This window comes from Cupriavidus sp. FW305-46 (assembly GCF_058787075.1).
Genome location: NZ_JBYSZI010000002.1, coordinates 1 through 111,340 on the forward strand (window position 1 = coordinate 1; position 111,340 = coordinate 111,340).

111 protein-coding genes (1 of these 111 cut by a window edge) are annotated in these 111,340 nt (G+C 67.0%); 60 read left to right on the forward strand and 51 right to left on the reverse strand.

The annotated features are described in order from the left end of the window. Positions 1–305, reverse strand: a 305-nt coding sequence (locus tag AC3WON_RS00960) for an iron-sulfur cluster assembly protein (RefSeq protein ID WP_492350897.1), incomplete at its 3' end; no start/stop codon positions are given. 45 nt (positions 306–350) lie between these two features. Beyond that, positions 351–2,261 carry a selenocysteine-specific translation elongation factor gene (gene selB, locus AC3WON_RS00965; RefSeq protein WP_492350898.1) on the reverse strand — a complete coding sequence of 637 codons (1,911 nt, stop codon included), beginning with the start codon at positions 2,259–2,261 and terminating at the stop codon, positions 351–353. 519 nt (positions 2,262–2,780) lie between these two features. On the opposite strand from selB, the gene AC3WON_RS00970 reads away from it, so the two are divergent. Beyond that, positions 2,781–3,779 carry a Dyp-type peroxidase gene (locus tag AC3WON_RS00970; protein ID WP_492319264.1) on the forward strand — a complete coding sequence of 333 codons (999 nt, stop codon included), beginning with the start codon at positions 2,781–2,783 and terminating at the stop codon, positions 3,777–3,779. Positions 3,780–3,821: 42 nt separating this feature from the next. On the opposite strand, the gene AC3WON_RS00975 is transcribed toward AC3WON_RS00970, so the two are convergent. Then, on the reverse strand, positions 3,822–5,360 hold the full coding sequence (locus tag AC3WON_RS00975; RefSeq protein ID WP_492350899.1) for an FAD-dependent oxidoreductase: 1,539 nt from the start codon (positions 5,358–5,360) through the stop codon (positions 3,822–3,824). A gap of 159 nt (positions 5,361–5,519) precedes the next feature. On the opposite strand from AC3WON_RS00975, the gene AC3WON_RS00980 reads away from it, so the two are divergent. The 5 genes from AC3WON_RS00980 (at position 5,520) to AC3WON_RS01000 (ending at position 9,657) form a co-directional block, all read left to right on the forward strand. Then, entirely contained in the window at positions 5,520–6,170 is a 651-nt protein-coding gene (locus tag AC3WON_RS00980) for a DUF1345 domain-containing protein (protein ID WP_492319262.1), read from the forward strand. 107 nt (positions 6,171–6,277) lie between these two features. Next, complete coding sequence (locus tag AC3WON_RS00985; protein WP_492319231.1) at positions 6,278–6,562, forward strand: CppA family protein; 285 nt, start codon at positions 6,278–6,280, stop codon at positions 6,560–6,562. A 113-nt stretch (positions 6,563–6,675) separates the two neighbouring features. Continuing rightward, complete coding sequence (locus tag AC3WON_RS00990) at positions 6,676–7,779, forward strand: malate/lactate/ureidoglycolate dehydrogenase (protein ID WP_492319230.1); 1,104 nt, start codon at positions 6,676–6,678, stop codon at positions 7,777–7,779. Positions 7,780–7,854: 75 nt separating this feature from the next. Continuing rightward, positions 7,855–8,763, forward strand: a complete 909-nt coding sequence (locus AC3WON_RS00995) for a 2-hydroxy-3-oxopropionate reductase (RefSeq protein ID WP_492319229.1) — start codon at positions 7,855–7,857, stop codon at positions 8,761–8,763. 27 nt (positions 8,764–8,790) lie between these two features. After that, the gene (locus AC3WON_RS01000) at positions 8,791–9,657 is read left to right on the forward strand and encodes a DMT family transporter (protein ID WP_492350900.1); all 867 of its coding nucleotides are present in this window, start codon (positions 8,791–8,793) and stop codon (positions 9,655–9,657) included. Here the strand turns inward: AC3WON_RS01000 and AC3WON_RS01005 are convergent. Both AC3WON_RS01005 and AC3WON_RS01010 read right to left on the reverse strand, forming a co-directional pair. Next, positions 9,654–10,217, reverse strand: a complete 564-nt coding sequence (locus AC3WON_RS01005; protein WP_492319227.1) for a flavin reductase family protein — start codon at positions 10,215–10,217, stop codon at positions 9,654–9,656. The genes AC3WON_RS01000 and AC3WON_RS01005 overlap by 4 nt on opposite strands. Further along, positions 10,214–11,392 (reverse strand): acyl-CoA dehydrogenase family protein, encoded by a 1,179-nt coding sequence (locus AC3WON_RS01010; protein ID WP_492319226.1) that lies wholly within the window; start codon positions 11,390–11,392, stop codon positions 10,214–10,216. Before AC3WON_RS01010 ends, AC3WON_RS01005 begins: the two co-directional genes overlap by 4 nt. Before the next feature lie 146 nt (positions 11,393–11,538). Between AC3WON_RS01010 and AC3WON_RS01015 the strand changes: the two genes are divergently transcribed. Further along, positions 11,539–12,543 carry an AraC family transcriptional regulator gene (locus tag AC3WON_RS01015; RefSeq protein WP_492319225.1) on the forward strand — a complete coding sequence of 335 codons (1,005 nt, stop codon included), beginning with the start codon at positions 11,539–11,541 and terminating at the stop codon, positions 12,541–12,543. A 72-nt stretch (positions 12,544–12,615) separates the two neighbouring features. Here the strand turns inward: AC3WON_RS01015 and AC3WON_RS01020 are convergent, their stop codons facing one another. Then, on the reverse strand, positions 12,616–12,759 hold the full coding sequence (locus AC3WON_RS01020; protein WP_010809655.1) for an entericidin A/B family lipoprotein: 144 nt from the start codon (positions 12,757–12,759) through the stop codon (positions 12,616–12,618). Between the two features lie 267 nt (positions 12,760–13,026). On the opposite strand from AC3WON_RS01020, the gene AC3WON_RS01025 reads away from it, so the two are divergent. The 4 genes from AC3WON_RS01025 to AC3WON_RS01040 all read left to right on the forward strand — a co-directional run bounded on the left by AC3WON_RS01025 (position 13,027) and on the right by AC3WON_RS01040 (position 16,645). Continuing rightward, positions 13,027–13,299, forward strand: a complete 273-nt coding sequence (locus tag AC3WON_RS01025) for a DUF2188 domain-containing protein (RefSeq protein ID WP_492319224.1) — start codon at positions 13,027–13,029, stop codon at positions 13,297–13,299. Between the two features lie 196 nt (positions 13,300–13,495). Continuing rightward, positions 13,496–13,693, forward strand: a complete 198-nt coding sequence (locus AC3WON_RS01030) for a hypothetical protein (protein ID WP_010809653.1) — start codon at positions 13,496–13,498, stop codon at positions 13,691–13,693. A gap of 151 nt (positions 13,694–13,844) precedes the next feature. Beyond that, positions 13,845–14,183 carry a hypothetical protein gene (locus tag AC3WON_RS01035; RefSeq protein ID WP_231881494.1) on the forward strand — a complete coding sequence of 113 codons (339 nt, stop codon included), beginning with the start codon at positions 13,845–13,847 and terminating at the stop codon, positions 14,181–14,183. Between the two features lie 206 nt (positions 14,184–14,389). Then, a complete protein-coding gene (locus tag AC3WON_RS01040) occupies positions 14,390–16,645 on the forward strand; it encodes a VTT domain-containing protein (protein ID WP_492350901.1) in 2,256 nt (751 codons plus the stop codon). Here the strand turns inward: AC3WON_RS01040 and AC3WON_RS01045 are convergent. Next, positions 16,642–17,124 (reverse strand): DUF1579 domain-containing protein, encoded by a 483-nt coding sequence (locus tag AC3WON_RS01045; RefSeq protein WP_492350902.1) that lies wholly within the window; start codon positions 17,122–17,124, stop codon positions 16,642–16,644. The genes AC3WON_RS01040 and AC3WON_RS01045 overlap by 4 nt on opposite strands. A 226-nt stretch (positions 17,125–17,350) precedes the next feature. Between AC3WON_RS01045 and AC3WON_RS01050 the strand changes: the two genes are divergently transcribed. From AC3WON_RS01050 to AC3WON_RS01060, 3 genes are read left to right on the forward strand one after another with little or no spacing between them, the layout of a single operon-like run. Then, positions 17,351–17,671, forward strand: a complete 321-nt coding sequence (locus AC3WON_RS01050) for an ArsR/SmtB family transcription factor (RefSeq protein WP_492319221.1) — start codon at positions 17,351–17,353, stop codon at positions 17,669–17,671. Next, positions 17,668–18,132 carry an SRPBCC family protein gene (locus tag AC3WON_RS01055; protein WP_492319220.1) on the forward strand — a complete coding sequence of 155 codons (465 nt, stop codon included), beginning with the start codon at positions 17,668–17,670 and terminating at the stop codon, positions 18,130–18,132. Before AC3WON_RS01050 ends, AC3WON_RS01055 begins: the two co-directional genes overlap by 4 nt. 14 nt (positions 18,133–18,146) lie before the next feature. After that, a complete protein-coding gene (locus AC3WON_RS01060) occupies positions 18,147–18,563 on the forward strand; it encodes a GFA family protein (RefSeq protein WP_492350903.1) in 417 nt (138 codons plus the stop codon). Positions 18,564–18,576: 13 nt separating this feature from the next. Here AC3WON_RS01060 and AC3WON_RS01065 read toward each other — a convergent pair whose 3' ends face one another. Continuing rightward, entirely contained in the window at positions 18,577–18,942 is a 366-nt protein-coding gene (locus AC3WON_RS01065) for a DUF2880 domain-containing protein (RefSeq protein ID WP_340521852.1), read from the reverse strand. A 113-nt stretch (positions 18,943–19,055) separates the two neighbouring features. Then, entirely contained in the window at positions 19,056–19,793 is a 738-nt protein-coding gene (locus AC3WON_RS01070) for a GntR family transcriptional regulator (RefSeq protein WP_492350904.1), read from the reverse strand. 140 nt (positions 19,794–19,933) lie between these two features. Between AC3WON_RS01070 and AC3WON_RS01075 the strand changes: the two genes are divergently transcribed. From AC3WON_RS01075 to AC3WON_RS01095, 5 genes are read left to right on the forward strand one after another with little or no spacing between them, the layout of a single operon-like run. Continuing rightward, complete coding sequence (locus tag AC3WON_RS01075) at positions 19,934–22,084, forward strand: acetate--CoA ligase family protein (protein ID WP_492350905.1); 2,151 nt, start codon at positions 19,934–19,936, stop codon at positions 22,082–22,084. Positions 22,085–22,109: 25 nt separating this feature from the next. Beyond that, on the forward strand, positions 22,110–23,423 hold the full coding sequence (locus AC3WON_RS01080) for a DUF1254 domain-containing protein (protein WP_492350906.1): 1,314 nt from the start codon (positions 22,110–22,112) through the stop codon (positions 23,421–23,423). 11 nt (positions 23,424–23,434) lie between these two features. Continuing rightward, positions 23,435–24,751 carry a DUF1254 domain-containing protein gene (locus tag AC3WON_RS01085; protein ID WP_492350907.1) on the forward strand — a complete coding sequence of 439 codons (1,317 nt, stop codon included), beginning with the start codon at positions 23,435–23,437 and terminating at the stop codon, positions 24,749–24,751. Beyond that, positions 24,748–25,728: a Bug family tripartite tricarboxylate transporter substrate binding protein gene (locus AC3WON_RS01090; protein ID WP_492350908.1), complete on the forward strand. Its 981-nt coding sequence runs from the start codon at positions 24,748–24,750 to the stop codon at positions 25,726–25,728. Before AC3WON_RS01085 ends, AC3WON_RS01090 begins: the two co-directional genes overlap by 4 nt. Positions 25,729–25,787: 59 nt before the next feature. After that, positions 25,788–26,801, forward strand: a complete 1,014-nt coding sequence (locus AC3WON_RS01095; protein WP_492319213.1) for a Bug family tripartite tricarboxylate transporter substrate binding protein — start codon at positions 25,788–25,790, stop codon at positions 26,799–26,801. 16 nt (positions 26,802–26,817) lie between these two features. Here AC3WON_RS01095 and AC3WON_RS01100 read toward each other — a convergent pair whose 3' ends face one another. The 3 genes from AC3WON_RS01100 to AC3WON_RS01110 all read right to left on the reverse strand — a co-directional run bounded on the left by AC3WON_RS01100 (position 26,818) and on the right by AC3WON_RS01110 (position 29,713). Beyond that, the gene (locus AC3WON_RS01100; protein WP_492350909.1) at positions 26,818–28,008 is read right to left on the reverse strand and encodes a M24 family metallopeptidase; all 1,191 of its coding nucleotides are present in this window, start codon (positions 28,006–28,008) and stop codon (positions 26,818–26,820) included. A gap of 11 nt (positions 28,009–28,019) precedes the next feature. Continuing rightward, complete coding sequence (locus AC3WON_RS01105) at positions 28,020–28,988, reverse strand: Bug family tripartite tricarboxylate transporter substrate binding protein (protein ID WP_492350910.1); 969 nt, start codon at positions 28,986–28,988, stop codon at positions 28,020–28,022. A 131-nt stretch (positions 28,989–29,119) separates the two neighbouring features. Continuing rightward, positions 29,120–29,713 carry a TetR/AcrR family transcriptional regulator gene (locus AC3WON_RS01110; protein ID WP_492350911.1) on the reverse strand — a complete coding sequence of 198 codons (594 nt, stop codon included), beginning with the start codon at positions 29,711–29,713 and terminating at the stop codon, positions 29,120–29,122. Between the two features lie 117 nt (positions 29,714–29,830). Between AC3WON_RS01110 and AC3WON_RS01115 the strand changes: the two genes are divergently transcribed. Continuing rightward, entirely contained in the window at positions 29,831–30,322 is a 492-nt protein-coding gene (locus tag AC3WON_RS01115; RefSeq protein ID WP_492350912.1) for a flavodoxin family protein, read from the forward strand. A 46-nt stretch (positions 30,323–30,368) separates the two neighbouring features. Here AC3WON_RS01115 and AC3WON_RS01120 read toward each other — a convergent pair whose 3' ends face one another. Further along, positions 30,369–30,578 carry a hypothetical protein gene (locus tag AC3WON_RS01120; protein WP_492319208.1) on the reverse strand — a complete coding sequence of 70 codons (210 nt, stop codon included), beginning with the start codon at positions 30,576–30,578 and terminating at the stop codon, positions 30,369–30,371. A 363-nt stretch (positions 30,579–30,941) separates the two neighbouring features. Here AC3WON_RS01120 and flhC point away from each other — a divergent pair, with 363 nt between their 5' ends. The 3 genes from flhC (at position 30,942) to AC3WON_RS01135 (ending at position 33,457) form a co-directional block, all read left to right on the forward strand. Next, positions 30,942–31,553, forward strand: coding sequence for a flagellar transcriptional regulator FlhC (gene flhC, locus AC3WON_RS01125; RefSeq protein ID WP_492319207.1), 612 nt, complete (start codon positions 30,942–30,944; stop codon positions 31,551–31,553). Between the two features lie 130 nt (positions 31,554–31,683). Further along, a complete protein-coding gene (locus AC3WON_RS01130) occupies positions 31,684–32,061 on the forward strand; it encodes a hypothetical protein (RefSeq protein WP_492319206.1) in 378 nt (125 codons plus the stop codon). A 517-nt stretch (positions 32,062–32,578) separates the two neighbouring features. Beyond that, on the forward strand, positions 32,579–33,457 hold the full coding sequence (locus AC3WON_RS01135; protein ID WP_492319205.1) for a lipid A biosynthesis lauroyl acyltransferase: 879 nt from the start codon (positions 32,579–32,581) through the stop codon (positions 33,455–33,457). Between the two features lie 7 nt (positions 33,458–33,464). Here AC3WON_RS01135 and AC3WON_RS01140 read toward each other — a convergent pair whose 3' ends face one another. Further along, positions 33,465–34,301: an IclR family transcriptional regulator gene (locus AC3WON_RS01140; protein WP_492319204.1), complete on the reverse strand. Its 837-nt coding sequence runs from the start codon at positions 34,299–34,301 to the stop codon at positions 33,465–33,467. 109 nt (positions 34,302–34,410) lie between these two features. On the opposite strand from AC3WON_RS01140, the gene AC3WON_RS01145 reads away from it, so the two are divergent. The 4 genes from AC3WON_RS01145 to AC3WON_RS01160 all read left to right on the forward strand — a co-directional run bounded on the left by AC3WON_RS01145 (position 34,411) and on the right by AC3WON_RS01160 (position 38,650). Further along, on the forward strand, positions 34,411–35,181 hold the full coding sequence (locus tag AC3WON_RS01145; protein ID WP_492350913.1) for an enoyl-CoA hydratase/isomerase family protein: 771 nt from the start codon (positions 34,411–34,413) through the stop codon (positions 35,179–35,181). A 13-nt stretch (positions 35,182–35,194) separates the two neighbouring features. Next, positions 35,195–36,385 carry a CaiB/BaiF CoA transferase family protein gene (locus tag AC3WON_RS01150; protein WP_492350914.1) on the forward strand — a complete coding sequence of 397 codons (1,191 nt, stop codon included), beginning with the start codon at positions 35,195–35,197 and terminating at the stop codon, positions 36,383–36,385. A 21-nt stretch (positions 36,386–36,406) separates the two neighbouring features. Then, a complete protein-coding gene (locus AC3WON_RS01155) occupies positions 36,407–37,573 on the forward strand; it encodes an acyl-CoA dehydrogenase family protein (protein WP_492350915.1) in 1,167 nt (388 codons plus the stop codon). A gap of 72 nt (positions 37,574–37,645) precedes the next feature. Beyond that, positions 37,646–38,650 carry a Bug family tripartite tricarboxylate transporter substrate binding protein gene (locus AC3WON_RS01160; protein ID WP_492319200.1) on the forward strand — a complete coding sequence of 335 codons (1,005 nt, stop codon included), beginning with the start codon at positions 37,646–37,648 and terminating at the stop codon, positions 38,648–38,650. A gap of 21 nt (positions 38,651–38,671) precedes the next feature. On the opposite strand, the gene AC3WON_RS01165 is transcribed toward AC3WON_RS01160, so the two are convergent. Beyond that, on the reverse strand, positions 38,672–39,565 hold the full coding sequence (locus AC3WON_RS01165) for a LysR family transcriptional regulator (RefSeq protein ID WP_492350916.1): 894 nt from the start codon (positions 39,563–39,565) through the stop codon (positions 38,672–38,674). A gap of 131 nt (positions 39,566–39,696) precedes the next feature. Between AC3WON_RS01165 and AC3WON_RS01170 the strand changes: the two genes are divergently transcribed. From AC3WON_RS01170 to AC3WON_RS01220, 11 genes are all read left to right on the forward strand, one after another. Continuing rightward, the gene (locus AC3WON_RS01170) at positions 39,697–41,250 is read left to right on the forward strand and encodes an acyl-CoA synthetase (RefSeq protein ID WP_492319198.1); all 1,554 of its coding nucleotides are present in this window, start codon (positions 39,697–39,699) and stop codon (positions 41,248–41,250) included. A gap of 11 nt (positions 41,251–41,261) precedes the next feature. After that, entirely contained in the window at positions 41,262–42,446 is a 1,185-nt protein-coding gene (locus AC3WON_RS01175) for an acyl-CoA dehydrogenase family protein (RefSeq protein WP_492319197.1), read from the forward strand. Between the two features lie 59 nt (positions 42,447–42,505). Next, positions 42,506–43,498 (forward strand): tripartite tricarboxylate transporter substrate binding protein, encoded by a 993-nt coding sequence (locus tag AC3WON_RS01180; RefSeq protein ID WP_492350917.1) that lies wholly within the window; start codon positions 42,506–42,508, stop codon positions 43,496–43,498. A 78-nt stretch (positions 43,499–43,576) separates the two neighbouring features. Further along, positions 43,577–44,719 (forward strand): CaiB/BaiF CoA transferase family protein, encoded by a 1,143-nt coding sequence (locus AC3WON_RS01185; protein ID WP_492351000.1) that lies wholly within the window; start codon positions 43,577–43,579, stop codon positions 44,717–44,719. Positions 44,720–45,708: 989 nt separating this feature from the next. Further along, positions 45,709–45,891 carry a hypothetical protein gene (locus AC3WON_RS01190; RefSeq protein ID WP_492319195.1) on the forward strand — a complete coding sequence of 61 codons (183 nt, stop codon included), beginning with the start codon at positions 45,709–45,711 and terminating at the stop codon, positions 45,889–45,891. A 407-nt stretch (positions 45,892–46,298) separates the two neighbouring features. Beyond that, positions 46,299–46,652: a hypothetical protein gene (locus AC3WON_RS01195; protein ID WP_492319194.1), complete on the forward strand. Its 354-nt coding sequence runs from the start codon at positions 46,299–46,301 to the stop codon at positions 46,650–46,652. 100 nt (positions 46,653–46,752) lie between these two features. Beyond that, on the forward strand, positions 46,753–47,970 hold the full coding sequence (locus AC3WON_RS01200; protein ID WP_492350918.1) for a TolC family protein: 1,218 nt from the start codon (positions 46,753–46,755) through the stop codon (positions 47,968–47,970). After that, positions 47,967–48,524: a hypothetical protein gene (locus AC3WON_RS01205; protein ID WP_492350919.1), complete on the forward strand. Its 558-nt coding sequence runs from the start codon at positions 47,967–47,969 to the stop codon at positions 48,522–48,524. Before AC3WON_RS01200 ends, AC3WON_RS01205 begins: the two co-directional genes overlap by 4 nt. Positions 48,525–48,532: 8 nt before the next feature. Beyond that, positions 48,533–49,657, forward strand: coding sequence for an efflux RND transporter periplasmic adaptor subunit (locus AC3WON_RS01210; protein WP_492319191.1), 1,125 nt, complete (start codon positions 48,533–48,535; stop codon positions 49,655–49,657). A gap of 9 nt (positions 49,658–49,666) precedes the next feature. Continuing rightward, on the forward strand, positions 49,667–52,771 hold the full coding sequence (locus tag AC3WON_RS01215) for an efflux RND transporter permease subunit (RefSeq protein ID WP_492350920.1): 3,105 nt from the start codon (positions 49,667–49,669) through the stop codon (positions 52,769–52,771). Between the two features lie 52 nt (positions 52,772–52,823). Further along, positions 52,824–53,210, forward strand: coding sequence for a hypothetical protein (locus tag AC3WON_RS01220; RefSeq protein ID WP_492319189.1), 387 nt, complete (start codon positions 52,824–52,826; stop codon positions 53,208–53,210). A gap of 37 nt (positions 53,211–53,247) precedes the next feature. On the opposite strand, the gene AC3WON_RS01225 is transcribed toward AC3WON_RS01220, so the two are convergent. From AC3WON_RS01225 to AC3WON_RS01245, 5 genes are all read right to left on the reverse strand, one after another. Further along, complete coding sequence (locus tag AC3WON_RS01225) at positions 53,248–54,510, reverse strand: MFS transporter (protein WP_492350921.1); 1,263 nt, start codon at positions 54,508–54,510, stop codon at positions 53,248–53,250. A gap of 32 nt (positions 54,511–54,542) precedes the next feature. After that, complete coding sequence (locus AC3WON_RS01230) at positions 54,543–55,736, reverse strand: chromate transporter (RefSeq protein ID WP_492351001.1); 1,194 nt, start codon at positions 55,734–55,736, stop codon at positions 54,543–54,545. A gap of 27 nt (positions 55,737–55,763) precedes the next feature. After that, positions 55,764–56,726: a chromate resistance protein ChrB domain-containing protein gene (locus AC3WON_RS01235; RefSeq protein ID WP_492311597.1), complete on the reverse strand. Its 963-nt coding sequence runs from the start codon at positions 56,724–56,726 to the stop codon at positions 55,764–55,766. Positions 56,727–56,812: 86 nt separating this feature from the next. Further along, positions 56,813–57,037, reverse strand: a complete 225-nt coding sequence (locus AC3WON_RS01240; RefSeq protein WP_492319186.1) for a DUF2188 domain-containing protein — start codon at positions 57,035–57,037, stop codon at positions 56,813–56,815. Positions 57,038–57,189: 152 nt separating this feature from the next. Further along, on the reverse strand, positions 57,190–57,405 hold the full coding sequence (locus AC3WON_RS01245; RefSeq protein ID WP_492351002.1) for a GDCCVxC domain-containing (seleno)protein: 216 nt from the start codon (positions 57,403–57,405) through the stop codon (positions 57,190–57,192). A gap of 151 nt (positions 57,406–57,556) precedes the next feature. Between AC3WON_RS01245 and AC3WON_RS01250 the strand changes: the two genes are divergently transcribed. The 12 genes from AC3WON_RS01250 (at position 57,557) to AC3WON_RS01305 (ending at position 70,050) form a co-directional block, all read left to right on the forward strand. Then, entirely contained in the window at positions 57,557–58,015 is a 459-nt protein-coding gene (locus AC3WON_RS01250) for a MerR family transcriptional regulator (protein WP_492350922.1), read from the forward strand. Between the two features lie 407 nt (positions 58,016–58,422). Then, positions 58,423–58,680 carry a hypothetical protein gene (locus tag AC3WON_RS01255; RefSeq protein WP_492350923.1) on the forward strand — a complete coding sequence of 86 codons (258 nt, stop codon included), beginning with the start codon at positions 58,423–58,425 and terminating at the stop codon, positions 58,678–58,680. Beyond that, positions 58,680–58,769, forward strand: coding sequence for a K(+)-transporting ATPase subunit F (kdpF, locus tag AC3WON_RS01260; RefSeq protein WP_492350924.1), 90 nt, complete (start codon positions 58,680–58,682; stop codon positions 58,767–58,769). The genes AC3WON_RS01255 and kdpF overlap by 1 nt, the downstream gene beginning before the upstream one ends. After that, on the forward strand, positions 58,769–60,589 hold the full coding sequence (gene kdpA, locus AC3WON_RS01265; RefSeq protein WP_492319183.1) for a potassium-transporting ATPase subunit KdpA: 1,821 nt from the start codon (positions 58,769–58,771) through the stop codon (positions 60,587–60,589). Before kdpF ends, kdpA begins: the two co-directional genes overlap by 1 nt. Positions 60,590–60,836: 247 nt before the next feature. Continuing rightward, positions 60,837–62,918 carry a potassium-transporting ATPase subunit KdpB gene (gene kdpB / locus AC3WON_RS01270; RefSeq protein WP_492351003.1) on the forward strand — a complete coding sequence of 694 codons (2,082 nt, stop codon included), beginning with the start codon at positions 60,837–60,839 and terminating at the stop codon, positions 62,916–62,918. 25 nt (positions 62,919–62,943) lie between these two features. Further along, positions 62,944–63,567, forward strand: coding sequence for a potassium-transporting ATPase subunit KdpC (gene kdpC / locus AC3WON_RS01275; RefSeq protein WP_492350925.1), 624 nt, complete (start codon positions 62,944–62,946; stop codon positions 63,565–63,567). 69 nt (positions 63,568–63,636) lie between these two features. Continuing rightward, a complete protein-coding gene (locus AC3WON_RS01280) occupies positions 63,637–66,483 on the forward strand; it encodes a DUF4118 domain-containing protein (RefSeq protein WP_492351004.1) in 2,847 nt (948 codons plus the stop codon). A 27-nt stretch (positions 66,484–66,510) separates the two neighbouring features. Then, positions 66,511–67,206, forward strand: a complete 696-nt coding sequence (gene kdpE / locus AC3WON_RS01285; RefSeq protein WP_492319179.1) for a two-component system response regulator KdpE — start codon at positions 66,511–66,513, stop codon at positions 67,204–67,206. 132 nt (positions 67,207–67,338) lie between these two features. Next, complete coding sequence (locus AC3WON_RS01290; RefSeq protein WP_492319178.1) at positions 67,339–68,124, forward strand: TorF family putative porin; 786 nt, start codon at positions 67,339–67,341, stop codon at positions 68,122–68,124. Positions 68,125–68,266: 142 nt separating this feature from the next. Beyond that, positions 68,267–68,623 (forward strand): hypothetical protein, encoded by a 357-nt coding sequence (locus AC3WON_RS01295; RefSeq protein ID WP_492319270.1) that lies wholly within the window; start codon positions 68,267–68,269, stop codon positions 68,621–68,623. After that, on the forward strand, positions 68,610–69,578 hold the full coding sequence (gene dapA, locus AC3WON_RS01300; protein ID WP_492319177.1) for a 4-hydroxy-tetrahydrodipicolinate synthase: 969 nt from the start codon (positions 68,610–68,612) through the stop codon (positions 69,576–69,578). Before AC3WON_RS01295 ends, dapA begins: the two co-directional genes overlap by 14 nt. A gap of 337 nt (positions 69,579–69,915) precedes the next feature. Then, positions 69,916–70,050, forward strand: coding sequence for an alpha/beta fold hydrolase (locus AC3WON_RS01305; RefSeq protein ID WP_492319176.1), 135 nt, complete (start codon positions 69,916–69,918; stop codon positions 70,048–70,050). A gap of 100 nt (positions 70,051–70,150) precedes the next feature. Here the strand turns inward: AC3WON_RS01305 and AC3WON_RS01310 are convergent, their stop codons facing one another. From AC3WON_RS01310 to AC3WON_RS01330, 5 genes are all read right to left on the reverse strand, one after another. Then, positions 70,151–71,026, reverse strand: coding sequence for an ABC transporter permease subunit (locus AC3WON_RS01310; protein WP_010813419.1), 876 nt, complete (start codon positions 71,024–71,026; stop codon positions 70,151–70,153). A gap of 10 nt (positions 71,027–71,036) precedes the next feature. Beyond that, on the reverse strand, positions 71,037–71,813 hold the full coding sequence (locus AC3WON_RS01315) for a taurine ABC transporter ATP-binding protein (RefSeq protein WP_010813418.1): 777 nt from the start codon (positions 71,811–71,813) through the stop codon (positions 71,037–71,039). 86 nt (positions 71,814–71,899) lie between these two features. Further along, complete coding sequence (gene tauA / locus AC3WON_RS01320) at positions 71,900–72,898, reverse strand: taurine ABC transporter substrate-binding protein (RefSeq protein WP_492319175.1); 999 nt, start codon at positions 72,896–72,898, stop codon at positions 71,900–71,902. 270 nt (positions 72,899–73,168) lie between these two features. Then, positions 73,169–74,149: an ABC transporter substrate-binding protein gene (locus AC3WON_RS01325; RefSeq protein WP_492319174.1), complete on the reverse strand. Its 981-nt coding sequence runs from the start codon at positions 74,147–74,149 to the stop codon at positions 73,169–73,171. A 157-nt stretch (positions 74,150–74,306) separates the two neighbouring features. Then, positions 74,307–74,726, reverse strand: coding sequence for a DUF1801 domain-containing protein (locus tag AC3WON_RS01330; RefSeq protein WP_492350926.1), 420 nt, complete (start codon positions 74,724–74,726; stop codon positions 74,307–74,309). Between the two features lie 220 nt (positions 74,727–74,946). Here AC3WON_RS01330 and AC3WON_RS01335 point away from each other — a divergent pair, with 220 nt between their 5' ends. Continuing rightward, entirely contained in the window at positions 74,947–75,417 is a 471-nt protein-coding gene (locus tag AC3WON_RS01335) for a DUF1801 domain-containing protein (RefSeq protein ID WP_492350927.1), read from the forward strand. 10 nt (positions 75,418–75,427) lie between these two features. Here the strand turns inward: AC3WON_RS01335 and AC3WON_RS01340 are convergent, their stop codons facing one another. From AC3WON_RS01340 to AC3WON_RS01370, 7 genes are all read right to left on the reverse strand, one after another. Continuing rightward, the gene (locus AC3WON_RS01340) at positions 75,428–76,192 is read right to left on the reverse strand and encodes a 2-keto-4-pentenoate hydratase (RefSeq protein ID WP_492350928.1); all 765 of its coding nucleotides are present in this window, start codon (positions 76,190–76,192) and stop codon (positions 75,428–75,430) included. Further along, entirely contained in the window at positions 76,189–77,619 is a 1,431-nt protein-coding gene (locus AC3WON_RS01345; protein WP_492350929.1) for an amidase, read from the reverse strand. The genes AC3WON_RS01340 and AC3WON_RS01345 overlap by 4 nt, the downstream gene beginning before the upstream one ends. 24 nt (positions 77,620–77,643) lie before the next feature. Further along, on the reverse strand, positions 77,644–78,726 hold the full coding sequence (locus AC3WON_RS01350; protein ID WP_492319169.1) for a TRAP transporter substrate-binding protein: 1,083 nt from the start codon (positions 78,724–78,726) through the stop codon (positions 77,644–77,646). A gap of 17 nt (positions 78,727–78,743) precedes the next feature. After that, positions 78,744–80,051, reverse strand: a complete 1,308-nt coding sequence (locus AC3WON_RS01355; RefSeq protein ID WP_011616863.1) for a TRAP transporter large permease — start codon at positions 80,049–80,051, stop codon at positions 78,744–78,746. Further along, complete coding sequence (locus AC3WON_RS01360) at positions 80,048–80,707, reverse strand: TRAP transporter small permease subunit (RefSeq protein ID WP_492350930.1); 660 nt, start codon at positions 80,705–80,707, stop codon at positions 80,048–80,050. The genes AC3WON_RS01355 and AC3WON_RS01360 overlap by 4 nt, the downstream gene beginning before the upstream one ends. 102 nt (positions 80,708–80,809) lie before the next feature. After that, entirely contained in the window at positions 80,810–81,757 is a 948-nt protein-coding gene (locus tag AC3WON_RS01365; protein ID WP_492350931.1) for an IclR family transcriptional regulator, read from the reverse strand. Positions 81,758–82,035: 278 nt separating this feature from the next. Further along, the gene (locus tag AC3WON_RS01370) at positions 82,036–83,016 is read right to left on the reverse strand and encodes a GlxA family transcriptional regulator (protein ID WP_492350932.1); all 981 of its coding nucleotides are present in this window, start codon (positions 83,014–83,016) and stop codon (positions 82,036–82,038) included. 181 nt (positions 83,017–83,197) lie between these two features. Between AC3WON_RS01370 and AC3WON_RS01375 the strand changes: the two genes are divergently transcribed. Next, positions 83,198–83,806, forward strand: a complete 609-nt coding sequence (locus AC3WON_RS01375; protein ID WP_492319166.1) for a cysteine hydrolase family protein — start codon at positions 83,198–83,200, stop codon at positions 83,804–83,806. 76 nt (positions 83,807–83,882) lie between these two features. Here the strand turns inward: AC3WON_RS01375 and AC3WON_RS01380 are convergent, their stop codons facing one another. The 5 genes from AC3WON_RS01380 to gtdA form a co-directional block, all read right to left on the reverse strand. Next, on the reverse strand, positions 83,883–85,223 hold the full coding sequence (locus AC3WON_RS01380) for an MFS transporter (RefSeq protein WP_492350933.1): 1,341 nt from the start codon (positions 85,221–85,223) through the stop codon (positions 83,883–83,885). 109 nt (positions 85,224–85,332) lie between these two features. Then, entirely contained in the window at positions 85,333–86,547 is a 1,215-nt protein-coding gene (locus tag AC3WON_RS01385; RefSeq protein WP_492350934.1) for a 3-hydroxybenzoate 6-monooxygenase, read from the reverse strand. 27 nt (positions 86,548–86,574) lie between these two features. Next, entirely contained in the window at positions 86,575–87,216 is a 642-nt protein-coding gene (gene maiA / locus AC3WON_RS01390) for a maleylacetoacetate isomerase (protein ID WP_492350935.1), read from the reverse strand. 34 nt (positions 87,217–87,250) lie between these two features. After that, entirely contained in the window at positions 87,251–87,949 is a 699-nt protein-coding gene (locus tag AC3WON_RS01395) for a fumarylacetoacetate hydrolase family protein (RefSeq protein WP_492350936.1), read from the reverse strand. Positions 87,950–88,044: 95 nt separating this feature from the next. Continuing rightward, positions 88,045–89,091, reverse strand: coding sequence for a gentisate 1,2-dioxygenase (gtdA, locus tag AC3WON_RS01400; RefSeq protein WP_436223787.1), 1,047 nt, complete (start codon positions 89,089–89,091; stop codon positions 88,045–88,047). A gap of 152 nt (positions 89,092–89,243) precedes the next feature. On the opposite strand from gtdA, the gene AC3WON_RS01405 reads away from it, so the two are divergent. After that, complete coding sequence (locus AC3WON_RS01405; RefSeq protein WP_492319160.1) at positions 89,244–90,164, forward strand: LysR family transcriptional regulator; 921 nt, start codon at positions 89,244–89,246, stop codon at positions 90,162–90,164. 183 nt (positions 90,165–90,347) lie between these two features. On the opposite strand, the gene AC3WON_RS01410 is transcribed toward AC3WON_RS01405, so the two are convergent. Next, positions 90,348–91,703: a serine hydrolase domain-containing protein gene (locus tag AC3WON_RS01410; protein ID WP_492350937.1), complete on the reverse strand. Its 1,356-nt coding sequence runs from the start codon at positions 91,701–91,703 to the stop codon at positions 90,348–90,350. 209 nt (positions 91,704–91,912) lie between these two features. Between AC3WON_RS01410 and AC3WON_RS01415 the strand changes: the two genes are divergently transcribed. Further along, positions 91,913–92,815 carry a YihY/virulence factor BrkB family protein gene (locus AC3WON_RS01415; protein WP_492350938.1) on the forward strand — a complete coding sequence of 301 codons (903 nt, stop codon included), beginning with the start codon at positions 91,913–91,915 and terminating at the stop codon, positions 92,813–92,815. Positions 92,816–92,848: 33 nt separating this feature from the next. Here AC3WON_RS01415 and AC3WON_RS01420 read toward each other — a convergent pair whose 3' ends face one another. From AC3WON_RS01420 to AC3WON_RS01435, 4 genes are read right to left on the reverse strand one after another with little or no spacing between them, the layout of a single operon-like run. Further along, entirely contained in the window at positions 92,849–93,799 is a 951-nt protein-coding gene (locus AC3WON_RS01420; RefSeq protein ID WP_492350939.1) for a CobW family GTP-binding protein, read from the reverse strand. Then, positions 93,796–95,460 carry an amidohydrolase gene (locus AC3WON_RS01425; RefSeq protein WP_492350940.1) on the reverse strand — a complete coding sequence of 555 codons (1,665 nt, stop codon included), beginning with the start codon at positions 95,458–95,460 and terminating at the stop codon, positions 93,796–93,798. Before AC3WON_RS01425 ends, AC3WON_RS01420 begins: the two co-directional genes overlap by 4 nt. Positions 95,461–95,472: 12 nt before the next feature. Continuing rightward, the gene (locus AC3WON_RS01430; protein WP_492350941.1) at positions 95,473–96,855 is read right to left on the reverse strand and encodes a sodium:solute symporter family protein; all 1,383 of its coding nucleotides are present in this window, start codon (positions 96,853–96,855) and stop codon (positions 95,473–95,475) included. 13 nt (positions 96,856–96,868) lie between these two features. After that, positions 96,869–97,075 carry a DUF3311 domain-containing protein gene (locus tag AC3WON_RS01435; protein WP_340523470.1) on the reverse strand — a complete coding sequence of 69 codons (207 nt, stop codon included), beginning with the start codon at positions 97,073–97,075 and terminating at the stop codon, positions 96,869–96,871. Between the two features lie 156 nt (positions 97,076–97,231). Here AC3WON_RS01435 and AC3WON_RS01440 point away from each other — a divergent pair, with 156 nt between their 5' ends. Then, a complete protein-coding gene (locus tag AC3WON_RS01440) occupies positions 97,232–98,167 on the forward strand; it encodes a LysR family transcriptional regulator (protein WP_492319154.1) in 936 nt (311 codons plus the stop codon). 59 nt (positions 98,168–98,226) lie between these two features. After that, entirely contained in the window at positions 98,227–99,264 is a 1,038-nt protein-coding gene (locus tag AC3WON_RS01445; RefSeq protein ID WP_492350942.1) for a LacI family DNA-binding transcriptional regulator, read from the forward strand. On the opposite strand, the gene AC3WON_RS01450 is transcribed toward AC3WON_RS01445, so the two are convergent. Genes AC3WON_RS01450 through AC3WON_RS01460 form a run of 3 tightly spaced genes read right to left on the reverse strand, consistent with a single transcriptional unit; the run spans position 99,261 to position 102,788 of the window. After that, positions 99,261–99,968 (reverse strand): sulfite exporter TauE/SafE family protein, encoded by a 708-nt coding sequence (locus tag AC3WON_RS01450; RefSeq protein WP_492319152.1) that lies wholly within the window; start codon positions 99,966–99,968, stop codon positions 99,261–99,263. The genes AC3WON_RS01445 and AC3WON_RS01450 overlap by 4 nt on opposite strands. Before the next feature lie 2 nt (positions 99,969–99,970). Then, positions 99,971–101,419, reverse strand: coding sequence for an amidohydrolase family protein (locus AC3WON_RS01455; protein WP_492319151.1), 1,449 nt, complete (start codon positions 101,417–101,419; stop codon positions 99,971–99,973). Between the two features lie 19 nt (positions 101,420–101,438). Beyond that, the gene (locus AC3WON_RS01460) at positions 101,439–102,788 is read right to left on the reverse strand and encodes a uracil-xanthine permease family protein (protein ID WP_492350943.1); all 1,350 of its coding nucleotides are present in this window, start codon (positions 102,786–102,788) and stop codon (positions 101,439–101,441) included. A gap of 301 nt (positions 102,789–103,089) precedes the next feature. On the opposite strand from AC3WON_RS01460, the gene sorA reads away from it, so the two are divergent. The 4 genes from sorA to AC3WON_RS01480 all read left to right on the forward strand — a co-directional run bounded on the left by sorA (position 103,090) and on the right by AC3WON_RS01480 (position 105,993). After that, entirely contained in the window at positions 103,090–104,361 is a 1,272-nt protein-coding gene (sorA, locus tag AC3WON_RS01465; protein ID WP_492350944.1) for a SorA family sulfite dehydrogenase catalytic subunit, read from the forward strand. 10 nt (positions 104,362–104,371) lie between these two features. Continuing rightward, on the forward strand, positions 104,372–105,031 hold the full coding sequence (gene sorB, locus AC3WON_RS01470) for a SorB family sulfite dehydrogenase c-type cytochrome subunit (RefSeq protein WP_492350945.1): 660 nt from the start codon (positions 104,372–104,374) through the stop codon (positions 105,029–105,031). 100 nt (positions 105,032–105,131) lie between these two features. Next, positions 105,132–105,518 carry an ArsR/SmtB family transcription factor gene (locus AC3WON_RS01475; protein WP_013952497.1) on the forward strand — a complete coding sequence of 129 codons (387 nt, stop codon included), beginning with the start codon at positions 105,132–105,134 and terminating at the stop codon, positions 105,516–105,518. Further along, positions 105,508–105,993, forward strand: coding sequence for an SRPBCC family protein (locus AC3WON_RS01480; protein ID WP_316154268.1), 486 nt, complete (start codon positions 105,508–105,510; stop codon positions 105,991–105,993). The genes AC3WON_RS01475 and AC3WON_RS01480 overlap by 11 nt, the downstream gene beginning before the upstream one ends. A gap of 162 nt (positions 105,994–106,155) precedes the next feature. On the opposite strand, the gene AC3WON_RS01485 is transcribed toward AC3WON_RS01480, so the two are convergent. The 6 genes from AC3WON_RS01485 to AC3WON_RS01510 form a co-directional block, all read right to left on the reverse strand. Further along, entirely contained in the window at positions 106,156–106,413 is a 258-nt protein-coding gene (locus AC3WON_RS01485) for a PAAR domain-containing protein (protein ID WP_025581855.1), read from the reverse strand. Between the two features lie 6 nt (positions 106,414–106,419). Next, a complete protein-coding gene (locus tag AC3WON_RS01490) occupies positions 106,420–107,082 on the reverse strand; it encodes a hypothetical protein (RefSeq protein ID WP_492350946.1) in 663 nt (220 codons plus the stop codon). Then, on the reverse strand, positions 107,079–108,194 hold the full coding sequence (locus AC3WON_RS01495) for a DUF6708 domain-containing protein (protein WP_492350947.1): 1,116 nt from the start codon (positions 108,192–108,194) through the stop codon (positions 107,079–107,081). Before AC3WON_RS01495 ends, AC3WON_RS01490 begins: the two co-directional genes overlap by 4 nt. Before the next feature lie 142 nt (positions 108,195–108,336). Then, complete coding sequence (locus AC3WON_RS01500) at positions 108,337–109,452, reverse strand: DUF6708 domain-containing protein (protein ID WP_492350948.1); 1,116 nt, start codon at positions 109,450–109,452, stop codon at positions 108,337–108,339. 142 nt (positions 109,453–109,594) lie between these two features. Beyond that, positions 109,595–110,701 (reverse strand): DUF6708 domain-containing protein, encoded by a 1,107-nt coding sequence (locus AC3WON_RS01505; RefSeq protein WP_492350949.1) that lies wholly within the window; start codon positions 110,699–110,701, stop codon positions 109,595–109,597. A gap of 142 nt (positions 110,702–110,843) precedes the next feature. Next, on the reverse strand, positions 110,844–111,340 hold the final stretch of the coding sequence (locus AC3WON_RS01510) for a DUF6708 domain-containing protein (RefSeq protein ID WP_492350950.1). Its footprint extends 619 nt past the window's final position; 497 of the gene's 1,116 nt are visible here — the last part of the coding sequence; its start codon lies beyond the right edge, outside the window; its stop codon occupies positions 110,844–110,846.

The following is a 111,340-nucleotide window of genomic DNA, read 5'->3' on the forward strand; positions in this document are numbered from 1 at the left end:
GCAATCACGTTCTTCACGCCCGGCAGCAGCTTGACCCCGCGCTGCACCGCGTGCGCGACGATCTTCATGGTCACGGCCACGCTGACATTGCTCACGCCCGGCACTTGCCGCACCGCAGCCACCACCAGCTTGCGGATCGGATCAAGCTGGCTCTTCGCGGGGTAGCCGAGTTCGACTTCCAGCGAGACATCGCCGCCGTCGACACGGATATTCCTGGCCGAGCGGGTGGAGACCAGGTCCTTGCCCGTATTGGGGTCGATGACGGTGCGCAGGGCTTCGGTGACCTGCTCAGTGCTGACGCTCAAGACATACTCCGCTGCTGATGAATGTAGGGAGGCAGTCGTCGCCTGTCAAAGCAACTCCAGCCAACGACTGTCCGTGCGCACCATGTGCCGGCCACGGTCGAAGCGTGTATAGCCAACGCGATCGAAGAACTCCAGGACCTGGATCGCACGTTTGCGTCCGAGCCCGGTGGTGTTGCGAAACGCCGCGGCGACGACCGTGCCGGCGTTCCTGCTGGCGTCGGCAGCGGCAAGCAAGGCCAGCTCCCGAATGGCCTCCGGATCGTAGAAGAGATCATGCACGACCTGAAACGTCTCGCCATGACGCGCGAGCTTGCGCATCAGTTGCCGCACCCTGTCCTCCGGCACGCCATGCGCGCTCGCCAGCTCGCGCACCCATGGCGGATCGAAGCGCCCCGCTTTCATGTCCTGCTGCAGTGTCGCGGCAAGCGAGCGATCCGCATCGTCGAGCGTCACGGTGTGCCCGGGCAGGTGCAGCCAGGGGCCGTTCCTGACGATCTCGCCGCGCGCGCAGGCGTCATCGACGATCGCACTCCACAACGCGTCTTGCGCGAGCGGTGCGGCGATCCTGCGCAAACGCGCCACCTCCGGGCCCAGCACATCCGGCGAGCGTTGGTGGAATTGCCGGAGCGCAGTGGTCAGTCGCGCCGCCAGCGCCCGCCACGCCGCGCTCGACACCAGCAAGGCATCGTCGTTCGCAAGTTCGATCACGCGCGTGTCCCGCGGCAGCTCGATTGCCGCCGCCGGCATGCCGCTCAGCCGTTCCAGCAGCGCGCGCGACAGCCCGTTTGGCGCCTGCTCGAGCAATGTGCCAACCGAGCCGGTGTCAAGCATGGCCTGCATCGCGTCGAGCCACGCCAGCCGCGCCGGGGAACGGCGCTTGCGCGCGGGCGCGAACGGATCCAGTACATCGCCGCCGCCGATGGTGCGGCTGGCCTGCGCGTTCCGCACGACAAAGGGATCGCCAGGCAGCGCGCACACAGGCCGCTCGAACACAAGCTGCACGCGCGCGCGCTGGCCGGGGGCAAGCGTCGGGCCATCGAGCAGCGCGACATGCGCCACCTGATGCTGCGTGCCCAGGTGAACATGCATGGGCGCCCAGTGCTCCAGCGCAGGGGCGTCCGGCAACAGGGTCAGCATCACATCGATGCGCACCGACGCCTGCGCCAGGCGCACATCGACCACCCAGTCACCGCGCTCGATCGCGCCCTTGTCGATACCGGCCAGGTTCAGCGCGCAGCGCTGTCCTGCCCGCCCGGTAGCAGCAGAACGATTCTGCGCATGGATGCCGCTCACGCGCACAGACTCGTTCTTCGGCGCGAGCAACACCCTGTCGCCGACATGGATGCGCCCGGACACCACCGTTCCCGTCACGATCGTCCCCTGCCCGGCAAGCGTGAAGACCCGGTCAACCGCAAGGCGGAACAGCCCGTCGTCGCGCTTCGTTCGCGACGCGGCCGCCGCCGCATGCAGGTGCCGCTTCAACGCGTTCACACCCGGATCGTCGGCGCGCATTGCACAGGTTTCAAAAACCGGTGCGTCTTCCAGCATGCTGCCGCGCCGGAAAGACGCGATCTCCTCACGCACCTGCCGCAGCCGCGCGTCATTCACGCGATCGACCTTGGTCAGCGCAATCGCGCCGCGCCGGATGCCGAGCAGCTGCACAATCGCCAGGTGCTCGCGCGTTTGCGGCATCACGCCGTCATCGGCGGCGACCACCAGCAGCGCGAAGTCGATGCCGCTCGCGCCCGCGGCCATGGTGTGAATCAGCTTTTGGTGGCCCGGGACATCGACCAGGCCGAGCACGTCGCCGTTCTCGAGCGGCACGTACGCATAGCCAAGCTCGATCGAGAAACCGCGCGCCTTCCTTTCCTTCAGGCGGTCGGTATTCATGCCCGACAGCGCCCTGACCAGGCTGGTCTTGCCGTGATCGATATGTCCTGCCGTGCCGACGATCATGGCCGCGTCAGATAGCCCAACAGCCTGACGTGACGGAGACCATCAGGGACTGTCGTCGGGGTTTCCTCGTCGTGATCATGCATGGTCTCCCCTATCCTTGTTTGAATGGCCGATGAGGCTTGCTGATGCGTGCATCGATGCCGCTGTGCTTAGTGTTCCTGCATCGTTGGAGACAAGATAATTGCCTGGCCACCTAAGGTAAATTCAGCGATTCTTTGCGTGCCTATAAGCGATGCCTTAAGTGGCAGCGAGATGGACAGATTGACCCGAGAGACCTGGCTCAACATGGACATTTTGTCCATCGCGCAGGCCCTGCAGCGCTTGCGGCGCGCCGGACCGCCTGACTTTCCAAAGATGCCGCCACGGGCACAGGCCTTGCTCCAGCTGGCTGGATTGGCAACCGCAACTGACACTTCCTGGCCAGGAGAAAATGAAAGGTCAGAGGCACCACTCAATTCGTGTAGGCTTATGCGTTGAATTCTCTTCCGTCAGCCCGCAAACCGATTCGGTATAACCAACATGAAGAGCCCGATGCCTACAAAGGTTCCCGAACCACAGGCCGTTTCCGGCACGGTCACCCGCAGCGCCATATTCATCGTTGCGACACTCACCGACGGTGACGACCACGCCGACACCGTCCGCGCGTGGTGTGCCGACGTTACCGCCGTCGTGCGCGCGGTTGGCCATCGTTTGCCGTCGGGCAACCTGTCCTGTGTCTGCGGCTTCGGCGCCGACGCCTGGGACAGGCTGTTCGGCAAGCCCCGTCCCGCGGCACTGCACCCCTTCCGGGAGTTCGGCACCGGCGATCGCGTCGCCATCGCCACGCCGGGCGACCTTCTGTTGCACATCCGCGCCGAATCGATGGACCTCTGCTTCGAGCTTGCCACGCAACTGCTCGGCAAGCTTGGCAATGCAATCCAGGTTGTCGACGAGGTGCACGGCTTTCGCAACTTCGACATGCGGGCGTTGATCGGCTTTGTCGATGGCACGGAGAATCCGGCCGGACGCGAGGCGGTCGATTTCACGGTGATCGGCGACGAGGATGCCGAGTTTGCCGGTGGCAGCTACGTCATCGTGCAGAAGTATCTGCACGACATGGCCGGGTGGAATGCCCTTCCCGTGGAAACGCAGGAACTGATCATCGGGCGCAAGAAGCTGTCCGACATCGAACTGGACGAAGAGGTCAAGCCATCGTCATCGCACAGTTCACTGACCACGCTGGTCGAGAACGGGCAGGAGGTGAAGATCCTGCGTGACAACATGCCGTTCGGCCGCCCGGGCGCGGGCGAGTTCGGCACCTACTTCATCGGCTACGCCCGTTCGCCCGCGCCGATCGAGAAGATGCTCGAGAACATGTTCGTCGGATTGCCGCCCGGCAATTACGACCGGCTGCTCGATTTCAGCAAGGCAGTCACCGGTAGCCTGTTCTTTGTCCCGTCGGCCGACCTGCTTGAAGGACTTGCGGACCGCGAAGCCCCTGCTGCCCGATCGCTCAAAGGGAGCCGCCAATTTGAATAACCTGCACCGCGCTCGCAGGCGCGCGCGGCCACGGTCAGTCGATCACGCCCCGGTTCCTGTCGCCTGCTGCTCGATCGCGACCTCCGCCCGAAGACTCGCCAGATCGCGCCCGACCGTGGCAACCGCAAGCCGCTTGTCCTTGTTCCAATAGGTCACCGTGCAGTCATGCGCGGCGGGATCGCCGTCGACATCGAAACGATCCCATTGCTCCGCATGGCCCACGTAGTTGATGGCCACATCATAGTGCTGGGTCCAGAAGAAAGGCACTGCCGCAAAGCGTTGCCGCTGTCCCAGGATATTTCGCGCTGCCACCACGCCCTGGCGCTCGGCGACCACCCAGTGTTCGACGCGGATACGCTGGCCCGTTCCCGGGTCGGGCCAGCGCGCAATATCGCCCGCGGCATAGATGCCAGGTTCGCTGGTCTGGAGAAATTCATCGACCGCCACGCCCTTGTCCAGCGCGAGGCCGGCGTCCTGCGCCAAGCCCACGTCGGGGCGAACGCCGATCCCGGTCACGACCAGGTCGGCGGCCAGCTCCGCGCCGGTCGACAATCTCACCCGATCCGGTTGAATCTCTGCCACCGTGGCCCCGAGATGGAACGTTACCCCGTGCGATTCATGAAGCGCCTTGATCATGTCGCCGAGCGTCGCGCCCAGGACCCGCTCCATCGGATGCGCTTCGGGCGCGACAACATGCACTTCCAGTCCTCGCGTTCGCAGCGCCGCCGCGACTTCCATCCCGATAAAGCTTGCGCCCACCACGACGCATCGGCGTGCCATGCCGAGACGCGCGATCAAGGCGTCGCAGTCGGCCAGCGTACGGAGCACGCTCACGTGCGGCAAGGTTGCGCCAGGAACGTCGAGCCGTATCGGCACGGCACCGACGGCAAGCAGAAGCGCGCCGTAGCTCACGTTGCTGCCATCCGAGAGCGTGACGGATTTTTGCGCGGGGCTGAGCTTGACGACACGGTTGTTAGAGCGCACGTCGATGTCGTGATCCGCGTAGAACGTCGGTGGCCGCATTGGCAGCCAGTCCGCGTTTGCTGTCCCGGCGAGGTAGTCTTTCGACAGATTCGGCCGATCGTACGGCAATGAGCGATCGGCGCTCAGCAGCGTGACTGGGCCGCTATAGCCTTCGCGCCGCAGGGTTTCGACCGCGGCAGTCCCGGCGGCGCCGCCGCCGATGATCACCACGGATTCAGGGAGTCGGGCCGAGGCAAGCCTCGGTGGCCGCATCGCCGGCAGCGCTTCGCGGACGAAGGCCTTCCCGTCTTGCTGTTCCACGCGCCAGCATTTCAGATCGTCCTGGGCGGGCGGCCCGAGGACCTCGCCGGTGCGAAGACTGAAGCAGGCGTGATGCCACGGACATCGGATCGTGTCGCCGACCAGCAGGCCGTCCGCCAGTGGCGCGCCATAGTGGGTACAGGTCGCACCGATGGCAAACAGTTCATCAGCCCAACGCACAAGCAAGACCGGCTTGCCGCCAACCTGGCCTGTCACCATGCCGCCGTCAGCAATGTCAGCCAGCGGCACGCCCTGGGCGAGATCGGGCTTATCCGTGGAGGAAGAGCTTTTGGTCATGGCGTCTCTCCTTGCCGGTCATGGCACAGGGCCATTATCGACCTCGATGCCGCCAAATGAAAGGCGCATGCAGCGTTACAAACTGCGCGACGGCACGGATATTATTCACGGAAGACCAGCCTCCTTTCCTGACGAAGGGTCATCCGGATGAATACCCCCATGAACAGACCCGCCCGCTTCGCTATCGGCAAGCGCATTGCACCCGCACGCTTTCTGCTGTGCGGCGCCATATTGATCGTTGCGACCGTTGCCGCGGGTGCGCTCGGCGCGGAGCCACGCATCGCCCTGCTGATCGGTTTCGATCTCGCGGCCCTTGTCTTCCTTGGCGCCGCGCTGCCACTGTTGCGCGCCGATCCTGCTGCCATGCGGCGCACGGCGGAACACAACGATGCCAACCGCACAGCGCTGCTCACGATCACGGTGCTGCTCTCGATGGTGATCCTGGTCGCAATCGGTACGCTGATCGCGCGCCCCGAGACACCGCACTGGGCCGACATCGCGCTGATCGTCGCCACGCTCATCCTGTCCTGGCTTTTTGCCAACACCGTTTTCACGCTGCACTATGCACATCTCTACTATCTCCAGACCGCTACCGGCGACCAGGGCGGGCTGCAGGTGCCAGGCGTGCAGCACCCCAGCTATTGGGACTTCCTCTATTTCAGCTTCACGCTGGGCATGACTTTCCAGACTTCTGACGTGACCATCGCCGGCGCCCACATGCGCAGGGTGGTCCTGGGCCACTGCGTGGCCGCGTTCCTTTTCAACATGGGGATTCTGGCGTTCACTGTGAATGCCCTGGGTGGCTTGTAGTCGACTTGGCCGTGCGCCCGAAGTGTTCCTGGACAAACTCCTTGCGTCCCGCCGGATACTGTATATATTTACAGTACCTGTATGGATGAACAGTAGGAGTCCCGTCCATGGAACACCTGATCCGTGTGCAAAACGACTATGACCGCCAGGTGCTGGCCTGGCTGCGCGGGCGCATCGGCGATGCCGCGCTGCAGACCGCGGCGCTGCGCCTGGGCGGCCAGCGCAAGCCTTACCTGTCAACGATCTGCCGCAGCCTGGGCATCCGCCCGCCCAGCCGCCGCCAGTTCGCGGCCGAGGCGGCGCGCATGCACCGCGCAGTAGGCGATACCTACCTGGCCCGTATCCGCGAAATCCTTGGCCAGTCACCTGCCGAAGCTGTGCTGCGCCAGTAAGCAGTAGCCGATCACCGGCCATGCCGGCGCCACCGGGCTCGCGCCGGCCGTATCATGAAGCCCCGTTGCCGTCACACGGCACGGGGCTTTTTTCATCCCTAGCCAAGGCCGATATGAGCGAACACCGCATCCCTACCGCCGCCCTGCACCAGTGGGTGGCCGATCTCTGGCTTGCCGCGGGCAGCAGCACGCAAGAGGCGAGCCTGACGGCCGACCACCTGGTCGGCGCCAACCTGAGCGGGCATGACTCGCACGGCGTCGGCATGATCCCGCGCTATGTGCTGGCCTGGCAGGCCGACGAGCTGCAGCTGAACCAGCAGGTCAGCGTGCTGCACGATGCCGGCAGCATGCTGAGCCTGGACGGCAACCGCGGCATGGGCCAGGCGGTGACGGCGCAGGCCATGGACATGGCCATCGGCCGCGCGCGCGAGCATGGCGTCTGCGTGATGGGCCTGCGGCAGTCGCACCACCTGGGGCGCGTGGGCCACTGGGCCGAGCAGGCCACCGCCGCCGGCATGATCTCGATCCACTTCGTCAACGTGCTGTCCAAGCCCATCGTGGCGCCGCACGGCGGCTACGATGCGCGCTACGGCACCAACCCGTTCACCATCGGCGTGCCGGTGGCGGGCGAGCCGCCGCTGGTGCTGGACTTCGCCACCAGCGCGATCGCGCTGGGCAAGGTGCGCGTGGCCCACAACAAGGGCGTGCCGGTGGCGCCCGGCTGCCTGCTGGACGCGCATGGCGAGCCCAGCGCCGACCCTGCCGTGATGTACCCCGCCGACGGCGCGCCGCCAGGCGCGCTGCGGCCTTTTGGCGAACACAAGGGCCATGTGCTGGCCGTGATGTGCGAGCTGCTGGGCGCCGCGGTCACCGGCGGCCACACCATCCGCCCCGAAACGCTGCGGCATCAGCATGCGGTCTGGAACAACATGCTGGCGATCGTGTTCGATCCCGCACGCCTGGGCACCAGCACGTCATTCGGGCATGAAGTGGCGGCGTTCGCCGACTGGATGAAGGCGTCGCGGCTGCAGCCGGGGCAGGATGGCATCCGCCTGCCGGGCGAGCCCGAACGGGCCTGGCGCGCCGCCCGCGCCGCCCATGTCCCGGTTGACGCCGGTACGCTGGCGCAGCTGGACGATGCCGCCGCGCGGGTGGCGGCCGCGCGCGCCGGCGCGCAGCCTGCGCCGGGGCCGCTGTCTGCGCTGGCGTGCGACTGACTATCATCAGAGATGAACCCGGCGGCGTGCGCGACGCACGGCCGGCCTCGCGCCTGACCACTACCGGACACTGACATGAGCAAGATCGGCTTTATCGGACTTGGCGTGATGGGCAAGCCCATGGTGCAGCACCTTGTCGACGGCGGGCATACCGTGTTCGCCCATACGCGCAGCGGCGTGCCGCAAGACCTGCAGGACGCTGGCGTGAATGCCTGCGCCAGCGCCGAGGAGGTGGCGAAGCAGTCGGAAACCATCATCCTGATGCTGCCTGACACGCCCGACGTGGAGCGGGTGCTGTTTGGCGAGAAGGGGGTCGCTGACGGCCTTGCCGACACGGCAGGCGGCGTTACCGTGATCGACATGAGCTCGATCTCGCCGATCGCCACGCGCGAGTTCGCGCGCTGCATCGAAGCGCTCGGCGCCGACTATATCGATGCGCCGGTCTCCGGCGGCGAGGTCGGGGCCAAGGCGGGCACGCTGTCGATCATGGCCGGCGGCAAGCAGGAAGTATTCGACCGCGTGCTGCCGATCCTGCAGCTGATGGGCAAGAACATCACGCGCGTGGGCGAGGCCGGCGACGGCCAGGTGGCCAAGGTGGCCAACCAGGTGATCGTGGCGCTGACCATCGAGGCGGTCAGCGAAGCGCTGGTGCTGGCCGCCCGCGCCGGCGCCGATCCCGCGCGCGTGCGCGAGGCGCTGATGGGCGGCTTTGCCAGCTCGCGCATCCTGGAAGTGCATGGCGAACGCATGATCAAGCGCACCTTCGACCCGGGCTTCCGCATCGCGCTGCACCAGAAGGACCTGGAACTGGCGCTGTCCACCGCGCGCCAGCTCGGCGTGGGCCTGCCCAACACGGCGTCGTGCCAGCAGCTGTTCAATGTCTGCAGCGGGCTGGGCGGCGCGGGCTGGGATCATTCCGGACTGGTCAGGGCGATCGAGCACCTGTCCTCGTTCGCCATCGGTGACGAACCGCCCGCAGCCTGAACCACGCAGCCGCCGCCGCCCCGCCGCATGCCGCGCGCGAACACCGTGGTGCTGACCGCGCTGGCGATGCTCGCCTTTGCCGGCAATTCACTGCTGTGCCGGCTCGCGCTGAAAGGCACCACCATCGACGCGGCCAGCTTTACGCTGGCCCGCGTCGCCGCGGCGGCGCTGGTGCTGTGGGTCATCGTCGTGGCGCGGCACCAGTTGGTGCGCACGGTCGTGGCGCAGCGGCTGCCGCAGGTGGAAGGCAACTGGATCTCCGCGCTTGCGCTGTTCTGCTATGCCGCGGCCTTTTCCTTTGCCTATGTGCGCCTCACCGCGGGGACCGGCGCGCTGCTGCTGTTCGCGGCGGTGCAGGCCACCATGACCGGCTATGGCCTCTATGCCGGCGAGCCCATGCGCTTGCAGCAATGGATTGGCCTGGCCCTGGCGCTGGCCGGGCTGGTGTGGCTGTTGCTGCCGGGGCTGGCCACGCCGCCGCTGCTGTCCTCGCTGCTGATGATCGCGGCCGGCATCGCGTGGGGCGTTTATTCGCTGCGCGGCAGGCGCGCCGCGGATCCCGCTTCCACCACCGCGGGCAATTTCCTGCGCGCGGTGCCGATGGCGCTGGCACTGGGTGCGGTGATGCAGGCGCAGCGTTCACTGGACGGCGCTGGGCTGGCCTATGCGCTGTTGTCCGGCGCCATCACCTCCGGGCTGGGCTATGTCATCTGGTATGCCGTGGTGCCGCAGCTGAAGGCCGCCACCGCCGCCACCGTGCAACTGAGCGTGCCGGTCATTACGGCGGCAGGCGGCATCGCGCTGCTCGGTGAAGCCCTGAGCCTGCGGCTGGCATTGAGCGCTGCCGCGGTGCTGGGCGGCATTGCGCTGGTGATCGCGGGCAAGCGCGGCTAAGGCGCTGGTACGTCAAACCCGCCTGCGTGGAACACCAGCGGCGCGCCCGGCGTCGATCCATAGGCCACCACCTCCACGACAAAGATCACGTGGTCGCCCACCACGCGCACCGAGTGGTGCCGGCAGATAAAGTACGCCAGCGTGCCGCCGATCAGCACCGTGCCGAACGGCCCGGGGCGGCAATCGACGCCCGCGAAGCGGTCAGCACCGCGCGCGGCGAAGCGCCGGCACAAGGCCTGCTGCCCGCTCCCCAGCACATTGATCGCGTGGCAAGGCGCCGCACGCAGCGCCGCCAGGCTGCCGGAGCTGCGTGCCAGGCACCACAACAGCAACGGCGGTGCGAGCGACACCGAGGTAAAGGCATTGATCGTGACGCCGACCGGCTGGCCGTCGGCGTCCGCGGCCGTGACGATGGTGACGCCCGTGGCAAACTGCCCCAGCGCATCGCGCAAGGCCCGCCGCGCCGCGCCGTCGTGGCTGATGGCGCGGGCCGGGTCGTCCTGGCCGCTGTCGTTGCAGGCTTGCGTGTCATACGGCAGCGGCGCCAGGGCGGGGATCATTGCGCGGCAGGCCGCACCTCGCCGGGCGGCGCGTCGAGATCCAGCCCCAGTGCCATGCGCCCTGCGTACTCCTGCTGGGCACCGGCCTGCAGCGGATGGAAGCGCGCGCCCTGCGCATCGCGAAAGCGCCGCTCCAGCCCGGCATCGCGATAGAAGCCCGCGCCGCCGGCCAGGTCCATCGCCGCCTCGACCGTTGCCAGCACCGCGCGCGCGGCCAGCGTGCGGGCACACATGATGCGGTTGGTGGTGACCGCGCCCGGCGCCTGCCCCGATGCCGCCGCGAACATCGCATCCAGCGCCAGCTGCGCGGCATCGGCCTCGTTGCACAGGCGCCCGGCGGCTTCCACCGCATGCGCGCTCAGGCGCCGCTGGCGCGCCAGCTGCAGCGCGATATCGCGCGCGGCCTCGGCCACGCCGACGTAGACCGCATAGATCAGCGGCAGCGCGATCATCGCCACCGTATGCATCATCGGATGCCACACGCCTTGCGGGCGGCGGGCGGCAATGGCGGTATCCGGAACCAGCACGCCTTCCAGCAGCACATCGTGCGAGCCGGTGCCGCGCATGCCCAGCGTGTGCCAGTTCGACAGCACGCGTACGCCCGGCGACTTCATCGGCAGCGCGAAATGCAGCACCGTGGGCCCGGTCTCCGGATCGTCATGGACGGCGCAGGTCATGAACAGGTCCGCCGCCGGCGCGCCGCTGGCGAAGATCTTGCGCGCATCCACGCGATAGCCGCCATCCACGCGCGTAGCCTTGCCGCTGCCCTGCAGCCAGTCCGAACCGCCGCTGCCCAGCAGCACCATCTGCTCGCCCGCCACGCGCTTGAGCAGCCCCTCCACCGGCGCTTGCTGATTGCGCCAGCGCCACGCGGCCGTGGCCACCGGGTGGGTGTGCATGGCAAACGCCAGCGCGGTCGATCCGCAGTACTTGCCCAGCTCGCGCAGCACCGCGCCCAGCTCCTGGTGCGACAGCCCGGCGCCGCCAAGTTCCTGCGGCACGGCCGCGGCAAAGAAGCGGTGCGCGCGCAGGTCGTCGTAGTTGGCGCTGACGAACTGCCCGCTGGCATCGATCTCTGGCGCGCGTGCGTCGAAGGTGCGGCCCAGGGTCGCGGCCAGGCCGAGCCAGTCGGCCTGTGCGCCTGCGCTGGCATCCGCTGCGGAAAGGGTTTCCATGGTGTTGTCTCCGGCTAGTCTGATACGTGCGCTGCGGCGTTGTATGGCGCCAGGCACGGTGCTAGTATCGGAGCCCGGTCCCCTTGCCCGTATGATCGGGCGTCCGGCTTTCTTGCGCGAAACACCGGATCTGGAGGAATGTGACCATGGATGCCTTGTCCGACCTCTTGCGCGCCGTGCAGCTCAGCGGCGCCGTGTTCCTGAACGGCGAGTTCAAGTCGCCGTGGTGCCTGATCAGTGAAGCGGATGCTGAATTGCGCGCCGCCTTCCTGCCCCGCGCCGACCGCGTCGTCTCCTACCACCTGATTACCGAAGGCGTCTGCTGGGCGCGCCTGGTCGACGGCACCGGCCCGGGCCTGCGCGTCGACACCGGCGAACTGCTGGTGGTGCCGCAGGGCGAGCCGCACGTGCTGGGCAGCGACCTGCGCCTGCAGCCACTGCCATCCGCTCCGCTGGTGTACGACATGCTGCGCAACAGCCCGGGCGAGGTCATGCGCGTGTCCTACGGCGGCGGCGGCGAGACCACGCGCATGGTGTGCGGCTTCCTGGGGTTCGACGACACCATGGGCAACCCCTTGCTGACGTCGCTGCCGCGGCTGTTCAAGGTGGGGCTGGGCAGCGGGCTGGAATCGGCATGGCTGGCGTCGGCGCTGGCCTTTGCCACGTCTGAAGCGGCGGAACCGCGTGCGGGCACCGCCACGGTGCTGGCCAAGCTGTCAGAGCTGCTGTTCGTGCAGGCAGTGCGGCGCTGCATCGACACCCTGCCTGACAATGAAAGCGGCTGGCTTGCCGCCCTGCGCGACCGCTATGTGGGGCGGGCGCTGTCGCGCATGCACGCGCGGCCGGCCTACCCGTGGACGGTCGATGAGCTGGCGGGCAACGTGGGCCTGTCGCGCTCGGCGCTGGCGCAGCGCTTTACCGACCTGCTGGGGCAGCCACCGATGCAGTACCTGGCGCACTGGCGGCTGCGCTCCGCGGCCGCCGAACTGCGCAGTGGCAACCGTTCCATCAGCGAGGTCGCGGGCGCGGTCGGCTACGATTCCGAGGCCGCGTTCAGCCGCGCGTTCAAGCGCGAGTTCGGCCTGCCGCCCGCCAGCTGGCGCCGCAACCACCTCGATGCGGCGCAGGCCCCGGCGGCGGCCGCACATTGAATTCGCCGTGGCAAAGACAACGGCCCGCGTCACCAGACGCTGTAGCAATGCCAGGGCGGCAGGCAGCGGGACTTACATCTTCTGCTTGGTGCTTTCCGCCGCGCCTTGTACCTTCTCGCCGCCGCGCTCGATATCCTTGCCTGCGCCGGCCATGGTGTTGCAACCCGTGACCAGCATCACGCCAGCGAGGGCAAACAGTGCAAATAGCTTTCTCATGACGATCTCCTTGCTTCGTGTGGATGCGGCATGCGCCGCCAGGATGGAGTGGATCGGAATGGCTTGGGACCGGGCAGCCGCTTGCCCGACCGGCAATTGGATCGTAGCAACGCACCGCAGCGCAAAAAGTCGGCTTTCGTCCTACCGGGATGTCAGCCGACGGCGCGACCGGCGGTCACCGCGTGCGCTTGTAGGACATCGACGGATACCCGCGGCGGCGCCGTCGCTTAAAAATCAAGAGTCAGCCCACGCCCTCCGGAGAACACCATGACGTCACGCAGCATCCACGTGCTTCCCGCCGCAACCGACAACGCCGAATACGCCGGCGACGGCGGATGGGCACTCACCATCGAAGGCCTGGAGAACGGTGGTGACGACACCGCGCTGCATTTCCCGACCCAGGAAGCTGCGATCGCGGCCGGCTGGATGCGCGCGCGCGAGGATGGCCTGCCGTTGTGCATCCACGGCCGCGATGGCCTGGTGCGCGAACGCAAGATCTATTGCCGGGACGCACGCGGCACCGCCCGCATCGGCTTCTGACCACCCCGGCCACCGTCAACGGCCGGTTCCCCCTGTATCCCCCGGGCCCGCGGCGAACGCGGGCCACAACAATCCATTGCGGGAAACACATTGAGTGAAATCAATGTGTTACGCCTGCGCTCGTGAAAGCTACGGGTCTGTCACCGATACTGGAACCAAGGCAGCACGCCATTATCCAGGACCAACCGAGACCCCCATGCGCCTGTTCCTCAGGTACCGCCCGCTGGACATCTATCCCGACCCGATCGACGCCAGGGTTGCCGAGCTGCACGAACTTGCCGAAGACATCCATGCCAGGCACGCACGCAAGTGGCGCCGGCATGGCACGATGCTGACCCCGCGCGACCGCGCGGATCGCAGATTTCCGACCGGCGACCCGGAAACGCGGCATTAACCTAGGGACGATTCCTCTCTCTGCGCTAGGAAATGTGAACAAGTGTCATATCCGGTTGGCAAGGATATGACCCCTGCGAAAGAATGGGTACCGTACGCGGCGGGCTCGATTGGCGAGCCCACCGCTGTACCCTTTTTCCTGACGCAGCGAAATGAATCGAACCACCCGGGAATGCGTGATGGCGTTGATTTCCAGCCTGCGTGCCAAGGGGCCCATGCCCCGGCACCAGCTTGCCGCCGCCAGCCGCCTTAACGCCGCGGAACTGACGCGCGCGCTGAAGTCCGCCCGCCAGATGGGCGTAGTGGCCTACGCCGGCGAGCCTGAATCGCCGGCAGAGGCCGATACCCCGCTAGTGCTGACCGGCCGGCCCTTGCCGCCGCCGCGCCGCGTGGCACCGGCACCGCGCGAAAGCAAACCGCATTTCGAGCCGCTGCTGGATGTCTGGGGCATTGCGCGCCCCACGGCGCTGCGGCGCGGCCATCCGTCGTAGCGTCTTCGCCGCATGCCGGGGTCTTCCGACCCGCCCGCGCCGGCATGCCGTTCTTACAAAGGCAGGTAAAGCGCACACGCGCCTGAGCCGCCCACGGCTCGCCCTTGTCCCCCGGGGCACCGCCTGCACGCCTGGGCCAGCCCACTTGCCGCACCGGTACGGAACTTGCGCGACGTTTCTGGCTGAACCTCCCCGAAGCGTGCGACATGAGGCAACGCAACCCGCCCGGCACCACCGCGTCTCCCGCCACTGGCCCTCCGCATGATCGCCAGGCCCCGGCCGCCTTTACGCCGGAGCCGGGGCGCAACTGCTGGCGCGTCGAGCCCTGCCAGCGCTTTGCCATGCTGGTCGACGCCGACGCCTACTTCCGCGCGTTGCGCGAAGCGCTGCCGCGCGCCGAGCACACCATCTTCATCCTGGGCTGGGATATCGACAGCCGCATGGAACTGGTGCCACAGGGCGCACAGGACGGCCTGCCAGCGGGCCTGCGCGACTTCCTGTGCGCGCTGGCGGACCAGCGCCCCGAACTGCGCATCTATATCCTCAGCTGGGACTACGCCATGGTGATGGCGATGGAGCGCGAGTGGCTGCCGTCGGCCAGCGCGCACTGGCAGGCGCACCGGCACCTGTCGTTCCGGCTTGACGGCAACCATCCCCCCGGCGCCTCGCACCACCAGAAGGTGGTGGTGATCGACAACAAGCTCGCCTTTGTCGGCGGGCTGGACCTGACGCTGCGCCGCTGGGACGACAACCACCATGCCCCCGGCGCGCCGCTGCGCATGGCCGAAGGCAAGCCCTACCCGCCCTTCCATGACGTGCAGTGCGCGCTCGACGGCCCCGCCGCGGCGGCGCTGGGCTCCCTGTGCGCGGCGCGCTGGCTGCGCGCCAGCGGCAGCGAGCCGCGCCCGGTTGCGGCCACCTCGTCAGACCCGTGGCCGCCAGGGCTGGCGCCGGAGCTGACCGACGTGCGCGTCGCCATCGCCCGCACCATGCCCATGTGCGAGGACGAGCCCGGTGTCAGCGAGATCCGCATGCTGCTGCACGATGCCATCGCCTCGGCCCGGCACAGCATCTACATGGAGAACCAGTACTTCAGCTCGCGCGAGATCGCCAAGGCGCTGGAGGCACGGCTGGGGCACGAGGACGGCCCCGATATCGTGCTAGTGTCGAGACGCAACGAGAGCGGCTGGCTGGAAGCGCACAGCATGGGCGTGCTGCGCGCGCGCCTGTACCGCCGCCTGCGCGCAGCCGACACGCACGAACGCTTCTGCCTGTACTGCCCGTCGATTCCGGGCCTGATGCCCGAATGCGTGAATGTGCATAGCAAGGTCACGGTGATCGACGACGACCTCATCACCATCGGCTCGTCCAACCTCAGCAACCGCTCGCTGGGGCTGGATACCGAGTGCAATGTCGTGGTGATGTCGGGCGGCGACCCGCGCGTGCAGGCGGCCATTGCAGCCATGCGCGCACGGCTGCTGGGCGAGCACCTGGACGTGGCACCCGAAGCCTTCCAGGCCGAGGTCGCCGCCACCCGCAGCGTGCTTGCGGCCATCCGCAACCTGCAGCGCGCGGACGGGCGCTCGCTGGAAGCCTACGAGCCGCCGTTGCCGGACGATGTCGATGCCGCTTCGCCGGCGGCCAACCTGCTGGACCCGATCGAGCCGATCGACAGCGACCAGGTGCTGGCCGAGTTCGTCAGCCATGAGGCACGCCCGCGCGTGCTCGGGCGCGTCGGGATGATGGTGGTGCTGGCGCTGCTGCTGGCGGGGCTGGCATTTGCGTGGCGCCATACGCCGCTGCGCGAATGGGCGGACTTCCGCGCACTGCTCGGCGTGGTCGAGCAGCTGGACGAGATGCCGCTGGCACCGCTGGCGATGATGGGCGTCTACCTGGCCGGCGCGGTGACAATGCTGCCGGTGACGCTGCTGATCCTGCTGACCGTGGTCATATTCGGCCCGCTCTACGGCGCCGCGCTGGCGCTGTGCGGCACCGTGCTGAGCACCGTCGCAGGCTACCTGGCCGGCCGCTTGCTGGGGCGCAATGCCGTGCGCCGCTTTGGCGGCAGGCGGCTGAACCGGGTCAGCCACCAGCTGGGCAAACACGGGGTGGTGGCAATGGTGGTGCTGCGGCTGGTACCGATTGCACCGTTCGCGCTGGTCAACCTGGTGATCGGCGCATCGCGCATCAGCCTGCGCGACTGCCTGGTCGGCACCGCGCTGGGCATGCTGCCCGGCATCGTGGTCGCTGCCTGCCTGGTGAACCGGGTCGCCGCCGCGGCGCGCGATCCGGGCCTGTTCACGTTCGCCTTGCTGGCGCTGGTGCTGCTGGTGCCGGCGTCGCTGCTGCTGGTGCTGCGCCGCCGGCGCCATGCCGGGGGCGGCGCCGCGCACCCGCACGACGATCCGCCCGGCCCGCGCGGCCGGCTGGCACGGCTGGCGGCACTGCGCCGCCAGGCCTAGCACTGGCGGCGATAGCCGGCGTTCATGAACTGGGTCCACTCGCCGTTCTCGCCCAGCATGTAGGACGTCAGCGTGCGGTGGTCGTCGTCGGTGAAGGTGATCACGTCGCGGTACTGGGCCATGCGGCCATTGCCGGAGCAATCCGGCCCCTCGGCACGCAGCGTCAGTTGCTGGCCGCCGGTATCGAGGTCGCCTTCATAGATCCACAGGTGGGTCATCATCGAGCCGATGAAGGTCCCGACGAAATGCTTGCGGGCAGGATCGTAGCCCAGCGTCATGACCGTGGTGGACGGGCCGCAGCCGGGCATGTCCCCCTGCGTCACGCACTGGACCCAGACGTCGCCGACGCTGCTCACGCGCTCGGGGATCTCCCACTTCTGCACTGGCTGGTCCGGCCCCATCGATGCCTCGCCTTCGGCGATCCAGTTGCCCACCAGCCGTTGCAGCCAGCGGTGCTCCTTCTGCGCTTCGGTCTTCATTCGCGGTCTCCTTGGGTTGCATCCACGAACGTTTGTGGATGCCGTACACATAGCCTAGCAAATGAAATGGACGGCGTCCACTTTTGTCTGCGATCTACTGCGCTGCGTTGGCCTGCCACCGCATCGCTTCAAGCCAACAACCGCGCCGCACGCAGAGCGATGCGCTGATTGACATGCAGGTATTTACCTGCATATACTCCCCTCACGCACAAACACAACGGACCGGATGGACGCTGACAAGGTTTTCAAGGCGCTGGGCGACCCGACACGCAGAAAGCTGCTCGACCTGCTGTACGAGAGGAACGGGCAGACGCTGGGCGAGCTCTGCGAGCACCTGAACATGGCGCGGCAATCGGCCACCCAGCACATCGGGATCCTCGAGGCGGCCAATCTGGTGAGCACGGTCCGGCGTGGCCGGGAGAAGCTGCATTTCATCAACCCGGTGCCGCTGCACGAGGTCTACGAGCGCTGGGTGCGGAAATTCGAACGTCAGCGGCTCAGCCTGCTGCACGACCTGAAGAACGAACTCGAAGGAGATCCGCAATGACCCAGGAGAAAACCAGCTTCGTTTATGTGACCTACATCCGCTCGACGCCGGAAAAGGTGTTCGAGGCCATCACGAAGCCGGAGATCGCGCGGCGCTACTGGGGCCACGAGAACGTCTCCGACTGGAAGCCCGGATCGGCCTGGGAGCACGTGCGCGCCAACGAGCAGCGCCTGGTCCAGGTGGTCGGCAAGGTCGTCGAGGCCGCGCCGCCGGCGCGCCTGGTCATCACGTGGGCGAGCCCCTCGCAGGCCGCCGATCCTGCCAGCTACAGCCGCGTGAGCTTCGACATCGAGGCATACGAGGAGATGGTCCGGCTGACCGTCACCCACGACGAACTGGAGGCCGGCAGCGGGATGGCCAAGGGCGTCAAGCAGGGCTGGCCGATCGTCCTTTCCAGCCTGAAATCCCTGCTGGAAACCGGGCAAGGCATCGATGTCTTCGCCAAGCCGAAGGCGGCCTGAACCGGGAGTTGCTCATGACCCAGCCCTACACCGGCGGATGCGCGTGCGGCGCGATTCGCTACGCAACCAGGCACGCGCCCGTCTTCCAGAACCACTGCCAGTGCCGCGACTGCCAGCGGCGCAGCGGCACCGGGCATGGCTCCTACCTGACTTTTCCCGCGCGCGCCGAGATGACCATCACCGGCGAGGCGACGCACTGGGAGGTCGCGGGCGACAGCGGCAACGTGAAGGTCCACGCCTTCTGCCCGGCGTGCGGCACGCCGGTCTTCCTGCGCTTTGCCGCGATGCCGGAGCTGATCGCGGTCCACGCGGGCAGCCTGGACGACCCGGACCGCTTCATGCCGCAGGTACTCACCTACAGCGTGCGCGGGCCAGCGTGGGACGCCATCGATTCTTCGTTGCAGGCATTCGAGCGGATGCCGGCCGGCTAGTGCCAGGCAGGCCCTAGTGCTGCGGCAGCCTGACCTTGGGCACCACGAACTGGTTGCCCGGGGCGCGCAGCACGTCGCACTGGACCTTGGCCTTGCGCACGGCGCCGTCCTGCGCCAGGTATTCGACGTCGGCCACCACGCTGTAGGCGTCTTCGGCCACCTTGCGGGTCTTGCCGCCGACCCACTTGAAGCTGGCGGGATTGGGCAGCGCTGCCTTGACCGCCTTCATGCAGGCGACCGGGGCCTCCGGGGCCTCGTCCTTGCCGCGCGGCTTTGGCGCTTCATCCTGCCCGGCGGCCAGCGCCGCCGACGCGCACGTGACCGACAACGCCATCACCAGCGCGGTGGACAGGGAACGCGGGAAAAGCGGCGAAAGCATCTTGGACTCCTGGGCTGGGGCAGAACTGGGCGCCACATTCTAACGCCAGCGCCGATGCCGTTCAGGCCACGGCACCGGCACAAAAGTTCCCCCGGCGCCACTGCCAGGCGGCGCTAGCGCCGCACGCAGGCCTTGTAGGTGAACTTGTCGCCACGAAACATGAATTCGGAGTAAGCCAGCGGCTTGTCGTCGATGTCGTGCGGCGTGAACCGGATGCGCAGCAGCGGCTCGCCCGGCGCCACCTTGAGCCGGCGCGCGGTTTCGGCATTGGCAGGGATTGCTGCGCTCTCCGTATGCAGGTACTTGAGGCGATAACCCAGGCGGGCTTCCACGATCATCAGGGCATCGTGGTTTTCCAGATCGTGCTCCAGGATCGCGCGCATCAGGGGTTCGGGCGCCATCGTCATGCCGACCGCCACCGGCGCGCCGGCCACTGACTTGAGCATGGTCACGCACAGCAGCCTGGTTCCCGGCGGCAGGCGCAGCGCATCGGTGGCGATGGCCGGCGCCGCGATCAGCCGCGTCGACAGCAGCTTGCCGTGCGCTTCGTGCCCGCGCGCGCGCATGTAGTCGAAAAAGCCAGTCAACGGCCCCAGGTCCGCCTGCCCCGCCGGACGGCTGACAAAGCTGCCCTTGCCGTGCACCGTCTCGATCAGCCCTTCGGCGAGCAGCGATGCCAGCGACTGGCGCACGGTGATGCGGCTGACGCCGAATTCAGCCATCAGCTCAGACTCGGACGGCAGCTTGATGCCCGGAGTCCATTCGTTGTTGATGATGCGCTGGCGCAGCGCGCCTTCGATCTGCTTGAAGCGAGGCAGGGAGCTTGTTGTCACGAGATTGATGGTGTTCACGGCATGTCCGATGCGGGCTTCTACTTATCATAACAACATTGACTCATCATAACATGTCATGACAACATGCTCGGACACACCAATGACAAGATTCGCTGCGCCGTCTTGGAAGTCATGGCGCAGGCATACGGAGACAAGCGATGCCAGACCTCTGCGCCCTGTTGCAGCCGCGCACCATCGCCGTGATCGGCGCCTCCACCCAGCCCGACAAGGTGGGCGGCATGCCGGTGCGGCTGCTGAGCGAACTGGGCTACGCCGGCCGCATCATTCCCGTGCATGCCACGGCGCGTGAAGTACAGGGGCTGGCTGCGGTGCCCTCGCTGGATGCGCTGGACACACCGGCCGACCTCGCCATCGTGGCGCTGCCGGTCAGTGCCAGCCTGAACGCCATGCGCCAGCTGGCGCGCAACGACACGCGCGCCGCGGTGTTCTTCACTTCGGGCTTTGCTGAAACCGGCGGCGACGGCATCGCCATGCAGGCGGAGCTGGCGGCCCTGGCGCAAGCGCACGGCATCACGCTGCTGGGGCCCAACTGCCTGGGCGCGATGAACCTGCGCGAGCGCGTCTTTGCCACCTTCTCGCCGATGCCGCTGAGCGGGCTGCCGCCGCTGGGCGATGTCGGGCTGGTCAGCCAGAGCGGCGCCTTCGGCGCCTATGCCTTTGGGCTGGCGCGCGAGGCATCGCTGGGGCTGAGCCACTGGGTCACCACCGGCAACGAAGCCGGCCTGCACGTGGCCGACGTGATCGAATGGCTGGCGCACGACGACGCCACCCGCGTGATCCTGGCCTACCTGGAAGGCTGCCGCGACGGCACCCGCCTGCGCCGCGCGCTGGCGGCGGCGCGTGCCGCGGGCAAGCCGGTGGTGGTGACCAAGGTCGGCACCACCGAGGCCGGGGCCCGCTCCGCGCAATCGCACACGGCCAGCCTGGCCGGCGAGGACGCCGTCTACCAGGCGGTCTTCGACGAGTACGGCGTATTCCGCGCCCATACGCTGGATGACTTCTTCCGGCTGGGCTACGTGCTCTCGCGCGGGCGCCGGCCGACGCGCTGGCAGCCCTCGGCGAAAGAGCCGGAAAGCGCCGTCACGCCGGTCGCATTGGTCACGGTTTCGGGCGGCGTCGGCATCATGATGGCCGACCAGGCCGAGGCGCTGGACCTGCCCCTGCCGCCCATGCCGGAAGCCGCGGCCACGGCGCTGCGCAGCGCCATCCCCTTTGCCAGCACGGCCAATCCCATCGATGTCACCGGGCAGATCGTGGCGCAGCCGGAAGTGCTGCTGGACGCGATTGCCGCCGCGGCGCAAAGCCCCGACTACGGCAGTGTCGTCGCCTTCCTGGCGGGCGGCGTTGGTGCGCCGCGCATCTGGCCTGGCCTGCAGGAAGCTGTCGAGACCCTGCACCGCAGCGGCACCGCGGCGCCGCTGCTGTTCAGCGGGCTGGTCGATGACGAAAAGCGCCGCTGGCTCGAAGCGCGCGGCGCGCTGGTCTTCCGCGAACCCGCCCACGCGGTGCAGGCCGTGGCCGTGCTGGCCCGCGCCGCCGCGCAGGCAGCGGCAGCACAAGCGAAGCCCGCCGTAGCTGCCGCGGCCCTGGCTGCGCCGGACCTCCCGCGCGACACCACGTCGCTGTCCGAGTTCGATGCCATGCAGTGGCTCAACGCCTGCGGCATCCCCACCGCACCCCACGGACTGGCGCGCGATGCCGACGAGGCCGTGCGCATCGCCGAAGGCATCGGCTACCCGGTTGCCGTCAAGCTGTGTTCGCCCGACATCCTGCACAAGAGCGACGTAGGCGGCGTGGTGCTGAACGTGGCCGATGCGCAGGCGGTGCGTGCGGCGTTTGCGCAGGTGCAGGCCGCCGCTACCAACCACGGCAGCCCGGCGCGCTTCGACGGCGCGCTGGTCGCCGGCATGGTGCGCGGCTGGGGCGAACTGATGGTGGGCGTGCGGCGTGACCCGGTCTTCGGGCTGGTAGCGCTGGCCGGCATCGGCGGCACGGCAGTTGAGATCTTCCGGCAGACCGCGTTCGGCCTGGCCCCGCTGACCCATGCCCGCGCCTGCACCATGCTGCGCGCAAGCCGTGCCGAAGCGCTGCTGTGCGGCCATCGCGGCCATCCCGCAGTCGACGCCGATGCCGTGGCCGAAGTGCTGGTGCGCGTGTCGCAGGCCGCCGCCGCACTCGGGCCGCGGCTGGACACGCTGGAGATCAATCCGCTGATCGTCACCGCCCAGGGCGTGGTCGCGGCCGATGCCGTGGTCACGCTGCATGCCGGGGACGGCATCAACGAGTAAAGCAAAACCCGACGGAGACAACGCCATGAACCAACCCGCTGCGCCCTTCCTTGCCGGCGCACCCATCGACACGCCCCAGGAAGCCCTCACCGCCGCGGCGGCGTTGCCGCTGGTGCTCGCCACCTATCCGCTGTTTGAAAGCCTGCGCACCTGCCGGCTGCAGACCTCAGTAGCGCAGGCCACGGGCTACGGCCGTGCCCCCGTCAACGTGCTGTCGGCCAGCACCCACCAGTGGACGCACAAGGACCGCGACATCGTCACCCCGGCCAATGACCTGCTCTACTTCTGCGCCTGGGCCAACCTGGCCGACGGCCCGGTCACGCTGCACGTGCCGGCGCTGCCGGATGCCAGCCGCTATTACGTGGTGGAGTTGCTGGACGCCTGGACCAACAACTTCGAGAACCTGGGCCCGCGCAACGTGCCCGCGGCCGGCGCCGACATCGTGCTGGCCGGCCCCGGGCAGCACGCCGAAGGCGACCGCGTGGTGCGCTGCCCCAACTCACTGGTCTGGCTGCTGGGCCGCGTGCTGGTGACCGGTGCCGACGACCTGCCGGCGGCGAGCGCCTTCGAGAACGGTTTCCGCCTGTCCGGCGGCACCAGGATGCAGCCCGCCTGCGTGCGCGACTGGCAGGAGGGCGGCGAGCCCGCGCTGGACTTCTTCGCCAACATCTTCAACGCCCTGCGCGAGTATCCCGCCGAGCCTTCCGCCGCCGGCCTGCTGTCGCTGCTGCGCAAATGCGGCATCCGCGCCGGCGACGCCGTCGATGTGGGCGCGCTGCGGCCTGCGGTGCAACAGGGCCTGGTCCGCGCCTGGCACGAAGGCATGGCCCTGATCGAAGCCAACACCCGCAGCCATGCACGCAAGAGCTGGACCTACAGCCTGCTGCTGGGCCGCTATGGCGACGACTGGATGCAGCGCGCGGTCACCGCGATGAAGGGCCTGGGCGCACTGCGCGCCGACGAGGCCGTCTATGCCGCTGCCGACTACGACGCCGATGGCGAACCGCTGCACGGCCGCCACACCTACGCCCTGCACTTTCCCGCGGGACACCTGCCGCCGGCGCAGGCGTTCTGGTCGGTCTCGCTCTACGGCGCCGACCGCTTCTTCACCGACAACGCCATCGGGCGCTATGCGCTGGGCGACCGCAGCCCCGGTCTGCAATACGATGCCGACGGTGGCCTCACGCTGACCATCTCGCACCAGCGCCCCACGCGGGCGCAGGACAACTGGCTGCCGGCACCGGACGGCCCGTTCTACCTGATCCTGCGGCTCTACCACCCGACCGATGGCTTCATGGCCGGCGGCTACGCGATCCCGCCCTTGCGGCGCGTTGCCTGATGGAGCGCGCCATGGAACACCACGACAACCTGCTCGGCACGCTGGCGTGCGACGCGGTGCGCTACACGCTGCCGCTGTACGAGATGGCGCGCATGCGCGCCGCCACCTGCCCGCGGCGCGATGGCGCCGGGGTCTTCGCCGGCGACGGGCCCGATTCCACGCAGCGCTGGATCAACACCGTCACGCACGTGCGCGCGCTGCTCGGCCCGCAGCACCGGCAGGTCGTCACGCCGAACAACGACACGCTCTACACCAATGCGTGGCTCGACCTGTCCGGCGGCCCGCTGCTGCTCGACGTGCCCGACTGCCACGGCCGCTACTACGTGCTAGGCCTGCTCGACGCCTATACCAACCCGTTCGGCTATATCGGCACCCGCACCACCGGCACGCAAGGCGGCACCTGGCTGCTGCATGGGCCAGCCTGGCGGGGCGAGGTGCCAGCCGGCGCAACGCCGCTGCCCTGCCCCACCAACGCGGCCTGGATCATCGGCCGCATCCTGGCCGATGGCGAAGCCGATTTGCCGGGTGCACATGCCTTGCAGGACGGCATCCGCCTGCGCCGGCCAGACGGCACCAGCGCAGCAACCGTATTCGATGCGGGCATGCAAGCCGCCGAGCGGCCGGCCGATCCCGACCGCTACGCCGCCGTCGTCACCCGCATGCTGCGCGAGAACGCGCCACCCGCCGCCGAAGCGGAACTGGTCCGCAGCTTTGCCCGGGCCGGCATCGGCAGCAATGCGCCGCTGACCGAAGAGCAGCGCGCGGCACTGGCCACCGCGCTGACGCAGGTCGACGCGGAACTGGCCGCGCCCAGGGCCTCCGCGCTGGGCGGCGGCTGGTTCCTGCCGGTGGAAATCCGCACCTCGTTCGGCACCCACTACGCCCTGCGCGCCGAAGTGGCGCGCAACTACATCGGTGCGCTGGGCGTTGAGGAAGCCATGTACCTGATGGCCGATTGCGATGGCGACGGCTTGCCGCTGGACGGCAGGCACCAGTATGAACTGGTGTTTCCCCGGCAAGGACTACCCCAGGTGGGCGCATTCTGGTCGCTGACCATGTACCGTAAATCGGACTGCATGCTGGTCGAGAACTCTCTGCAGCGCTACTCGCTGGGCGACCGCTCGCCGGCCCTGCGCCCGGCGCCCGATGGCAGCCTGCGCATCGTGCTGGGCGCGCAGCCACCTACGGAGAACGCCCTCGCCGGCAACTGGCTGCCGGCCCCCGCTGAGCCGTTCTATGTAGCGTTGCGCCTCTACGTGCCCGGCGCCACGCACCTGGAACGCAGCTTCAGCTATCCACCCATCCGCCGCATGAAGGAAGCATCATGAATCGGACCTCAATCTTCGCCCGGGCCGTGCTGACGGCCGGCCTGGCGATGCTGTGCCTGGCCAGCCCGGCGCAGGCGCAAACCTATCCGTCGCGGCCGGTCAAGCTGGTGTCGCCATATGGCGCCGGCGGCTCCAATGACATCTCTGCCCGCATCCTTGCCGAGGCACTTGGCCACAAGCTGGGCCAGCAGGTGGTGGTGGAGAACAAGCCTGGCGCCGGCACGCGGCTGGCCACCGAGCAGGTGGCCCATGCCGCGCCGGACGGCTACACCCTGCTGTGGGCCGCCGCGCCCTTCGCCATCAATACCGCGGCAGGCATCGCCCAGCGCTACGACGTCCACAAGGACTTCGTGCCGGTGGGGCCGCGCGTGCTGGGCCCGGTCTTCCTGATCGTCAATGCCAGCTCGCCGGCTCGCACCGTTGCCGACTTCGTGCGCATGGCCCGGGACAAGCCGGATGGCGTGACGCTGGCCTCCCCGGGCGCAGGCTCCGGCCCGCACCTGACCGCCGAGCTATTCGGGCAGGTCGGCAAGTTCAAGCTGCTGAATGTCCATTACCGCGGCGACGCCACCGCCTATACCGAACTGCTGGCCGGCCGCGCGGACGCCACCCTGACCGCCATCACCTCGGCGCTGCCCTTTATCAAGGCCGGCAAGCTGCGCGTGCTGGCAGTGGCCTCGGAGCAGCGTTCGCCGGTCTATCCGGATGCGCCCACCTTTGCCGAGCAGGGTTACCCGGGCATGGTCGGCTACGGCTGGTTCGGCCTGGTCGCGCCGGCCGGCACGCCGCCCGCCGTCTCCGAGCGCCTGAACCGCGAGGCATCGGCCGTGCTGGCCGATGCCGAGATCCGCAAAAAGCTGCTGGGGCTGGGGCTCGAGCCGCAGCCGGAGCCGGGCAGCGCGTTTTCCGCCTTCATCGACCAGGAGATCGGAAAATGGGGCAAGCTGATCAAGGCGCGCGGCATCAGGCTGGAGTGAGACCTTCCCTTCGACGTAGAGCAATACGTGACCATTCATCCCAAGGAGACAACGCCGTCATGATGACCGCTGCCCCCCTGCTGCGCGGCCCGCTGCTGCAAGCCGCCCTGCCCCTGCTCACCGTGCTGGCCCTGGCCGCCGCGCCCGCCCCGGCCGGCGCACAGGGCGCCTACCCGGCCAAGCCCATCCACCTGATCGTCGCCTACCCGCCGGGCGGGCTGACCGACACGCTGGCGCGCGCCATCGGCGATGGCCTGTCGCGCCAGCTCGGCAAGACGGTGGTGGTGGAGAACAAGGGCGGTGCCGGCGGCATCATCGGCACCGACTACGTCGCCAAGTCGGCGCCTGACGGCTATACGCTGCTGATGACCATTCCCGGCCCGATCACGTCCAACCTGGCGCTGTACAAGAAGCTGCCCTACGATCCGCGCACTGAGCTGCGCCCGATCTCCGACATCGCCACCGCGCGCACCGTGCTGGCGGTCAACAGCAGCGTGCCGGCCAGGACCGTTGCCGAACTGCTGGCCTATGCCAAGGCATCGCCGGGCAAGCTGCGCATGGGGTCGTGGGGCGCGGGCACGCAGCCGCATACGATCCAGACCTACCTCGCCAGGCAGTACCAGGCTGACATGCTGCATGTGCCCTACCGCGGCGAAGGGCCGATGGTGACCGACCTGCTCGCCGGCCAGGTCAACGTGACGGTGGGCTCCGTGACCGCGCTCAAGCAACACTTCGCCACCGGCAAGCTGCGACCCCTCGCGGTCACCGGCACGCGCCGCGCACAGGGCCTGCCAGACGTGCCGACCTTCGCCGAGGCCGGCTACGCCGACGAACCGTTCCGGCTGACCGGCCCGATCACGCTGATGGCGCCCGCGAAGACACCGCAGGACATCATCGACCGCCTGGGCCGCGAGACCGCCAGCCTGGTCGCCAGCGCCGACATGCAGCGGCGCATCGTGGACATGGGCGCGGAACCGCTCGGCAATACGCCGGCACAGGCGGAGGCGGCGTACAAGGCGTACCTGCCGGTGGTGCTCAAGCTGACGGCGGATACGGGGGTGACGCTCGACTGAGCTACGCGGCAGGCGCCTAGTCCACGGTGGCGTATTCCAGCGTCTTCGGCGTCTTGATGATGACTTCCGGCTGGTCGCCAACCACCACGGTATCGTCCAGCCGGAAGCCGCCCAGGCCGTAGACATAGAGGCCCGGCTCCGCCGAATACACCTCTCCCGCAAGCAGCGGGCGGGTATTGAATGCCATGTCCTCCGGGTATTCGTGCAGCATCAGCCCGACCGCGTGGCCGGTGCGATGGAACACGTAGTCCCCGCAGCCGGCCTGCTCGATCACAGCCTGCGCGGCCGCATCCATGTCGCAGACGCGCTTGCCCACCACCGCCGCGGCAACGGCGGCGTCGGTGGCCTTTGCCGCAACCTGGTAGAGCCGCGCCTGCTCGTCGCCGGGCCGGCCGCAAAACCAGGTGCGCTCGTTCTCGACATAAAGCCCGTTCAGGCGCGGCAGCACCAGGTTGACGATGGTGTCGCCGGCGGAAATCCGTGCGCCGCATCCGGCGCCATCGCCATGCGGCGATGCCGAAGCCGGCCCGGTCAGTGTCCAGCATTTGAGGATGTCGAAGTCCTCCCCCGGAAAGCGCCGCGCCGCCTCCTCCGACATCAGCGCCGCCATGGCGTGGTCAAGCTCCTGCACCAGCCGCCCTGGCCGGAAGTTCTCGCGGTAGCGATCCTGCACCCAGTCCGTCAGCGCACCTAGCTCGCGCATGACCTGCAGCTCCTCCGCATGCTTGACCCAGCGCAGGCTGCGCATCTCCGCCATGGCGGGCCGCAGCGTGAGTTCAGGCAGGTAGCGCTGCGCACCGGCCAGGATCGGATGCTGGACGTCGACCGCAATCCGCGACATGCCGAGCCCCCTGGCACCCAGCAGCGCAGCAACCACTTCCGGCAGCTGCGCCGGCAGCGGCAGGCGGTTCGAGACACGGGGATGCTCGGCGTAGTAGGTGACATCGGCAAGCCAGACCGTGCCCTTCTCCGTCGCAAAGCGCATATGGTTGGTCGACAGCTCGTTCATGACCGCGAAGGTGTCGCCATTGCGCGGCACCACCACGAACACCGGGCGCTCCCACGGCCAGACATCGAGCTGGAAATTGGTGGCGTACTGGAAGAAGTCAGGCGTGCCGAACACCAGCGCGTCGACGCGCAGCTTGTCCATCAGCCTGTGCATCGCCGCCAGGCGATAGTCGTGCACGACCTTGGTGAGATGTGCCATGGCAGCGGTCCTCAGAGAGAAATGGCAAGGTTGCGGATGATCGGGCCCCAGGTATCGGCGTCGCGCTTCATGTAGCGCTCCACCTCGGTCGGCGGCCCCTTGATTGCATCCAGGAACTGGAAGGCAAGCTTCCCCTGGAATTGCGGGTCGTCCAGGATCTGGTTGATGTCGGCATTGACCTTGCGGATGACGCCTGCGGGCGTGCCTGCGCGGGCCACGATCGCGTACCACCCGGGTACCTGCACGTCATAGCCAAGCTCCTTGAAGGTGGGCACCGCGGGCAAGGCTGGCTGCCGCTTGTCGCCGGTGACCGCCAGCGGTATCAGCTTCTTGCCGGCGATGTAAGGCTGCACGCCCGCGAGCACATTCATCATCACCGGGGTCTGCCCGTTCATCAGGCTGGTCGAGCCGCCGCTGCCATTGAACGGCACGTGCTGCAGCCGGACTCCGGTGCGTTGCGCGACCAGTTCCATCGCCAGGTGGGTGGAGTTGCCGATGCCGCCCGACGCGAAGCTGATCTCGCCGGGGCGAGCCTTGGCCATCCGCACGAAATCCTGGAACGTATCGGCCTTGAGCGACGGCGCCGCGACAAAGACAAAGGGCGAGTTGGCGAGCATCGCCACGCCAGTCAGGTCCCGACCCGGGTTATAGGGCAGCTTCGGATACAGGAAGGGATTGAAGCTCAGGTTGGAAACGCCGGCGAAGAACAGCGTGTAGCCATCGGCGGGCTGCCCGATCACATAGCTGATCGCCAGCGTCCCGTTGGCCCCGGGCTTGTTCTCCACCACCACCGGCTGGTTCCAGGCACGACTGAGCTTTTCCGCAAGCGCGCGCGCCAGCACATCATTGCCGGTGCCGCCGGCCTGCGGCACCACCAGCCGCACTGGCTTCGAAGGGAAGGTTTGCGCCTGCCCGATCCCTGGCAGCGCCATCGCCACCGCAGTCCCGGCCACCCAGGCCAGTAGTTGTCGCCGATCCATATTGCACCCTGTTGGTTTGCCACGATTCGCCTCGTCCGCAAGGCGTGGGATGCAATGTACCATGTGGTACACGAATGGAAAAAATCGGGGTTTACGCGGATTTCCGGGGAAAAAAGCCGTTCCTTGCCGGTTTAGGGAAGCGCCGCCATCCTGGCGGCGAAGTACTTCAGCGCGGCCGTCGTGCCCTTGCGGTCACCCGTGGTGACCAGGTCCAGCAGCAGCCCGCGCATGGTGGCAAGTTCCACCCGCGCGCGCAGCCCGGCCTCGGCAGCGCCAAGACCGAGGTCGCGCTGCAGGCGTGCCGCCAGCGTGGTTGTCCAGCTGCCGACGACGTCCTCCAGAAAGCCGCTGAAGCGCTCGCGGTCGCGGATGGCCTTGCCGTAGATCTCGAACATCAGCTGCATGATCGGCAGGTAGCCTGGGGCGGAATAGCGCTCCCACGCCGCCTCCATCGCGGCTTCGGGAGCCATGCCTTCCACCATCATGCGCTCGCGGGCAGCCTGCTCGGCATGGCGGATGCGATGCAACAGTGCCTGCCAGAAGCCATCCCCGGAGCCGAAGTAGTAGATCAGCATGCGGTGGCTCGTGCCGAGCGCGTCCGCCACGCTGCGCAAAGACAGATCGCCCAAGCCATTGGCGAGAACATGATCGGTGGCGGCATCCAGCAACTGGATGGCCTGCTCGCTGGCGGAGCGGTCAAGGGCGGGGGCTTTGGCTTTCGGCATGAAGGGGTGGCACGTGCGCCGGGCGCGCAGGATGGCTGCCCCGGATTCTACGATAAGTGTCGTCGCCGGCCTGCGTGATACAGTCTTCAACGTACGGCACACAGCCCACACGCAAGCATGAAAACGCTGCTGATCGTCTATCACACCATGACCGGAGGCACCCGGCAGATGGCCGAGGCCGCCGCTGGCGCGGCCCGCCAGCAGCCCGGCGTCAAGGTCGTGCTCAAGACCGCTGCCGAGGCCGGCCCGGACGATGTCCTTGCCGCCGACGGCTATCTCTTCGCCACGCCGGAGAACCTGGCCGCCATGGCAGGGATGATGAAGGACTTCTTCGACCGCTGCTATTACGCCGCGCTGGACCGCATCAACGGCCGCCCCTACGCCACCATGATCTGCGCCGGCAGCGATGGCCAGAATGCGCTGCGCCAGATCGAGCGCATCGCCACTGGCTGGCGGCTCAACGCCGTGGCGCCGGGGCTGATCGTCTGTACGCATGCGCAGACACCGGAGCGCATCCTTGCGCCCAAGCAGATCGAAGCCGGGGACCTGGCGCGTTGCGGGGAGTTGGGTGAGGGGTTGGCAGCGGGATTGGGGCTTGGGGTGTTCTGATGGCACGCCAGGTGCCGTACCGCGCAATCGGGCGGGGCGGGCCCGTTCAGGCAGCCAGTGGTGTGATGCCGCTCGGGGTGTTATTGCCGCCCTCTTCCTCCTGCACGATCAGCGCGACGCCACGCCGCCTGGCCGCAGCCATGCCGATACTGACGGCGATTTCGCGATCCTCGCAGTGCACCAGGCCCTTGCGGGCACTTTCGACCGCCAGTTCCCAGCCTTGCGCCGTCTGCCTGATCAGGAAGTTCGCAGCCATGGATCGCTCCGTCGTTGGTCTTCTTGCAGCGTAGTCCATGGGCCTGCCAATGAAATCGGCGTCAGTCCGATAGCGTGCGGGCACTTCTCCTACACCAGGATAAGGACGGTCAAATCCAGGCGCCGTACCTGACACACAATAATCGCGGAAATATGATTGTTGATGCATGTCATGGTTATAACGCCCCGATCGATCCAAAAATCCTCCTCGACTACGAGAAACCTGAGCCCCGGACCCGAGAGAAACCGTGCCGCGCACGGTGACACGCCGGGTCATGATTATCGGTGACAGGCCCGGGCAAGCCGGATCAGCAACCGGCACTTTGCCCGCGCCCATTTCCGATATATCTCCAGGAGGAGACCAATGGATGTACACGATATCGCCGGCACGGCTGTGGCCGGCTCACCGGCCCCGGTTCCGCGCGCCAGGACCCCGCTTGGCGGCAAGAGCATGCTGCAGGATGTTGAGCAGATCCGCCTGGCGATCGAGATGATCGGCCTGGGCGCCCGCCTGCAGGTGCTGGAGTCCGAAGTGTCGCTGCCACGCGTGCGCCTGATCCGGCTGTACAAGGAACTGTGCGGCGTGTCGCCGCCCAAGGGCATGCTGCCGTTCTCCACGGACTGGTTTGTCTCCTGGCGCCCGAATGCCCATGCCTCGATGCTGCTTGGCGCCTACCGCTTCATGACCAGCCGCGGCATCCTGGACGGAATCCGCGCGGTCTTGTCCAGCTACCGCATGTACCGCGAACAGCTGTGCGCCACCGGCGAGGCCTCGCAGCTGAGCTTTACCCGCGCCTGGACGCTGGTGCGCTTCTATGAGCGCGGCATGCTGCGGCTGGCGCGCTGCAGGGACTGCCGGGGCGAGTATGTCGTGCAGGCCGACGATGCGCGCCACCGCTACGTCTGCGGACTGTGCCTGCCGCCGGCGCGCGCAGGCAAGGGCCGCAAACCCGCGCCGGCGGCGTTGGCCGGCTGACGCCGCGCAAGGCGTCCCAGTGTCTGCCGCCGCACAGTCCGGTGCACGGCAGGCTTCCATGATGAGTGCTTCTGCCATCCAGGCCGCCGGCGTTTCAGGCCGGCCCCGCTTGTACCAGGGAGCCTCGCCCATGTTCAGGATCACCATGCTAGGAAAAAAGACCGGCGCGGCCGCGCCCGACAACAATGACCACAACCCCGCCGAAACTCCCGCTCCGCCTGCGCCTGGCGAGCCGGGCAAGACGATGCCGGAACAGCTGGCGCAAAACCTCAAGACACAAGGCGATGCCATGATCCAGTACGGCGCGCGCCTGCTGGTGATGCGCGAGCTGCTGTGCTCGCTGACCACAGGCCTGCCGCCGGCGGCGCGCGCCAGCGCCGAGCAGCGCTTCCGCCAGCGCATCAACCAGTTGATGTCGCTGACCGACGACCATGTCCTGCCGGCGGAATTCCACCGCGCCCTGCTGGCCGAGGTCAATTACTACCTGGGCGAATTGAAAAAACCCTGAGCAATTCCTGCCCGATAATCCCGCCGGTCATTATTGGCAGGCGTGGCGATGCCGCCTGCGCGTATTATTCAGCGCCATTTTCCTTTCTCCGGATCGCTCCCGGTACAGTCGGAAATGCCCTGCCCCCGGCCCGAGCATTTCCGCTGAATCACCCAGGCGCTGCAATAATCTCCCCCTGTTTGCTACTGGTAGTAACCGTCATCGCCGGGCAGCGGCCATCGTGCTACAGTGCGCCCTTCAGAGAAAGCTTGAGCAGCGACGCATAGCGCACCCACGCCGCCCCTCAGCCCGCGCGCCGTGCCGGGGGCGCCGCCCTGGCGTCCCGCCTTGCTTTGTCAGCCCCCGACGCGCACACCGTGCCGCGCCAGGCGCCAGGCATATGCCGGGGGCCGGCCCTCGCTCTTCCCGTCGTTCGGGTGCATCCCGTTCGCCACCAGCCAGTGGCGCCGAATTATTGCCGCGCAGCCGCCTGCCCGGGGCCATTGCCCGAGCCGCCGCTGCCGACCCTAGGATCTTCATGAAACACCGGCTCCAGGCTGCGCTCACCATCGCAGTCTTCAAGCTCGTCGCCGCCCTGCCATACGGTGTCACCGCACGCCTGGGCGATGCGATCGGCAAGCTGCTGTATCGCATCCCCAGCCGCCGCCGGCGCATTGTCCATACCAACCTGTCCCTGTGCTTCCCGGACATGGATGCAGACACGCGCGACAAGCTGGCACGCAACCACTTCGGCCACGTCCTGCGCAGCTATCTGGAGCGCGGCGTGCAGTGGTTCGGCAGCGCCGAGCGCCTGGGCAAGCTGGTGGAACTGGACACCCGCATCGACCTGGCCTCGTGCGCGGAGCATCCGACCATCTTCATGGGCTTCCATTTCGTCGGCATCGAGGCCGGCTGCATGTTCTATTCGATGCGCCACCCGGTGGCCTCGCTGTACACCAGGATGTCCAGCCCGATGCTGGAAGAAATCTCGCGCACGCAGCGCGGGCGCTTTGGCGCCGAGATGATCCCGCGCAGCGGCAGCGGCAAGCAGGTGGTGCGCACGCTGCGCGCCGGCTGCCCGGTGATGCTGGCGTCGGACATGGATTTCGGCATCAACGATTCGGTGTTCGTGCCGTTCTTTGGCGTGCCGGCCTGCACGCTGACCTCGGCCTCGCGCCTGGCCAGCATGACCGGCGCGCGTGTGGTGCCCTTTACCACCGAGGTGCTGCCCGACTACCGCGGCTACCGGCTGCGCGTGTTCGATCCGCTGGAGGGCTTCCCCTCGGGCAGCGTCGAGGAAGATTCGCGCCGCATGAACGCCTTTCTCGAAGCCCAGATCGCCACCATGCCGGAGCAGTATTACTGGATCCACCGGCGCTTCAAGAACCGGCCCGCAGGCATGCCGTCGGTGTACTGAACCCGGATTATCCGGCGGCGCGGCGCCAGGCCTCCTGGATGTCCGCCACCAGCCGCGCCAGCTGGGCCGCATAGCGGGCATTGTCGCGGCTGCGCTCGCTCTCGTTGAACGGGAAGCTGATATTGAGCCCGTACAGCTGCTGGTCCGGCCCGGAAAATGCGGCCCCCACGGCCAGCAGGTGCCCGGGCTGGTAGGCCGCGGTGCAATAACCGTGCCGCTGCGCCTGCGCGATGCCGCGCAGCACCTGGGCCCGCATGTTGATCCAGGCCTCGCCCTGGCGCGCGGCAATGCCGGCCAGCAGGTCCTCCCTCACCCCCTCAGGCTGCGCCGCCAGCCATGACAGCCCGATCGCCGTCATCTCCATCGGCACGCGGGTTCCCGGCACCACGCGCCGCGTGCGCGACACGCTGTCGCGGCTGTGCCGGATCGACGCCAGGTACACCATCTCCAGCTGGTCGCCCACGGCCAGCCCCACGTTGACCTTGCCGGCCTCGGCTACCTTGCGCATCAGCGGCAATGCAATGTCCGGCGCGCGGCTTGACTGGTGGAAGGCATCGGCCAGGCTCAGCACCACCGGCGCCAGCCGGTAGGCGCGTTCGTTCACGTCATAGCGCAGGAAGCCGGCATCCACCAGCGAGCGCGTCAGCCGGCTGACGGTGGGGCGCGGCAGGCCGGTGCGCACCGCCAGCTCGGCATTGGTCAGGCTGGTGGTGCCAACACGGAAGGCCCGCAGCAGCACCAGCCCGCGCTCCAGCGACTGGCTGCCCGCGGTGTCGCGGGTAAAGCGGCCGGTCTGGTGCGTGACGCGGCGGGTGGAGGGCTCTGGCAGCACGGCGTCCGGCATCGCCAATAATTTCAGTTAGTGAAATTAGAGTATAGCGGTACGGCCGCGCGGCGCGAATACTGTGTCCATCCCGGCCCCCGAGCCGATCCACCACAGAGGAACGCCCCGCATGTCAGCCGACGCCAATATCCAGGTGACCCATGAAGGCCACGTCGCCCGCATCGTCCTGTCCCGCCCGCCGCACAATTTTGTCGATGCCGAGATCATGCGGCGCCTGGCCGACACCCTGCAGGCGCTGGACGACGACGAGAACTGCCGCGCCATCGTGCTGGCGTCCGGCGTCAGCGCTTTCTGCGCCGGGGCTGACTTCAGCGGCGCCGACCAGGGCGCGGTTGCCAACGACCCGGGCGGCTTCTACGCGCATGCGATGAGGCTCTACCGCAACCGCAAGCCGATCGTGGCCGCGGTGGAAGGCGCCGCCATCGGCGCCGGCATGGGGCTGGCGCTGGTGGCGGACTTCCGCGTGACCTGCGCCGAGGCGCGCTTCAGCGCCAACTTCAACCGGCTGGGATTCCACCCCGGTTTCGGCATGAGCCTGACGCTGCCGCGGCTGGTGGGCGAGCAGCAGGCCGCGCTGCTGTTCTATACCGGCCGGCGCATCACCGGCACCGACGCGGTCGAGATCGGCCTGGCCGATGAACTGGTGGAAAAGGCGCAGGTCAATGCCCGCGCCATGGCCCTGGCGCAAGAGATCGCCGCCTCCGCCCCGCTGGCCGTGGAAACCACGCGCGCCACGCTGCGCGAAGGGCTGGCCGACCGCATCGCCGAGATCAACCAGCGCGAACTGGCAATCCAGCACGGACAGTTCCGCAGCGAAGACTTCCGCGAGGGCGTCGCCGCCATGGCCGCGCGCCGCGCCCCTGTTTTCAAGCGCCGTTGAAGGAGTGGCCCCGATGAGCGAACAAGACACCCGCGCCACGCCGGCCGGCCCGCTGGACGGCATCCGCGTGCTGGACCTCACCGCGGTCGTGCTCGGGCCGCTGGCCACGCAGGTGCTGGCCGACTTTGGCGCCGACGTGATCAAGATCGAAGGGCCCGAGGGCGACCTGATGCGCGCCAACGGCGTCTCGCAGCACGCCGGCATGAGCTCGATCTACCTGGCGCTGAACCGCAACAAGCGCTCGGTCGTGCTCGACCTGAAGACCCCCGAGGGCGCCGAGGCGCTGCGCGGGCTGATCGCCAGCGCCGACGTGCTGGTGCACAACATGCGCGTAGCCGCGATCGAGCGGCTGGGCTTCGGCTATGCCGAAGTGGCGCGCATCAACCCGCGCATCGTCTACTGCATGGCCACCGGCTTCGGCCAGGACGGCCCGCACCGCGACAAGCCGGCCTTCGACGACATCATCCAGGCCGGCTGCGGGCTGGTCGCGCTGGGTTCCACCACCGGCGATCGCCCGGAGTACGTGCCCAGCCTGATCGCCGACAAGACCACCGGGCTGGCACTGGCCAACGCCGTGCTGGCAGCCCTGCTGTACCGCGAGCGCCACGGCGTCGGCCAGTCGGTGGAGGTGCCGATGCTGGAGACCATGACCGCGTTCGTGATGGCCGAGCACCTGGGCGGCCTGACCTTCGAGCCCGCGCCCGCCGGTGCCGGCTACGCCCGTCTGCTGCAGGGCGGGCGCCGCCCCGCGCCGACCCGCGACGGCTGGATCTGCGCCCTGCCCTACACCGAGCGCCACTGGCAAGCCTTCTTCCGCGCGGTGGGCCGCGACGACCTGGCCGAGCGCTACGAGGTGGCCGACCGCGCGCAGCGCAACGCCAATATCCGCGCGCTGTACGGTCACCTGGCCGAGCTGACGCCGGCGCGCACCACCGATGAATGGATGGCGCTGTTCGAGTCGCTCGACATCCCCGCCACGCCGATCTACGGCCTGGACGCACTGGTCGACCACCCGCACCTGCGCGCCGTCGGCCTGTTCCAGGAAACCCAGCACCCCACCGAAGGCCCGCTGCGCGAAGTGCGCCCCGCCGCGCGCTTCTCGGCCACGCCGCTGTCGCTGCGCCGCCATGCGCCGGGACTGGGCGAACACACCGCCGAAGTCCTGCAGGAGCTGGGCCTCGCGCAAGGTGTCAGTCAACCATAACGAATCAGCAGGAGACAGGGCATGAACTTTGAACTGGACGAAGAACACCGGATGCTCAAGGACCTGGTCGCGCGCTTTGTGCGCGACCAGCTGATCCCGCTGGAACCCGCGGTGCTGGCGCGCGAAGCCGCCGGCGGGCAGATGACGCTGCTGCCGGAAGAGCACGCGCGGCTTGACGCGATGTCGCGCGAACTGGGCCTGTGGGGCCTGGATGCGCCCACAGAGATGGGCGGCGCCGACCTGCCCACGGTGGCCATGGTGGGCGTCAACGAAGAACTGGGCAAGACCATCACGCCCTACGAACTGCCGCCGGACTCGCCCAACCTGCGCATGCTGATGCTGAGCGCCAGCGAGGCCCAGCGCGAGCGCTACCTGGCCCCTTACGCGCGCGGCGAGACCGTGTCGGCCATCGCCATTTCCGAACCCGGCGCCGGCGGCGACCCCGCCATGATGACCACGCGCGCCGAACGCGACGGCGACCAATGGGTGCTGAACGGCCGCAAGATCTGGATCAGCCGCGCGGCACGCGCCGACTGGACCATCGTCATGGCCGTGACCGACAAGGCCAAGGGCGCGCGCGGCGGCATCTCGGCCTTTATCGTCGAGCGCGGCACGCCGGGCTTCCGGGTGGAGCGCCGCATCCCGATGATCGGCGGCGCATCGACTTACGAGGTGGTGCTGGAAGACTGCCGCATCCCCGCCTCGCAGCTGCTGGGCACCGAAGGCCAGGGCTTTGCGCCGATGCAGGCGCGGCTGTCCACGCGCCGCGTGCAGATGGCCGCGTGGTGCATCGGCCGGGCGCAGCGCGCGCTGGACATGCTCTGCGAGTACGCGCCGCAGCGCCAGACCTTCGGCGCGCCGCTGGCGCAGCGCCAGGCGATCCAGTGGTGGGTGGCCGACGCCGCGACGCGCATCCACGCCTGCCGCCTGATGACCTACGAAGCCGCCAGCCGCATCGACGCCGGCGACGAGGCGCGCACGCAGGTATCGATGATCAAGGTATTCGCCACCGAGATGGCGTGGGACGTGATCGACCATGCCATGCAGACCTTCGGCGCGATGGGCATGACCAAGGAGCTGCCGCTGCAGCAGATGGCCAACGAGACCCGTCTGATGCGCATCTACGAAGGGCCCAGCGAGGTGCACCGCTGGGTGATTGCACGCGACCTGCTCGGCTTGCGCCGTTAAGCCCCCGTTTATCCCCGCTTATCCCCTTGCACCGGCGGGAACACGCCGGGCATTCCACGCTCAGGAGACACCATGCAACAGGCCTTCCGTTCCCGCCGCCGCTTCCTCGGACTCGCTGCCGCCGCGCTGGCGGCCATCGGCACCGCCACGCCGCTGGCAGCGCCCGCCGCCGAGTCCGCCGACGCCTTCCCATCCCGCCCGATCCGCTTTATCGTGCCCTTCCCTTCCGGCAGCGGCACCGACACCACCGCGCGCATGTTCGCCAAGAAGATCGGCGAGCTGACCGGCCAGGGCGTGGTGGTTGAGAACAAGCCCGGCGGCAACGGCTTTATCGGTGTGCAGACCGCGCTGAACGCGCCGCCTGACGGCTACACCGTCTTTATCGGCAGCAATTCCACGCTGTCGACCAATGCCGCCACCTTCCGCAAGCTGCCGTATGACCCGCTGACGGACTTTGCGCCGATCACGCTGCTGTCGCGCGGGCCATGCGTGATCATCGTGCCGGCAAGCTCGCCCTACCGCACGCTGGCCGAGCTGCTGGAAGATGCCCGCAAGCGCCCCGGCGCGCTCAACTACGGCTCGGGCTCGATCTCCTACACGCTCTACTCGGAGTGGCTCAACGAACTGGCCCGCATCAAGACCACCGCCGTGCCGTACAAGGGCGCGGGCGATGCCATCAACGGCGTGATGGCGGCCAATGTCGACTTCGCCGTGGTGGATGCCACCGGCGCCATCGAACTGGTCCGCGGCGGCAAGGTGCGCGCGCTGGCCTACACCGCACCGCAGCGCTCGCCGCTGCTGCCGGACGTGCCCTCCATCGTCGAAGCCGGCCTGCCCGACTTCCTGGCCTATAACTGGGTGGCCGCTGCGGTCTCGGCAAAGACGCCGCCGGCGGTGGTGAAACGGCTGCAGGACCTGTTTGCGCAGGCCGGCAGGGCCCCGGATGTGCGCGAGTACTACACGCGCCAGTCGACCAAGCTGATCCTGTCGTCGCCTGCCGAAATGCTGCAGTACCAGAAGGACGAGATCCAGCGCTGGAAGCGGCTGGCGGAGGTGGCTAAGATCCCGCTGCAATAGCCGCGTGGCCCTGCCGCTGCCTCAGCGGCTGTGCTCGCTCAGCAGCACCGTCAGGCGCTGCGCCAGCGGCGACAGGTAGGCGCCCTCGCGCGAGATCACGCCGATGTTCCGGCGCAGGTCCAGCTCCTCCACGCCCAGCGGCAGCACGCGCAGGCCGTGCTGCATGGCATCGCCGCCTTCATTGGCGATGCTCAGCATCTGCGTGCCCTGCATCAGCGCAAACAGCGAACTGCTGCCAAAGTCGATCTCGATGCGCGGCTGCGGTTCCGGCAGGCCGCGCTGGCGGAACGCCGCGTCCACCTGCTGGCGCAGCGTGATATGCCCTTCGGGCAGCAGCCATTCCTGGTCCGCCAGGTCCGCCAGCCGCAGCTTGCGCCGCTGCAGCAAGGCATGGCCCTCGTCCGCCACCACCACCAGCCGGTCGTCAAAGAGCGGCTGTACCGCCAGGCCGGTCGATGAGGCTGCCGAAGGCGCCGGCGCCACCGCCACATCCAGCTCCCCCGCCGCCAGCAGGTCCAGCAGGTCGCGCGCCAACCTGCGGCGCAGCCGCAGACGCGCCACGGGACGCTCGCGCACCAGTTGCCGGCAAGCACCCAGGATCACGCTGCCCGGGATCGACGGCGAATAGCCCACGCGCAGGATGCCCTGCTCGCCGGTGCGGATCCCCAGCATCTCCTTGATGCCGTCCTCGTATTCCAGCTGGATGCGCCGCGCCCGCTCCAGGAAGCGCGTGCCGGCGTAGGTGGCGGTCATGCCGTTGGCGGTGCGCTCGAACAGCGGCAGCCCGGCCTGGGTCTCCACCCGCTGCACCGCCTTGGTCAGCGCCGGCTGGCTGATCCCCAGCGCTTCCGCGGCACGGCCGATGCCGCCGTGCGCCGCCACGGCGAGGATGTACTCGATATCCCGCGTCTCCATTGCCTCACATTCCTGATGGTTATGACTTTATAGCCAATGCGTCATTGTGGTGATGCCTGTCATCTTACAGACTACGGCGCACGAGCACACGTAAAAGCTCACCGGAATCAACGGGCATCAACGGAGACAGCATGGGTTTCGCGTATTTCCTGCGCCGCGCCGCGCGCTACTGGGGCGACCAGCCCGCCATCCTCTACCAGGACCAGGTGGTGACTTATCGCCAGCTGGACGAACGTTCCACGCGCCTGGCCAATGCGCTGCTGGCACTGGGCCTGCGGCCCGGCGACCGCGTCGCGGTGCAGTCGCGCAACCGCCCCGAGCTGGTCGAACTGGAATGCGCGCTGTACAAGGCCGGCCTGGTCAAGGCGGCGCTCAACCCGCGCTTCACCGCGGCCGAGGCCAGCGACGTGGTCGAAAACTGCACCCCGCGCGTGCTGATCGCCGGCCCCGGCTACACCGGCTATGCGCGCACCACGGCCGGCTTCGGCGCCATCGAGACCTTTATCGCCATCGGCGATGCGCCGGCGGGCTATGTCGAATATGAGGCGCTGCTGGCCAACGCCGGCACCACGCCGCCTGACATCACCCCTGCCCCCGACGACCTGGCCGTGCTGCACTTCTCGTCCGGCTCCACCGGCAAGATCAAGGCTGCCATGCAGAGCTACGGCAACCGCATGGCGGCGCTGCGCAAGATGGTGTCCGGCATGGACCGCCCGGCGCGCCCGGGCGACCGGCTGGCGCTGATCGGGCCGGTCACGCACGCCTCCGGCATGCTGATGCAGCCCTACCTGTACCAGGGCGCCACGCTGGTGCTGTTCGAGAAATTCGAGCCCGCGCACTTCCTGGCCGAGGTGGCGCGGCTGCGCATCACCCACGTGTTCATGGTCCCGGCCATGATCAACATGCTGCTGGCCGAGCCCACGCTGGCCCAGGCCGACCTGTCCAGCCTGAAGACCCTGGCCTACGGTGCCGCGCCGATGGCGCCGGCACGCATCCGCGAGGCCTGGGAGCGCATCGGCCCGATCCTGTCGCAGGGCTATGGCGCCAGCGAATCGACCTCGGGCGTCACACGTCTGTCCACCACCGACCATGCCGACGCCATTGCCAACCATCCTGAGCGCCTGGCCTCCTGCGGCCGCGCCCTGGGCGAGACCGAAGTGCGCGTGGTCGACGAGCACGGCAAGGAGGTCGCCGTGGGCGAGATCGGCGAACTGGTGATCCGCGGCGAGGACGTGTTCCACGGCTACTTCAACGAGCCCGCGCTGACGCGCGAGACCATCATCGATGGCTGGCTGCACACCGGCGACATGGCACGCGTGGACGAGGCCGGCTACCTGTACCTGGTCGACCGCAAGAAGGACATGATCATCTCCGGCGGTTTCAACGTCTATCCGACCGAGGTGGAAGCCGCGCTGTACCAGCACCCCGACGTGCTGGAAGCCTGCGTCATCAGCGTGCCGGACGACACCTGGGGCGAAAGCGTCAAGGCCGTGGTCACGCTGCGCCCCGGGCGCGAGGCCACCGCGCAGCAGCTGATCGCGCACTGCCGCGAGCGCATTGCCGACTACAAGTCGCCGCGCTCGGTGGACTTTGTCGCCGAGCTGCCCAAGAACGCCAGCGGCAAGCTGGCCCGCAAGATCGTGCGCGAACGCTACTGGCAAGGCGTCGGGCGCCGCGTGAACTGAAGGAGTCCGCCATGTTCGACCACCTGACCAATCCCGTACTGCTGGAAACCCGCGCCGGCATCCGCCGCTTTATCGACAAAGAACTGCGCCCGCTGGAACAGGAACTCGGCCTGGGCTCTGAAGACCCGTGGCCGCGCGAGACCCTGCGCAAGGTCTGGCGCCGCTCCAGCGAACTGGGCTTCTACGCCGCCTGCCTGCCGACATCGCTCGGCGGCAAGGGCCTGAACATCCAGGAGCAATGCGCGCTCAAGGCCGACCTGGCCGCCAGCGGCTCCACCCTGGCCGCGCACGTGCTGGGCGACCTGGGCGGCCCGCCGCGCGTGGGCAATATGCTCAAGTACGCCACCCCGGACCAGCTCAAGCGCTACTTCGAGCCCGTGATCCGCGGCGAGAAATCGACCTGCTTCGCACTGACGGAAACGCATTCCGGCTCCGACGCGCAAAGCATCAGGACCTCGGCCGTGGCCGATGGCGACGAGCTGGTCATCAACGGCGGCAAGCACTACATCAGCGGCGCGCCGTTCGCCGACTTTGCCATCGTCATGTGCGTGACCGACGCCACCACCACGCCGCCGGCCATCACCGCGGTGCTGGTCGACCTGGACCTGCCCGGCGTGACGGTAAGCAACGAGTACGTGCCGATGTCGGGCCAGCATATCGACGGCGACATCCGCTTCGAGAACGTGCGCGTGCCGCGCGCCAATATCTTTGGCGGCGAAGGCAACGGCTTCAAGCTGGGCATGTCGCGCATCAACGTGAACCGCCTGCTGCACTGCCCCAGCATGCTGGGGCTGGCCACCAGGGCATATGAGTCGTCGGTGGCATATGCCGGCCAGCGCCGCCAGTTCGGCGGGCCGATCGCGCGCTTCCAGGCGATCCAGCACATGCTGGCCGACATGGCCGCCGCGCTGTGGGCCTGCGAGAGCATGATCACGCATACCGCCGCGCTGGCCGATGCCGGCGCCGACCTGCGCATGAAGGCCGCGGCGTGCAAGCTCTTTGTCTCGGAACGCTGCTTCGAGGTGGCGGACAAGGCAGTGCAGATCCACGGCAACGTCGGCGTCACGCGCGGCCACCCGGTGGAGCAGACCTTCCGCAAGCTGCGCATGTTCCGCATCTTCACCGGCACCAGCGAGATCCAGCGCAATACCATTGCGCGCGCTATCCTTGAACCGCTGCAGCAGCAGAAGGCCTGACCGTGCCGGCGGTTCGCCGCCGGCATGAAGACCATAAGACAAGACCACGGAGACCAAGCATGAACCGCCGAAACTGGCTTGCCACCGCCGGCGCCGCCGCGCTGGGCAGCCTGCTGCTGCCGGCCCGCGCCGCCAGCGCTTCATCCAGCTACCCCAGCCGCCCGATCCGGCTGATCGTTCCGTTTATCGCCGGCAGCACGCCCGACAACGTGGCCCGCACGCTGTCGGCGGAGCTGGGCAAGAAGCTCGGCCAGCCGCTGGTGGTCGAGAACATGCCCGGCGCTGGCGGCATCATCGGCGCCAGCGCGCTGCGCCGTGCCGCGCCCGATGGCTATACGCTGGGCATCCTGGCCAATACGCACGTGATCAACGTGCACATGTACCGCAAGATGCCGTATGACCCGGCGCAGGATTTCACGCCGATCACCGCACTGTCTGGCGGGCCGTCCGCGCTGGTGGTGCCGGTCTCGTCGTCCTACAAGACCGCTGCCGAACTGATCGCCGCCATGAAGAAGGCGCCGGGCAAGTTCAACTACGGCTCCGGCGGCAAGGGCAGCATCGCCCATCTCGCGGTGGAAACCATGCTGCACCAGACCGGCTGTGACGCCGTGCATATCCCTTACAAGGGTGCGCCGGAGATCATCACCGCCATGCTGACAGGACAAACCCAGTTCGGCATGCCGGTGCTCGGCACCGCGACACAGTACGTGCGCAATAACCAGGTCAGGGTGCTTGCCGTCACTGCGGCCGCCCGTTCGCCGTTCTTCCCGGACGTGCCGACCATGGCCGAAGCCCTGCCCCCGGGCTTCGTCATCGACAACTGGAGCGGCCTGTTCGCACCGGCCAACTTCCCGGCCGAACTGGCGCAGAAGCTCCACGCCGCCGTTGGTGCCCTGCAGACGGCCGGCGTGTTTGATGCCCAGCTCAAGGCCAATGCCGGCGAACTGCGCCGCAGCGCCTCGCCCGCGCAGTTCGGCACCATTGTCGTCAGCGACAACGCGCGTTACGGCGACCTGATGAAGTCGATCGGCATGGTCGGCGACCTGGGCTGAGCGCCCTGCCCGCCCCGCGCCGCACGCCACCTTCCGCGCGTGCGGCACCCCTTCTTTCCTTCTCCCCCAAGGCCCTGTATGAAGCCAGAATGGTCCTGTCTCAAGGACGTCACCATCATCGACGTCAGCCAGTTGCTGCCCGGTCCGCATGCATGCAGCCTGCTGCGGCAACTGGGCGCGGATGTGATCAAGGTCGAGCAACCCGGCACCGGCGATACTGCGCGGCAGCTCGGTCCGACGGTATTCGCGCAGTTCAACCGCGGCAAGCGCTCGGTTGCGCTGGACTTGAAGACCGATGCAGGCCGTGAAGCCTTCTTTGACCTGGTGCGCAATGCCGATGCCGTAGTGGAAGGCTTCCGCCCCGGCGTGATGGCGCGGCTCGGGCTGGGCTATGAAGCGCTGGCGGCGGTCAATCCCGCCATCGTGCTGTGTTCGGTCTCGGGCTTCGGCCAGACTGGCCCCTATGCCAGCCACGCCGGGCATGACCTGAACTACCTGGCGCTGGCCGGCTATTGGGCGACGCCGGTGCAGGTGCACGACAAGGTCTCGCGCCCGCGCGTGCGGGTGTCGGATTACGCCGCCTCCGGCTACGCGGCGCTGTCGCTTGCGGTGGCAATCATGAGTGCGCGCCAGAACGGACAGGGTCAACATCTGGATGTCTCGATCCATGACGCGATCCTGTCGTGGACCGCCCATGGCGCCTGGGCCGCGCGCGGGCATGAGGCATCGCCGCAGGCATCCCCTACCGTGATGCCGGAGAACGATCTCTTCGAAACGCGTGATGGCCTGCATCTGGCGATGGGCATCCTCGAGAACAAGTTCTGGGTCAATCTGTGCGAGGCGCTGGGCGAAGAATTCCCGGCCCTGCGCGATCCGCGTTTTGCCACGCGGGCTGGACGGTACGGGCACAAGTTGGAGGTCAATGACCTGATGGCGGCGGTGTTCTGCACGCGCGACCTGGCCGAGTGGGAGGCGTTCTTCGGGCCGCTGGATATTCCGTTCTCGCCGGTGCTGGGGGCGACGGCGCTGTTTGAGGATCCGCATGTGCAGGCGCGGGAGGTGGTTCGGCCGGTGCCTGGGGAAGGCGGGATTGCTGTGAATTTTCCGGTGAGGTTTTCGTTGGGGTTGCCGGAGGGGGAGGATTTTGTGGCTCAGGTGGGGGAGCATGGTGTGGACGGATCTCTGGCCAAGATCATCGGTGGCGGGATCGGGAACTCATGATTTGGCTTGGTTCCATGCGGTCGGTTGTCGTGCTTGGCGGGCGTGGCTGTTTCGCCGGCGTAGCCGGCGACCTACTTTCTGTCCGAGCGACAGAAAGTAGGCAAAGAACGCGTCGCCTGGGCGGCTGGCCATAAATTGCACGGTGTTGGTCATATGGCGGCGGTGGTTGCCGTTTGGGCTTGGGTGCCCGTTCGACCCAGCTACGCTCCCTGTCCGGTGCCTACGTCAACCGACTATTGGACGCAGATATCGCGTCAACGCCTTCGGCTGCGCTCCGCGCAAGCGCCCAATGACCGTCAGCGCATTTTGAGCCTGCGTAGCAGCCGTAGGCGTCCCCGCGATACGGCTGGCAGCAGGCGGCCTACGCCCTGCATGGGGATCGTTCAATAGTGGGTTAACGCAGGCACTGTCCCACACTCACATGGCGTAGCAGGGTCGAACGGGCACCCAAGCCCAAACGGCAAGCACCACCGTGCGAACCACCAACGCCGTGCAATTTATTGCCAGCCGCCCAGGCGACGCGTTTCTTGCTTACTTCTTGTCGCTTGGACAAGAAGTAGGTCGCCGGCTACGCCGGCGAAACAGCCCACGCTAGTCAAGAGCGACAACCAACCACACAGCGACCACCTCGCATTCCAAGACTCAGCGATTTCCTACTCAATCGCGTTGCGGCAAGCTTCGCCCAACCGCTCCAAAATGCGACATCTCTTATCGCGTGCACGACTCCGGCAGGAAATACTGGTCACGTCATCGGATCGCCGATGACCGGGCGTGGAAACCCGAAGGTCGGAACAGGGACAGGCGTTGCGCTTTCAAACGGCAACGCCTCTGCTCGCACGAACATGTCTGGTTCTATGGCGGGCCGAGCGAGGCAGCTGAAAGGCTGACCGGGTTCTTCCCTGTTCTAACCGGGTTTCCACCCTCGCTGTCTGGCCCGCCACCCTCACCTTCAAATGAGTGGCGCGCATTAACCCGGTAAGGAGTCAGTAATGGTCGATACAATCGAAACCAACGCGTGCCTGCATGAAGTGCGTGCCGGCATTGAAGGCGTGCTCGTGCTGCTGGAGCAGCAAAGCGTGCGCTCGGAAGCGTGCTTCAGCGCGCTCTGCCTGCTTGAAATGGTGAAGGCAAAGCTGGATGCCTTGATGGCAGCCGGGCCGCTTGCGGCATAGCAGTGCCTCTGGGCTGGCGGTGCTTCGGCACCGTCAGACAGTCCTCGTGAAAGCCGCATCAAGCGTGGCCGTTCGATCGGATCTGCCGGACGGTATCTGCCCAAATCGCCCGTTCATGGAATTTTCCAGACACTGCCTGGCAAATGTGCGCCCAGAACATCACTTGAGCTCACCACCCTTGCCCAGGCGTTCTCCTTGCCTTGGTCCGCCTACGTGCGCCTGCTATCGGCCAAGAACCCACAGGCTCGTACCTGCTGCGAAAGTGAGGCGCTGCGCAGTGGGTAGAGCGTACGTCAGCTAGAGCTACGAAGAGATTAACGTTCGGCGGCCTTGCCGCCACAATCGGTTACACGGTCGTCCCGCCAGTCCCGCGCCAGCCCCCTTTAGGTCAGGTAGAATCCCGCCCTATGTCGCGCGTGATTGCCATCCTCCTGATGCTGATCCTGCCGCTGCAGGCCCTGGCCGCAGCGCAGCGGCAACTCACGCATTCAGCGGGCTTCCCGCCGGACCATATGGCGGCGCACGCCGAGCATGTCCCCCATCACCACGATGACGACGGGGAAATCGCGTTCGACGATTCCACAGCATCCGCGTCGCATCAACTCGACTTCGACTACGGCACCCACTTCCAGGCACCGCTGCCCGCGGGCCTGCTGTTGCCGCTGGCGCAGCAGACGCAGCCCGAGCCGTTATTCCTCGGCGGCCGCATGCCTGACCCCGGCGGCAGTCCACCCTTACGCCCCCCTCACGCGCCCGCCTGACGGCGGGGCATTTGACCTCCTGATTGCCTGACGTGGCGCAATGGCTTGCGCCGCGCCCCGCCGCATTGCCTGTGTTATCGCGATTTGCGTTGGGGATTCCATGCAGAAGTTCTTCATTTCCATTGTTGCGTCCGCGCTGCTGGCACCGTCGGCCCATGGCCAGCCTGCGCCGGCGGATCTGCACGCGCTTTTCAATACCGCGTGGGAGCGGTCCGTTGCCCTCCAGGCGACCGAGGGGCGGCGCCTGGAGGCGGCGGCCAGCCGGGTCCAGGCGGATTCGCTGATCGCCGGGCCGCCCACGCTTGGCCTGCTGCACCGCGATGACCGCTGGACTGAAAAGCGCGGCCTGCGTGAGAGCGAGGTCCAGCTTGGCGTCCCGGTGTGGATGCCAGGCCAGCGTGCGGCACGCGGGGACCTGGCCGACGCACAAGCGGCCGAGGCCGAAGCCGGCGCCGCCCTGGCGCGGCTGAACGTTGCCGCGGAGGTGCGCGAGCGCGTCTGGCAGCTCGTGGCCGTGGAAGGGGAACGCGATGTGCTGCGGCGCCGCACAGAGATCGCCGCGTCGCTGCGCGACGATGTTCGGCGGCGGGTCACCGCCGGCGACCTGGCGCGCACCGACCTGCTGCTGGCGCAGCAGGACTACCTGGCGGCGCAGGGCCTGCTCGCGGACAGCGAGGCCCGGCTGGTGGATGCCAGGGCGCGGCTGCTGCAAGCGACTGGTGTATCGGCGTTGCCGCTGCGATATGACGAAGCGGCAGCGCCAGTGACCGATCCTGCCGCCGGTGCCGTGAGCCATCCAAGGCTGGAAGCTGCGCAGCAGGCCGTGCTGCGCAGCGAGCGCCAGGTGGGCTACTTGCGCAAATCGCGCCGCGACCCGCCGGAAGTCGGCGTGATGTACCGCAACGACCGTGCGGGCGGCGGCATGCCCAGCGACCAGACCGTCGGCCTGTTCATCAGGATCCCGTTCGCTACCGACGCGCGCAACCTGCCACGCGAGACTGCCGCGCAGACTGAACTGATGACAGCCCGGGCCGAGCTCGATCGCACCGAACGCATCGTCCGCTCCGCGATCGACGCGGCACAGGCGACGCTGTCGCTCTCAGAGCAGCAGCTCAGACTTGCCGAAGAGCGCAACGCCACGCTGTCCGAACGGGCGGCACTACTGCGAAGAACTTTCAATGCCGGCGAAATCGGCTTGCCTGAAGTGCTGCGCGCACAGAACCAGGCCCTCGAGGCCGAAGCCGACCTGGCGCGCCAGCGTGCCCGGCGCGGCATCGCCACTGCCAACCTGAACCAGGCTCTCGGAGTCCTGCCATGATCCGCCAGTTCTTCCTTACCCTGCTCTTGTCCCTCGCCTGCGCCGCGCATGCGGCGCCGGGCGCCCATGGCCCCAATGGCGAGCATCTGGATGCGCCGGCGAGCACCGGCGCCGCGGCGAATGCCCAGCCCGTCATCGAAGCCAATACGGAAGCGTTCGAGCTGGTTGGCACGCTGGCCCCTGATGAGCTGTCGGTGATGGTCGACCGCTACGTCACCAACGAGCCGGTGCTGAACGGCACGCTGGAGGTCGAGTTCAACGGCATCAAGGCACAAGGCAAGCTGCATGCCGACTTCGGCGATTACTCCTTTACCGACGAGAAACTCCTCAAGGCGCTGCGCCAACCGGGCCACCATGCGCTCGTGTTCACGCTTGTTGCCGGCGATGAGTCGGACCTGATCGAGGGCAGCCTGAACGTTGCCGCGGATGGGCACGCCCATGGCCTCGGGGCTTTGTGGCAAGCGCGCTGGCCGTGGATCGTCCTGCTTGTGGCGGTTGTCCTGGCGGCCGCGGCCTGGCGCGTGAGGCGCCGCAATGTCCATAAGAAGAGCTGAGGCCCGACATGCTGAAGACAACCAGGTTTGCAACGATCGCCATTGCGCTGGCTGCCTGCGCAACCATGCCGGCACTGGCCGGCCCCGGTGCGCACGGGCCCGGTGGCGAACACCTTGATGCACCGGGAGCGGTGTCCGGCAGCGGCGGCCTGGCCCGGCTGCCCGACGGCAGTGTCCAGGTGCCCAAGCTCGCGCAACGCCGTATGGGCATACGAACCACGATGCCGCAGGCAGCCTTGCACCCCGTAACCGTAGAGCTGAATGCCGTGGTGGCGATCGACCCCAATGCGGGTGGGCGCCTGCAGGCAGGGCACCCAGGCTGGATCGAGCCGCCGCCGGGAGGCTTCCCGCTGCTGGGGCAGCGTGTCAGCAAGGGCCAGGTGCTGGCCGTGCTGCGGCACAAGAGCGAGCCCTTCGATATCGGCAACCAGCAGGCGCAGTTCGCCAACCTGAGCGCCAACCTGAAGCTGGCCCGGCAACGGCTGCAGCGGTTGGAATCGCTGCAGGACAGCATCCCGCGCAAGGAGATCGAAGCCGCCCGCGCCGAGGTCCAGAGTCTTTCCGGCCAGCGCGAGGCGGTGGGCAAGAGCCTGCACCAGACCGACACGCTGACCGCGCCAGCCAGCGGCGTTATCGCCACTGCCAATGTGCTGGCGGGCCAGGTCGTTTCTGCTGGCGACGTGCTGTATGAAGTGGTTGACCCGGTCCGGATGCTGATCGAGGCCAGCACCGCGGATGCCTCGCTTGCCAACCGTATCCAGGGTGGGACCCTGGGCCGGTCGGACGGAGGCAAGCTGGAATTCATCGGCGCCGGCCGCAGCCTGAAGAACGGCGCCGTGCCGCTGATGTTCCGGCTGACGGGCAATGCGGCACCACTTGCCATCGGGCAGCCAGTGACGGTGGTTGCGACGCTGACCGAGACGGTCAAGGGCATCGCATTGCCAAGCGAGGCCCTGGTGCGCAATGGCAGCAACCTGCCGGTGGTGTGGATCAAGTCCGGCACGCAGCGCTTTATCGCTCAGCCGGTTGAAGCCCGCGTGCTGGATGCGGGAACGGTTGTCGTGGTCAAGGGACTGTCACCGGAGAACCGGGTGGTGGTGTCCGGGGCGGCACTGATCAACCAGATCCGCTGAGGGGCGCGCATGTTCAACTGGATCGTTCGCGCGAGCCTCGGCAACCGGCTGATGGTACTGGCCATCGCTCTAATCCTGATGGTGTACGGCGGCGTGACCGCATGGCGCACACCGGTGGATGTTTTCCCGGACCTGAACAAACCGCTGGTGACCGTGATCACCGAAGCCGGCGGCATGGCGCCGCAGGAAGTGGAGCTGCTGGTGTCGTTCCCGCTCGAGACCGCGCTCAATGGCATGCCAGGCGTCACGCGGGTCCGCTCGGTGTCGGGCGTCGGCTTGTCCATCGTGTATGCCGAGTTCGACTGGGGCAGCGATATCTATCGCAACCGCCAGCTCGTGTCGGAACGGCTGGCGCTGGTGAAGGAACAGTTGCCCGGCGGGCTGACGCCCATCCTCGGGCCGGTCTCGTCGATCATGGGCGAGATCATGCTGATTGCGTTACCGATCGACCCGGCCCGGGCCAGTCCGATGCAGGCGCGCGAGTATGCCGACTTCGTGCTGCGGCCGCGCCTGCTGTCGGTGGCTGGCGTGTCGCAGGTCATCCCGATCGGCGGCGAGGTGCGCCAGCTCCGGGTCGAACCGGACACCGCCAGGATGGCGCAGTTCGGCGTGGCGCTGCCACAGGTGGAAAGCGCGTTGCGCGACTTCGCCGCCAATACCAGCGGCGGCTTCATCGACCTGAACGGCCGCGAATACCTGATCCGCAACCTCGGCCGCACCAACCGGCTCGACGACCTGAAGGGACTGGCGGTTGCCTACAAGGAAGGCGCGCCGGTGCTGCTCGAGCAGGTGGCCGGTGTGCGCTATGCCGCCGCGCTCAAGCGCGGCGATGCCGGATTCAACGGCAAGCCGGCAGTGATAGTCAGCGTGCAGAAGCAGCCCGCGGCCGACACGGTGCGCCTGACGCGGGACCTGGAAGCAGCGCTCGGCGAACTGAAGCAGGGACTGCCGCCGGGCCTGTCCGCGCCGCAGGTGCTGTTCCGGCAGGCGGACTTTATCGAGGCCTCGATCGGCAACGTGGTCGAGGCGCTGCGTGACGGCGCCATCATGGTGGCCGTGATCCTGTTCGCCTTCCTGCTGAGCGCGCGCACCACCGCGATCTCGCTGGTGGCGATTCCGCTGTCGCTGGCCGTCACCGCGCTGGCCTTCCACCTGCTGGGCCAGTCAATCAACGTGATGACGCTGGGCGGCCTGGCCATTGCCATCGGCGAGCTGGTCGACGACGCGGTAGTCGACGTGGAGAACATCCAGCGCCGGCTCAGGCAGCGCGCAAGCCTGGAGGACCCGCCGTCCGTGCTGGAGACCATCTGGCGCGCCTCGGTCGAAGTCCGCTCCGGCATCGTCTATGCCACCCTGGTGGTGGTGCTGGTGTTCGTGCCGCTGTTCGCGCTGCCGGGTATCGAAGGCCGCCTGTTCGCGCCGCTGGGTATCGCCTACATCGTGTCGGTCCTGGCATCGATGCTGGTGTCGATGACCGTGACGCCGGTGCTGTCGTATTACCTGCTGCCGCGGATGAAGCGGCTGGAGCATCCGGACAGCCCGCTGGTGGCATGGCTCAAGCGGGTCGATACCAGGATCCTGGACTGGTCGTTCCCCCGCGCCAAGACCGTGCTTGCCGTCGCCGCCGTCACCGTCGCGCTCGCGGCCGCCACCGTGCCTTTCATGTCGCGGGCCTTCCTGCCAGCCTTCAACGAAGGCTCGCTCGTGATGTCGCTGATGTTCAATCCTGGCACATCGCTGGCCGAAGCCAACCGCATGGGTGCCCTGGCGGAGACCCTGATCCGGCAGGTACCGGAGGTGACGCAGGTCGGGCGGCGCACCGGCCGTGCCGAACTGGACGAACATGCCGAAGGCGTGCATTCGTCCGAAATCGATATCGACCTGAAACGCTCCGACCGCAGCCGGGAGCAAGTGATGGCCGCCATCCGCGTCCAGCTTGCCAGTCTCCCTGCGTCGGTGGCGATCGGCCAGCCGATTTCCCACCGGCTGGATCACTTGCTTTCCGGCGTGCGGGCACAGATCGCGCTGAAGATCTATGGCGACGATCTCGATACGCTGCGCGGCCTGGCGGAGAGCGTGCGCGGGCGGCTTGCTGCCATACCAGGACTCGTCGATATCACGGTCGAGCGCCAGGTATTGATACCGCAAGTCAATGTGCGGCTCGATTACCGCAAGGCCGCGCAATACGGCATCCCGGCAGGCGAGGCGCTGAAGGCCTTGCAAACCTTGTCGGATGGCACGCGCGTCACGCAGGTGATCGAGGGCGTGCGCCGCTACGACCTGGTGGTGCGGTTGCCCGATGCCGGCCGTACGCCGCAGGACCTGTCCCGCGTCATGCTGGATTCGCCGCGTGGCGCAGTGCCGTTGTCGGCAATCGCCAACGTCGAGGATGGCGACGGCCCGAACCAGATCGGGCGCGAGAACGGCCGCCGGCGCATTCTGGTCTATGCCAATACCGACGGCTCGGATATGTCAAAGATCATCGGCGATGTGCGCAGCGCGGCCGCGCGCGCCGGGTTGCCCGGTGGCTATTTCGTCAGCATCGAGGGTCAGTTCCAGGCGCAGGAGCAGGCGACGCAGTTGATCGTGTTGCTGGCGCTAGTATCGCTGGCGCTGATCTACCTGGTGCTTTACTCGCGCTACCGCTCCGCGACACTCACGCTGATCATCATGGCGAACATCCCGCTGGCGTTGATCGGCAGCGTGATCGCCATGTGGCTCGGCGGCCTGACGCTGTCGGTGGCGTCGATGGTCGGCTTCATCACGCTGACGGGCATCGCCACGCGCAATGGCATTCTGAAGGTCAGCCACTACATCAACCTGTGCCGCTTTGAAGGGGAAACCTTTGGTATCCCGATGATCGTGCGTGGGTCGCTGGAGCGACTGACGCCGGTACTGATGACCGCGCTGGTTGCGGCGTTCGCGCTGGTGCCATTGCTGGTGTCGGCCGACGCGCCCGGCAAGGAAATCCTGCATCCGGTGGCGGTGGTGATCTTCGGCGGGCTGGTCAGCTCGACCATCCTGGATTCCGTGCTGACTCCCTTGGCGTTCTGGTTGTTCGGGCGCCGCCCGCTGGAGCGGATCCTGTCGCAACAGCCGGGCGACGCGTACTGATTACGGGCTTTGGCAGCGACGCCCGCAAGTCGCTGCACCAACGGAGGATTCGATGAAGAAACAGATCTCAGCCATGTTGTTTGCCGGCAGCCTCGCACTGTCCGGCCTTTCCGGTCTGGCCATGGCCCACGGCGCCAGGCCCGCGCAATACGGCGGCATCGTGCAGACCGCCAGCGACCTGCAGTTCGAGTTGGTCAACAAGGATGGCGCCGTCACCATTTATGTCGACGACCATGACAAGAAGCTGCCGGTGGCTGGTGCCAGCGGCAAGCTGACGGTGCTGACCGGCGCCCAGAAGACGGAAACGGCGCTGAACCCCGGGACGGACAATGCGCTGGTAGCGTCCGACAAGCTGCAGCTCAAAGCCGGCTCCAAGCTGGTCGCGACGATCAAGTTTGCCGACGGCAAGACCGTGACGGCACGCTTTGTGGCGAAGTAATACTAGGACGTGCCGGCTCACGAAGGGCTGCGATGGGTCAGTGGAGTGGCTTGACCCGACGGAACGCCCGCAGCATCGCGAGGTCGTAGGCGATCTTCAGCAGCCCGCAGGCCACCAGCGGCGTGCTGGCATAGCCGTAGGCCATCAACGCGGCGGCGAGCGCAGGACTGAGTGCCGCGGCGAGGCTGCGTGGCACCGCGGTCAGGCTTGCCGCCGCGGCCCGTTCCGGCGGGGTGACAACGGCCATGACATAAGCCGTCCGGGTCGGCACATCCATTTGCGACAGCGCGCTGCGAGCCAGCAGCAAGGCCAGGCTCAGGGCCAGCGTGGGCGCGAAGGCGGCCGCAATCAGGCACAGGCTGGACGGGATATGCGTAAACACCATCGTGTTGAGCAGGCCGATCTTTCGCGCCAGTGGCACCGCCGCGAGCTGCGAGAGCGTCGTCAGCATTCCTGCCAGGAAGAAGAGCTGGCCGGTCGCGGCAGGACTCAGACCGAAGCGCTGCATCAACCACAGCGACAGTAGCGAATTGACCACGAGCCCGCCCGCGAACGCGTCCACGCTGAACAGCATGGCCAGGCGCAATACGATCGGACGGGACGGGCCCAATGGTGTTGTCGGCGTGGGTGCCGCTCCATGTGGCTGCGTGGCAGGTACGCGCGCATAGAGACGCCACAGCAGCAGCCCTATGATCCCGTAGAAACCGAACATCAGGCGCATCGCATCGAGCGAGGACAGCCGGGATTGCTCGACCAGCCATGCCGGTAGCGCCGCTGCCAGCGCCCCCAAAGCGGATGAGAATGCGCCGATCAGGCCGTAGCGTGCGAACAGCGCCGTCCGGGCGTCAGGCGATGCCGATTCCGCCAGCCGCGCGTGTTCCAGCGGCAGGAAGACACTGACATCGCCAGAGCCAGGGTTAAGCGTGCCGATGAAGGCGATCACCAGAAGCGGCCACAGCGTGGAGAAACCTGCAAAGCCGAGGCCGGTCGCAAACATCAGGGCGGCCGCCAGCATCAGCAAGCGGCGTTGCGGGTAGCGGTGCCCGACGATCCCGACCAGGATGGTGGCGAGGGCCGAGCCGATCAGTGTCGCGCTGCTGATGAGCCCGACTGCCATCGAATCGAAACCAAGCGCCAGCAGGTAGGACGGCAGCAGCACGGCAATATAGCCATCACAGATGCCACGCAGCGCGCGGCCGGCAAGCAGCGGCAAGGCGTCGGGGTGAACACCGGATGGCAGCGCGATGCGTTCGAGCCAGCTACTGCTGGCGGCCGAGGGGTGGTCGTTATGCACAGCCATGGCGAGCCTGACATGCCCCCGGTTCGTTTGGCTCAGTGGTGCAGCACCGGATAAACGGCAAGGCCGATCAGCGCGGCGCCGGTGATGATGACCGGCTCCGGCAGCTTCTTGAATTTCAGCAGCAACGCGATCGTGCCCAGCGCCAGCAGTATGGTCGGCACGTCGACAATCGAGCGCTTGGCGAGCACGAACACTGCACCGGTGATAGCGCCAATCGCTGCCGCCGTGACGCCATCGACAAAGGCGAGGATGCCCGGCAGCTTTCCGTACTTCTTGAAGTAAGGGGCAGGCAGCACGGTGAACAAATAGCAGGGCAGGAACGTTGCCAGTGCCGCCACGCAGGCGCCGGGCAGCCCGGCCACCAGGTAACCGATGAAGCCGACCGTGATGACCACCGGGCCCGGCGTGATCATGGCCACGGCTACCGCATCGACGAACTGCTTTTCGTTGAGCCAGTGGTATTCCGTCACCACACCGCCGTAGAGGAAGGGCACGATGGCGAGACCCGAGCCGAAGACGAAGGCGCCTGCCTTGGCAAAGAACACACCGATCTGGGTCAGCAGGGGCCAGTCCAGCATGCTCAGCAGGCCGCTTGCGGCCGGCACCTGCGTGGCCACGAGCGCATTGGCGCCGCTCTGGCGCAGCCACCTGGGCGGAGCGCGCCAGAACCAGGCAAGCACGCCGGCTGCCAGGAACAGCCAGGCGATTTCGGACTCCGTGACGATGGTCACCGTAGCCAGCACCAGGTAGATTGCCCAGAGCAGTCTGTCCTTGCCCACACTCTTTATGGTCAGCTTATAGGCGCTGATGGCGATGATGCCGATGACGGCGGCGCCCACGCCATAGAACACCGATTGCATCCACGTCAGCCCGCCAAAGCGGACATAGGCCCAGCCTAGCGCCAGCACCATCAGGAACGACGGCAGCACGAAGGCCAGCCCGATCAGCGTGGCACCGAGGACCCGATAGTGGACGTAGCCGAGGTAGATCGCCAGTTGCGCTGCCAACGGCCCGGGCGCCAGTTGTGCCAGCGCGATGCCTTCCTTGTAGTCCCCGTCGCTGATCCAGTTCCGCCGCTCCACGAGGTCGCGGTGCATGTAGCCGGCCAACGCGACCGGCCCGCCAAAGCCAAAGGTGCCAAGGCGGAGGAAATAGAGCACGAGCTGCCAGAGGGTGTAGACAGGCCGTTCAGAGATTCCTGGCGGCGCGATGCCGGCTTGTTGCATGCGACTCATAATGGGATCCTGGCAGAGTCAGGGTTTCTTGTTGGTGGAGAAGTGTGCGTAAAGCGAATCCAGCACCCGGCCGATTTCCGCCAGCAGGGCGTCATCATCCTTCAGGCGTGCTCGTGCGCCGGCCAGCATGGCTTCAAAGCCGCTGGCTTCCGGCACCGAAATGCCGCCAATGTCCAGCGCATGGACCATGGCGCCGAGCCGGCTGAGTCCGCGGTCGGATTCGAGGCCGAAGCTCGACAGCAGTACTTCAAATGAAACGCGCTCGCCCACATGCGTGAAGGTCGCGCCGTCGAAGTCGAAGCCCAGCGCATCGTCCGGGCAAGCGGAGGCGCTTTCCAGCCACAGGAACCGGGCATGGGGATCGATGAAGCGCTGGATCAGCCAGGCGCTTGCCACGCGGTCCACCCACAGGTGGCGGCGGGTGGCCCAAATCCGCCCTTGATACTGGGCAGGATCCCGACGAGCGATTGCTCGCGAGAGCGCCTGTGGTTCGCCCGGAGACTGGATGGTCTCGATGGCGCGGCTGAAGTCATTCCATTGGGCTTCGGCACGGGTCGACGCCTCATTGGGGAAGAAGTCGATCGTGCGGATCGCTTCGTAGGCACGCCCGTGACGACGCAGCAGACGATTGAGTTCGGCGCTGCTTTGATCGGTCAGCGACTTGCGTGCATCTGACAGGGCAGCCTGCAGTTCCGCATAGTCAGCGCTGCGGTCGAACAACGCCTGGAATGCGGTCTCTTCCCCTGGATTGTCGGCGCGGACACTCAAGAGCCAGGCCTGGCCGCCTTCTTGCCGGGCGTCGTCGGCCAACTCGCGCAACTGGGCGATTTGCTCATCGCCTGCAGGCAAGAGATAGGCGCCGTCACGCAGTGCGGCGCAACCAATAGTCTTGATCGCGCGCCAGATCCGCATCCGGGCGGTGGCGCCGGAGGTTGGTAGCGTGACGATCAGCAAAGCCCAGGGGTCGATTAACGCGGTCATGAGCGCATGTTAGGGGCCCATAACGCGTCTTTCAATGCTGTAGATATCCCTACATTAATGCCGTTTGGATCACATTTCGGAGAACATCACCGTTGCGGCTCCTGCTGCTTGTCGCCACACGCGTTGCGCAAGTGCACATCCCCGTCGTGACGATGTATGTGTAATTCGGCGTTCTCTCGCCTGGCCACCTCCCAACCCGCAGCGATTGCCGCTTCCATGGTCGGAAATCTCTGGGCCCTTATATTGAGGCCGCCGAACTCCAATGCCCAACCATTTTCTGCAGGCAGAACGCGAATGATCCGCGATTGCATAATGACCCCTCTCTAGATTTCCCGCGACATACAGCGGGCGTCGCGTACTGTCGAGCAAGAACACGTTCCCGCGGACAAGCATGGCTGGGTAAGAGCCGGGATCATCCGGGAGGAACCGCATCGAGGGTGCGTCGTGCATCGCTGTACCTGCGTCAACGAACACACGAGCAAGACTGCTGCTGCATGGGCGGGCACCTTTCGGTCCCATACGAGCAGAAAACGCAGCAATCACCGGCCTTGGGCCTTAGCACCGCGCGGCAGTGCTCGCACTCATAGCACCACTGGCAGGCATCAATGGGCATGGTTTCTTCTTTTGCATGCGCGCACATGGGGCAGGTGATGATTGACTGCAGCTTGACGGCGCTCATCATTTCGCTTTGCCTCACGGCCGATGGGCAGTAGACGCTCCCCATGCCTGGCGGCCTGGTTCCTGGCGTTGCCCATCGAAATGCAATCCGCCCTTCCCCTATGTGCGGTCTAGGCGTAGCCTAGGCCCGTACCAAGGTACGGAGTCAAGCGATGGACCACACACTGACAATCGGGAAGCTGGCCAAGGCGGCTGGTGTTGGCGTGGAAACGGTACGCTACTACCATCGGTGCGGCCTGCTGCCGGTGCCAGAGCGTGCCTATGGCGCCATTCGACAGTATTCGCAGCAGAGCTTGCAACGGCTTCATTTCATTCGCCGGGCCCAGTCGCTCGGGTTCACCCTGGATGAAGTCCGGGTACTGCTGCGACAGAACGATGGCAGCACGTGCAGCACCGCCCGCACACTGGCCGAGCAAAAGCTCAGTCTTGTGGAGGAAAGATTGAATGACTTGCGCCGATTGCGAGCGGAACTGAAGAATCTCATCGGGCAATGCCATGCCAATGGGAATGAGGCTTCTTGCCCCTTGATTGACACATTACTTGTCGCGGCCGTGGATCCGGTGCCGACACCCTCAAGCAAGAATAGGGGCAGGATGGCCAGGGCAGAGTGAACCCGAGCGCAGCAACGGGCCAGGATTCGCACCGCGGCGAGGAGCAAAGGGGACACACTTGTGAACACTCCTGGCGCGATGCCTCCGCCGCAGTTGAATTAGCGACTTCTTCTCCATTGGCTCGGGACCGGGGCAACTCATCAAGGACTTGGGTGGCACGTGCCAGTGCGGCTTCGCCCAACTTGCGTTCCCGCTCCCGCAGCCTGGCGACGGAGTGGTAGGCACTGCCCCTTCCCTGCCCATATGGCGCCGTCGCGTAACGATCAGATAAAGAAGCGCCGCGCGGCGCCGCACCTGCGCCAACAGCAGCGGCCTTGCCACCACGCATCGCACCACGCATCGCGATCGCCAGCGGCCCAAAAAGTGCACCTTGGCTCGCGCGCGCATGCTGATCGCCCCGGATCTTTATGCGTTCTTTATACACACCGGCCACCTTTCTACCCTGTTTTTACGACCCCGTCGCTAATCTGCAAGCCGAAACCATTCAAGGGTGCTTTGTTATGGACGGGATCTATTTGATCGTATTGATTGGCTTCGCCGTGCTGAGCGCGGCCCTGCTGGGGCTTTGCGCCGTGCTTGCGCCGAAATCTCCGGCAGGCAGCGGGCACGGCGGCGCGCATGACCGGATGCCGGCAAAGAACAGCGCGTCGGACAGGAGGCTGTGATGAGCTGGACGGATCTGTTGAGCGGCGTGCTGACCGTTGCCATTTTTGTTTACCTCCTCATTGCGTTGTTCCGGCCGGAGAAATTCTGATGTCCTCCCAATTCGTGGGCCTGCTGGTCCTCTATCTCGCCATCCTGCTGGCGTGCGCCCCTTTCCTCGGACGCTATATCCGGCGTGCCGTGGAAGATGGCAACTATTCGCTGACCGTCTGGGGCCGGCCGCTGGAACGGCTGCTGTATCGCCTGGGTGGCGTGCGTGCCGATGCCGGGATGGGGTGGAAGCAATACGCCGTCGCGGTGCTGGCGTTCAACCTGCTTGGCGTGGTGGCAGTCTATGCGCTGCAGCGCCTGCAGGGCATGCTGCCGCTCAATCCGCAGGGCTTTGGCGCGGTTTCGCCGGACTCGGCCTTCAACACGGCGATCAGCTTTGTCGCCAACACCAACTGGCAAGGCTATGGCGGCGAGTCGACCATGGGCTATCTGACGCAGATGCTCGCGCTCACCGTGCAGAACTTCCTGTCCGCGGCGACCGGCATCGCCGTGGTGTTCGCGCTGATGCGCGGATTCGCGCGCCAGAGCGCCGCCACCATCGGCAATTTCTGGGTCGACATGACGCGGGTCACGTTGTACGTGCTGGCGCCGATCGCGACCGTGATTGCACTTGCGCTGGTCAGCCAGGGCGTGATCCAGAACTTCGATGCCTACAAGGAAGCCAGCCTGGTCACGCCGGTGGAGTACAGCCAGCCAAAGCTCGATGCGGCCGGGCAACCGGTGCTCGATGCACAAGGCAAGCCGGTGACGGAAGACCTGAAGACCGACAGGCAGACGCTGGCGATGGGCCCGGTTGCCTCGCAAGAGGCCATCAAGATGCTGGGCACCAACGGCGGCGGCTTCTTCAATGCCAACTCGGCGCATCCGTTCGAGAACCCGAATGGCCTGGCCAACCTTCTCGAGATGCTGGCGATCTTCCTGATCCCGGCGGCGCTGTGCTTCACCTTTGGCGAAATGGTGGGAGACAGGCGACAGGGTGTGGCGGTGCTGGCTTCCATGATGGTCATCTTTGTCGCGATGGCCTGCGTGGCGGCGATGTCCGAGCAGATGGCCAATCCGGCGCTGGCCGGATTGCCGGTGGATCACGCCGCGTCGCTGCTGCAGGCCGGTGGCAATATGGAAGGCAAGGAAACGCGCTTCGGCATCGCCGCTTCGGCGCTGTTCGCCACCATCACGACCGCGGCGTCGTGCGGCGCGGTCAATGCCATGCATGACTCCTTCACCGCCATCGGTGGCCTGGTGCCGATGCTGCTGATGCAGCTGGGCGAAGTCGTGTTCGGCGGCGTCGGCTCGGGGCTGTACGGCATGCTGGTCTACGCCGTGCTCGCGGTATTCATCGCCGGACTGATGATCGGGCGCACGCCGGAGTACCTCGGCAAGAAGATCGAAGTCTACGAGATGAAGATGACGGCCGTGGCGATCCTGGTCACGCCCCTGCTGGTGCTGCTCGGCACGTCGGTGGCGGTGATGACCGAGGCCGGACGCGCCGGTGTGTTCAATCCCGGCACGCACGGCTTCTCGGAGATCCTGTACGCGCTCTCGTCGGCGGCCAACAACAATGGCAGCGCCTTTGCGGGCTTGTCCGCCAACACGCCGTTCTACAACACGCTGCTGGCGGCGGCCATGTGGTTCGGCCGGTTCTGGATCATCATCCCGGTGCTTGCGCTGGCGGGCTCGCTGGCAGCCAAGAAGCGCGTGCCGGTAAGCGGCGGCACGATGCCAACGCACGGCCCGCTGTTCGTCGTCCTGCTGGTGGGCACCGTGCTGCTGGTCGGTGCGCTGACCTATGTCCCGGCGCTGGCGCTGGGGCCGGTCGCCGAGCAACTCCAGGGCACGGTGACGGCAAGCGCGGCGAAGTAAAGCGACGACTGACGACGAAATATCGAGCATTCCTACACGTCCGGACCCTGCACTGCCTCACCGATGCAGGTGCCGGATGGCTCTAGCGGATTGCGGAGAAACCATGCAACAAGATTCGATGGCCCCGGTGGCCAAGCGCGGCGCCAACACGGCTGAAGCGTCTTCCTCCAACACGATTCAGGCAAAGAGCGCGCCGGTTCCCGACCGGCAACACGGCTCCCACCATCATCGCCCGCCGGCGCGCAGCATGTTCGCGCCGGAGCTGGTGAAGCCCGCGCTGGTCGCGGCCTTCAGGAAGTTGTCGCCGCGCGACCAGCTGCGCAACCCGGTGATGTTCGTGGTCTACGTGGGCAGCATCCTGACGACGATCCTTTTCCTGAAGGCCATGGCCGCGCCGGCGGCAGCCCCCGGTGGGGAATCCGCGGGCTTCATCCTGGCGGTGTCGGTTTGGCAGTGGTTCACGGTGCTGTTCGCGAACTTTGCCGAGGCACTTGCCGAAGGCCGGAGCAAGCAGCAGGCGGAGGCGCTGCGCGGCCTGAAGACCACGGTCACCGCACGTGTGCTGAAAGACGGCAAGCGTGGCGGTGCCACCGAAGCGCGCCCCGCGACGGCACTGCGCCGCGGTGACGTGGTGCTGGTGCAGGCCGGCGAGATGATCCCCGGCGACGGCGAAGTGATCGACGGCGTGGCCTCGGTCGACGAAAGCGCCATCACCGGCGAATCGGCGCCCGTGATCCGCGAGTCGGGCGGTGACTTCTCGTCGGTGACCGGCGGTACGCGCGTGCTGTCCGACTGGATCGTGGCGCGTATCACGACCAACCCGGGCGAGAGCTTCATCGACCGCATGATCACGATGGTTGAAGGCGCCAACCGGCAAAAGACACCGAACGAACTGGCCCTGACGATCCTGCTGGTCGGGCTGACCATCGTGCTGCTGCTGGCCACTGCCACGCTGCAGCCGTTCTCGCTCTACAGCGTGCTGGTGGCAAAGGCAGGCGTGCCGGTGACGATCACGGTACTGGTGGCCCTGCTGGTCTGCCTGATTCCCACCACCATCGGCGGGCTGCTGTCAGCCATTGGCGTGGCGGGCATGAGCCGGATGATGGAAGCCAACGTGATTGCCACCTCGGGCCGTGCGGTCGAAGCCGCTGGTGACGTGGACGTGCTGCTGCTCGACAAGACCGGCACCATTACCCATGGCAACCGCCAGGCATCGCGCTTCATCCCGGCCCCGGGCGTGTCGCCGCTGCAGCTCGCGGAAGCGGCGTGGCTGTCGTCGCTGGCCGACGAGACCCCGGAAGGCCGCAGCATCATCACGCTGGCACGCCAGCTGCCGGGGCTGGCGGCACCGGTGATGGCAAGCCTGAAGCCGGAATTCGTGCCGTTCAGCGCCCAGACCCGCATGAGCGGGGTTGACCTGAGCGATGGCGGCGGCGAGCGTCACGTGCGCAAGGGTGCGGCCGATGCCGTGCGCCGCTACGTCACGGAACGCGCCGGCAAGTTCCCCGATGCGGTCCTGCAAGCCGTCGATGAGGTCGCCCGCGCCGGCAGCACGCCGCTGGTGGTAGCCGACGCCAACGGTGATTCGGTGCGCGTGCTTGGCGTGATCGAGCTGAAAGACATCGTCAAGACCGGCATTCGCGAGCGCTTCGGCGAACTGCGCAAGATGGGCATCAAGACCGTGATGATCACCGGCGACAACCGGCTGACGGCGGCGTCGATTGCGGCGGAAGCCGGCGTTGACGACTTCCTGGCCGAAGCCACGCCGGAAGCCAAGCTCAAGCTGATCCGCCAGTACCAGGCCGACGGGCGGCTGGTCGCGATGACCGGAGACGGCACCAACGACGCCCCGGCACTGGCCCAGGCCGACGTGGCCGTGGCGATGAACAGCGGCACGCAGGCGGCCAAGGAAGCCGGCAACATGGTGGACCTGGACAGCAACCCGACCAAGCTGATCGAGATCGTCGAGATCGGCAAGCAGATGCTGATGACGCGCGGCTCGCTGACGACCTTCAGCGTGGCCAACGACATCGCCAAGTACTTCGCGATCATCCCGGCGGCGTTTGCCACCACCTATCCGCAGCTCAACCTGCTCAATGTGATGGGGCTCGCCACGCCGGCGTCGGCCATCATGTCGGCGGTGATCTTCAACGCGCTCATCATCGTCGTGCTGATCCCGCTTGCGCTCAAGGGCGTGGTCTACCGGCCGCTGGGCGCCGCGGTGCTGCTGCGCCGCAACCTGCTGGTCTACGGCCTGGGCGGCATCCTGGTGCCGTTTGCCGGCATCAAGCTGATCGACATGATCCTGGCCCTGTTTGGCTGGGCCTGATTTTCTGCCACGATTCGGAGTTTCCATGAATACGCAAGTGCAGTCCCCGCAGCCGTCGCCGGCACCCGTGCAAGGTGGCTTGCTGCGGCCGATGTTGGTGGTGTTCGTTGGCCTTTCGCTGGTGACCGGCCTGCTCTATCCCGGCGCGATCACGGCAATCTCCAAGGCCCTGTTCCCGCATCAGGCAGCCGGCTCGCTGATCGAGAAGGATGGCAGGACAGTTGGCTCGGAACTGATCGGCCAGCCGTTCTCCGACCCGAAGTACTTCTGGGGCCGGCTGTCGGCCACGGCGCCGATGCCGTATAACGCCGCGGCTTCGGCGGGATCCAACCTGGGCCCCACCAATCCGGCGCTGACCGATGCCGCGCGCGCGCGCGTCGACGCCCTGCACGCCGCGGATCCGGACAACCAGGCCCCCGTGCCGGTGGACTTGGTCACGGCATCCGGCAGTGGTCTCGACCCGCACATCAGCCCTGCGGCCGCAGAATACCAGGCGGCGCGTGTCGCCCGCGCCAGGGGGATTCCGATCGAGCAGGTGAAGCAGCTGATTGCGGAAAATACGAACACGCCGCTGCTGCCGGTCCTGGGCGACCCGGGAGTCAATGTCCTGAAACTGAACCTTGGATTGGATGCCATTGCACGGAAGTAACCCAGTGCCGGGATGCGGATGCGAGGCAATACTGGTTTGCCAATGCCAGGATAGAGGGTGAGCCGACCGATGCCTGATGCCGAATCGCGCGAAGCCGGCGCGCGCCCCGACCCCGATGCCCTGCTCCAGATGGTGCAGGAGGAAGGCGCTCGCGCCTTGCGCGGCAAGCTCAGGGTCTACTTTGGCGCTTCCGCCGGGGTCGGCAAGACCTTCGCCATGCTCACCGCCGCGCGAGCGGCGTCCGCGCAGGGCACCGATGTCGTCATCGGCATCGTGGAGACCCACGGCCGCGCCGAGACCGAAGCGCTGATCGCCGGTATCGAGCGCTTGCCGATGAAGGACGTGCCATACCGCGAGCGGGTCCTGCAGGAGTTCGACCTGGACGCGGCGCTGGCCCGGCAACCGGCCCTGGTCCTGGTTGACGAACTGGCCCATTCCAACGCACCGGGCAGCCGCCATCCCAAGCGGTGGCAGGACATCCAGGAACTGCAGGCCGCCGGGATCGACGTCTGGACCACGGTCAATGTGCAGCATCTGGACAGCCTGAACGAGGCCGTGGGCGGCATCACCGGCATCCGCGTCTGGGAAACCGTGCCGGACGTTGTCTTCGACAGCGCCGACGAGGTCGTGCTGGTGGACCTGCCGGCCGACGAACTGCTGCGCCGGCTCAAGGAAGGCAAGGTCTATCTGCCGGAGCAGGCGCGGCACGCGGCGCGCAATTTTTTCCGAAAGGGCAATCTGATCGCCCTGCGCGAACTGGCGCTGCGCCGGACCGCCGACCGGGTGGACTCCGATGTGCGGGCATGGCGTCAGTCCGAAGCCGTGCAAGGCGTGTGGCGGACCCGGGAGGCCGTGCTGGCTTGCATCGGCAGTGGCGACGATGCCGAACAGGTCGTCAGGAGCGCGCGCCGGCTAGCCGGCCAGCTCGATTGCGACTGGCATGTGGTGACCATCGCCACACCCAGGCTGGCACCCCCGTCCGATTTCGCCAAGACGCGCCTGCAGACTGCCATGCGTCTCGCTGAGGAGTTGGGCGCACGCACCGAGACCCTGGCGGGCAACGACATGGTCCAGGCCGTCGTGGGGTACGTGCGCCGCCACAACCTGACCAAAGTGGTCATCGGCCGTGCGCCGGCGGACTGGCGCCGGGGCGGCGCCTCCCTCGCGGAGCGGGCCCGCGCCCTTCTCGGCCTGGCCTTGACGCCATTCGTGAACGCGCCGGCGTGGCTGTTCGGCCGCCGCAGCTTTGCCGATGCGCTGGCGATCGGGTGTCCGGAGATCGACATCATCCGCGTTGCGGCGGACACGACGCGGGTGGATCTTCGCCCGCGCCATGGCACTGAAGAGCCAGACGCCCCTGCGCCAGGCGACGGCGCCACGCGCCGAGACTATCTGTGGGCAGTGGTATGGTGCACCGGTGCCACGGCGCTGTCGGCCCTCGCGTTTCCATGGTTCGACGTCGTCAACATTGCCATGCTGTTTCTGGCGGCAGTGGTCGGCGTCGCGCTTCGCCATGGCCGCGGACCTGCGGCGCTGGCTTCGGTATTGGCCGTTGCCGCCTTCGATTTCTTCTTCATACCGCCGCGGCTGTCCTTCGCCGTCAGCGACGTGCAGTATCTGCTGACGTTCCTGGTGCTGCTATCCGTCGGGCTGGTCATCGGGCAACTGACGGCCGGTTTGCGCGAACAGGCGCAGGTGGCGGTGCAGCGCGAGAACGATGCCCGCACGCTATATGAACTGGCCCGCGAACTCTCCGCGGCGCTGATGCCGGACCAGATTGTTTCGATCGCCAGCCGTTTCCTGCGCGCTGCCTTCGATGCCAATTCAGCCTTCTTCCTGGTTTCCCCGGAAGGCCGCCTGCTGCCGCCCGTGTCTGATGTCGAGCCGCATGACACCGGGACGAGAACCGACTCGATCGACCGTGTCCTGGCGGAGTGGGTATTCGATCACGGCCAGCCCGCAGGCACCGGCACGCACACATTGCCAGGCAGCACCGTGCTGTATCTGCCATTGAAGGCGCCGATGCAGACCCGTGGCGTGCTGGCGGTCGAGCCCGCGGTATCACACGCCTTGGCGCAGCCCGCGCTGCGGCGCCAGGTCGATGTGTTCTGCACGCTGATCGCGATCGCCATCGAGCGCCTGCATTACGTCGAAGTGGCGCAGCAGGCCCTGCTGTCGATGGAATCAGAGCGCCTGCGCAGCTCATTGCTGGCCGCTGTCTCCCATGACCTGCGCACCCCGCTGACCAGCCTGATCGGCATGGCGGAAACCATGCAGCGCAGCGATCCCGGGCTGACGCCGTCGCTGGCCGAGACCGCCGCCGCCATGCTGGAGCAGGCCAGGCGCATGCGCACGATGGTGGTGAACCTGCTGGACATGGCCAGGCTGCAGGGCCGGGAAGTCCGGACCAGCAAGGAGTGGCAATCGGTGGAGGAGCTCGTTGGCGCCAGCCTGGCGGCCATGCGCGATGCGCTCGAGCACCACCGCGTGGTTGTCGCCGACTTGTCCCGGGTACCCCTGGTCGAATGCGACGCCGTGCTGATCGAGCGCGTGCTGTGCAACCTGCTGGAGAATGCCGCCAAATACACGCCCGCCGGCACGGAGATCCGGCTCTCGGCCGCGCCGGTCGACGACGAGATCAGGATTGCGGTAGAGGATGATGGCCCCGGCGTGCCCAAGGGCAAGGAACGGCAGATCTTCGAGAAATTCACGCGCGGTGAGCGCGAATCCGCGACCGCGGGTGTCGGCCTGGGTCTCGCCGTATGCGAGGCAATCGTGCAAGCCCATGGCGGGCGCATCTGGGTGGAACCCGCGCAACGCCCGGACCGGCCCGGCGGCCAGGCGGGCGCGCGCTTCGTGGTAGCGTTGCCGCGTGGAAATCCGCCGGCGGTGGAGCCGGAGCAGACTGATGCCTAGGGTCTCGCGCAAAAAGAAAGGGAGTTGATGCCATTTGATTTTTCCCCGACAGTCCTGCTGGTTGAGGATGAGCCGCATATCCGGCGCTTTGTCCGCTCGACCCTGGAGTCCGAAGGTTGCACGGTGCACGAGGCCGAATCGCTCAAGCGCGGACTGATCGAGGCAGGCACCCGGCAACCTGACCTCGTCATTCTCGACCTGGGCTTGCCGGACGGAGACGGGGTGAGATTGATCAGCGAGATCCGTACGTGGACTGACGTACCGGTGCTGGTCCTGTCGGCACGTAGCGGAGAAGCCGACAAGATCGGTGCGCTGGATGCCGGCGCGGATGACTACCTGACCAAGCCCTTTGGCGTCGGTGAACTGGTCGCGCGCCTGCGCGTGCTGCTGCGCCGGCATGCCAGGGCCAACGCTCACGGTTCCCGCCAGATCCTGTTCGGCGACGTGCAGGTTGACCTGGCCAGCCGCGTCGTCACCCGTTCGGGACAGGCCGTGCACCTGACGCCGATCGAGTATCGGCTGCTTGCGGTTCTGATCGCCCACCGCGGCAAGGTGATGACGCACCGGGAATTGCTGCGGGAGGTGTGGGGACCCTCCCAGGCCGAAAGCAGCCAGTACCTGCGCGTCTATATGGGGCATCTGCGGCACAAGCTCGAAGCGGATCCGGCGCGGCCCGCCCACTTGCTGACCGAAATCGGGCTGGGCTACCGGTTTGCCGGGTAGCGCTGAAATCCAGGCGCATTGATTGGATTTGTACGCGGGCACCGCGGCTTTTGATACCGTTTTTACGCGTCAGGCCATATCGTGGCGAGGCTCCCTGCAACGGGGATTTTTTCAACTCTCGCCACAACAACAATGACTGACCTGCGCCAAACCGCGGCCACGCTGCTCGCATGTTCCGCATCTTCCATCCTTTTCGCTGCCATGCCGGCCATGGCGCAATCCCAGCCTGACGCCGCGCCGTCCCCGCATACGTTCACGGCCAACGTGTCGCTGGTCTCGGACTACCGCTATCGCGGCATCAGCCAGACCAACCTGCGCCCGGCCATCCAGGGTGGCTTTGACTACGCCCACGAAAGCGGCTTCTATGTGGGCAACTGGAACTCCAGCATCAGCTGGCTCGAGGATGCCAACCCGGCGGTCTCGGCCCCGGTCGAAATGGATTTCTACGGCGGCTTCAAGAACACCTTCAAGGTCTCCGGCACCGAGTTCAACTATGACCTGGGCGTGCTCGAATACTACTACCCGGGCGGCTACAACAACCCGCGCCCCTACACCACGGAACTGTACGCCGGCATCGGCTGGGGCCCGGTCATGCTCAAGTACTCGCACTCGGTCACCAACCTGTTTGGCTGGGCCGACAGCAAGAACAGCTACTACGTCGATCTGAGCGCCAATGTCCCGCTGAATTTCTGGGACCTGACGCTGAACGCGCACGTCGGCTACCAGGGCGTCAAGCACAACAGCGACGCCTCGTACACCGACTGGAAGATCGGCCTGACCAAGGACCTGGGCAAGGGCTTCGCGCTGGCGGTTGCCTATGTCGATACCAACGCCAAGGAAGTGGCCTACACCAGTGCCAACCGGGGCCGCTACCTCGGCAAGGCTGCGGCCTGGGCGTCGCTGACGAAGACGTTCTGAGCGCGAGCGCCTTGCCAGCGGCGCTGATCTTGATGCGGATTTAACGCCAAGGCCCAACATCCTTGCATCAAATTTAGACGGCGCTGGCTAGCATAAAGCCATGTCCAACACGCGACCCGCTACCGCGCCGGTCCATCCAATCATGCGACAGTCAAGCCTGGCCGTTGATACTGTTCCCCGACGTACCGCCCTGCGCAGCAGCAAGGCCACCATGCCCGCGCTGCGCGCGGTCTCCCAGCCCGCACCGGCCTGGATCCGCATGCGTCTTGCGGTGGCATCCACCGAAGTGTTCGGCCTGCGGCAGACCATGCACCGGGTGCTCGGTGAACTGGCCCGCGTCTATGTGGTGAACGTGGACTACCGGCACGGCGAAACCACGCTGCACGTGGAGATCGCACGCGCGGACCGCGACGCGGCCATGCACGCCATCATGACGGCCTTTCCGGCGGCGGAGTTCGGCGTCACGACAGCCCTGGGAGACAACCATGTGGCGCACTGAGGAAGAGAGCTTTTCCGGCGCCGCCGTGCATGCCTGCACCGGTATCGCAGCGGTTTCCCGCCAGTCGCCATGGGGCATCTGGGTGCCCATGGTCACGCCGATGCGTGCCGGCTCGCTGGACCTGCCGGGCGCCGCCAGGCTGGCTGAGAGTTACCTCGAGGCAGGCGTGAACGGCCTGATCATCTTGGGCACGACCGGCGAGGGAAACCTGCTTTCCACGCACGAGCGGCAAGTCTTCACGGCGGCAGTGCTCGAGGCCGTCCACGGCGAGCTGCCGGTGATGGCTGGCGTCGGCGCGGTCGATACCCGCGCGGTGTGCGCGCAAGTTGCCGAACTGGACGGCTTTGATCTTGCCGGCTACCTGGTGCCGCCGCCCTGCTACCTGCGGCCCTCCGATGCGGGAATCGTGTGGCATTTCAATGAAGTGGCGTGCGCAACCGAACGCCCCCTGATGCTGTACAACGTGCCGAAGCGAACTGGCTGTGCGATGTCGCCTGCGCTGATCCGATCTCTGCTCGCGCAGCCGCAGATCTCGGCGGTCAAGGAGTGCGACGCCGGCAATCTCGGGGCCCTTGTCAACGATCCGCATGTCGCCGTGCTGTGCGGCGAGGATGCGGCCCTGCTGGATCACCTGCTTGCGGGAGGCGCCGGCGTGATCGCCGCGTCCTCGCATATTCGTCCGGATTTGTTCGTGCGCCTGCTGCATCTGGCACAGACAGGACGCTTCCGCGCGGCCCGCGCCTTGTTCGCGAAGCTCGCGCCGTTGATCTCGCTCATGTTCGCGGAGCCGAATCCGGCACCGGTGAAAGCTGCCCTGGCGCTCTCCGGCGTGATTTCCCCGGAAACCCGCCTGCCGTTGCAGCCGGCAAGTCCCGCGCTGGTCCAGAGGCTGGAAGAGGCCATGGCCCTGCTTCCTCCGCCTTCCGTGGCACGGGATGAGCATCTGGCGGCCTAGAGGCTGGCCATCCTTGCGAGGCGACGATGAAACCTCCTGTCCCACTCTTCTTCACCTGCACGGCGTGCGGGCACATCCACTCCGAAATCCTGCAGGATATGGTCTCGGGAAAGCTGCCTCAGCCACTGACTTGCCCCGCTTGCCACCGGGGATTGAGCATCGACTGGAACTGGATCACTGACCAGGCCGAGCAGCTGGGACTCAGCAAGCCCGCATCGCTGGCCTCGGGCAATGCTCTACGCCGTCTCTCAGACTGACACCGCGGCAGCATCGCGGGCGCGATCATCGCCTGCAAGCGGGCGCGGCTTACGCCGTCTCGGGCCTGCACGGAGATGCCGTGCGGCAGCGCGCCATACAGGTCGCCAAGTGCGGCGGCGTGGTGGTGCCGGACTGCGGCCACTTCATCATGGAAGAGGCACCGGAGGCCTTCATGGCGGAACTGCTGCCGTTCCTGGAAGCGCAGGCGCGATGATGAAGGCCGCGCTGCGGGCGTAACGCCGGAAAACGGCAAGGACTGGCCGTCAGCCAGTCCTTGCCCAACACCCAGGTCGCAGCTTGACTACATCCTCACCTCACATCCGTCCCTTCCAGGGCACCAGGACCTTCGCCAGCTTGCGCATCAGCAGGTCGAACACGTAGGCGATCAGCCCGATCAGCACGATGCCCATGATCACCACGTCGGTGCGCAGGAAGTTGGAGGCATTGAGCACCATCTGGCCAAGGCCGGCGGTGGCGGCCACCATTTCAGCGGCGACCAGGGTGGTCCAGCCGAAGCCTATGGCGATGCGCATCCCGGTCAGGATATCGGGCAGCGCGGCGGGGATCACCACATGGCGGACCACCTGCCACGGCGTGGCGCCCATCGAGTAAGCCGCGTTGATCTGCTCGATGGTGACCGAGCGCACGCCGGCCTGGGCCGACATGGCCAGCGGCGCGAAGCAGGCCAGGAAGATCAGCAGCACTTTCGAGGTCTCGTCGATGCCGAACCAGATCACGATCAGCGGCAGGTATGCCAGCGGCGGCAAGGGGCGGTAGAACTCGATCGGCGGATCGAACACGCCGCGTGCGATGCGCGACACCCCCATCATCACGCCGACCGGCACCGCCGTGACCACCGCCAGCCCGAAGGCGCCGAACACGCGCATCATGCTGGCCGCGAAATGCTCGGTCAGCGGCTGGCCGCCTTGCAGGTTGCCCTGCCAGGCATCGATAAAGGCGGTGACGATGGACTCAGGCGTGGGCAGGAACAGCGGCGGCAGCCAGCGCAGGTGGCTGGCGAGCCACCACAGCGCGAGCAGCAGCACCACGGTGATGGTGGAGATGCGTGAGCTTGACCCCTCGCCGGGCAGGCGGTAGCCCGAGACGGTCTTCATTTGCTGGCTGGCCCCGGCCGCGGCGGCTTTGGTGACGCGCGGCGTGGGTTCGATGCGTTGGACGGAAGCGGGCATCTCGTGTTCCTCAGGCGGTTGCATGGATCAGATCAATGATCTCTTCGCGATAGCGGATGAACTCCGGGTCGGCCTTGACTGCACGGGCGTCCCCGCATTCGATGAAGCGCCGCGCGAACGGCAGTTCATAGGTGTGCGCGATGCGGCCAGGCGACGGCGTCATGACAATCAGCCGCGTGGCCAGGAACAGCGCCTCTTCCACGCTGTGCGTGATAAAGAAGACGATCTTCTGTTCCTTGGCCCAGAGCTTGAGAATCAGCGCCTGGATCGATTCGCGCGTCAGCGCGTCGAGCGCGCCCAGCGGCTCGTCCATCAGCATCACCGCCGGATCACAGGCGAGCGCGCGGGCAATCCCGACGCGCTGCTGCATGCCGCCCGAGAGCTGATAGACCGGCTTGCCGGCGACGTCTTCCAGACCGACCGCGGCCAGCTTCTCATGCGCGACCCGCATCCGTTCGGCACGCGACACCCCACGCAGGCGCAACCCCAGCGCGACGTTGTCCGCCACGCTGAGCCACGGCATCAGGGCGTGCTTCTGGAACACCACGCCGCGTTCGGCACCCGGCCCGCGCACCACCTTGCCGGACAGCCGGATCTCGCCTTCCGAAGGCTCCATGAAACCTGCGATGCACGACAGCAAGGTGGTCTTGCCGCAGCCCGAGGCACCGAGCGCCACGACGAAATCGCCGCGCTCCATGGTGAGGTTGACTTGCGACAGGGCCAGCGTTTTGGCGCCGCCCGCGACGCCGTAGTTGACACTGAGATTATCGATTTCAAGCTTGTACATGATGGGCTTCCGCAACAGGACTTTCGGGGCGGCCGCGCCGGACTGGCTTGCGCGCGGCGGCCATCTTCAGCGCGATGGGCGCGGCGTCAGCGCAACGCCCGCTTTGCCCATTCCGCGTTGACGCCCGGGCCATAGTCCGGCAGGACGGTCTGGATGGTGCCCTGCTCCTTGAGGAACTGCGCCGCGGACTGCAGCGCGCGCGCCGCGCCGCCGCCCAGCCAGCGCTCCGACACCTGCTCCTGCAGCGTGGGGAAGGCGTACAGCGCCATGCTCGCGGGTACCGTCTCGGGCTTGGCGCCAGACACCTTGGCCACCGCCTTCACCATGGGCGAATCGGGGGTCCAGGACGCCTTGTTCTTGCGGTAGTTTTCATCGGCGGCGGCCAGCACGCGCACCAGCTTGACCATGAACTCCGGGTTCTCGCGGGCAAACTTCTTGTTGGCGATCATGCCGTCGAAGGTGGCCTTGCCGGTGTCGGCGGCAATCTGGCCGGAGGTCATCAGCACGGTGCCTGACTGCTTGAGCTTGGCCAGCACCGGGTCCCAGATAAAGGTGGCGTCGATGTCGCCACGCTCCCAGGCGGCGGCTACCTCGGGCGGGCGCATGTTGACGATGCGGACGTCCTTCGGATTGATCTTGGCGCGCTCCAGCGCGACCAGCGTGTGGTAGTGCGTGGTCGACACGAAGGGCACGCCGACGCGCTTGCCCTTCAGGTCGGCGACGCTGGCGATCTTGCTGCCATTGCGCGCCACCATCGCCTCGGCTGCGTTGATGTCGTCCAGGATCCAGAACAGTTCGACATCCAGCCCTTGCGACAGCGCCGACGCAATCGGCGAGGTGCCGGCCTCGCCAATGGCGATCTGGCCCGAAGCCATGGCGCGGATCACGTCCCCGCCGCCGCCGAACTGCCGGAACGAGACCGTGTAGCCAGTCTGCTTTTCCAGCTCCTTCATGTCCTGTGCGTAGCGCCAGGGCACCACCATGTCCTGGTAAGCAATTACTACATTCTTGTTCTGGGCGTGTGCGGCTGGCGCCAGCGCGGCCACCAGGGCGAAATACGTCGCTATCTGCTTGATCCACCGCATGGTTTTGCTCCTCGGAAGGGGAAATATGTTTGGGGGTCACGGCTTTATAGGTGAGGGCCATTCCGGGCCTATAGGACCAGTTGCCCGGATTCGCTGGGACCAGAACGGTCCACGCCAGCGCAGGCCGCGCCAGGCCGTGAAATGGGCTGGCGCGAGGCGGCGTCAATCATGGAAATCCTTAGCGGCCTCCGGCGAGGCCATGGTTGTGCCGGAGGCGCTTGCCGAGGCCGTCGATGGACTCAGTGCACGGCCTGGCGCCGCCCGCGGCGGTCAGCCGGTAAGGGAGAACCCGGAGTCGAAGGTCTGCCGCACATCGAGCCGCTGCTTGAGCAACCCAGCTTTCTGGTAGAAATCCGCCGTGCGCTGCTGCTCGGCGATAAGCTCGGCATCGATCTGCCGCCATTGCGTGTGCCGCCGCTCGAACTGCAGCCGTGCCGCCTGCGGCGGGATCCCGATGATGCGGGCGAGGGCCGCCGAGAACTCCGGCACGTGCTGGTAGGACCATTGCTGCGCACGCACCACCCGGCGCAGGAAGTCTTGCAGCACCGCGCGCTTGGACGCCAGCGCGGCATCGGTGGCTGCCAGGTAGCTAAGGCCGGACCACAGCCCGCGTCCGCTGACCAGCACGCGCGCGTGGCCGCTGGTTTCCGCCATCGCGGTATAGGGTTCCCACGTCGCCCACGCATCCACCGAGCCGCTGCTCAATGCGAGCTTGGCATCCGCCGGCGGCAGGAAGCGCAGGTTGGCGTCCTCCGGCTTCAGCCCCGCGGATTCCAGCGCCTTGAGCGTCACCAGGTGGCCGATCGAGCCGCGGTTGGTGCCGATGCTCTTGCCTTTCAGGTCGGCCGCCTGCCGCAGCGGCGAGTCGGGCCGCACCAGGATTGCCGTGCCGTAGGGATCAGAGCGGTTGGCGCCGATCAGCTTGATCCGCGTGCCGGCCGCGAGCGCGAAGATCGCCGGGGCATCGCCGATCGGGCCGCTGTCGACCGCGCCCGCGTTCAGCGCCTCGGCAAGCGGTGCCGCGGCAGGGAACTCGGTCCATTGAATGTCGTAGTTCAGGCCGTCGAGCGCGTTGGCGGACTCGAGCAGCGCGCGCAGGCCGCCCTTCTGGTCGCCGGCTTTCAGGACCGGGCGCCCCTGCGCTTGCGCATTGCCGGTGGCGAACGTGGTGAAGGAAAGGATGGGGCCGGAGGCGAGCGCGGCCGTGGCGGCGGCGCCCTGGCGCAGGAACTGTCGTCGGGAAGCGGTCATGGCATTCGCGGGGAGATGGAAACCCACGAACGTACGCGCGCAGCACGCGAAAACCAACGAAGAAAACCGGCATTCCATATGCGTGGAGCGATGCCGGCCGGGACCTTCTTTGCGATGCTCAGGCGCGCGCCCGCACGCCCGGACGCTTCGTGTCCCTTTACTCTTTGCTCTCTTGTGCTTTCGCCCGGGTAGCCGCGGACGGTGCCCTCTTCTTCGACTTGCCCTGATTGAACGCAATCGCGGCACGGATGAGATTCTTCATGGCACGCGCATCAATCTTGTCGCCCTCGAAGAGATCGATCGCACGCCACTTGTTGCCGCCGAGGCCGGCGTTGAAGAGCTTGTCGGGATCCGGCAGGCTCGCCCCGTTGGTGAAGGTGATCTTCACCTTCTCCTTGTGCGCGTTGGCGACCGCGATCATGCCGTCGCGTGACCACACCGGGCTTCCCATCCATTTCCATTCCTCGATGATCTCGCCGTCGGCCTCGAGGATGGTCTTGCGGAGCTTGGCCAGCGTCTTGCCACGCCAGTCAGTGAGTCCTGCGATCAGCTCGTCGATATGTTCCGATGGATTCATGGATGCCTATTCCTCGAATTTGTCCCGCGCATGAGGCAGCTCGCGTCCGGCCATGACAGAGAGCATTCCGGTCGATCCCTCGTTCGTTGCCCGATCCGTTTCAGCAGGTTAGCATAGCCCGATTGTCGTGCTTCAAGCACTGTCGTCAGCGGCTATGTCTGCCCTGGGCGACTTGGCCTGTCTGTCAGGTGGTTAGCGTGTATTCGATGGAGTGAAGGCAATGGCGAACCAACCATCCAGGAAGCCGGCGCACGCCGCAACGAAGACTCCGGCCACGCGGGCCGCTGCCAGCCCGCCCCTGCTCGCAGGCGGCAACCCCCAGATCGCGAAGGCCGACGGAGATGCCCCCGTGCAGGCCTATATCGCCGCCATGCCGGGCTGGAAACACGACGCCGGGCGCCGTCTCGACGCGCTCATCGAGCGCAACGTTCCCAACGTCCGCAAGGCAGTGAGGTGGAACTCGCCGTTCTATGGCATCGAGGGCCAGGGCTGGTTCCTCAGCTTCCATTGCATGACGAAGTACATCAAGGTGGCCTTCTTCCGTGGCATGTCGCTGCGCCCTGTTCCCCCCGTCGAATCCAAGGACAAGAACACGCGCTACTTCCACATCCACGAAGACGACGAGCTTGACGAGGCGCTGGTGGCAAGCTGGGTCCGGCAGGCATCGGAGCTGCCTGGCTGGGTTCCGTAAGCCCCCGCCCTCAGAACCACGCCGCAAGCGTCCCCAGCCCTTCGATCCCGGCGCTGACGCGGGTTCCGGCAGAGGCAAAGAGCAGCCCGGTGCAGGTGCCGGTGGTCACCACTTGCCCGGCTTTCAGCCCCGCCCCGCGCGCGGCGCAGTGGTTGGCCAGCCAGACCAGCAGCGCGCCGACATCAGGGCTCTGGTGCCCGCCGACGGTATGCGCCACGGTGCGCCGGCCAAAGCGCAGCGTGGCCTCCAGCGCGCCCAGGTGCAGCCACTCGCGCGCGAACGGCGTGGGGCGCCCCGTCACCAGTGCGCCATGGCTGAGCAGGTCGGCCAGCTGCGCATCGCTGCCGGCCCCGAGCCAGTCCTCCAGGCGGCTTTCCACGACTTCAATGGCAGGCACCACCAGCGCGAGCGCGGCCTCGATATCCCGGCGCGCATAAGGCCGGCCGCGCGGCGGCAGGCTGGCGCCGAGCACAAAGGCGACCTCCACCTCGATGCCGCGCAGGCGCCAGGCCGGCCCCCGCAGGGCCACGCCATCCGGCAGCAGGCCGGCCGCCGGCAACGGCGCACAGGCGGGTTCCTGGCCCGGCCCCCTCGCACCAACCTTCCAGCCGCCAATGGGACCGATCATGGCAAGCGTGGCATCCTGCACGGCGTAGCTGCCGCCGTGCGCAAGCGGGTGCAACAGTGCCGGATCGACGCGCTCGCCGCGCGCACGCGCGACGCACAGCATCTGCGCGAGCGCCGCCGGCGTACCTGGCGCGACCAGGGTCTTCATTGGCCCTGCCCGTCGAGCGGGAACCCAGGCGGCCTCGGGAAAGCCTGCTCGAACTGGCGCGCGATTGCCAGCAGCAGCGCATCCTCGGCCGGCGCCGCCACCAGCTGGATGCCAACCGGCAAGCCCTCTGCCTCACCGCACGGCAGCGAGATCGCGGGCAGCCCGGCAGCATTGGCAAACGCGGTGAATATCGCATGGCCACGCGGCCCGACCTCGCGGCCTTCGATCACAGGCGGGTGCGACTGTGCGGCCGGCCATGGCAATGCCGCTGCGGCGGGCGTCAGCAGCAGGTCGTAGCGTGCGAACAGCAAGGAAAGCTCGCTGCGCAGACGCTCCACGGCCATCAGCAGATCAAACAGCTGCACGGCACGCAGGCCCGCGCCTGCCGATGCATTGGCCTGCGTGGCCGCACCGAACGTGCCCGCATCGAGCGGCGGGCAGAACGGCTGTTGCGCGCCGCCCTGCTCCACCAGCCAGGCCAGTCCTGCTTGCGACAACAGCGACCATTTGGCATTGGTCGCTTCCGCCAGCTCGAACGCCTGCGCGGTTTCCACCGTGTGGCCAAGTTCACGCAGCCCTTGCGCTGCCTGCCCGGTCAAGGCAGCGATGCGCGCATCCACCGGATGATCGCCGAAGCGGGGCACGTGCAAGACCCGGCATGGCCGCGGCGGCATCTGCAGCGGCACGCCGGCAAAGCGCCGGGAATCGGGATCGCGCGGGTCGGGCTGGCCCAGCGCCTCGGCCATGGCCATCGCATCGGCCATGCAGCGGGCCAGCGGGCCGACCACTTCATAGCGCATGAAGATCTCGGGCAACCCGCTGCCGCGCGGCAGTCGTCCGGGCGACGGCTTGAAGCCCACCAGCCCGGTATGCGAGGCCGGGCGCCGGATCGAGCCGCCGCCGTCGGTGCCCAGCGCCAGCGGGCAGCAGCCCGATGCCACCGCCGCCACCGCGCCGCCGGAAGACCCGCCCGGCGTCAGGGCCGGCTGCCAGGGATTGCCGGTTGTGCCGAAGACGAGGTTGTCGGTATAGCCCTGCATGGCGAACTCCGGCACATTGGTCTTGCCGAAGATCAGCGCCCCGGCCGCGCGCAGGCGCGCCACCGGCAGTTCGTCGCGGTCCGGGACAAAGCCCGCCAGCGCGCGGCTGCCCCAATGCGTGGGCAGGCCGCGCACGTGCAGGTTGTCCTTGACGGTGACCGGCACGCCATCGAGCGCACCCAGCGGCTCGCCACGGCGCCAGCGCGAGGTGCTCTCCTGTGCCGCCGCGATGGCGCCTTCAGTATCGAATGCGATCACGGCGTTCAGCGCCGGATTGCAGTGCGCCGTGCGCGCCAGGCAGGACGCCAGCGCCTGTTGCGGCGTGAAGCGGCCGGTGGCGTAGCCGTCGGTGAGCGCATGTGCCGGCAGTTTCCAAAGATCATCCATCGTCGTCTCCGCCGTCCTCAGTGTTCACTTGAGCCCGACCAGCGGCCCGATGGTCTGCTTCCAGATGGCCGAGCATTGCGGGTAGGACTTGTCGCAGACCTCGGTCCAGGTCGGCAGCGAGACCGTGGTCAGCGCGTCGCGCACCAGCTGCAGGTCGGCCGGACGCACGGGCACCTCCTTCATGGCGAACTTCTTGCCGGTCTTGCACGGCTCTTTGCCGACGTTGCAGCGCGAGGCATCCTCGAACAATTCGCGCGAATAGGACCAGGTATCGCGCTCGAAACGCTGGAAGGCCTCGGCCAGGCGCGTTTGCTGCTCGGGCGGCAGCGCGTTCCAGCGGCTGAGCTTGATGGCGTAGGCATTGAGCGCGATCTGGAAGCCGACTGGCATGAAGTATGAGGTGACCTCGGGCCATCCCGCCGTGTTCGCCGAGCTCGGGCCGGTGATCGCGCAATCGGTGACGCCGCGCTCGAGCGCCTGCTGGGTCTCGCCGAAGGGGATCGTCACCGGAATGCCGCCGAGCTTCTCGATGAACTTGGCCAGGGACTGGTCGTAGACGCGCACCTTCTTGCCCTTCAGGTCGGCCAGGCCGCCGATCGGCGACTTGCAGAACACCACCTGCGGCCCGAACGGCCAGATCCCGAGCAGCTTGGCGCCGTAGCGTTCCTGCAGGCGCTTGTCGAAGGCATTGCGGTAGGCATCCACGGCCTTGCTGGCCGAGCCGTAGTCGGTGCTCAGGCCAACGATGTCCGGCCCGAGGAAGAATGGCTCGTCGCGCGAGACCTGGGCCAGGCGCAGGCTGACGATGTCGAACAGCCCGGAGCGGAGCACGCGCAGGCCGTCTGAATCCTTGATGCCGAGCACATCCATCGGCTTGTAGTCGGCATCGATCGGCAGGCCGGTGTTCCTGGCGAAGTTCTCGAAAAAGGGCTGCTCCTTGTTCTGCTGGATCAGGCCGGTCGCGACGAGGTTGCCGGCTACCCGCAGCTTCGTTTGCTGGGCAGGCTGGGCCGGCTGTGCCTGGGCAGTGCCCGGCAGCAGCACGGCGGCAGCGCAGGCGACATGGGCGGCCGCGATCAGCGCGCCGGCGATTCGTTTGGCGTTCATGGGAGCTTCCTTGGAGGTCAATGCCCGAACATCAGGTTGGGCAGGTAGGTGGCAATCGCCGGGAAATGGATCAGCACGGCGGTCATCACCACCATGGCGGCAAAGAACGGCAGCGTGCCCTGGAAGACTTCATTGATCGATCCTTCGCCGCGCACGCCCTGGATCACGTAGAGCGTCATGCCGATCGGCGGGCTGATCAGCGAGATCTCGCACATCAGCACCATGAACACCCCGAAGAACACGGGATCGATGCCGGCCGCCTGCACGATCGGGAAGACCACCGGGACCGTGCCGACCAGCATCGGCATGGTCTCCAGCGCGATGCCCAGCACCAGGTAGAGGGCTGCCAGCAGCCACAGCAACACCGCCGGCGACACGTCCACCTGCTTCATCAGGCCGGCCAGCGCCTGCGGCACCCCCAGCATGGAGAGCACGAAGTTCAGGTAGAGCGCGGCCACCAGGATCAGCGCGGTCATCGCCGTCAGGCGCAGCGTGGAGCGGAAGCAGTCGTGCAGCATGGCGACGCTGAGCTTGCCGTAGGCGGCCGCCACCGGCAGGCACACCAGCACGCCGAGCGCGGCGCTCTCGGTGACCGTGGCCCAGCCGGTGTAGATGCTGCCCATCACCACCGTGAACACCAGCAGCGGACCCGCCAGGTGGCGCGAGTTGCTCAGCCTGGCGAGCAGCGGCACACGGGCCTCGCGCGGGCCGCCCGCCGCGGGCTTCCACAGGCAGATCAGCAGGATCGTGGCCAGGAACAGCACGGTCATGATGGCCCCGGGCAGCACGCCCGCCACATACAGCCGCGCCGCCGAAGTATTGGTCATCGAGCCGTAGATGATGAAGGCCACGCCGGGCGGGATCAGGTTGCCCAGGCTGGCGCCGGCCGCGATCGAGCCCAGCACCATGCGCTGGTCATAGCCGCGATTGCGGAAGGAAGGCAGCGCGACCGTGGAAATCGTCGCCGCGGTGGCCACCGATGACCCGGACACCGCCGAGAACAATGCCGAGGCACCGATATTGGTATGCAGCAGGCCGCCCGGCAGGCGGTTCAGCCAGTCTCCGAGCGACTGGTACATCTTGTCCGTCGCGCCGCCGCGCATCAGGATCTCGCCCAGCAGGATGTAGAGCGGGATCGACAGCAGCAGGTAGTCCTCGCCGGCCGCCCACAACTGTTCGCCCAATGCGTCGATCGCGGGCATGCCGAAATAGGCCAGCGCCCCGGCCACGCCCACCACCAGCATGCTGGTGGCCACATGGAAGCCAAGGAACATCAGCCCCAGCATCAGGCACAGCCCGAGCAGGATTTCAATGGGACCGATCATGCTGCCGCTCCTTCGCTCTTGCCTTCAGCGCTGCCCTGGCCCGCGCCATTGCCCTCAGCGGGCGCGGCGGCAACGCGGATGTCCGCCTCCGCCTCGATCTCCTCGGCCAGGGTCTGCGGCCCGAACTGGCTGTTCAGGCGGGCCCAGTCGCGCCGCACCAGCAGCTGCAGGGCGTGCCAGGCGGCGCAGGCCGCCACCAGTGCGAACAGGGAATAGCCGGCCAGCCACAGGGTCTGGGGCATCCACAGGGGCGTGGCAAGCGGCGTGGACGCGGTGCTGTGCAGGTCGATGGTGTCCACCAGCACATGGCCGGCGCGCCAGAGGCAGAGTCCGGCCACGGCAGCCAGGCTCAGCATCGCCAGCAGGTTGAGCACGGCCCGCACCTTGACCGGAAAGCGCGTCAGCAGGAAGTCCACCCGGGTATGGCCGCGCCCGACCAGGGTGTAGGCAAAGCCGCACGCGCCAAGGATGGCGTAGGTATAGCCGCCGATTTCATCGATGCCCTGCAAGCTGAAGCCGCCCAGCTTGCGCCCGAGCATTTCGACGCAGGTCGCCACCGACAGCACGATCAGCCACCATCCGCACAGGATGGCTATACGGTCAATGCCGGCGGCAAGTCGTCGGCTCCAGGGGGTATCGGCAAGCAGGGTCTTCATGGTGCGGGGGCCGGTCGTGACATTGCTTCCATTGAAGCGCATGGCCAGACCCGCGCGGCGGCTTTCCCGCACGCCGGAACTTCTTGAATAAACCCTTAGGAATCAACAGCTTTCCGGCGCGCCCGCGTGGAAAGGCAAGGACGCTGCGGGCACTGGCATCGGGCAGGGCACGCGGGTGCAGCGCCCGCCGTAGGCAGCGCTGATCTCTGTGGCAGCCCAACGCACCCAGGCGCCAAGCTCATCGAAACGGGCACGCACGATGCGCTGGCTGGAACCGGCCAGCGAGACCGCGGCGAAGGGCCGGCCGTGCTCGTCACAAATCGCGGCGGCAATGCAGCACAGGCCGACCGCATTCTGCTCGTCGTCCACCGCATAGCCGCGCCGGCGCACTTCGGCCAGGGTCTCATGCAGGCGCGAGGGGCGCGCAATGGTGTTGTTGGTCAGGCGCGGGAGGCCAAAGGTGCGCAGGTATTGCAGCACGTCGGGCTCGCTCTTGGCGGCCAGCACCGCCTGGCCCATGGCCGTGCCATGCAGCGGGGGGCGGTGGCCGGGCGGGGCCTGCGCGCGGCTGCCGTGGGGGCCTTCTGCCTGGCAGGCGAAAACAATTTGCCCGTCGCTGGCCACGCCCAGGTTGACGGTCTCCCCGGACAGCGCGCTCAACCGTTGCATCACCGGCAGGGCGAGTTCGCTGATGCGGCGCCGGCGGGCGAAAGCGGCACCCACCGAGAAGCAACGCACGCCCACGTACCACAGGCTGCGCTCGCGATCGAACTGGACAAACTGGCGTTGCTCGAGCGTGGTCAGCAGGCGATGGACGGTCGATGTAGACAGGCCGCTGCGTGCCGCCAGATCCACCAGCCGGTAACCCTCGTCGTCATCGGACAACAGCTCGATCAGCTGGAGCGCCCGCGTCAGCGACTGCACGGTGCTGTCGCCGTCCCGGCACTCCCGCCCTTCCCGTGACGGCGGGTCGGCGCTGGCGGCAGGCGCCACCGCCCGTGTTGCGGCTTCTTTCCTGGCCTCCCTTGTCCTGGTCGTGGTGCCTGCCATGTGAATCCCCTTGCTTGCGTTGCCGCACGCGGACGCAAGTTCCGGGCCACTGCCCGGTCACAGGCCTGGCCCACGCTGGACATGGGGCATGCGGTCAGCCCGCACCGCCGCCGTGCCACATGCACTCGCTCCGCACCGCCCCCCGCCCGGCTTTAATGCACAACATTGTCTACCACCATGATGGAAGCCATTAAGAATATCTCGACCGATGGCCGAAACACGAAGAGGGAAATCCCTTGTTTTCTTGCGCTGGCTGTTGTGGGCTGGCTGCACCCAGATCAAGCCGATGGGGAGCCTTGCCCGCTCAGCACCGCACCGCCAAACTGCTTGCGGTAAGCCGACGGAGAAACGGCTAAGGCCTGGGTGAAGTGCTGCCGGAACGAAACGGCGGATCCAAACCCCACCAGCTCGGCAATCAGGTCAACCCCCTTGTCCGTCGTCTCCAGCAGGCGCTGCGCCGCCGTCAGCCTGTGGTTCAGCACCCACTGCGTCACCGTTGCGCCAGTCTTCGCCTTGAAGCGCCTGGTGAAGTTGCGCCGGCTCATCCCGGCCTGCTGCGCCAGCGTGTCCAGTGTCAGCGCCTGGTCCAGGTTTTCGATGGCCCAGTCCAGGGTCGTGCTGAGCTTGTCCGCGCCGTCCACCCGGGGCAGCGGCTGTTCGATGTACTGGGCCTGGCCGCCATGCCGGTGCGGGGCAACGACCATGCGGCGGGCTACCCGGTTGGCGACGTCCGCGCCATGGTCGCGGCGCAGCAGGTGCAGGCAGCAATCCAGGGCGGCCGCCGTCCCGGCCGAGGTCAGGATGTCGCCATCGTCGATATACAGGGAGTTGCGATCGAGCCGGACCTGCGGATACCGGTTCGCAAAGTCATCGGCCCAGGCCCAGTGCGTGGCCGCCGTGCGCCCGTCCAGCAAACCCGCCTCGGCGACCACGAACGTACCCAGGCAGAGGCCGGCAATCCGCGCGCCCCGCGCGCTGGCGCTTTGCAGCGCTTCCACCAGGGCGTGGGGCGGGCGCTCCGCCGGGTCGCGCCAGGCCGGCATGATGACCGTATCGGCCTCTGCCAGCACCGAAAGGTCGTGCCCGACCTCGATCCTGAACCCGGACATGGTGGGAATCAGCCCGGTCTTCTCGCCGCAGATGACCAGCCGGTAGCGCGGCACGCCCAGCCGGGCAAGATCGTCGCCAAACACGATACAGGGTACGGACAGGTGGAAGGGGCTGATGCCTTCGAAGGCGATCACCGCGACGGTGTGCATTGCGTTCTCGCTGGCACGGACACGAATTGAGGATGGCCCAATTCTATCGGATGTTGTCCATCGGGCCACTTTCGGGGTTGCAGCCGGCGTTGGAAACTACCTCCCATGCCGCGGTTGCGGTGATTGGGGCGGCCTCCTCGCCAGCGGCGCCGCCCTCTTCTTTTCCATGACGAGGACCACAATGAACCACCCGACGATTCGCACCATGGCCGGCGCACCGGCCCCCACCGCCATCGAAGCCGCCAGCAGCGCCTTGCTGGTGATCGATTTCCAGAATGAGTACTTCAGCGGCAAGATGCCGATCCCGGACGGCGCGCGCGCCCTGGGCAATGCGCAACGCCTGATCGCTCATGCGGATGCGGCCAGGATTCCTGTTTTCCACATCCAGCACGTGACGCCCGCGGGCAGCCCCGTCTTTGCGGAACAGAGCGCCAGCGTGGAATTCCACAGCGACCTGCAGCCGGCCGCGCATCACACCGTGTTGCAGAAGACCTCGGTCAGCGTGTTCCCGACGACCGACCTGGACCAGCGCCTGAAGGCCGCCGGCATCAAGACCCTGATCATCACGGGCCTGATGACCCATGCCTGCGTGTCCGGCGCGGCGCGCGATGCGGCGCCGCTCGGATACGGCGTAATCGTGGCGGAGGATGCCTGCGCCACGCGCGACCTGGATACGGCCGGCGGCGTGGTGCCGCACCGGGACCTGCACCGGGCCGCGCTTGCCACCATCGACGACACCTTCGGCGATATCCTGACCACCGAGCAGGTGCTGAAACTGCCGATCGCCTGATCGATCGCGGACAGCCATGATGCCGAGGGGGAGACCGTCAGGCCGCCTCCCTCTCAGTCACTCCCGCCGCCCGCCTTCAGACTGCCAGGCGCTCCACCGCACTCTCGCGCCTGACCATCCCCAGCGAGAACATCGACAACCCTGCGATCAGCGCCGGCACGCCGATCAACGCAAACAACGCCGGCATGCCCAGGCCCATCGACAGCATGGTGGCCCCGCCGACCGACCCCACCACCGAGCCCATCCGGCCCACGCCGTTGGCCCAGCTCACGCCTGTGGCACGGCAGTCCGTCGGATAGAAGCTGGCGGACAGCGCATTCGCACCCACCTGCGACCCTGAGACGCAGAAGCCCGCAAGAAACACCGCCATGCCCGCAGCCACCGGCTCGGAAGCAACGCTGCCCACCGCCGCGATGCCAAGCGCCGCCAGCCCATAGCTGGACGCCAGCACATAGTGCGGATTGATCCGGTCCATCAGCCAACCCAGCGCAATCGCCCCCACCGTCCCGCCGACCTGGAACATGGTTGTCACCAGCGCTGCCGTGCGCAGCGAATGGCCGGCGGTGCGCAGCAGCGTCGGCAGCCAGCTGGACAGCAGGTAGATCACCAGCAGGCTCATGAAGAACGTCAGCCAGAACAGCAGCGTGCCCCGCAGCAGCTCGGGCCGGAACAGGTGCCGCACGGGCGAGCTGGTGCTGCGCTGTTCGCCGACCACGAAGGTGGCGTCACGCAGGTCGGCTTGCGGCGCGATCTTCTGCAGCGTGGCGACGATGCGTTCGCGCTGCTTGCCGGCCAGCACGAGGTAGCGCACCGATTCCGGCAGCAGCCACAGCAGCAGCGCCGCCAGCACCAGCGGCATGACCCCGCCGGTGACCAGCACCGAGCGCCAGCCAAAGGCGTCGATCAGCCCGGCGGAAGCCAGGCCGCCGAAAGCCGAGCCCAGCGTGAAGCCGCAGAACATGGTCGTGACCAGGAACGAGCGCCGCTTTTCCGGACAGAACTCCGAGGTCAGCGTGATGGCGTTGGGCATGGCCCCGCCCAGGCCCAGGCCGGTCAGGAAGCGCAGCAGCACCAGCGTCCACAGGTCCTGCGACCAGGCCGAGGCCAGGCTGGCGGCACCGAAGAACAGCACCGACAGCACCAGCACGCCCTTGCGCCCGAAGCGGTCGGCCAGCGGGCCGAAGACGAAGGCGCCGACCATCAGGCCGCCGAGCCCGGCGCCGAACAGCGGCGCCAGCTGGGCCGGCGTCAGCTGCCATTCCGCGCGGATGGCTGGTGCGATGAAGCCGATCGCCGCCGTATCGAAGCCATCGACCGCAACGATCAGGAAGCACAGCACGACGATGCTCACCTGGAACGCCGACAGCGGCTGGCGGTCGATGAACGCGGTGACGTTCAGGGGTTGGCTGGCAGGCATGGTGGTCTCCTCCTTGATGCCAGGATTAGGGGCGAGTCACGTCCGGCAGCCTTATGCGCGGCCGCCAGATCGTTTCGGATTGACTGCGAAGAAAAATTGCGCCAGCGGCTTACAGCCACGGCGTGGGGCTCAGGCACTGGTCGGCACGCCAGCCATGCAGCCACTGCAGCGCGTCGTAGAACTGCGCCTGCGTGCGGCCGGTCCACAGGCTGTTGCGCACCAGCCGGTCCACGCCCTTGGCGTGGTAGACCCGGCCCATGTCGCGCGCGGCATACAGCACGCGGGCGGTACGCGGGATGCGGGCCTGCTCGTACAGCTTGAACGCTGCCTCGCAATTGCCGCCGGCGGCCTGCACCGCGGCGCCCAGCGTGACCGCGTCTTCCAGCGCCTGGCAGGCGCCCTGGGCCACGTATTGGGTCATCGGGTGCGCGGCATCGCCCAGGATGGTGGCGCGGCCGAAGCTCCAGCGCTCGACCGGGTCGCGGTCGGCGGTGGCCCAGCGCTTCCAGGAAGTGGGCCGGTCCAGCATCTGGTGCGGCAGCGGATGGATGCCCTCGAAGTACGACAGCACTTCCGCCTTGCTGCCGTCGCGCACGCCCCAGGTTTCCTGCTCGCGGCTGTGGAAGGTCACCACCAGGTTGTACTGCTGGCCGCCGCGCAGCGGGTAGTGGACCAGGTGGCAATGCGGGCCGGCCCACACCACCGGTGCATTGACCTGCAGGTCCTGCGGCATGTCGGCGACGCCGACCACGGCGCGATAGACCACGTGCCCGGTGACGCGCGGCTCATCGCCGATCAGCGCCTGGCGGATCGCGGACTTGACGCCGTCGCAGCCGATCACGGCATCGCCACGGTGGTGTTCGCCGTGCTGGTCGATCACGGTCACACCCTGGTCGTCCTGCAGCAGCTGTTCCACGCGCGTGCTGGTGCGGAACGTAATCAGCGGGTGGTCCTGCACCGCCTCCAGGATCGACAGGTGGATATCGGCGCGATGGATCACCGCATACGGGTTGCCGAAGCGCTCGCGGTACGCCTGCCCGACGTCAACCTCGGCGATCACGCTGGTATCGATCGCATCGCGCAGGCTGAGGTAGTCGGTAAAGACAGCCCGGCTGCGCGCAGCTTCGCCTACGCCCAGCGCATCCAGTGCGGCAAAGGCGTTGGCGGCGAGCTGGATGCCCGCGCCGATCTCGCCGATCTGCTCGGCCTGCTCCAGCAGTTCGATGCGGATGCCCTGGCGTGCGAGCGCCAGCGCCGCGGCCAGGCCGCCGATGCCGCCGCCGATGATGAGGACCTTGCCGGTCGCGTTGTTGGTACTGCTCATGTCTTGTCTCCTCGCCTGCGCGATGCGTCAGGCGGTGTGGTCGGGCTGGCGCCCGGGCGCCGCCTGGGCAAAGGCGGGATGGGCGCTGGCGTGTGCGTAGACCGCCATCGCGCGCTGGTACCGGCTCAGGTCGCAGCCCATGCGCAGGGCGTTGGCGACTTGCGGCACCAGCGTGACGTCAGCGAGTGTCGGCGCATCGCCGAAGCACCACCTGCCATGCCCGTGCTGCGCCAGCAGGTGCTCCACGCCGGCCATGCCTTCATCGATCCAGTGGCGGTACCAGGCATCCTTCTGCTCGGGCGTGACCTTCAGCACGTCCTGCAGGTAGCGCAGCACGCGCAGGTTGTTGACCGGGTGGATGTCGCAGCCGATCAGCGTGGCCAGTTCCAGCACCCGCGCACGCTGCACCGGGTCTTGCGGCACAAGGCGCGGCTCCGGATGGAGCGCGTCCAGGTAGTCGAGGATCGCGAACGACTGCCCGAGCGTAAAACCGCCATCCACCAGCGCGGGCACGGTCGCGGACGGGTTGATTTTCCCGACGTACTCCGGCTCGCGGTGCTGGCCGGTGCGGATATTGACCGGCAGGTAGTCGTACGGCAGGCCCTTGAGGGCCAGCGCGATGCGCACCCGGTAGGACGTGGAGCTGTTGAAGAAACTATAGAGCTGCATGATCGGTAATGCCCGTGTGCTGCGATTCAGAGGTTCAGACCACGCGCACGGCCAGCTCGCCGAGGCCGTCCACGCCCGTGACCATGGTCTCGCCGGCCTTGACCGCGCCCACGCCTTCCGGCGTACCGGTGAAGATCACATCACCCGGTTCCAGGCGGAAGAACTGCGACAGGTAGGCCACCGTCTCGGCCACCGACCAGATCAGGTGCGACACATCGCTGCGCTGCTTCGTTTCACCGTTGACCGTCAGCCAGATGCCGGCCTGTTGCGGGTGGCCGATCTCGCTGGCGCGGTGGATCGGCGCGACCGGCGCCGAGGCATCGAAGGCCTTGCCGATCTCCCAGGGGCGGCCCATTTCGCGCATCTTCATCTGCAGGTCGCGGCGGGTCATGTCGAGGCCGACGGCATAGCCCCACACGTGTTCGAGTGCCTGTTCGACCGGGATATCCGAACCAGCCTTGCCGATCACTGCCACCAGCTCGGCCTCGTAGTGGTAGTTCTGCGTCTGCGCCGGATACGGCAGGTCCAGCGTGATGCCGGCCTGCACCGGGACGATCGCATCCGCCGGCTTGCAGAAGAAGAACGGCGGCTCGCGGTCGGGATCGAAGCCCATCTCGCGCGCATGGGCGGCGTAGTTGCGGCCCACGCAGTAGACGCGGCGCACGGCGAACTGGTCGTCGCTGCCGGCAACGGGGATGGAAACGGTGGCGGGGGGCGTGAAGACGTAGGACATGGTTCGAGGTTTCCGGAAGTCGTCAGGTAAGCGGGAGCCTCAGGCGGTGCGCGCAGGCACCGCCCGGGGCAGGTCGGATCAGGGTCGCGGGACGCTCAGGTGCGCGCTTCGCGCAGCAGGTTCATCGCGGACAGCACGGGCCGGTCGGAATAGCTGAACAGCACCGCGTCTTCCAGCGCGCCCAGCTGCACCGGCGCCCACGACGGGGCCACGAAGATGTCGCGCGGCTCGAACTGGAACTGGTCGTCACCGATGCGCACCGTGCCGCGCCCTTCCACTACGCTGTAGACGGTGGCGTCGGTGCTGCGGTAGGTCTTGCCCTGGAAGCCCGCCGGCAGGTACTGCATGAAGGTGGCGATGGTCGGCATCGGCCAGCCGCCGGTGGCCGGGTTGATATAGCGCAGCTTGACCCCGTCCCAGGCATCGAGCTCGCCGTTGCGGTAGAGCTGGTCCAGCGCCTCGCGCGAGCGCTCGTACGGGTAGCTGAAGACCGGCGAAGTGGGATCGGTCACGCGGTGCCGCACCGGCACCATGTTATGGCCGAAGCGGGCAAAGCTGTCGCCCTCGACGCGGGTCACGGGCTGCTGGGCTTCCGGGTAGTTCTCGGCAAACCCGGCATCGAACTGCTGCACCAGCGGGATATCCAGCCCGTCCAGCCACACCACCGGCTCGCCGCCGTCCTCGACGGCAGGGTTGCCATGGTCGTGCCAGGTCCACGACGGCGTGATGATGAAGTCGCCGGGATGCATGGTGGTGCGCTCGCCGTTGACCGCGGTCCAGGCGCCCTTGCCTTCGACGATAAAGCGCAGCGCGGACTGGGTATGGCGGTGGCTGGGCGCGATCTCGCCCGGCAGGATCAGCTGCAGGCCGGCGTACAGCGTGGAGGTGATGCTCGACTTGCCCGGAATGCCCGGGTTCTCCAGCACCAGCACGCGGCGCACCGCTTCCTCGGCGCTGATGACGCCGCCGGCCTGCATCACCAGCGGGCGGATCTGGGCGTACTTCCAGATGGCGGGAACGATCTGCGGCCGCGGTTGCGGCGGCACCAGCGCGTGCAGCGACTCCCACAGCGGGGTCATGTGGCTGCGGCCGATTTCTTCGTAATAGGCCACGCGGGCCGGGTCTGGGGTGTGTTCGGACATGCTGTCTCCGTAACTTTATGCAGGGCTTTGGGAGCGCTTTTGTGGGTGCGTGTCATCGCTCGCACCGTCTTGTTGTCGTTATACGCGGCGGCCTATAAGATTTGAAATGAACTTTTCATCTTATCGATACCATTTTTCATATAGGTAGCCTCATGGACTGGACCCAGAGATTGCGGCTGCGCAACCTGCAGATGCTGCTGAGCCTGGCCGAGACCGGCAATATGAGCCAGTCGGCGGCCATGCTGAACACGACCCAGCCGGGCCTTTCCAAATGGCTGAAGGACCTGGAGGACGATATCGGGCTGCCCCTGTTCGAGCGCCAGGCGCGCGGGCTGCGGCCCACGCCCTACGGCGAGTCGCTGATCGAGCACGCCCGCCGGATCGAGGCCCAGCTGGATACCGCGCGCGACGACCTGCAGGCCATGCGCGACGGCGGCAGCGGGATCGTGGTGGTGGGTACCTCGGGCGCGTCGTCGGCGGATACCGTGCCGCTGGCAGCGCTGCAATTGCTGCAGCAGATGCCCCGCGCCAGCGTGCGGCTGGTGGAAACGACCATGGACCGGCTCATGAGCCAGCTGGCGCACAGCGAGCTGGATATCGTGGTGGGCCGCTCGGCGCCCGAGCTGCAGGATGCGCACATGCGCACCGAATCGCTCTACATGGAGCCGATCCACTTCGTCGCCCGGCCGCGCCACCCGCTGCTGCAAGGCGCGCGCATCGGCTGGGACGACCTGTATCGCTACCGCTGGGTGGTGTGGCCGCGCGGCACGCCCATCCGCAACGCGCTGGAAGGCGCGCTGGCCAGCGCCGAGCGTGCGCTGCCGGCAGATTGCGTGGAGAGCAATTCCACCGTGCTGAATCTCACGCTACTCAACAACAGCGACATGATCGGCCTGGCCTCGCACCGCACCGCGCGCCGGCTGGAAGCGCTGGGCGCGCTGCGCATCGTGCCGCTGCGGCTGGCGGGGTTCGGCTCGGTGTCGATGTACTGGCGTGACGACGCGCAGTCGCGCGCGGCGGTCATGGCCATGCTGGATTGCCTGCGGCGGGCGGCGGGGGCGCCGCAGGACTAGGTGCTGCTCAAAAGCGATGCCGCATCCATTCTCTTTCGTTGTGGTTGGTCATCGCCACGGCGAAGATGCCGATGGCTGGATTGCGGACTGCGCGGCCCGCAGGCGCGCGGCAGTCCTGCGCACGCCCTGGCGGCGTGCGTGAGAGGCAGATCGGGAGAGTCCGCCGGCCCCTGCCGGCGTGGCTCAGCGGCTGACCGCGCGCTGGATCGCGAGCGCCGCGGCCACCATGGCCTCGGCGGATTCCAGCGCCCGGGCCGGATCGTCGCCCTTGCGCACCGCGGCTGCGCTGGTCGCACGCGCGGCGCCGTCCGGGCTGGCGGAGAACTTCACCACCGTCAGCCCCCTGGCCGGGTTGATATAGATCTTCTGTCCGAAGCGCCCGCTGGCCTCGATGCTGCCGTCGCCGTCGTTGCGCTGGAACCAGTAGTTGCGGTAGCCATAGCCGTCGCGGCCCGGCATGGTGTTGCCGCGCGCAAAGCGGGCCTGGTTGCCGGCCGGCTGCAGCGCAATGCGCGCCGCCGCCGGCGAGATCCCGCCCGAGGCGTCGCCGGCGGCCGCCCGGCGCACGGCCTCGGCAAAGCGGGCGGCATCGCGCAGCGTGGAATTCATGCCGCCGCTGGCCATTTCCGTGCCCTGGCGGTCCACCTGGGTGTAGGCATCATCGTCGGCAAAGCGGGACCACAGCCGCTCGCTCACCAGTTGCGCCCAGCTCTTGCCGGTGATGCGCCGCAGCGCCCATGCCACCGCTTCCGGCGAGCCGTTCTGGTAGTACCAGACGCCGCCATCGTCGCGCCCGCCGGTGGCGTGGACGACCTTGAGGAAGTCATAGATGGTGTCCGGCGCCTCCGCCTTGCGCGGCACGATCCCCACCGCCCCGAACAGCCCCAGGTCCGGCGGCAGCCCCTCCGGGTAGCCCACCGGCACCTCCATGTCCAGGTTCTGCTGTACCGTGGCCTCGCCGAACGGGTTGCCGGCCAGTTCCGGCACATACTGCGCGAGCCGGGCCTGCGGATCGAGCTTGCCCTCTTCGACCAGCATGGCGGCCAGCAGCCCGGTGACGGACTTGGTCATCGAGGCCCAGATATGCGGCTGGTAAGGACCAAAGCCCGCGAGGTAGCGCTCATAGACGACCTTGCCCTGGTGCAGCACGATAAAGCCGTCGGTATGGGTGTCGCGCAGGTAGTCGGCCAGTCGGACCGTCTTGCCCGCCACGGCAAACGTGGTGCCGTCCAGTTCCGTGCCGGGCTGACCGGCCAGGGCCAGCGGCTGGCTGGCATGCCGGATCCCCGCCGTCGGCGACATCTCGCGCGCATGCCGGAACGCCCAGCGCATATACGGCGGACGCAGCCCGCTGCCGCGGCTGACTTGCTTGTCGGGCGGCGGCGGAAAGCCCTGCATGACCTCGTCCTCGGCAACGGCCACGGGCTGGCCGGTGCCCTGCGCCAGCGCAACGCTCATCGGCGCCACCAGCAGCGCCACGGCCAACCACACCCGACTGCGTCCGAATCCCGTCCTGCGCGACACTGTTTGCGCTTGCATGCTGTCTCCATTCCTGTCCAGGCGGCTGCACGCACGGTGCGCCGCCTTGTATGCATGAGGTGCAAGCCCGCATGGTGCAGGCCGCGGGCGCCATCTTGGCGGACGCGGTTCCCGACCACAATGATGCGTTCGGAATAGAGCCATAACCCGGTGGAATGTCAGGCAGCGAAGCCGCATAATTGCGAAACCCATCCTCTCCGGTGTCTGCCATGCAGCTTCCCGACGCCCGCGTCCGCGACCTGCTCCGCCATCCGGGGCGCTTTGCCTGGCACACGCTCAGGCAGTTCCGCGCCAACCAGGGGCTGCTGCTGGCCGGCGCGGTGGCCTACTACGCGCTGCTGTCGATCGTGCCGCTGCTGATCCTGATGATCATCGCCCTGTCGCACGTGATCGAACCAGACCTGCTGTTGTCCACGCTCGCGCGCTACCTGGAGTGGGTGGTGCCGGGGCAGTCCAGGGCCCTGGTCACCGAGCTTGCCGCCTTCCTGCGCAACCGTGGCACGATCGGCTGGGTGCTGCTGGTCACCATGCTGTTCTTCAGCTCGCTCGCCTTTACCGTGCTGGAGAATGCCATGTCGGTGATCTTCGAGCACCGCGTGGCGATCCGGCGCCGGCATTTCCTGGTCTCGGCGCTGCTGCCCTACTGCTATATCGCGGTACTGAGCGTGGGCCTGCTGCTGGTCACGTTGGTATCGGGCGGCCTGCTGGCCATCGGCGAACGGCATGTGGAAGTGCTGGGCCGCGACTGGTCGCTGGACCGGCTCTCGACCGGCCTGCTCTACCTGCTCGGCTTCATCGGCGAGGTGCTGATGCTGACCTCGATCTACATGGTGATGCCGGTTGGCAGGCTGTCGCTGCAGCATGCGCTGAGCGGCGCGTTGATTGCGGCCGTGTTGTGGGAAATCTCCCGCCATGTGCTGGCGTGGTACTTCACCACCTTGTCGCAGGTGAGCCGGGTCTATGGCTCGCTGACTACGGCGATCGTGGTGCTGCTGAGCCTGGAGATCGCGGCGACCTTGCTGCTGTTTGGGGCGCAGGTAATTGCGGAGTTCGAGCGTGGCGGCTGGGAAGGAAGGCCGGCGCATGCGGAACCGGAAGAATTCCACACCTGAGCGGCGCCGCAGCGACGCCGTTCGCGCGCCCGCTCAGGCGAGCGCCAGATCGAGGCAGGCGCGGATACGCCTCTCCTCCTCCGCACCGAAGGCACCGATCAGGACCAGCGCAGACCCTGCCGCATCGCCTTGCGCCATCGGACTCAGCCGCGTGCGGCCCGCGACCACATGCATTTCGTGCAGGCGCGGATCGGCTGCCAGCCTGACCATGCCCTTCGCGCGCAGCAGCCGCACCGGCAGCGTCTTCAGCGCCTGCCGCAGCAGCGCCTTGTCGAAGTCGCGGCCGGTCTGGTATGAAATGCTGCGGATGCCGGCGTGCACGGTGCCGACGGCTCGCCGCCAGTGCCCGCCCGCCTGCAGCACGGCATCGGCATGTGGTGCCGGCAGGGCGGCGTCGACAAAGACCGACAAGGGCACCTCGCCCTCGCATGCGGTCAGCACCGTGGCACGCGGCGCGATGGCGTCGACCGTGGCGGCAGCCATTGCCAGCGCATCCGCATCGGCAAGGTCTGCCTTGGTCAGCACCACTACCGAGGCTCCCGCGATCTGTTGCCGCACCATGTCGCCCACCAGCGGATCGTGCAGGCTGTGGCCGACCTCGGTCACATCCACGGCCACCACCACGGCATTGAGCACAAAGGCCCGATCCAGCAAGCCGACCTGAGCAATGCGCTGCGGGTCCGAGACGCCGCTGGCCTCGATCACCAGCAAGTCCGGCCGCTGCTCCCGCGCTGCGATGGCCACCAGCGCCTCGGCCAGCCGGCCGCCGATCGAGCAGCAGATGCAGCCGTTCTCCAGCTGGATCACGTCGTCGCTGCGCGTGCGGATCAGCGCGGCATCGATATTGATCTCGCCGAAGTCATTGACCAGCACCGCGATGCGGCGCCCGTGCGCGTTGGCCAGCAAGCGGTTGAGCAAGGTGGTCTTGCCGGCGCCAAGGTAGCCGCCGACCACCGCCAGCGGGACCGGAGGCCGCGTGTTCATCGGGCCGGCGCCGCGAACACGCGCCCGCCCAGTACCGTGCCCCAGACGCGCACGTCCTTCAGGCACTCGGGACCCACCGCGGTCGGGTCATCTTCCAGCACGGCAAAGTCTGCCAGCTTGCCGGGCGCGATGCTGCCGATGCGATGGTCGAGCTTCAGTGTATAGGCCGCACCCATGGTGATGGCATACAGCGCGTCGGCGACCGGCAGGCGCTCCGCTTCGCCCAGCACGCGGCCGGAAGCGGTCTGGCGTTGCACCGCGCACCACGCCGTAAAGAGCGGGTTCAGCGGCGTGATCGGCGCATCGGAATGGATCGCGAACGGAATCCCCAGCCGCCGCGCCGTGCCCGCCGGGTTCATGCGCGCAGCCCGCGCCGGTCCCACGGTCTGGCCGGCATGCGCATCGCCCCAGTAGTACAGGTGGTTGGAGAAGAAGTTGATGCACAGCCCCAGCCGCGCCGCGCGCGCCAGCTGTGCCTCGTCCGCCAGCTGGCAGTGCTGCAGCGTATGGCGATGGTCCGCGCGCGGATGGCGCGACAGCATGGCTTCCAATACGTCCAGCACCACTTGCGTCGCCTCGTCGCCATTGGTGTGGATATGCAGCGGCAGGCCGGCCAGGTGGAATGGCGTGAAGACGTCGAGCAGTTGCTCGGGCGGGATCAGCCACAAGCCATTGGCCTGGCCGCCGGCATACCCCGGTGCACGCAGGCGAGCGGTAAAGCCCTGGATCGAACCGTCGACAATGAACTTGACCGGACCGAAGCGCAGCTTGTCGGTGCCGGCCGCCGCCGCGGCCTGCACGCGGGCGGGGCCGCCCTGCGCATTGCGCTGCGGCGAGAACGCCGGGACGATGCGCAGCGGGAAGCCGGGGTCGGCAGTGACCGCCTGCAGCGTCTCCAGCCCCTTGGGCGACAGGTCGTTGACCAGATCCGTCGCCGTGGTCACGCCTGCCAGTTGCGCCACGCGGCCGAAGCGGCGCACCGCGTCGGCATTCTCGGCGGCGGCCAGCGACAGGCCGCTGCCAAGCACGCGCTGCACCGGGAACATCGCCGCGAATTCCTGCAGCTCGCCGGTGGGCAAGCCCCGCGCGTCCTTGTGCACGCCATCGATATCGGTGTCCTCGTCGATGCCGGCGCGCGCCAGCATCGCGGAATTGACGTTCATCAGATGCACGCTGGCATGCATCACCACGATAGGCCGCGTGGCCGAGACGCGATCCAGCTCGCGCACCGACAGCCGGCTGGCGCCGAAATAGATCGGGTCGAAGCCCCAGGCCAGCAGCGGCGTTTCCGGGTCATGCATCTGGCTTGCCGCGCCCGCCAGGCGATCGATCACCTGCTCCAGCGTACGCAGGCCGTGCCAGAGCTTGCCGTCCGGATCGCGGCGGTCGAAGTAGCCGATGTAGACCGCATCCCACATCGCGCCTTCCATCAGGTGGCAATGGCCTTCGACCAGCCCGGGCATCAGCACCTTGTCGCGGAAGGTGTCGACCTGCACCGCATCCGGCCAGCCGGCCATCTCGGCGGCGCCGCCCACGGCAAGGATCTTGCCGTCGCGCACCGCGACATGGGTGGCCTCGGGCTGGCCGGCTTCCATCGTGAGGATCGTGCGCGCCACGAATACCTGGGTGCGCGCGGTGTCGTCTTGTGTCATGGATTGCATGAGTCCAGTCATTCACGCCGCCTGCACGCGGGCCAGGCGGGGTGCGTAGTTCACCAGCGCGGTCACCAGCAGGTTGACGCCCAGGCTGACCAGCCCGAGGTTGATGCCGCCGAAATCTACCTGCTGCACATACAGCGCGATCGCCAGTACCTGGCCGGTGACGATGCCGAGCGCAATCGCCAGCGCCCGCACCTTCAGCGAGAACAGGATCACCAGCACGCCAGGGAAGAACTGCGTCACGCCGTAGTAGGTGGTGTTGATCAGCGTCAGCATCAGGTTGGGCGTGGCCAGCGTCATGGCGATCGACAGCACCAGGTAGATCACGATCACCACCTTGGCGCCCTGCTTCTGGCGCGCCTCGGGCATGCCCGGCAGCAGGTTGCGCGTGACGATGGGACCGATCGCCAGGCAGATGCCGGCCAGCACCAGCAGCCCCGACAGCGCGGCGCCGGCGGTCACCAGTCCGAGCAGCCAGTCCGGCAACAAGCGCACCGCCGCCGCGAAGAAGGCCTCATTTGGCGATGCGAGCTGCAGGTTCTGGCTGATCGCGTAGTAGGACGCCAGCACCAGGAACGGATACATCAGCATGTACAGTGGCATCGCCACCTGCGTGCGCCGGATGGTGTTGGCGCTCCTGGCCGTGAAGAAATTCTGCACCGCGAACGGCATCACGTAGAAGCCCAGCGCCTGGAACAGCATGGTGCTCATCGAGAAGCGCAGCTGGGTGTCATTCATCTGGTTGCTGACCTGCATGCTGGCGGCATGGAACACGTCGCCCACGCCCGCCTTCCAGCCCACCGCGACGCCGGTGGCGACGATCGCCACCACCATCAGGATGTCCTTGAGGATGGCGATATAGGCCGATGCGCGCACGCCGGAGATGGCAATGTAGGTAAAGGCCAGCGCGGCCGAGATCATCACCAGGTACACCGGATCGAACTCCCAGCCCAGCCCCTTGAGCGCCGCCACCAGCCCGGTGAACTGCAGCTGGCCCCAGGGCAGCAGGAACAGGATCGCCGAGCCCGCCACGATCAGCTCCAGCGCACGGCTGCCGTAGTGGCCCTTGAACAGGTCCGGCAGCGTGATCGCGTTATAGCGCGCGCCGGCCTGCCAGATCTTGGGCCCGAGGAAATAGCCGAGCGGGTACGCCAGCAGGATGTAGCCGAGGAACCAGACCCCGTAGGTCGGCCCCTTGGCATAGATGCCACCGGGAAAGCCCACCATCGTGCCGATGCTGTAGATCTCTCCCGCTGCCAGGAAGAACACCAGGTAGGCGCCGAACTGCCGCGACGCCACGAAGAAATCATGCACGCTCTGCGCGCCGTGGCCCTTCTTCGAGCGGATGGCGAGATAGAGCGAGAACACGATAAAGCCGAGGAATACCGCTGTGGTCATGGTGGTCTCCCCTTCAGGCTTCATGCGCCGCGTCGGCGGCGTGGCGGTCGAACAGCAGCCAGCACGCCAGCATGCAGCCGGAGGTCAGCACGAACCAGGCAAAGATCCAGGCGTAGATAAAGGGCACGCCGAGCACGAAGCGCTCGACCGTCGCCACCCAGGGCAGCATTCCGATGACGCCGATAAACGGCAGGCCTAGGCCGATAAACAGCTTGAGCATGATGTCTCTCCGATTTCCGATGGACGGTGGATGGCGGGGCGCCGTGTGTGCTGTCACCGGCCCGCTCTTGTGTTCCGCTCATCATAGGAAGGGGCGAGGTATGATTCAAATGCAAATGTTGAACCGATCCCATAACCAATGCGCATGGTTTTCCGCATGGACACACAGAAACTTCTGCACCTGCTCGCCGTGGTCGAGCACGGCACGTTCTCCGAAGCGGCCCGTGCCATGCACCTGACCCAGCCGGCGCTGAGCCGCAGCATCCGCGCGCTGGAAGACGAACTCAAGGCGCCACTGTTCGACCGCGGCGCGCGGCGCGCGCGCCTGACCGTGTTCGGCGAACTGGTGGCCGACCGCGCGCGCCGCATGCGGCTGGAAGAGCGCCAGCTGCGGCGCGACCTGGACCTGCTGCGCGGCGGCGAGGAAGGCTCGCTGACCATTGGCGTGGCGCCCGCGCCGGCGGCGCTGCTGCTGACGCCGTTCCTGATCCACATGGCGCAGGCCCACCCGCGCATCAAGGTGCGCACCGAGACCGGCGCCACCAGTGCCCTGCTGGAGGCACTGCGCAACGAGACCATCGACGCCATCGTCGGCGATGCCTATGTGCTGCGCGCGGCCGACGACATCGACGTGGAGCCATTGGGTGAGCTACCCGCAGGCCTGGTATGCCGCGCCGGGCATCCGATCCTGCGCAAGCGCCGCATCGATATCGAGACCATCCGCGCCTACCCGGTAGCAACCACCACGCTCAGCACCGTCATCAGCCGGCAACTGGCAGAGCTATGGGGGCCGGGCGCCGCGCCGGACAAGCTCTTCACCCTGCATTGCGACAACCTCGACATGCTGCGCAGCGTGACGCTGGCCAGCGATACGCTGCTGTTCGGCGTGCTGTCGATCACGCGCCAGGAGCGCGCCGCGGGGCTGATGGCCGAAGTACCGATGCCGCCCGATCCGCGCCGCTGCGGCCGCTATGGCATTGCGCGCATGGCGGCGCGCTCGCTGTCGCCGGCGCTGGAGGTGCTCTATCGGTTCACGCGCGAACACTGGAAAGCGCTGTCGTCCGAAGCTGGCGCTGCCAACGCGCGCCGCTGAACCTGCCCCTTGCCGCGCGCTGTTGTATGCTCCGCCCTGAACCATCGCCCGTGTCCCGCATGACCGAATCCACGCCAGACCGCCCTCGCCGCATCACCATCCATGACGTCGCCCGCGCCGCCGGCGTGTCGCTGACCACGGTGTCGCACGCGCTGAACGACCGCGGCGTGCTGGACCCGGCCACGCGTGCGCGCGTCAAGCGCGTTGCCGCCGAGCTGGGCTACCGGCCCAGCGTGCGCGCGCAGCGGCTGCAATCGGGCCGTGCCAACTGCATCGCCCTGTTGTCGTCGATGCCGTTCGCGGTGGCGGGCGGCACGTCGCGGCTCGGCTTCATGATGGAGGTGGCGGCGATTGCCGCCGAGGCGGCAATGGGGCGCGGCCTGGGCGTGGTGCTGGTGCCGCCGCTGGAAGGCGCCGGGGGCCTGCTCGATACATTGGATATCGACGGCGCGATCGTGATCGAGCCGATCGCGGGCGACCCGCATATCGCGCGGCTGCGCGAGCGCGGCGTCAGCATCGTGTCGATCGGGCGCGAGCCGCTGACCGACACGCCGGTGCCTTGCGTCGACCTGCAATCGGCCGACACCGCCCGCCTGCTGCTGGCGCACTTGCACGGGCACGGGCGCCGGCATATCGGCCTGATGATCGGCGCGGCGCCGCGCCAGTCGTATGTGGAAACCGAACGCGCTTACCGCGAGTTCACGCAGTCAATGGGCTTGCCCTGCCATATCGTCAAGGCAGCCGAGGAACACGGCGAAGCCGCGGGCGCCGACGCCTGCGCGCAATTGCTGGCGCAGATGCCGGCGCTCGACGCGCTGTGCGCGCCGGTGGATGCGTTTGCGGTGGGCGCCATGGCCCACCTGCAAGGGCTGGGCAAGCGCGTGCCCGACGATGTGCTGGTGGTGACGCGCTATGACGGCATCCGCGCCCGCAGCGCGCAGCCGCCGATCACCGCGGTCAACCTGCACCTGGAGCGCGTGGCATCGCTGGCAGTGGAGCTGCTGTTCGCACATCTTTCCGGCGACCGCAGCCGCGACGTGATCACCGGGCCCGCGCCGGAACTGGTGGTGCGGGCATCGTCCACGCCGGGCAGCTAGCCGCGCAGCAGCACCACGGCACCGGAGACCAGCGCAAATACCAGCACGCCGATGCGCAGCATGCGCTGGTTGATGCGCTTGTGCACCAGGTGGCTGGCCACCATTCCGACCATCAGCACCGGCAGCAGCCCGATGGCATAGAGCACCTGCTCCATGCCGAGCCGGTCGCTCAACGCCAGCACCACCAGCGAGATCGCTTCACCGACCAGGAAGCACAGCGCCACGGTGGCGCGCAGCGTCGCGACCGGCGCATGCTGGTAGGCCAGCGCCAACGGCGGGCCGCCGACACCGGTTGCGGTCTCGGTCACGCCGGTGATCAGGCCGGTCGAGGCAAAGGTCAGCCGCCCCGGTGTAAAGGCCGGCGCCAGCAATGACACCACCGCTGCGGCAATGGTGCTGCCGCCGACCAGCGCGTTGAGCCATGCCATCGGCATCGCCACCAGCACCCACAGCCCGCCGAAGGTGCCGGCCAGCCGCCCGGCGCTGATCCAGCCTGCGCCGCGCAGGTCGATGGCATGGCGTTCGCGCCAGGCCACGTAGGCATTGAGCGGCAGCATCGCCAGCAGCAGCGCGCCCGGCAGCATTGCCGGCGCGGCCAGCGCCAGCACCGGCACCACGATCAGCGCGAAGCCCATGCCGGTCGCACCCTGGACCAGCGCGCCGGTAAAGACCGCCACGCCGACGCTGAACAACGTCATGTCCATGGTCAGGATGCCTCCGTGCCAGCCTGGCGCGCGCGGTGCACGTCCGCGGCATCGTGCAGCTTGCGGATCGGGGCATGGGCGACGGTGTCCTCGGCCATGGCGTGGATCGCCCGCATCAGCGCGCGTGCATCCCAGTCCGTGGGCCAGCCCTGCCACAGGCGCAGGCTGCCATCGACAAAGACCGCGCGGATCTGGTCGCGGTTGGCCAGGCGCACCAGTTCCCAGGTCAGGTCCCAGGACGGCGTCAGCTCAGGCACGTCCAGGTCGACCAGCAGGAAGTCGGCGCGCTTGCCCGCGGCGATCTCGCCGGTGAGCGCACCGAGACCCGCCACATCGGCCGCGTCGTGCGTGGCCATGTCGACCCAGCGCCAGCCCGCGCCGCAGGAGGAATCGCCCACGCCGATGCCGAAGGCGAAGCGCTGGGCGGCCTCGGCATAGTCCAGCAGGCGGAAGCCATCGCTGCGGGTGCCATCGGTGCCCAGGCCCAGGCGCACGCCGAAGGTGGCCATGGTTTCAGCCGGCGCCACGGCGTTGCCCTTCCAGGCGCTGGCCACGGGGTTGTAGGCCACCGCGGTGCCGGTGTCGGCCAGCAAGCGGATCTCATGCGGCGTCACCAGCGTGGCATGCGCCAGCAGCGCCGCCGGGCCCAGTGCGCCGACCGCAGCGAGATGTTCGATCGGACGGCGCCCGCAGGCGTTGAGCGAGCGCTCCACCGCCACCAGGTGCTCGTTGGCATGGGTCTGGAAGATGCGGCCGGACTCGGCGCACAACTGGTAGACGTGGTGCAGCATCGCGTCGGAGGCCACCTCGGGAATCGAGATCGCCAGCGACGGGGCCACCAGCGGATCGCTGGCGTACTTGTCCAGGTGGGCGGCGGCGCGGCGCAGGATCGGCGCGGCGTCGAGCGTTTCGGCGCCGGGCTTGTCGTTGCAGATCAGGCCCAGCACGCAGCGCACGCCGGCATCGGTGACCGCGCGCGCGACCGCATCCAGCCCGGCGTCGCTGCGCGTGCCGGCATCGACCACGGTGGTGAAGCCGCCGCGCAGCGCTTCCAGCGCCGCCAGCTTGGACGACAGGTACAGGTGCTCCGCCTTCAGGCTGCCTTCCAGCGGCACCCACACGCGCCGGAAGATCTCCGACGGCTCGCCGAACACCAGCGACTTGCCGAACGACTGCGTCAGGTGGTGGTGCGTGTCGATCATGCCGGGCATCAGCAGCATGCGCGGCAGCGGCAGGGTCTCCAGCTCGGGGAAGCGCGCGGCGACTTCCGCGGCCGTGCCCACTGCCGTGAAGCGGCCGCCCTCAACCACCACCGCGTGGCCGCGTACCGCGCCCTGGCGCAGCAGGGTCCATTCCGGCAGCAGGATGCGCGGCTGCCTGAAGCTGTCCGGCACCAGGGCCGGGTTGGTATCGCCGGGCCAGGCCGGCGTCGAGTCAGAACGATCAGTCATTGCAATTCAGGAAGCCGGGTCAATGCGTGGCGGCGGCATCGTCGCGGGCAACCGCACCCGCTGCCGCGGCCCGCAGGCCCGTATGGAAAAACAGGAAGTTGAGCAGCGCCGCGGTAATGGCACCCATCGCCACGCCATTGCCCACCAGGATGCGCACGTTGCCCGGCAGGCCGCCATAGATGCCGGGCACCAGGATCGGCAGCAGGCCCACGGCCAGCGCCACGGCCACCACGTACATATTGGCGTGGTCGCGCAGGTCCACCTTGCGCAGCATGTCGATGCCCATGGTGCCGACGATGCAGAACACCACCAGCCCGGTGCCGCCGACCACGGCCTCGGGGATGGCGCTGATCAGCGACGACACCGGCACCAGCAGCCCGAACGCCACCAGGATCGCGCCCGACATCGCCGTGACGAAGCGCGAGCGCACGCCGGTGGCACGCACGATGCCGATGTTCTCGCCGCTGGTGATGATCAGCGAGGTGCCGAACATCCCGCCCAGCAGCGAAGTCAGCGCATCGGCGCGGATGGTGCGCGGCACGTCGCGCTGCTGGTCCACCGGCCGGCCCACGGCATCGCTGATCGCCAGCGTCTGGCCGGTGGCCTCCACCATCGAGATCACGGCAAACACCATCAGCGGAATCGCCGCCACCACATCGAAATGCGGCCACCCGAACGGGAACGGCGTGGGCAACGCGAACACCGGCGACATCGACACATGGCCAAACTGGAACGCGCCGGCCAGCCCGGCCACCAGCGCACCGCCTAGCAGGCCGAGCAGGATCGCCAGTTGCGCCAGCATGCCCGACAGCAGGCGCGATGCCGCCACGGTGCAGGCAATGGTGGCGAACGCCAGCAGCAGGTTGAGCGGGTCCACCGTGCTGCCCGCGGCCGGGTGGCCGGCAACCAGCTTGCCCGATACCTGCGCCAGGTTGATCGCCACCAGCAGCAGCATCGTCCCCACCACCACCGGCGGGAAATAGCGCAGACAGCGCCGGAACACCGGCAGCACGCAGAAGTAGAACACGCCGGTCAGGATCACCGCGCCGGCAGCGGTCTGCACGTCGGTCTGCTGCGCGATCAGGATAAACAGCACGATCGGGGCGCCGCCGGGCAGCATCACGAACGGCAGCCGGGCACCGATGCCGCGCTTGCCCAGCGACTGCAACAGCGTGCCGAGGCCGCAGATCACAAAGGTGGCGCTCAGCAGCTGCACCGCCAGCGCGGGCGGGAAGTTCAGCGCCTTGCTCATCAGGAAGACGGACGCGATCGGCGACGCTGCCATGACCAGTACGTGTTGAAGCCCGAAGACAAACAGGCGCCGCCATGGCAGCCGTTCATCCACCGGCGCGGGGGCGGGGTGGGACATGCTTTGCTCCTCGTTTGGTGTGTGGGCGTTTGTGCCGGTGGCTCGCAAGCCACTTGCTGCGTCTGTGCGCAATTCGCCTCAGATATTATCGATTTCCGCTAACAAAAACGTTTTGGTAAGTGTAGGGAAATGGAATTCGCGATGCAAGCGGTTTCTCGGCGGAGCGCCCGTGGTCTTCCCTTATATCGATTCAATCGATAAGTGCTAGCAGCAAAACACGTTTCACAAGTTGATGCCGCGGCCTCAAAGTACCCGCCATAGCGCCTTGCGCGACACAACAAGCCCCTGAAGGAGACGCCCCATGCGAGACAAGAACAGTCCGGCGGAATCTGCCGCCCCCGCCCAGCCGGTGCCGGCCCGGCGCCGCATCGTCCAGGGCGCGGGCCTGCTCGCCCTCGGCGCCTCGCCGCTCGGCGCGCTGGCCGCCCAGGCCGCGCGCATCAGCGACGGCGTCACGCTGGCCGACGGCCCCCGCCCGCTGGTGCGCTATCCGGACAAGCGCCCGCTGGTGCGCGTCAGCACCCGGCCGCCACACCTTGAGACGCCCTTCTCCGCGTTCAACGAGGGGCCGATCACCGCCAACGACGCCTTCTTCGTGCGCTACCACCTGGCCAACATTCCGCTGTCGGTGGATCTCGCCACCTTCCGCCTGACCGTAGGCGGCCACGTCAGCAAGCCGCTGAAGCTGTCGCTCGATGAACTGAAGCGGCTGGCCGACCCAGTGGACATCGTCGCCGTGAACCAGTGTTCAGGCAACAGCCGCGGTTTCTCCGAGCCACGTGTGTTCGGCGCGCAACTGGCCAACGGCGCGATGGGCAATGCGCGCTGGACCGGCGTGCCGCTGCGCAAGGTGCTGGAGCACGCGGGCGTCAAGGCCGGCGCCAAAGTGGTCACGTTCAACGGGATGGATACGCCGGTGCTGCCGAGCACCCCGGACTTCCGCAAGTCGCTCGATATCGCCCATGCGATGAACGGCGAGCCGATGCTGGCCTGGGGCATGAACGGCGAAGACCTGCCGCTGCTCAACGGCTACCCCGTCAAGCTGGTGGTGCCGGGTTACTTCGGCACCTACTGGATCAAGCACCTGTCCGAGATCGAGGTGCTGGACCACCCGTTCGAAGGCCATGATGCGTTCTTCATGACCAAGGGCTATCGCGTACCGGATAACGACTGCCAATGCGTGGCGCCGGGCACCCCCGCCAGCAAGACGCGACCGATCTCGACGCTGGCGGTGCGCAGCTTCATCACCAGCGTGGGCACGGGCGGCGTGCTGCCCGCCGGGCGCACGGTGGAGCTGAAAGGCATTGCCTTCGATGGCGGCTCCGGCATCCGCGGCGTCGAGGTCTCGGTGGACGGCGGGCAGAGCTGGCAGGCCGCGACGCTGGGCCAGGACCTGGGGCGCTTCTCGTTCCGCGCCTGGCAACTGCCGGTGAAGTTCGCGCGCAAGGGCCCGGCGGTGCTGATGGTGCGCGCCACCAGCGTCCAGGGCGAGGTGCAGCCGGCCAAGGCCAACTGGAACCCGGCCGGCTATCGCCGCAACGTCATTGAATCCACGCCGGTCACCATTGCCTGAGGAGCGCACCATGCATCGATCCATCACCCCAGTGCTGCTCGCGCTCGCCCTGCTGGGCGCGGGCAGCGCGTCCGCGGCACCCCAGGACATCAAGCTGCCGGCGGAGAACGTCAAGCTCAAACCCGCCAAGTTGCCCGGCTACGGCATCGCCATGCAGAAATGCGCGATCTGCCATTCGGCCGACTACGTCTCCTACCAGCCGCCCGGCCTGAGCCTGACGCAGTGGACCGCCGAGATGAAGAAAATGCAGCAGGCCTATGGTGCGCCGATCGACGATGGCGAGGTCGAGCAGCTCGGCGCCTACCTCGCGGTGGCCTACGGCTCCGCCAAGATCAAGGACCCGGAGATCGTGGCGATCGCGCAGAAGGCAGGCAAGCCCGCGCCGGCCGCACCCGCGGCCGCCTCGGCGCCTGCCGCCGCGGTGGACGTGCAGGGCCTGCTGGCCAGGAACGCCTGCCTGAGCTGCCACAGCGTGACGCAGAAGGTGGTCGGCCCGGCTTATCACGAAGTCGCCACCCGCTACAAGGGCGATGCGCAGGCACAGGCCAAGCTGGAAGCCAGCATCCGCGGCGGCAGCAGCGGCAAATGGGGATCGGTGCCGATGCCGCCGTTTGCCGGCTTGAAGGCGGATGAGGTCAAGGCGTTGGCGGCGTACGTGCGGCAGCAATAGCCTCCGCCCCGCTTCGCCGATCACAAGGCGCCCCGGCTGATGCCGGGGCGTCTTGCATTTTGCGCTTGCAGTTTCCGGTTACCTCCTTATACTTAGCCGCATGGCTAACCATTGTGCCGAGTTTGCTGACGTGTCCCAGGCTGTCGATATTTCCCCGCTTTCCGACGTGTTCTACGCGCTGGCGGACCCGACCCGCCGCGCCATCGTCAGCGTGCTCGGCCGCGGGCCGGAAACGGTCTCGGCGCTGGCGGCACCGTTCACGATGGCACTGCCCTCGTTCATGAAGCACCTGCAGGTGCTGGAGCGCAGCGGCCTGATCCGCTCGCGCAAGACGGGGCGCGTGCGCACTTGCGAACTGGTACCGCAACCGCTGTCAGACGCGCAGCAATGGCTGGCCGACCAGCGCGCCATGTGGGAGGCCCGTACCGACCGCCTGGCCGCCTTTGTCGAAGCCCTTCATCAGGAGGAACAGTCAGATGCCGAATGAAAACGCCGCCAGCCCTGAAAGCCAGGACCTGGTCATCTCGCGCCTGCTCAAGGCCCCGCGCGCCAAGGTCTGGCGTGCATGGAGCGATCCCAAGCTGCTCAAGGAATGGTGGTGCCCCAAACCCTGGACCACCGAGGTCCTGGCCTTCGACATGCGCCCCGGCGGGGCCTTCCATACGCTCATGAAAGGCCCGGACGGCGGCGTCAGCGACAACCCGGGATGCTTCCTCGAGATCGTGCCGATGGAGAAGATCGTCTCCACCTCGGCCCTGGTGGCCGGGTACCGGCCCAACAAGCCGTGGCTGTCGATGACCGCGGTCATCACCATGGCCGACGAGGGTGACGGCACCCGCTACATTGCGCGCGTGATGCATCCGGACGAGGCCACGCGCAAGCAGCATGAGGAGCTGGGGTTCTATGAAGGCTGGGGCATCTGCATTACGCAGCTGGATGCGTTTGCGCAGCAGTTGAAGTAAGGCTGCGGCAAGTGAATGGCGCCGGCACGGGACACCGTGCCGGCGCGACTTCCTTGATATTTCGCCGGTCTGCGTGGTGAGGTGAAGGTCTCAAATAGAATGGCCTCAAGGAAAGGCTGATTTAAGCAGCGTGTCGTCTGGCGGAGACGCTCCGAATCAACGTCACCCTACCGTGGCGCTGTCGCCGCCAATCAGCGTGGCCCCGCATCGCGTGCGATCCCCGTGTAACGCCGCGGGTTGCCCATCGACATCCATGCCCGAGCTGGCTTCTACGATTTCGTTGACACCGTGCAGGGGGCAGTCCACGAGGTCCCCGAGTCGGGCAATGGGCTTGCCGTCGAGCAGGCTCCCGGGTGACCCGGATTTGACAGGGCCGCCATGCGAATGCATGTCGCCGACCTTGATCATGCTCTTGTCCATTTGTGCTTATCCATGTGGGTGATTGTTCTCCGGCACATCGTCCATCGTCTGGCAAGGGACAAAATGCCATAATTCCGCCTCCGGATCGAATACGGCGACCTGGTTCACGACCTGACCAGCTGAGTGCACTACCGTACTTGCGGTTGCCAGGGCACTGTCTATCGCGTGCTTCATGCGGTCGCCCTTCCAGATCCTGGCTAGCGACAGCAGTGTGTCCTGCCAGGCAAAGAGACCTGCGCTCTCAAAGAGACGGCTGATCGCGCGTCGCGCATCGGTGGTGTATTCAGGCAAAAGATTTCCCATCCGCAATGGCGCGCGCACGTCATGCACCAAGACGTTGCGCCGCCACTTGCCGCTTGGGCTGAGCAGGAGCTGTCCGTCGCGGGCGAGAAAGCCGCAGGCAATGTCCAACTCCACGCCGGTCGGGAAGGTTTGCTTCACGCGGGTTGCGGGCAGCCGGTCAAGGGATGGAAACTTGAAGGCTTGATTGGGAGCACTGCCCCGCATTGAGTCCAACAGCAGGTCAATCGGCGACAGGTAGGCAGTCAGGACCGTCTTGTTCCCGTAGCGCATGCCCCAGAAGCCTTCCATTCCGCGCTTGCCCGGTACATTGGAAGGTTGCTCGATCAAGATGACATGAGGCGCTGGTAGCGGCGAAGTGGTTGTCATGTGGCCTGTCCTGTGGTGTTTCGAAGCAGGGCTTCCGCTTCCTCGCGAGTCAGCGCGCCAGCCTTGCGTCGCTCCTGCTGCTGGTCAAGCATTCGCGCCAGATCCTCGCGGGAAGGCCTGGCATCCGGGCCGCTCGGCACGCCGATGTAGTCGTCGGCATACGGGCGGGCGTATGGGTCATTGGGCACGGGCTTGCACGCCGCCTCGATCTCCGGCGGCCATACGGGATCACTGCACGTGACGAGCACGAGCCAGCGGGCAATCGCATCCAGCAATGCGAACGGTGCAAAAATGACGTCGGTCAAGGTGAAGAATGCTCCGGAGAATTTACCCCCTCTGCAGATCTTGTAGCCTTCCCAAAACGTTTCCCGCGGTGCCCAGAAGCGATAAGGCTCGGGCAGCCCAGCCGGCCCGTCCTGCATGTAGCGGCGGTAGTATTCCCACTGCGCGTAGGCTTCTTCCAGGGTGAAGACGAACTGGCCGAGCACGAATGCGCGGACGACGTTGCCACTCGCGTCGAGCTGGTAATGGCGGATGTCGTACATGTCGTAGGCGCGTGACAAGCCGCCCATGCGCCGATGGCCCACACAGAAGAATTCGTCATGGTTCCATGGCACTTCCCAGATGCCATCCGGGTCCTTGGTGCGAATGGCATAGATGCAACGGGTCTTCCGGTTCAGGCGGATGGGGCGGCGCTTCAGGGTGAACATGTTGCGTCGCATCGGATCGAAGGCAAGCAGGCCGAAGAAGCCTGCAGAACTAAAGCCAAGTACTATCCCAACGATCGTACCGAACCAATACCCGTTCTTCGCCATCATTTCCTCAGGGTCTCTGAATGGGCTTGTTGCAAGCAATAATCCGTAAAAGAGAGAAAACGACGCAAATGCTAAACAGATAATCCAAAGCAGCCCAACGTTCTGCATCCGAGTCTGCGACTCATCGGTGATCTCCAGGCAGGTCGAATCAATGCGGTAGACATTGCCGCTCTCCAGCACATGCTCGCTGGCAGGCTGGTCGACATAGAGCCGGTGTTCTTGCTCCCACTTGCCTAGCGGTTTGCCCTGTTGGCGAAAATAGAACGGCGTACGCTCATCTTTGGTCGGGAACTTCATTGATCCTCCCCACGATTCCGCCTCCAGGCTGCTGTAGCGCTCGCTGGCAGGCACTTTTCTGAAGCGGCAGCGCTTGGTCCACGGTAGAGTGGCGGGACCATCCAAGAGCAGAATGCCGATGTTGATGTCTCGAAGTGGATGGTCATGTGGTCTGTTCTGTAGTGCTTCGAAGCAGGGCTTTCGCTTCCTCGCGGGTCAGCGCGCCAGCGTTGCGTCGCTCATGCTGCTGGTCCAACATTCGCGCTAGATCCTCGTGGGAAGGCCTGGCATCAGGGCCGCTCGGCACGCCGATGTAGTCGTCGGCATACGGGCGGGCGTACGGGTCATTGGGCAAGGGCTTGCACGCCGCCTCGATGTCCTGCGGCCACATGGGATCACTGCACGTGACGAGCACGAGCCAGCGGGCGATCGCATCCAGCAATGCGAACGGTGCAAACATTACGTCGGTTAAGGTGAAGAAGGCTCCGGAGAATTTGCCCCCTCTGCAAATTTTGTAGCCTTCCCAAAACGTTTCCCGCGGCGCCCAGAAGCGATAAGGCTCGGGCAGTTCAGCTGGCCCACCCTGCATGTAGCGGCGGTAGTACTCCCACTGCGCGTAGGCTTCTTCCAGAGTGAAGACGAACTGGCCGAGCACGAACGCCCGGATAACGTTCCCGTTGCCATCGAGTTGATAGTGGCGGATATCGTACATGTCGTAGGCGCGTGACAAGCCGCCCATGCGCCGATGGCCCACACAGAAGAATTCGTCATGGCTCCAGGGCACTTCCCAGATGCCATCCGGGTCCTTGGTGCGAATGGCATAGATGCGACGGGTCTTTCGGTTCAGGCGGATGGGGCGGCGCTTCAGCGTGAACATGTTGCGTCGCATCGGATCGAAGGCAAGCAGGCCGAATAAGCATGTCCCGGCGATCCCGACGGTTGTACCGAGAATCACGCCGGCCCAATTACCCTTCCGGGCCATGACTTCCGCTGTCTCTCGGAATGGCACCGAAGCAAAGAATAGCGCTCCTACTAAGGCTAGAATTGTTCCAACGGAAAAGATAATGCATGCCATTCCCACCAGTTGTAGCCGACTCTGCGACTCGTCAGTGATTTCCAGGCAGGTCGAATTGACGCGGTAGACGTTGCCGCTCTCCAGCACGTGCTCGCTGGCGCGGCGGACAATGGACAGCCTGTGTTCCAACTCCCACGCTCCCAGCGTTTTGCCCTGTTGCCGAAAATAGAACGGCGTTCGCTCATCTTTGGTCGGGAACTTCATTGATCCTCCCCACGATTCCGCCTCCAGGCTGCTGTAGCGCTCGCTGGCAGGTACTTTGCTGAAGCGGCAGCGCTTGGTCCACGGCAGAGTGGCGGGACCGTCCAAGAGCAGAATGGCGATGTTAATGTCTCGAAGTGGGTGGTCATGTGGTCTGTTCTGTAGTGTTTCGAAGCAGGGCCTCAGCTTCCTCCCGAGTCAGCGCGTCGGCGTTGCGTCGCTCATGCTGCTGGCGCGCCAGATCCTCGCGGGAAGGCCTGGCATCCGGGCCGCTCGGCACGCCGATGTAGTCGTCGGCGTACGGGCGGGCGTACGGGTCATTGGGCATGGGCTTGCACGCCGCCTCGATCTCCGGCGGCCACGCCGGATCACTGCACGTGACAAGCACGAGCCAGCGGGCGATCGCATCCAGCAATGCGAACGGTGCAAAAATGACATCGGTCAAGGTGAAGAACGCTCCGGAGAATTTGCCCCCTCTGCAGATCTTGTAGCCTTCCCAAAACGTCTCCCGCGGCGCCCAGAAGCGATAAGGCTCGGGCAGTTCAGTTGGCCCATCCTGCATGTAGCGGCGGTAGTATTCCCACTGGGCGTAGGCTTCTTCCAGGGTGAAGACGAACTGGCCGAGCACGAACGCCCGGACAACGTTGCCACTCGCGTCGAGCTGGTAATGGCGGATGTCGTACATGTCGTAGGCGCGTGACAAACCGCCCATGCGCCGATGGCCCACACAGAAGAATTCGTCATGGCTCCAAGGCACTTCCCAGATGCCGTTCGGGTCCTTGGTGCGGATGGCATAGATGCGGCGGGTCTTCCGGTTCAGGCGGATGGGGCGGCTCTTCAATGTGAACATGTTGCGCCGCATCGGATCGAAGGCCAACAGGCCAAAGAAGCCAGCAGCAACACAGCAGAGGATCACGCCAACAATTACGCCAAACCAATTCCCCTTTCTCGCCATGACTTCCGACGTGTACTGGAACGGAAGATGTGCATAGAAGACTGCTCCAGCGAGCGAGAGAAGAGCAAACGCCGAACATATTAGCCAGAGCATCCCGACGTTCTGCATTCGGATCTGTGATTCGTCAGTGATCTCTAGGCAGGTTGAATCGATATGATAGACATTGCCACTTTCCAGTACGTGCTCACTGGCAGGCTGATCAATCAAAAGCCGATGTTCCCGCTCCCACGCTCCCAGCGGTTTACCCTGTTGCCGGAAATAGAAGGGCGTGCGCTCATCTTTGGTCGGGAACTTCATTGAATCCTCCCCACGATTCCGCCTCCAGGCTGCAGTAGCGCTCGCTGGCAGGTACTTTTCTGAAGCGGCAGCGCTTGGTCCACGGTAGAGTGGCGGGACCGTCGAGGAGCAGAATGCCGATGTTGATGGCTCGAAGTGGTGGTCATGTGGTCGGTTCTGTAATGCTTCGAAGCAGGGCTTCCGCTTCCGCGCGGGTCAGCGCGCCGGCCTTGCGTCGCTCCTGCTGCTGGTCGAGCACTCGTGCCAGATCCTCGCGGGAAGGCCTGGCATCCGGGCCGCTCGGCACGCCGATGTAGTCGTCGGCGTACGGGCGCGCGTACGGGTCATTGGGCATGGGCTTGCACGCCGCCTCGATCTCCGGCGGCCACGCCGGATCACTGCACGTGACAAGCACGAGCCAGCGGGCGATCGCATCCAGCAATGCGAACGGTGCAAAAATGACATCGGTCAAGGTGAAGAACGCTCCGGAGAATTTACCCCCTCTGCAGATCTTGTAGCCTTCCCAAAACGTCTCCCGCGGCGCCCAGAAGCGATAAGGCTCGGGCAGTTCAGTTGGCCCATCCTGCATGTAGCGGCGGTAGTATTCCCACTGGGCGTAGGCTTCTTCCAGGGTGAAGACGAACTGGCCGAGCACGAACG

Coding starts and splice junctions, on each gene's coding strand:
- selB (WP_492350898.1), bottom strand. CDS start 2,261: ATGATCGTCGGCACGGCAGGACATATCGATCACGGCAAGACCAGCCTG.
- AC3WON_RS00970 (WP_492319264.1), top strand. CDS start 2,781: ATGAAGAGCCCGATGCCTACAAAGGTTCCCGAACCACAGGCCGTTTCC.
- AC3WON_RS00975 (WP_492350899.1), bottom strand. CDS start 5,360: ATGACCAAAAGCTCTTCCTCCACGGATAAGCCCGATCTCGCCCAGGGC.
- AC3WON_RS00980 (WP_492319262.1), top strand. CDS start 5,520: ATGAACAGACCCGCCCGCTTCGCTATCGGCAAGCGCATTGCACCCGCA.
- AC3WON_RS00985 (WP_492319231.1), top strand. CDS start 6,278: ATGGAACACCTGATCCGTGTGCAAAACGACTATGACCGCCAGGTGCTG.
- AC3WON_RS00990 (WP_492319230.1), top strand. CDS start 6,676: ATGAGCGAACACCGCATCCCTACCGCCGCCCTGCACCAGTGGGTGGCC.
- AC3WON_RS00995 (WP_492319229.1), top strand. CDS start 7,855: ATGAGCAAGATCGGCTTTATCGGACTTGGCGTGATGGGCAAGCCCATG.
- AC3WON_RS01000 (WP_492350900.1), top strand. CDS start 8,791: ATGCCGCGCGCGAACACCGTGGTGCTGACCGCGCTGGCGATGCTCGCC.
- AC3WON_RS01005 (WP_492319227.1), bottom strand. CDS start 10,217: ATGATCCCCGCCCTGGCGCCGCTGCCGTATGACACGCAAGCCTGCAAC.
- AC3WON_RS01010 (WP_492319226.1), bottom strand. CDS start 11,392: ATGGAAACCCTTTCCGCAGCGGATGCCAGCGCAGGCGCACAGGCCGAC.
- AC3WON_RS01015 (WP_492319225.1), top strand. CDS start 11,539: ATGGATGCCTTGTCCGACCTCTTGCGCGCCGTGCAGCTCAGCGGCGCC.
- AC3WON_RS01020 (WP_010809655.1), bottom strand. CDS start 12,759: ATGAGAAAGCTATTTGCACTGTTTGCCCTCGCTGGCGTGATGCTGGTC.
- AC3WON_RS01025 (WP_492319224.1), top strand. CDS start 13,027: ATGACGTCACGCAGCATCCACGTGCTTCCCGCCGCAACCGACAACGCC.
- AC3WON_RS01030 (WP_010809653.1), top strand. CDS start 13,496: ATGCGCCTGTTCCTCAGGTACCGCCCGCTGGACATCTATCCCGACCCG.
- AC3WON_RS01035 (WP_231881494.1), top strand. CDS start 13,845: ATGAATCGAACCACCCGGGAATGCGTGATGGCGTTGATTTCCAGCCTG.
- AC3WON_RS01040 (WP_492350901.1), top strand. CDS start 14,390: ATGAGGCAACGCAACCCGCCCGGCACCACCGCGTCTCCCGCCACTGGC.
- AC3WON_RS01045 (WP_492350902.1), bottom strand. CDS start 17,124: ATGAAGACCGAAGCGCAGAAGGAGCACCGCTGGCTGCAACGGCTGGTG.
- AC3WON_RS01050 (WP_492319221.1), top strand. CDS start 17,351: ATGGACGCTGACAAGGTTTTCAAGGCGCTGGGCGACCCGACACGCAGA.
- AC3WON_RS01055 (WP_492319220.1), top strand. CDS start 17,668: ATGACCCAGGAGAAAACCAGCTTCGTTTATGTGACCTACATCCGCTCG.
- AC3WON_RS01060 (WP_492350903.1), top strand. CDS start 18,147: ATGACCCAGCCCTACACCGGCGGATGCGCGTGCGGCGCGATTCGCTAC.
- AC3WON_RS01065 (WP_340521852.1), bottom strand. CDS start 18,942: ATGCTTTCGCCGCTTTTCCCGCGTTCCCTGTCCACCGCGCTGGTGATG.
- AC3WON_RS01075 (WP_492350905.1), top strand. CDS start 19,934: ATGCCAGACCTCTGCGCCCTGTTGCAGCCGCGCACCATCGCCGTGATC.
- AC3WON_RS01080 (WP_492350906.1), top strand. CDS start 22,110: ATGAACCAACCCGCTGCGCCCTTCCTTGCCGGCGCACCCATCGACACG.
- AC3WON_RS01085 (WP_492350907.1), top strand. CDS start 23,435: ATGGAACACCACGACAACCTGCTCGGCACGCTGGCGTGCGACGCGGTG.
- AC3WON_RS01090 (WP_492350908.1), top strand. CDS start 24,748: ATGAATCGGACCTCAATCTTCGCCCGGGCCGTGCTGACGGCCGGCCTG.
- AC3WON_RS01095 (WP_492319213.1), top strand. CDS start 25,788: ATGATGACCGCTGCCCCCCTGCTGCGCGGCCCGCTGCTGCAAGCCGCC.
- AC3WON_RS01100 (WP_492350909.1), bottom strand. CDS start 28,008: ATGGCACATCTCACCAAGGTCGTGCACGACTATCGCCTGGCGGCGATG.
- AC3WON_RS01105 (WP_492350910.1), bottom strand. CDS start 28,988: ATGGATCGGCGACAACTACTGGCCTGGGTGGCCGGGACTGCGGTGGCG.
- AC3WON_RS01110 (WP_492350911.1), bottom strand. CDS start 29,713: ATGCCGAAAGCCAAAGCCCCCGCCCTTGACCGCTCCGCCAGCGAGCAG.
- AC3WON_RS01115 (WP_492350912.1), top strand. CDS start 29,831: ATGAAAACGCTGCTGATCGTCTATCACACCATGACCGGAGGCACCCGG.
- AC3WON_RS01120 (WP_492319208.1), bottom strand. CDS start 30,578: ATGGCTGCGAACTTCCTGATCAGGCAGACGGCGCAAGGCTGGGAACTG.
- flhC (WP_492319207.1), top strand. CDS start 30,942: ATGGATGTACACGATATCGCCGGCACGGCTGTGGCCGGCTCACCGGCC.
- AC3WON_RS01130 (WP_492319206.1), top strand. CDS start 31,684: ATGTTCAGGATCACCATGCTAGGAAAAAAGACCGGCGCGGCCGCGCCC.
- AC3WON_RS01135 (WP_492319205.1), top strand. CDS start 32,579: ATGAAACACCGGCTCCAGGCTGCGCTCACCATCGCAGTCTTCAAGCTC.
- AC3WON_RS01140 (WP_492319204.1), bottom strand. CDS start 34,301: ATGCCGGACGCCGTGCTGCCAGAGCCCTCCACCCGCCGCGTCACGCAC.
- AC3WON_RS01145 (WP_492350913.1), top strand. CDS start 34,411: ATGTCAGCCGACGCCAATATCCAGGTGACCCATGAAGGCCACGTCGCC.
- AC3WON_RS01150 (WP_492350914.1), top strand. CDS start 35,195: ATGAGCGAACAAGACACCCGCGCCACGCCGGCCGGCCCGCTGGACGGC.
- AC3WON_RS01155 (WP_492350915.1), top strand. CDS start 36,407: ATGAACTTTGAACTGGACGAAGAACACCGGATGCTCAAGGACCTGGTC.
- AC3WON_RS01160 (WP_492319200.1), top strand. CDS start 37,646: ATGCAACAGGCCTTCCGTTCCCGCCGCCGCTTCCTCGGACTCGCTGCC.
- AC3WON_RS01165 (WP_492350916.1), bottom strand. CDS start 39,565: ATGGAGACGCGGGATATCGAGTACATCCTCGCCGTGGCGGCGCACGGC.
- AC3WON_RS01170 (WP_492319198.1), top strand. CDS start 39,697: ATGGGTTTCGCGTATTTCCTGCGCCGCGCCGCGCGCTACTGGGGCGAC.
- AC3WON_RS01175 (WP_492319197.1), top strand. CDS start 41,262: ATGTTCGACCACCTGACCAATCCCGTACTGCTGGAAACCCGCGCCGGC.
- AC3WON_RS01180 (WP_492350917.1), top strand. CDS start 42,506: ATGAACCGCCGAAACTGGCTTGCCACCGCCGGCGCCGCCGCGCTGGGC.
- AC3WON_RS01185 (WP_492351000.1), top strand. CDS start 43,577: ATGAAGCCAGAATGGTCCTGTCTCAAGGACGTCACCATCATCGACGTC.
- AC3WON_RS01190 (WP_492319195.1), top strand. CDS start 45,709: ATGGTCGATACAATCGAAACCAACGCGTGCCTGCATGAAGTGCGTGCC.
- AC3WON_RS01195 (WP_492319194.1), top strand. CDS start 46,299: ATGTCGCGCGTGATTGCCATCCTCCTGATGCTGATCCTGCCGCTGCAG.
- AC3WON_RS01200 (WP_492350918.1), top strand. CDS start 46,753: ATGCAGAAGTTCTTCATTTCCATTGTTGCGTCCGCGCTGCTGGCACCG.
- AC3WON_RS01205 (WP_492350919.1), top strand. CDS start 47,967: ATGATCCGCCAGTTCTTCCTTACCCTGCTCTTGTCCCTCGCCTGCGCC.
- AC3WON_RS01210 (WP_492319191.1), top strand. CDS start 48,533: ATGCTGAAGACAACCAGGTTTGCAACGATCGCCATTGCGCTGGCTGCC.
- AC3WON_RS01215 (WP_492350920.1), top strand. CDS start 49,667: ATGTTCAACTGGATCGTTCGCGCGAGCCTCGGCAACCGGCTGATGGTA.
- AC3WON_RS01220 (WP_492319189.1), top strand. CDS start 52,824: ATGAAGAAACAGATCTCAGCCATGTTGTTTGCCGGCAGCCTCGCACTG.
- AC3WON_RS01225 (WP_492350921.1), bottom strand. CDS start 54,510: ATGGCTGTGCATAACGACCACCCCTCGGCCGCCAGCAGTAGCTGGCTC.
- AC3WON_RS01230 (WP_492351001.1), bottom strand. CDS start 55,736: ATGCAACAAGCCGGCATCGCGCCGCCAGGAATCTCTGAACGGCCTGTC.
- AC3WON_RS01235 (WP_492311597.1), bottom strand. CDS start 56,726: ATGACCGCGTTAATCGACCCCTGGGCTTTGCTGATCGTCACGCTACCA.
- AC3WON_RS01240 (WP_492319186.1), bottom strand. CDS start 57,037: ATGCAATCGCGGATCATTCGCGTTCTGCCTGCAGAAAATGGTTGGGCA.
- AC3WON_RS01245 (WP_492351002.1), bottom strand. CDS start 57,405: ATGAGCGCCGTCAAGCTGCAGTCAATCATCACCTGCCCCATGTGCGCG.
- AC3WON_RS01250 (WP_492350922.1), top strand. CDS start 57,557: ATGGACCACACACTGACAATCGGGAAGCTGGCCAAGGCGGCTGGTGTT.
- AC3WON_RS01255 (WP_492350923.1), top strand. CDS start 58,423: ATGCGTTCTTTATACACACCGGCCACCTTTCTACCCTGTTTTTACGAC.
- kdpF (WP_492350924.1), top strand. CDS start 58,680: ATGAGCTGGACGGATCTGTTGAGCGGCGTGCTGACCGTTGCCATTTTT.
- kdpA (WP_492319183.1), top strand. CDS start 58,769: ATGTCCTCCCAATTCGTGGGCCTGCTGGTCCTCTATCTCGCCATCCTG.
- kdpB (WP_492351003.1), top strand. CDS start 60,837: ATGTTCGCGCCGGAGCTGGTGAAGCCCGCGCTGGTCGCGGCCTTCAGG.
- kdpC (WP_492350925.1), top strand. CDS start 62,944: ATGAATACGCAAGTGCAGTCCCCGCAGCCGTCGCCGGCACCCGTGCAA.
- AC3WON_RS01280 (WP_492351004.1), top strand. CDS start 63,637: ATGCCTGATGCCGAATCGCGCGAAGCCGGCGCGCGCCCCGACCCCGAT.
- kdpE (WP_492319179.1), top strand. CDS start 66,511: ATGCCATTTGATTTTTCCCCGACAGTCCTGCTGGTTGAGGATGAGCCG.
- AC3WON_RS01290 (WP_492319178.1), top strand. CDS start 67,339: ATGACTGACCTGCGCCAAACCGCGGCCACGCTGCTCGCATGTTCCGCA.
- AC3WON_RS01295 (WP_492319270.1), top strand. CDS start 68,267: ATGCGACAGTCAAGCCTGGCCGTTGATACTGTTCCCCGACGTACCGCC.
- dapA (WP_492319177.1), top strand. CDS start 68,610: ATGTGGCGCACTGAGGAAGAGAGCTTTTCCGGCGCCGCCGTGCATGCC.
- AC3WON_RS01310 (WP_010813419.1), bottom strand. CDS start 71,026: ATGCCCGCTTCCGTCCAACGCATCGAACCCACGCCGCGCGTCACCAAA.
- AC3WON_RS01315 (WP_010813418.1), bottom strand. CDS start 71,813: ATGTACAAGCTTGAAATCGATAATCTCAGTGTCAACTACGGCGTCGCG.
- tauA (WP_492319175.1), bottom strand. CDS start 72,898: ATGCGGTGGATCAAGCAGATAGCGACGTATTTCGCCCTGGTGGCCGCG.
- AC3WON_RS01325 (WP_492319174.1), bottom strand. CDS start 74,149: ATGACCGCTTCCCGACGACAGTTCCTGCGCCAGGGCGCCGCCGCCACG.
- AC3WON_RS01330 (WP_492350926.1), bottom strand. CDS start 74,726: ATGAATCCATCGGAACATATCGACGAGCTGATCGCAGGACTCACTGAC.
- AC3WON_RS01335 (WP_492350927.1), top strand. CDS start 74,947: ATGGCGAACCAACCATCCAGGAAGCCGGCGCACGCCGCAACGAAGACT.
- AC3WON_RS01340 (WP_492350928.1), bottom strand. CDS start 76,192: ATGAAGACCCTGGTCGCGCCAGGTACGCCGGCGGCGCTCGCGCAGATG.
- AC3WON_RS01345 (WP_492350929.1), bottom strand. CDS start 77,619: ATGGATGATCTTTGGAAACTGCCGGCACATGCGCTCACCGACGGCTAC.
- AC3WON_RS01350 (WP_492319169.1), bottom strand. CDS start 78,726: ATGAACGCCAAACGAATCGCCGGCGCGCTGATCGCGGCCGCCCATGTC.
- AC3WON_RS01355 (WP_011616863.1), bottom strand. CDS start 80,051: ATGATCGGTCCCATTGAAATCCTGCTCGGGCTGTGCCTGATGCTGGGG.
- AC3WON_RS01360 (WP_492350930.1), bottom strand. CDS start 80,707: ATGAAGACCCTGCTTGCCGATACCCCCTGGAGCCGACGACTTGCCGCC.
- AC3WON_RS01365 (WP_492350931.1), bottom strand. CDS start 81,757: ATGGCAGGCACCACGACCAGGACAAGGGAGGCCAGGAAAGAAGCCGCA.
- AC3WON_RS01370 (WP_492350932.1), bottom strand. CDS start 83,016: ATGCACACCGTCGCGGTGATCGCCTTCGAAGGCATCAGCCCCTTCCAC.
- AC3WON_RS01375 (WP_492319166.1), top strand. CDS start 83,198: ATGAACCACCCGACGATTCGCACCATGGCCGGCGCACCGGCCCCCACC.
- AC3WON_RS01380 (WP_492350933.1), bottom strand. CDS start 85,223: ATGCCTGCCAGCCAACCCCTGAACGTCACCGCGTTCATCGACCGCCAG.
- AC3WON_RS01385 (WP_492350934.1), bottom strand. CDS start 86,547: ATGAGCAGTACCAACAACGCGACCGGCAAGGTCCTCATCATCGGCGGC.
- maiA (WP_492350935.1), bottom strand. CDS start 87,216: ATGCAGCTCTATAGTTTCTTCAACAGCTCCACGTCCTACCGGGTGCGC.
- AC3WON_RS01395 (WP_492350936.1), bottom strand. CDS start 87,949: ATGTCCTACGTCTTCACGCCCCCCGCCACCGTTTCCATCCCCGTTGCC.
- gtdA (WP_436223787.1), bottom strand. CDS start 89,091: ATGTCCGAACACACCCCAGACCCGGCCCGCGTGGCCTATTACGAAGAA.
- AC3WON_RS01405 (WP_492319160.1), top strand. CDS start 89,244: ATGGACTGGACCCAGAGATTGCGGCTGCGCAACCTGCAGATGCTGCTG.
- AC3WON_RS01410 (WP_492350937.1), bottom strand. CDS start 91,703: ATGCAAGCGCAAACAGTGTCGCGCAGGACGGGATTCGGACGCAGTCGG.
- AC3WON_RS01415 (WP_492350938.1), top strand. CDS start 91,913: ATGCAGCTTCCCGACGCCCGCGTCCGCGACCTGCTCCGCCATCCGGGG.
- AC3WON_RS01420 (WP_492350939.1), bottom strand. CDS start 93,799: ATGAACACGCGGCCTCCGGTCCCGCTGGCGGTGGTCGGCGGCTACCTT.
- AC3WON_RS01425 (WP_492350940.1), bottom strand. CDS start 95,460: ATGCAATCCATGACACAAGACGACACCGCGCGCACCCAGGTATTCGTG.
- AC3WON_RS01430 (WP_492350941.1), bottom strand. CDS start 96,855: ATGACCACAGCGGTATTCCTCGGCTTTATCGTGTTCTCGCTCTATCTC.
- AC3WON_RS01435 (WP_340523470.1), bottom strand. CDS start 97,075: ATGCTCAAGCTGTTTATCGGCCTAGGCCTGCCGTTTATCGGCGTCATC.
- AC3WON_RS01440 (WP_492319154.1), top strand. CDS start 97,232: ATGGACACACAGAAACTTCTGCACCTGCTCGCCGTGGTCGAGCACGGC.
- AC3WON_RS01445 (WP_492350942.1), top strand. CDS start 98,227: ATGACCGAATCCACGCCAGACCGCCCTCGCCGCATCACCATCCATGAC.
- AC3WON_RS01450 (WP_492319152.1), bottom strand. CDS start 99,968: ATGGACATGACGTTGTTCAGCGTCGGCGTGGCGGTCTTTACCGGCGCG.
- AC3WON_RS01455 (WP_492319151.1), bottom strand. CDS start 101,419: ATGACTGATCGTTCTGACTCGACGCCGGCCTGGCCCGGCGATACCAAC.
- AC3WON_RS01460 (WP_492350943.1), bottom strand. CDS start 102,788: ATGTCCCACCCCGCCCCCGCGCCGGTGGATGAACGGCTGCCATGGCGG.
- sorA (WP_492350944.1), top strand. CDS start 103,090: ATGCGAGACAAGAACAGTCCGGCGGAATCTGCCGCCCCCGCCCAGCCG.
- sorB (WP_492350945.1), top strand. CDS start 104,372: ATGCATCGATCCATCACCCCAGTGCTGCTCGCGCTCGCCCTGCTGGGC.
- AC3WON_RS01475 (WP_013952497.1), top strand. CDS start 105,132: ATGGCTAACCATTGTGCCGAGTTTGCTGACGTGTCCCAGGCTGTCGAT.
- AC3WON_RS01480 (WP_316154268.1), top strand. CDS start 105,508: ATGCCGAATGAAAACGCCGCCAGCCCTGAAAGCCAGGACCTGGTCATC.
- AC3WON_RS01485 (WP_025581855.1), bottom strand. CDS start 106,413: ATGGACAAGAGCATGATCAAGGTCGGCGACATGCATTCGCATGGCGGC.
- AC3WON_RS01490 (WP_492350946.1), bottom strand. CDS start 107,082: ATGACAACCACTTCGCCGCTACCAGCGCCTCATGTCATCTTGATCGAG.
- AC3WON_RS01495 (WP_492350947.1), bottom strand. CDS start 108,194: ATGAAGTTCCCGACCAAAGATGAGCGTACGCCGTTCTATTTTCGCCAA.
- AC3WON_RS01500 (WP_492350948.1), bottom strand. CDS start 109,452: ATGAAGTTCCCGACCAAAGATGAGCGAACGCCGTTCTATTTTCGGCAA.
- AC3WON_RS01505 (WP_492350949.1), bottom strand. CDS start 110,701: ATGAAGTTCCCGACCAAAGATGAGCGCACGCCCTTCTATTTCCGGCAA.